Source organism: Pseudomonas sp. R3-57 (assembly GCF_051132065.1).
Taxonomy (GTDB): domain Bacteria; phylum Pseudomonadota; class Gammaproteobacteria; order Pseudomonadales; family Pseudomonadaceae; genus Aquipseudomonas.
In genome coordinates, this window is the sequence record NZ_CP071655.1 from 5,909,217 (window position 1) to 6,024,559 (window position 115,343).

General features: G+C 60.5%; 82 protein-coding genes, 3 tRNA genes and 4 rRNA genes (2 of these 89 cut by a window edge). 35 read left to right on the forward strand and 54 right to left on the reverse strand.

What is annotated here, in order from left to right; genetic code table 11:
- The 3 genes in view from J3P93_RS26540 to J3P93_RS26550 are tightly spaced (at most 14 nt apart) and all read left to right on the forward strand, a layout consistent with a single transcriptional unit that may run on beyond the window.
- Window positions 1-743, forward strand: the 3' end of a protein-coding gene (locus J3P93_RS26540) for an ABC transporter permease (protein ID WP_434593607.1). It extends 856 nt beyond the left edge of the window; 743 of the gene's 1,599 nt are visible here — the last part of the coding sequence; its start codon lies beyond the left edge, outside the window; it ends in the stop codon at window positions 741-743.
- Window positions 740-1,555 carry an ABC transporter ATP-binding protein gene (locus tag J3P93_RS26545; RefSeq protein WP_434593609.1) on the forward strand — a complete coding sequence of 272 codons (816 nt, stop codon included), beginning with the start codon at window positions 740-742 and terminating at the stop codon, window positions 1,553-1,555. Before J3P93_RS26540 ends, J3P93_RS26545 begins: the two co-directional genes overlap by 4 nt.
- 14 nt (window positions 1,556-1,569) lie before the next feature.
- On the forward strand, window positions 1,570-3,180 hold the full coding sequence (locus tag J3P93_RS26550; protein ID WP_434593612.1) for an arylsulfatase: 1,611 nt from the start codon (window positions 1,570-1,572) through the stop codon (window positions 3,178-3,180).
- 104 nt (window positions 3,181-3,284) lie between these two features.
- Here J3P93_RS26550 and J3P93_RS26555 read toward each other — a convergent pair whose 3' ends face one another.
- Window positions 3,285-4,358 (reverse strand): fatty acid desaturase, encoded by a 1,074-nt coding sequence (locus J3P93_RS26555; RefSeq protein ID WP_434593615.1) that lies wholly within the window; start codon window positions 4,356-4,358, stop codon window positions 3,285-3,287.
- Window positions 4,359-4,458: 100 nt separating this feature from the next.
- Between J3P93_RS26555 and J3P93_RS26560 the strand changes: the two genes are divergently transcribed.
- A complete protein-coding gene (locus J3P93_RS26560) occupies window positions 4,459-5,463 on the forward strand; it encodes an AraC family transcriptional regulator (protein WP_434593618.1) in 1,005 nt (334 codons plus the stop codon).
- A 97-nt stretch (window positions 5,464-5,560) separates the two neighbouring features.
- On the opposite strand, the gene J3P93_RS26565 is transcribed toward J3P93_RS26560, so the two are convergent.
- Together J3P93_RS26565 and J3P93_RS26570 are read right to left on the reverse strand one after the other, a co-directional pair.
- Window positions 5,561-6,946 (reverse strand): heavy metal sensor histidine kinase, encoded by a 1,386-nt coding sequence (locus tag J3P93_RS26565; RefSeq protein WP_434593621.1) that lies wholly within the window; start codon window positions 6,944-6,946, stop codon window positions 5,561-5,563.
- The gene (locus J3P93_RS26570) at window positions 6,936-7,616 is read right to left on the reverse strand and encodes a heavy metal response regulator transcription factor (protein WP_090288178.1); all 681 of its coding nucleotides are present in this window, start codon (window positions 7,614-7,616) and stop codon (window positions 6,936-6,938) included. Before J3P93_RS26570 ends, J3P93_RS26565 begins: the two co-directional genes overlap by 11 nt.
- Before the next feature lie 136 nt (window positions 7,617-7,752).
- Between J3P93_RS26570 and J3P93_RS26575 the strand changes: the two genes are divergently transcribed.
- Complete coding sequence (locus tag J3P93_RS26575; protein ID WP_434593624.1) at window positions 7,753-8,238, forward strand: GlcG/HbpS family heme-binding protein; 486 nt, start codon at window positions 7,753-7,755, stop codon at window positions 8,236-8,238.
- An 11-nt stretch (window positions 8,239-8,249) separates the two neighbouring features.
- The gene (gene uraH / locus J3P93_RS26580; protein ID WP_434593627.1) at window positions 8,250-8,660 is read left to right on the forward strand and encodes a hydroxyisourate hydrolase; all 411 of its coding nucleotides are present in this window, start codon (window positions 8,250-8,252) and stop codon (window positions 8,658-8,660) included.
- Between the two features lie 122 nt (window positions 8,661-8,782).
- On the opposite strand, the gene J3P93_RS26585 is transcribed toward uraH, so the two are convergent.
- Window positions 8,783-9,460 (reverse strand): Crp/Fnr family transcriptional regulator, encoded by a 678-nt coding sequence (locus tag J3P93_RS26585; protein WP_434593630.1) that lies wholly within the window; start codon window positions 9,458-9,460, stop codon window positions 8,783-8,785.
- A gap of 84 nt (window positions 9,461-9,544) precedes the next feature.
- Between J3P93_RS26585 and J3P93_RS26590 the strand changes: the two genes are divergently transcribed.
- Window positions 9,545-10,069 carry a DUF962 domain-containing protein gene (locus tag J3P93_RS26590; protein WP_434593633.1) on the forward strand — a complete coding sequence of 175 codons (525 nt, stop codon included), beginning with the start codon at window positions 9,545-9,547 and terminating at the stop codon, window positions 10,067-10,069.
- 90 nt (window positions 10,070-10,159) lie between these two features.
- Here J3P93_RS26590 and J3P93_RS26595 read toward each other — a convergent pair whose 3' ends face one another.
- The 6 genes from J3P93_RS26595 to dibA all read right to left on the reverse strand — a co-directional run bounded on the left by J3P93_RS26595 (window position 10,160) and on the right by dibA (window position 16,494).
- Window positions 10,160-11,149, reverse strand: coding sequence for a sulfate/molybdate ABC transporter ATP-binding protein (locus J3P93_RS26595; protein WP_434593636.1), 990 nt, complete (start codon window positions 11,147-11,149; stop codon window positions 10,160-10,162).
- Between the two features lie 3 nt (window positions 11,150-11,152).
- The gene (gene cysW / locus J3P93_RS26600; RefSeq protein ID WP_090288166.1) at window positions 11,153-12,025 is read right to left on the reverse strand and encodes a sulfate ABC transporter permease subunit CysW; all 873 of its coding nucleotides are present in this window, start codon (window positions 12,023-12,025) and stop codon (window positions 11,153-11,155) included.
- Between the two features lie 12 nt (window positions 12,026-12,037).
- On the reverse strand, window positions 12,038-12,856 hold the full coding sequence (gene cysT, locus J3P93_RS26605) for a sulfate ABC transporter permease subunit CysT (RefSeq protein WP_090288164.1): 819 nt from the start codon (window positions 12,854-12,856) through the stop codon (window positions 12,038-12,040).
- A gap of 173 nt (window positions 12,857-13,029) precedes the next feature.
- Complete coding sequence (locus J3P93_RS26610; RefSeq protein ID WP_434593641.1) at window positions 13,030-14,043, reverse strand: sulfate ABC transporter substrate-binding protein; 1,014 nt, start codon at window positions 14,041-14,043, stop codon at window positions 13,030-13,032.
- A 132-nt stretch (window positions 14,044-14,175) separates the two neighbouring features.
- A complete protein-coding gene (gene oscA, locus J3P93_RS26615) occupies window positions 14,176-14,358 on the reverse strand; it encodes a sulfur starvation response protein OscA (protein WP_007917682.1) in 183 nt (60 codons plus the stop codon).
- Between the two features lie 216 nt (window positions 14,359-14,574).
- Window positions 14,575-16,494: a phosphodiesterase DibA gene (gene dibA / locus J3P93_RS26620; RefSeq protein ID WP_434593645.1), complete on the reverse strand. Its 1,920-nt coding sequence runs from the start codon at window positions 16,492-16,494 to the stop codon at window positions 14,575-14,577.
- 146 nt (window positions 16,495-16,640) lie between these two features.
- Between dibA and desA the strand changes: the two genes are divergently transcribed.
- Together desA and J3P93_RS26630 are read left to right on the forward strand one after the other, a co-directional pair.
- Window positions 16,641-17,825 carry a delta-9 fatty acid desaturase DesA gene (gene desA / locus J3P93_RS26625; RefSeq protein ID WP_434593648.1) on the forward strand — a complete coding sequence of 395 codons (1,185 nt, stop codon included), beginning with the start codon at window positions 16,641-16,643 and terminating at the stop codon, window positions 17,823-17,825.
- Between the two features lie 145 nt (window positions 17,826-17,970).
- On the forward strand, window positions 17,971-18,960 hold the full coding sequence (locus J3P93_RS26630) for a GGDEF domain-containing protein (protein ID WP_434593651.1): 990 nt from the start codon (window positions 17,971-17,973) through the stop codon (window positions 18,958-18,960).
- Between the two features lie 138 nt (window positions 18,961-19,098).
- Here the strand turns inward: J3P93_RS26630 and J3P93_RS26635 are convergent, their stop codons facing one another.
- From J3P93_RS26635 to gabD, 3 genes are all read right to left on the reverse strand, one after another.
- Complete coding sequence (locus J3P93_RS26635) at window positions 19,099-20,310, reverse strand: HDOD domain-containing protein (protein ID WP_434593653.1); 1,212 nt, start codon at window positions 20,308-20,310, stop codon at window positions 19,099-19,101.
- A 139-nt stretch (window positions 20,311-20,449) separates the two neighbouring features.
- Window positions 20,450-21,727, reverse strand: coding sequence for a 4-aminobutyrate--2-oxoglutarate transaminase (gene gabT, locus J3P93_RS26640; protein WP_434593656.1), 1,278 nt, complete (start codon window positions 21,725-21,727; stop codon window positions 20,450-20,452).
- A gap of 183 nt (window positions 21,728-21,910) precedes the next feature.
- On the reverse strand, window positions 21,911-23,353 hold the full coding sequence (gabD, locus tag J3P93_RS26645; protein ID WP_024011131.1) for an NADP-dependent succinate-semialdehyde dehydrogenase: 1,443 nt from the start codon (window positions 23,351-23,353) through the stop codon (window positions 21,911-21,913).
- Between the two features lie 431 nt (window positions 23,354-23,784).
- Here gabD and J3P93_RS26650 point away from each other — a divergent pair.
- A tRNA-Arg gene (locus J3P93_RS26650) sits at window positions 23,785-23,861 on the forward strand.
- A gap of 77 nt (window positions 23,862-23,938) precedes the next feature.
- Here the strand turns inward: J3P93_RS26650 and J3P93_RS26655 are convergent.
- Window positions 23,939-24,172, reverse strand: a complete 234-nt coding sequence (locus J3P93_RS26655; RefSeq protein ID WP_258450959.1) for a hypothetical protein — start codon at window positions 24,170-24,172, stop codon at window positions 23,939-23,941.
- A gap of 70 nt (window positions 24,173-24,242) precedes the next feature.
- Window positions 24,243-24,803 (reverse strand): YbhB/YbcL family Raf kinase inhibitor-like protein, encoded by a 561-nt coding sequence (locus J3P93_RS26660; protein ID WP_434593660.1) that lies wholly within the window; start codon window positions 24,801-24,803, stop codon window positions 24,243-24,245.
- Between the two features lie 138 nt (window positions 24,804-24,941).
- Here J3P93_RS26660 and J3P93_RS26665 point away from each other — a divergent pair, with 138 nt between their 5' ends.
- Window positions 24,942-26,465, forward strand: a complete 1,524-nt coding sequence (locus tag J3P93_RS26665; RefSeq protein WP_434593663.1) for an FAD-dependent oxidoreductase — start codon at window positions 24,942-24,944, stop codon at window positions 26,463-26,465.
- Between the two features lie 43 nt (window positions 26,466-26,508).
- Here J3P93_RS26665 and pgaD read toward each other — a convergent pair whose 3' ends face one another.
- The 24 genes from pgaD to J3P93_RS26785 all read right to left on the reverse strand — a co-directional run bounded on the left by pgaD (window position 26,509) and on the right by J3P93_RS26785 (window position 56,694).
- Window positions 26,509-27,036: a poly-beta-1,6-N-acetyl-D-glucosamine biosynthesis protein PgaD gene (pgaD, locus tag J3P93_RS26670; protein ID WP_434593666.1), complete on the reverse strand. Its 528-nt coding sequence runs from the start codon at window positions 27,034-27,036 to the stop codon at window positions 26,509-26,511.
- Window positions 27,033-28,388, reverse strand: a complete 1,356-nt coding sequence (pgaC, locus tag J3P93_RS26675; RefSeq protein WP_434593668.1) for a poly-beta-1,6-N-acetyl-D-glucosamine synthase — start codon at window positions 28,386-28,388, stop codon at window positions 27,033-27,035. The genes pgaD and pgaC overlap by 4 nt, the downstream gene beginning before the upstream one ends.
- Before the next feature lies 1 nt (window position 28,389).
- Window positions 28,390-30,387, reverse strand: coding sequence for a poly-beta-1,6-N-acetyl-D-glucosamine N-deacetylase PgaB (gene pgaB, locus J3P93_RS26680; RefSeq protein ID WP_434593671.1), 1,998 nt, complete (start codon window positions 30,385-30,387; stop codon window positions 28,390-28,392).
- Window positions 30,388-30,399: 12 nt separating this feature from the next.
- Window positions 30,400-32,880, reverse strand: a complete 2,481-nt coding sequence (gene pgaA, locus J3P93_RS26685) for a poly-beta-1,6 N-acetyl-D-glucosamine export porin PgaA (protein WP_434593674.1) — start codon at window positions 32,878-32,880, stop codon at window positions 30,400-30,402.
- 258 nt (window positions 32,881-33,138) lie between these two features.
- Complete coding sequence (locus tag J3P93_RS26690; RefSeq protein ID WP_434593676.1) at window positions 33,139-34,644, reverse strand: YdgA family protein; 1,506 nt, start codon at window positions 34,642-34,644, stop codon at window positions 33,139-33,141.
- 319 nt (window positions 34,645-34,963) lie between these two features.
- The gene (locus tag J3P93_RS26695; RefSeq protein WP_090288119.1) at window positions 34,964-35,599 is read right to left on the reverse strand and encodes an NADH:ubiquinone oxidoreductase subunit N; all 636 of its coding nucleotides are present in this window, start codon (window positions 35,597-35,599) and stop codon (window positions 34,964-34,966) included.
- Between the two features lie 93 nt (window positions 35,600-35,692).
- Window positions 35,693-37,135 carry an efflux transporter outer membrane subunit gene (locus tag J3P93_RS26700; RefSeq protein WP_434593679.1) on the reverse strand — a complete coding sequence of 481 codons (1,443 nt, stop codon included), beginning with the start codon at window positions 37,133-37,135 and terminating at the stop codon, window positions 35,693-35,695.
- Window positions 37,132-38,019: an efflux RND transporter periplasmic adaptor subunit gene (locus J3P93_RS26705; RefSeq protein WP_434593682.1), complete on the reverse strand. Its 888-nt coding sequence runs from the start codon at window positions 38,017-38,019 to the stop codon at window positions 37,132-37,134. The genes J3P93_RS26700 and J3P93_RS26705 overlap by 4 nt, the downstream gene beginning before the upstream one ends.
- The gene (locus J3P93_RS26710; RefSeq protein ID WP_434593685.1) at window positions 38,016-38,225 is read right to left on the reverse strand and encodes a DUF1656 domain-containing protein; all 210 of its coding nucleotides are present in this window, start codon (window positions 38,223-38,225) and stop codon (window positions 38,016-38,018) included. The genes J3P93_RS26705 and J3P93_RS26710 overlap by 4 nt, the downstream gene beginning before the upstream one ends.
- Complete coding sequence (locus J3P93_RS26715) at window positions 38,222-40,285, reverse strand: FUSC family protein (protein WP_434593688.1); 2,064 nt, start codon at window positions 40,283-40,285, stop codon at window positions 38,222-38,224. The genes J3P93_RS26710 and J3P93_RS26715 overlap by 4 nt, the downstream gene beginning before the upstream one ends.
- Window positions 40,282-40,710, reverse strand: a complete 429-nt coding sequence (locus J3P93_RS26720; protein ID WP_434598506.1) for a MarR family winged helix-turn-helix transcriptional regulator — start codon at window positions 40,708-40,710, stop codon at window positions 40,282-40,284. The genes J3P93_RS26715 and J3P93_RS26720 overlap by 4 nt, the downstream gene beginning before the upstream one ends.
- Before the next feature lie 190 nt (window positions 40,711-40,900).
- On the reverse strand, window positions 40,901-42,370 hold the full coding sequence (locus tag J3P93_RS26725; RefSeq protein WP_434593691.1) for a Fic family protein: 1,470 nt from the start codon (window positions 42,368-42,370) through the stop codon (window positions 40,901-40,903).
- Between the two features lie 187 nt (window positions 42,371-42,557).
- Window positions 42,558-42,803: a type II toxin-antitoxin system Phd/YefM family antitoxin gene (locus J3P93_RS26730; RefSeq protein ID WP_394505869.1), complete on the reverse strand. Its 246-nt coding sequence runs from the start codon at window positions 42,801-42,803 to the stop codon at window positions 42,558-42,560.
- An 89-nt stretch (window positions 42,804-42,892) separates the two neighbouring features.
- On the reverse strand, window positions 42,893-43,138 hold the full coding sequence (locus tag J3P93_RS26735) for a DUF2789 domain-containing protein (RefSeq protein WP_434593695.1): 246 nt from the start codon (window positions 43,136-43,138) through the stop codon (window positions 42,893-42,895).
- Window positions 43,139-43,216: 78 nt separating this feature from the next.
- Window positions 43,217-44,812 carry an efflux transporter outer membrane subunit gene (locus tag J3P93_RS26740; protein ID WP_434593698.1) on the reverse strand — a complete coding sequence of 532 codons (1,596 nt, stop codon included), beginning with the start codon at window positions 44,810-44,812 and terminating at the stop codon, window positions 43,217-43,219.
- Window positions 44,809-45,876 carry an HlyD family secretion protein gene (locus J3P93_RS26745; RefSeq protein ID WP_434593701.1) on the reverse strand — a complete coding sequence of 356 codons (1,068 nt, stop codon included), beginning with the start codon at window positions 45,874-45,876 and terminating at the stop codon, window positions 44,809-44,811. Before J3P93_RS26745 ends, J3P93_RS26740 begins: the two co-directional genes overlap by 4 nt.
- A gap of 26 nt (window positions 45,877-45,902) precedes the next feature.
- Entirely contained in the window at window positions 45,903-47,441 is a 1,539-nt protein-coding gene (locus tag J3P93_RS26750; protein ID WP_434593704.1) for an MFS transporter, read from the reverse strand.
- A 223-nt stretch (window positions 47,442-47,664) separates the two neighbouring features.
- Window positions 47,665-48,582, reverse strand: coding sequence for a LysR family transcriptional regulator (locus J3P93_RS26755; RefSeq protein ID WP_434593706.1), 918 nt, complete (start codon window positions 48,580-48,582; stop codon window positions 47,665-47,667).
- 197 nt (window positions 48,583-48,779) lie between these two features.
- The gene (locus J3P93_RS26760) at window positions 48,780-49,646 is read right to left on the reverse strand and encodes an ABC transporter permease (RefSeq protein WP_434593709.1); all 867 of its coding nucleotides are present in this window, start codon (window positions 49,644-49,646) and stop codon (window positions 48,780-48,782) included.
- 20 nt (window positions 49,647-49,666) lie between these two features.
- Entirely contained in the window at window positions 49,667-50,527 is an 861-nt protein-coding gene (locus J3P93_RS26765; protein WP_434593712.1) for an ABC transporter ATP-binding protein, read from the reverse strand.
- 21 nt (window positions 50,528-50,548) lie between these two features.
- Window positions 50,549-51,445, reverse strand: a complete 897-nt coding sequence (locus tag J3P93_RS26770) for a TauD/TfdA dioxygenase family protein (RefSeq protein ID WP_434593714.1) — start codon at window positions 51,443-51,445, stop codon at window positions 50,549-50,551.
- 349 nt (window positions 51,446-51,794) lie between these two features.
- A complete protein-coding gene (locus J3P93_RS26775) occupies window positions 51,795-53,162 on the reverse strand; it encodes an HlyD family type I secretion periplasmic adaptor subunit (protein ID WP_203420236.1) in 1,368 nt (455 codons plus the stop codon).
- A complete protein-coding gene (locus tag J3P93_RS26780) occupies window positions 53,152-55,308 on the reverse strand; it encodes a type I secretion system permease/ATPase (protein WP_434593717.1) in 2,157 nt (718 codons plus the stop codon). Before J3P93_RS26780 ends, J3P93_RS26775 begins: the two co-directional genes overlap by 11 nt.
- A 33-nt stretch (window positions 55,309-55,341) precedes the next feature.
- Complete coding sequence (locus J3P93_RS26785) at window positions 55,342-56,694, reverse strand: TolC family outer membrane protein (protein ID WP_434593720.1); 1,353 nt, start codon at window positions 56,692-56,694, stop codon at window positions 55,342-55,344.
- A gap of 359 nt (window positions 56,695-57,053) precedes the next feature.
- Between J3P93_RS26785 and J3P93_RS26790 the strand changes: the two genes are divergently transcribed.
- Window positions 57,054-73,589: a LapA family giant adhesin gene (locus tag J3P93_RS26790; protein WP_434593723.1), complete on the forward strand. Its 16,536-nt coding sequence runs from the start codon at window positions 57,054-57,056 to the stop codon at window positions 73,587-73,589.
- 146 nt (window positions 73,590-73,735) lie between these two features.
- A complete protein-coding gene (locus J3P93_RS26795; RefSeq protein ID WP_090288078.1) occupies window positions 73,736-74,074 on the forward strand; it encodes a tryptophan synthase subunit beta in 339 nt (112 codons plus the stop codon).
- Between the two features lie 140 nt (window positions 74,075-74,214).
- On the opposite strand, the gene lapD is transcribed toward J3P93_RS26795, so the two are convergent.
- Window positions 74,215-76,161 carry a cyclic di-GMP receptor LapD gene (gene lapD, locus J3P93_RS26800; RefSeq protein WP_434593727.1) on the reverse strand — a complete coding sequence of 649 codons (1,947 nt, stop codon included), beginning with the start codon at window positions 76,159-76,161 and terminating at the stop codon, window positions 74,215-74,217.
- Window positions 76,162-76,175: 14 nt separating this feature from the next.
- Window positions 76,176-76,868 (reverse strand): cysteine protease LapG, encoded by a 693-nt coding sequence (gene lapG, locus J3P93_RS26805; RefSeq protein WP_434593729.1) that lies wholly within the window; start codon window positions 76,866-76,868, stop codon window positions 76,176-76,178.
- 195 nt (window positions 76,869-77,063) lie between these two features.
- On the opposite strand from lapG, the gene J3P93_RS26810 reads away from it, so the two are divergent.
- The 5 genes from J3P93_RS26810 (at window position 77,064) to J3P93_RS26830 (ending at window position 84,108) form a co-directional block, all read left to right on the forward strand.
- Window positions 77,064-77,774, forward strand: a complete 711-nt coding sequence (locus J3P93_RS26810) for a GntR family transcriptional regulator (protein ID WP_434593731.1) — start codon at window positions 77,064-77,066, stop codon at window positions 77,772-77,774.
- 740 nt (window positions 77,775-78,514) lie between these two features.
- Complete coding sequence (locus J3P93_RS26815; RefSeq protein WP_434593734.1) at window positions 78,515-79,288, forward strand: DUF3050 domain-containing protein; 774 nt, start codon at window positions 78,515-78,517, stop codon at window positions 79,286-79,288.
- The gene (locus J3P93_RS26820) at window positions 79,285-80,214 is read left to right on the forward strand and encodes a diiron oxygenase (RefSeq protein WP_434593737.1); all 930 of its coding nucleotides are present in this window, start codon (window positions 79,285-79,287) and stop codon (window positions 80,212-80,214) included. The genes J3P93_RS26815 and J3P93_RS26820 overlap by 4 nt, the downstream gene beginning before the upstream one ends.
- A gap of 13 nt (window positions 80,215-80,227) precedes the next feature.
- Window positions 80,228-83,617: an amino acid adenylation domain-containing protein gene (locus J3P93_RS26825; RefSeq protein ID WP_434593740.1), complete on the forward strand. Its 3,390-nt coding sequence runs from the start codon at window positions 80,228-80,230 to the stop codon at window positions 83,615-83,617.
- Between the two features lie 23 nt (window positions 83,618-83,640).
- Window positions 83,641-84,108 carry an SRPBCC family protein gene (locus J3P93_RS26830; protein ID WP_434593742.1) on the forward strand — a complete coding sequence of 156 codons (468 nt, stop codon included), beginning with the start codon at window positions 83,641-83,643 and terminating at the stop codon, window positions 84,106-84,108.
- Between the two features lie 151 nt (window positions 84,109-84,259).
- On the opposite strand, the gene J3P93_RS26835 is transcribed toward J3P93_RS26830, so the two are convergent.
- Entirely contained in the window at window positions 84,260-86,140 is a 1,881-nt protein-coding gene (locus J3P93_RS26835) for a methyl-accepting chemotaxis protein (RefSeq protein WP_434593745.1), read from the reverse strand.
- Between the two features lie 311 nt (window positions 86,141-86,451).
- Between J3P93_RS26835 and J3P93_RS26840 the strand changes: the two genes are divergently transcribed.
- The 4 genes from J3P93_RS26840 to J3P93_RS26855 all read left to right on the forward strand — a co-directional run bounded on the left by J3P93_RS26840 (window position 86,452) and on the right by J3P93_RS26855 (window position 91,801).
- Entirely contained in the window at window positions 86,452-86,952 is a 501-nt protein-coding gene (locus J3P93_RS26840; protein WP_434593747.1) for a sigma-70 family RNA polymerase sigma factor, read from the forward strand.
- Window positions 86,952-87,953 carry a FecR domain-containing protein gene (locus J3P93_RS26845; protein ID WP_434593750.1) on the forward strand — a complete coding sequence of 334 codons (1,002 nt, stop codon included), beginning with the start codon at window positions 86,952-86,954 and terminating at the stop codon, window positions 87,951-87,953. Before J3P93_RS26840 ends, J3P93_RS26845 begins: the two co-directional genes overlap by 1 nt.
- Before the next feature lie 87 nt (window positions 87,954-88,040).
- Window positions 88,041-90,545 (forward strand): TonB-dependent siderophore receptor, encoded by a 2,505-nt coding sequence (locus tag J3P93_RS26850; protein ID WP_434593753.1) that lies wholly within the window; start codon window positions 88,041-88,043, stop codon window positions 90,543-90,545.
- A 77-nt stretch (window positions 90,546-90,622) separates the two neighbouring features.
- Complete coding sequence (locus J3P93_RS26855) at window positions 90,623-91,801, forward strand: PepSY-associated TM helix domain-containing protein (protein ID WP_434593756.1); 1,179 nt, start codon at window positions 90,623-90,625, stop codon at window positions 91,799-91,801.
- Window positions 91,802-91,871: 70 nt separating this feature from the next.
- On the opposite strand, the gene rrf (J3P93_RS26860) is transcribed toward J3P93_RS26855, so the two are convergent.
- The 8 genes from rrf (J3P93_RS26860) to J3P93_RS26895 all read right to left on the reverse strand — a co-directional run bounded on the left by rrf (J3P93_RS26860) (window position 91,872) and on the right by J3P93_RS26895 (window position 100,280).
- Window positions 91,872-91,987, reverse strand: a 5S ribosomal RNA gene (gene rrf / locus J3P93_RS26860).
- Window positions 91,988-92,092: 105 nt separating this feature from the next.
- A 5S ribosomal RNA gene (rrf, locus tag J3P93_RS26865) occupies window positions 92,093-92,208 on the reverse strand.
- Window positions 92,209-92,359: 151 nt separating this feature from the next.
- A 23S ribosomal RNA gene (locus J3P93_RS26870) occupies window positions 92,360-95,253 on the reverse strand.
- 246 nt (window positions 95,254-95,499) lie between these two features.
- A tRNA-Ala gene (locus J3P93_RS26875) sits at window positions 95,500-95,575 on the reverse strand.
- Window positions 95,576-95,605: 30 nt separating this feature from the next.
- Window positions 95,606-95,682 (reverse strand) — tRNA-Ile (locus J3P93_RS26880).
- A gap of 81 nt (window positions 95,683-95,763) precedes the next feature.
- Window positions 95,764-97,300, reverse strand: a 16S ribosomal RNA gene (locus tag J3P93_RS26885).
- The 16S, 23S and 5S rRNA genes sit together here with 2 tRNA genes alongside, the layout of an rRNA operon.
- Window positions 97,301-97,864: 564 nt before the next feature.
- Window positions 97,865-99,085, reverse strand: coding sequence for a CaiB/BaiF CoA transferase family protein (locus tag J3P93_RS26890; protein WP_434593759.1), 1,221 nt, complete (start codon window positions 99,083-99,085; stop codon window positions 97,865-97,867).
- Between the two features lie 13 nt (window positions 99,086-99,098).
- On the reverse strand, window positions 99,099-100,280 hold the full coding sequence (locus J3P93_RS26895) for an acyl-CoA dehydrogenase (protein WP_039757058.1): 1,182 nt from the start codon (window positions 100,278-100,280) through the stop codon (window positions 99,099-99,101).
- A 158-nt stretch (window positions 100,281-100,438) separates the two neighbouring features.
- Here J3P93_RS26895 and J3P93_RS26900 point away from each other — a divergent pair, with 158 nt between their 5' ends.
- The 10 genes from J3P93_RS26900 (at window position 100,439) to J3P93_RS26945 (ending at window position 110,292) form a co-directional block, all read left to right on the forward strand.
- Window positions 100,439-101,338 (forward strand): LysR family transcriptional regulator, encoded by a 900-nt coding sequence (locus J3P93_RS26900; protein ID WP_434593763.1) that lies wholly within the window; start codon window positions 100,439-100,441, stop codon window positions 101,336-101,338.
- A 434-nt stretch (window positions 101,339-101,772) separates the two neighbouring features.
- Window positions 101,773-102,894, forward strand: a complete 1,122-nt coding sequence (locus J3P93_RS26905) for a Re/Si-specific NAD(P)(+) transhydrogenase subunit alpha (protein ID WP_434593766.1) — start codon at window positions 101,773-101,775, stop codon at window positions 102,892-102,894.
- A 15-nt stretch (window positions 102,895-102,909) separates the two neighbouring features.
- Window positions 102,910-103,230, forward strand: coding sequence for an NAD(P) transhydrogenase subunit alpha (locus tag J3P93_RS26910; RefSeq protein WP_003187417.1), 321 nt, complete (start codon window positions 102,910-102,912; stop codon window positions 103,228-103,230).
- The gene (locus J3P93_RS26915) at window positions 103,230-104,663 is read left to right on the forward strand and encodes an NAD(P)(+) transhydrogenase (Re/Si-specific) subunit beta (RefSeq protein WP_434593773.1); all 1,434 of its coding nucleotides are present in this window, start codon (window positions 103,230-103,232) and stop codon (window positions 104,661-104,663) included. The genes J3P93_RS26910 and J3P93_RS26915 overlap by 1 nt, the downstream gene beginning before the upstream one ends.
- 213 nt (window positions 104,664-104,876) lie before the next feature.
- Entirely contained in the window at window positions 104,877-106,370 is a 1,494-nt protein-coding gene (locus tag J3P93_RS26920) for an acetyl-CoA hydrolase/transferase family protein (RefSeq protein ID WP_434593775.1), read from the forward strand.
- A gap of 321 nt (window positions 106,371-106,691) precedes the next feature.
- Window positions 106,692-106,907 carry a DUF1127 domain-containing protein gene (locus J3P93_RS26925; protein ID WP_011058498.1) on the forward strand — a complete coding sequence of 72 codons (216 nt, stop codon included), beginning with the start codon at window positions 106,692-106,694 and terminating at the stop codon, window positions 106,905-106,907.
- Between the two features lie 335 nt (window positions 106,908-107,242).
- Window positions 107,243-107,560, forward strand: coding sequence for a DUF2388 domain-containing protein (locus J3P93_RS26930; protein WP_434593778.1), 318 nt, complete (start codon window positions 107,243-107,245; stop codon window positions 107,558-107,560).
- 108 nt (window positions 107,561-107,668) lie between these two features.
- Window positions 107,669-107,986 (forward strand): DUF2388 domain-containing protein, encoded by a 318-nt coding sequence (locus tag J3P93_RS26935; protein ID WP_203420217.1) that lies wholly within the window; start codon window positions 107,669-107,671, stop codon window positions 107,984-107,986.
- A 27-nt stretch (window positions 107,987-108,013) separates the two neighbouring features.
- Complete coding sequence (locus J3P93_RS26940; protein WP_434593781.1) at window positions 108,014-108,334, forward strand: DUF2388 domain-containing protein; 321 nt, start codon at window positions 108,014-108,016, stop codon at window positions 108,332-108,334.
- Entirely contained in the window at window positions 108,331-110,292 is a 1,962-nt protein-coding gene (locus J3P93_RS26945; RefSeq protein ID WP_434593783.1) for a DUF4105 domain-containing protein, read from the forward strand. Before J3P93_RS26940 ends, J3P93_RS26945 begins: the two co-directional genes overlap by 4 nt.
- A 68-nt stretch (window positions 110,293-110,360) precedes the next feature.
- Here J3P93_RS26945 and trpA read toward each other — a convergent pair whose 3' ends face one another.
- Window positions 110,361-111,170, reverse strand: coding sequence for a tryptophan synthase subunit alpha (gene trpA, locus J3P93_RS26950; protein ID WP_434593785.1), 810 nt, complete (start codon window positions 111,168-111,170; stop codon window positions 110,361-110,363).
- On the reverse strand, window positions 111,170-112,402 hold the full coding sequence (gene trpB / locus J3P93_RS26955) for a tryptophan synthase subunit beta (protein ID WP_394504968.1): 1,233 nt from the start codon (window positions 112,400-112,402) through the stop codon (window positions 111,170-111,172). Before trpB ends, trpA begins: the two co-directional genes overlap by 1 nt.
- Window positions 112,403-112,515: 113 nt before the next feature.
- Here trpB and J3P93_RS26960 point away from each other — a divergent pair, with 113 nt between their 5' ends.
- Entirely contained in the window at window positions 112,516-113,433 is a 918-nt protein-coding gene (locus J3P93_RS26960) for a LysR family transcriptional regulator (protein ID WP_434593789.1), read from the forward strand.
- On the opposite strand, the gene J3P93_RS26965 is transcribed toward J3P93_RS26960, so the two are convergent.
- On the reverse strand, window positions 113,406-113,732 hold the full coding sequence (locus tag J3P93_RS26965; RefSeq protein WP_039757078.1) for a DUF883 family protein: 327 nt from the start codon (window positions 113,730-113,732) through the stop codon (window positions 113,406-113,408). The genes J3P93_RS26960 and J3P93_RS26965 overlap by 28 nt on opposite strands.
- Window positions 113,733-113,897: 165 nt before the next feature.
- Between J3P93_RS26965 and J3P93_RS26970 the strand changes: the two genes are divergently transcribed.
- On the forward strand, window positions 113,898-114,113 hold the full coding sequence (locus tag J3P93_RS26970) for a dodecin (RefSeq protein ID WP_090288024.1): 216 nt from the start codon (window positions 113,898-113,900) through the stop codon (window positions 114,111-114,113).
- A 128-nt stretch (window positions 114,114-114,241) separates the two neighbouring features.
- Window positions 114,242-114,463, forward strand: a complete 222-nt coding sequence (locus tag J3P93_RS26975) for a DUF1161 domain-containing protein (protein WP_434593793.1) — start codon at window positions 114,242-114,244, stop codon at window positions 114,461-114,463.
- Window positions 114,464-114,568: 105 nt separating this feature from the next.
- Here the strand turns inward: J3P93_RS26975 and J3P93_RS26980 are convergent, their stop codons facing one another.
- Window positions 114,569-115,343: the 3' portion of an LLM class flavin-dependent oxidoreductase gene (locus J3P93_RS26980; protein WP_203420211.1), read on the reverse strand. It continues 227 nt past the right edge of the window; only the last 775 of its 1,002 coding nucleotides appear in the window; its start codon lies beyond the right edge, outside the window — the gene reads right to left on this strand; its stop codon occupies window positions 114,569-114,571.

Genomic DNA, 115,343 nt, shown 5'->3' on the forward strand with positions numbered 1-115,343 from the left:
AGCGAGTGCAACCGTGGCTGTTGCCGCTGAGCTTGCTGGCGCTGTGGCAATTGGCGGTCGATCAGCAGTGGGTCGATGCCAACATTCTGGTCAGCCCGCTGACGGTTCTGCGCACCGCGTGGGCAGGTCTGCTCGAAGGTACGCTGAGCAGCGGCCTGGCCCTGAGCCTCGGGCGCACGGTCGGCGGCCTGTTGCTCGGCGGCGGGCTCGGTTTCGCCCTCGGCTTGCTGCTGGGTCTGTCGCGCACCAGCGAACGCTTGCTCGGCCCGACGCTGGCGGCGATCCGCCAGATCGCAATTTTCGCCTGGGTGCCGCTGCTCACTGCGTGGTTCGGCCTCGGCGAACTGGCCAAGTGGGTATTCGTTGCCCTCGCCGCGTTCTTTCCATTGTTCATCGCCACGCAACGCAGCGTCGCCAACCTCTCACCGCAACTCAACGAAGCCGCGCAGGTGCTGCGCCTGAGCCTCGGCCAACGCCTGCGCCGCCTGGTGTTGCCCGGTGCCGCGCCGGGCATTTTCGCCGGCCTCAGGCTGAGCCTGATCTACGCCTGGCTCGGCACCATCGGCGCCGAATACTTCATGCCGTCCAACGGCGGCATCGGCAGCCAGATGATCGGCGCACAGCAATTGCTGCGCATGGACCTGATCATGGCCGGCATGCTCTTGGTCGGCCTCACCGGCGCCCTGCTCAACCTGATCGGCCAACGCCTGGAAATTCGCGCGACCCGCTGGAGACACGCATGAACGCACCGATTGTCAGCTTCACCCACGTCGGCAAATCCTTCGATGTCGACGGCTTCGAACTGGAGGCCATCCATGAATTCAACCTGGACATCGCCGAGGGCGAATTCGTCGCCATCGTCGGCTCCAGCGGCTGCGGCAAATCGACCTTGCTGCGCTTGCTGGTCGGACTCGACACACAGTTTCGCGGGCAAATTACCGTAGACGGTAAAGCCGTGAACGGCGTTGGCAGCGAACGCGGCATTGTCTTTCAGGAGCACCGCTTGTTTCCCTGGCTGAGCGTCGCCGACAACATTGGTCTGGGCTTGGTCAATGAGCCGCTGAGCGCCGCGCAGAAGCAACAGCGGATCAACGATTTCATCGATCTGGTCGGCCTGCGCGACTTCACCCGCGCCTACCCGCATCAGCTCTCCGGCGGCATGGCCCAGCGTGTGGCGATCGCCCGCGGACTGGTTGCCAGCCCACGGATTCTGCTGCTCGACGAACCCTTCGGCGCCCTCGACGCACTGACCCGCCAGCAGATGCAGGACGAGCTGCTGGCGATCCGTGAACGCGCACAGATCACCACGATTCTGGTCACCCATGACGTCGAGGAAGCGATCTTCCTCGCTGATCGTGTGGTGGTGATGGAACCGCGTCCCGGGCGGATCAAGCAAGTGGTCAACGTGGCCCTGCCGCATCCGCGCCAGCGCAGCAGTTTTGACTTCCATCAGTTGCGTGAAGAGCTGCTGCACGAACTGACCAGTGATGACCATTACCAACCGAGCGTGCCGGTGCAGATCCGCGATCTGCCGCTGACGTTCATTGCCTGCTGAACAGGAGTTTCGCAATGCCGCAACGTCCCAATTTTCTGGTGATTCTGGCCGACGATCTAGGCTTCTCCGACATCGGCGCGTTCGGCGGCGAAATCGCCACGCCGAACCTCGATGCGCTGGCGAAAAACGGCCTGCGCCTGACCGACTTTCACACCGCACCGACCTGCTCACCGACCCGCTCGATGCTGCTCACCGGCACCGATCACCACATCGCCGGCATCGGCACCATGGCCGAAGCACTGACGCCCGAACTGATCGGCAAACCGGGTTACGAAGGCTATCTCAACGACCGCGTGGTGGCGCTGCCGGAATTGCTGCGCGAGGCCGGTTATCAAACCCTGATGAGCGGCAAGTGGCACCTGGGGCTGACCGCCGAACTGGCGCCGCACGCGCGCGGTTTCGAGCGCTCGTTTTCACTGTTGCCGGGCGCGGCCAACCACTATGGTTTCGAGCCGACCTACGATGAGCAGACACCGGGCCTGTTGAAATCCACCCCGGCGCTGTACATCGAAGACGATCAGTTCATTGACGAGTTGCCCAAGGATTTCTATTCCTCCGATGCCTTCGGCGACAAGCTGCTGCAGTACCTCAAGGAGCGCGACCAGACCCGACCGTTCTTCGCTTATTTACCCTTCTCCGCCCCGCACTGGCCGCTGCAGGCACCTGCCGAAATCGTCGCGAAATACCGCGGCCGCTACGACGCCGGCCCCGAAGTGCTGCGCCTCGAACGCCTGGAAAAACTCCAAGCCCTCGGCCTGATCGAAGCGGATGTCGAGCCACATCCGCTGATTCAGTTGACCCAACAGTGGGACGCATTGAGCGAGGAGCAAAAGCAGATTTCCGCGCGGGCCATGGAGGTCTACGCGGCGATGGTCGAGCGCATGGACTGGAACATCGGCCGCGTCGTCGATTACCTGCGCCAGCAGGGGCAGCTCGACAATACGTTCATTCTGTTCATGTCCGACAACGGTGCCGAAGGCGCGCTGCTGGAAGCGTTCCCCAAGTTCGGCCCGGAACTGATGACCTACCTGAACCAGCATTACGACAACAGCCTCGACAACATCGGCCGCGCCAATTCCTACGTCTGGTACGGGCCGAACTGGGCGCAGGTGGCGACCGCACCGTCACGGTTGTTCAAGGCCTTCACCACCGAGGGCGGCATTCGCGTGCCGGCGTTGCTGCACTATCCGCAACTGGCGCTCAAAGGGCAGATCAGCCACGGCTTCGGCACGGTGATGGACGTCACCCCGACGATTCTCGATCTGGCCGGTGTGAGGCATCCGGGCAAACAGTGGAAAGGCAAAGCGGTAGCGCCATTGCGCGGCAAATCATGGCTGGGCTTTTTGTCCGGCGAGACCGCGCAGGTGCATGACGAGCACACGGTGACGGGTTGGGAATTGTTCGGCCGCCGGGCGATTCGCCAAGGCTCGTGGAAAGCCGTATGGATTCCCGGGCCGGTGGGGCCGGCGACCTGGCAGCTTTATGATTTGCGCAGTGATCCGGGGGAGATTCACGATCTGGCGTTGAGTCAGCCGGGCAAGCTCGCTGACCTGATCGGGCATTGGCAGCGGTATGTGGAGGAGACCGGGGTGATCCTGAGCGCGTCGCCGTTTCAGCCGGATTGATGTTACCTGCACTATCGCCATCGCGAGCAGGCTCGCTCCCAGATTTGAAATGCGTTTCCCTGTGGGAGCGAGCCTGCTCGCGATGAGGCCTTGGCAGTCGATCGTTAAGCTTGAGCCGTACGCACCTCTTTCTGCGCAACGGCATCCCGCCGCACAAACCGGTTCGCCCGTCCAAACGTACCGAAATCATTGAACCGCACCCCCATCTCGCGCATCACCTTGTGCGCTACCGGCACGGTCATCTGGCGAATGTAAAACGGCTCCTTGACCACAAAATGATGAATCCCGTGGCTGCTGCCGAAGTTGAAGCAGAACGCCTGCAACGGCCACAGCCACCAAGGGTTCAGCACCTGACATTGCTGCAGCACATTGCCCGGCTCGACGTCGCCGTAGTAATGCATGTTCGAGCTGATGAAGTGCAGGCAAAACGTGCGCAGGACGTTCGGGCCGATGATCACCACCACGGCAATATCGATGACCTGCATCACTGCCAACGTGCTGGCCGACCATTCGATCGGTGCACCCAGCAGAGCGGCAACGCCGTTCGCTGCGTGGAAACCGAGAAACACATACCACGCGCCCCAGTGCAGCAGTGCCAACGGCGCGTAGACCTTGAACACCCGCTTGAGTATGCCGAGTCTGTGCGCCCAGGTCCTGGCCCGCAGCAGGCGGATAAAGGCCGACATCATGTTGTCGCCCACCATCAGCAGTCGCGCAAAACCCCACGGCTCGCCGTTGGTGATCGCGCGCTCTTCCATATCGGCTTCTGTACCGGAAACCTTGTGGTGATTGAGGTGCAACTGACGCCGAATCCACGGATTGATCGTGCTCGGCCGCGCCAGCCACACCAGGCCCATCATCAGGTTGTGCGGCACGCGCTGTTTGCGAAAGTACATGCTGTGGATCAGGTCGTGTTCCAGCTCATGGGTCAGCGAGGCAAAAAACGCATTGAGCACCAGACACGCCCACCACGCCATGTGGCCATTGATATAGAGCGCTGCCGAGCCGATCATGCCGACCAAAGCAAACGCCAGAATCGCTGCGCCCAACGCGTCCTGATGCTGAAGAATCGGGTAGCGCTCGCGCAGCTCCACGCCTTTGGCCAGCACCACCTCGCGAATATGCGCTGAGCGCTGCGCCGCATTGCGCCGCTGGGGGCTTGCAGAAGTACCGTCCATGCTTCCATCCTCGGGTCTAAGATGTGTCAATCGTGCCTTGCCGGGGCGCCAATCGCGCTAGCCAAGAACGCCAACCTGTTGACCGGACGCGCCAATCAGCATGAAGGAACCGACCTCCCTCGCCAGCTGGACCCGTGCCTTGCGCAAGCAACTCGATGCGCTGGGGCTGGACAGCCTCGCCCTGTGCCAACAGGCCGGCCTTGACCCGAGCCTGATGGACGATCCCAATGCGCGCTATCCATTGTCCGGCACCACACGGCTGTGGGCGCTCGCCGTTGAGGCCAGCGACGACCCGGCGCTGGGCTTGCGCGTGTCGCGCTTCGTCAGTCCGACCACCTTCCACGCCCTCGGCTATGCATTGGTCGCCAGCGGCAGCTTGCGCGAAGTATTCGAGCGCATCGTGCGCTATCACCCGGTGGTCAGCGATGCGCTGGAACTGCAGCTGAGCCGCAGCGCCGACCGCTATCAATTTCGTCTGAAAATTCCGTCAGGCAACCCGCCGCCGGCCTTCGAAGCCATCGACGCGTTCACGGCGATCTATGTGCGCACCTGCCGTAATCGCCTCGGTCGCGATTACGCGCCGCTGGCGGTTTATCTGCGCCGCCCTGAACCGACCGATGCGCAGCAATGGCACAAAGTCTTTCGCGCCCCGGTGCATTTCGGCTGCGCCGAGGATCGTCTGGAGTTCGCCCTCGCCGACTTCGACAGCCACCTCGACGACGCCAACCCGGAACTGGCTGAACACAACGAAACGGTGCTCAAGCGCACTCTGGCGCAGCTGCAACCGCTGACCTGGGAGCGCAAGGTGCGCGACGCCATCGAAGAACAACTGCCCGAAGGCGAACCCAGCGCCGAACGCATCGCCCAGGCCTTGCACCTGAGTTTGCGCAGCCTGCAACGGCATCTGGCCGATGAAGGCTGCCGCTTCGACACCCTGCTCAACGAAAGCCGCGAAAACCTCGCGCTGCTGCACCTGCGCGACCCGCAATGTTCGTTGAGCGAAGTGAGTTATCTGCTCGGCTTCGCCGACACCAGCAGCTTCAGCCGCGCCTTCAAGCGCTGGACCGGGATGACGCCGGGGCAGTTTCGTGATCAGTTGCGCTGATCTGAAATCACCGTTGTGTGTCCAGCGCCTTCGCGAGCAGGCTCCCACAGGGAAACGCGTTCCAACTGTGGGAGCGAGCCTGCTCGCGAAGAGGCCGTCAGATCACCACAAATCCCAGCTCAAAAACAGTGCCATCGGCGTCACTCCTCACCGCCACCTGCCCCCCATGCAACTGCATGATCGACTGCACAATCGCCAGCCCCAACCCCCCCGAATCCCCAGGTTCCGCCCGCGAGGGATCGACGCGGTAGAAGCGGTCGAACAGTTTGCCCAGATGCTCGAGCGCGATGAGGGGACCGTGGTTATGCACTTGCAGCCAGGCCTGGCCCGGCTCGTCGCGGCGGCGCAGGCTGATAACGGTGCCGGGCTCGGCATGGCGCACGGCGTTGGCCAGAAGGTTGCCGAGCGCCCGTTGCAGCAACTGTTGATCAGCGAGCAGTTCGCCGTGCAGTTGGTTGTCCAGGCGCAGGTCGCGATCGTCCGCCAGGGCTTCGAAGTAATCACACAGCTCATCGCCGACGCTGTGCAAATCCAGCGTTTGCAGATTGAGCGCGCGCTCGGCCTGTTCGGCGCGGGCGAGGAACATCAGGTTTTCCGCCATGCGCTTGAGCCGTTCGAACTCTTCCATGTTCGAGGCCAGCACTTCCTGATATTCCGCAGTGCTGCGGGGATGATTCAGCGCCTGGCCGTTGCTCGCCAGCAAGGTGTGCAACGGTGTGCGGATTTCGTGGGCGAGGTCGGCGGAGAACTGCGACAGGCGCTGCACGCTGTCATCCAGCCGCGCGAGCATGCCGTTGAGCGCCTGTACCGGTTCACGCAGTTCTGTCGGTGTGCCTTCGGCAGGCAAGCGCTGATCAAGGCTGCGCAGATCGATGCCGCGCACCGCTGCGCTCAACTGGCGCAATGGCCGCAGGCCGCGGCGCAGCAGCAACAGGCCGAGAGCAAAAGCGAGCACCGCGCCGAGGCCGACGGAGAGGTACAGGCGCAGGCGATAGCTGCCGAGCATCTGTTCACGCTCGCTCAGTACCTTGCCGGCAATCACCGTCAGTGGTTCGCCGTTCGGGCCCTGCGCCTGACCGGACAACAGCGCAACTTCGGCACCGTCGCTGGCCTGCCACGTCAGCACGTCGCGACGTTGCGGCATCTGCTCACGGGCAATCGCCTCCAAGCGTGGCAACTCGCGCTGACGCGGGTTGATGGTGATCACGCTGGAGCCGTCCGCGCGGCGCACCAGCAGCAGGCTGTCGAGATTGCCGAGCATGTTCTGATACAGCCGCGGCCGCGCCTGCAAGGCGTCGAGGCTGTCGCTGTCGGCGAGTAACGCGCGCACTTGTTCGAGGCGACCGAGCAGGGCCATGTCGTCACGAAAGGCCAGTTCCGAGGCCAGCGAGCGGTAAAGAAACACGCCAATCGCGCTCAGCACCAATGCACAGACGATGGCGAAGGCCAGCGCCAGACGCCAGGCGATCGACTTACTCCACATCGTCGGGCGCTTCCAGTTGATAACCGACACCGCGCACGGTGTGGATAAGTTTTGGCATGTACGGATCATCAACCTTCGAGCGCAGCCGGCGCACGGCGACCTCGACCATGTTGGTGTCGCTGTCGAAATTCAGGTTCCACACCTGCGAGGCGATCAGCGTGCGCGACAATACTTCGCCCTGGCGACTGGCGAGCAATTGCAGCAGGGCGAATTCCTTGTTGGTCAGGGCGATGCGCTGGCCACCACGACTGACACGGCGGCGCAGCACATCGATTTCCAGATCGGCGATCTGGTAGGACTCGGCTTCACGCATCGGCCCGCGCCGCAGCAAGGTACGTACCCGCGCGAGCAGCTCGGCGAAGGCGAAGGGTTTGAGCAGGTAATCGTCGGCGCCCAGCTCGAGGCCACGCACGCGGTCTTCAATGGCGTCTTTGGCCGTAAGAAACAACACGGGTGTGGCGCCGCGCTGGCGGATCAGTTGCAGCAATTGCCAGCCGTTGAGACCAGGCAGCATTACGTCGAGGATGATCAGGTCGTATTCCTGCTGCTCGATAAAGTAGCGGCCATCGAGGCCATTGAGCGCCACATCGACCGCAAAACCCGACTCGCCCAGGCCCTTGGCGAGGAAATTCGCAGTCTTGGCCTCATCTTCTACAACCAGCAAACGCATGGCACACCTCGTTCATTAAGGCACACAGGCTAGGCGCCTTCGGCGGCGTTGCCCATTACAAACTTGTAATCCAACTGACGAGGTTCTGACGAGGACCGACCGTTAAGGTGACGACCTTCGCTTCTGGAGCTTGTCCATGACCGTCAAATACCTCGTTGCAAGCCTGATGATCGGCCTGAGTGGCGCCGCTGTCGCCAGCCCGGACTTACCGCGCCACGCCGACCTCGATCTGAAAACCGCCCACTGGCTCGCCGACAAGGCGATGAGCACCTGCAGCGGCACGGTGTCGGTGCTCGACCGTGGCGGCAATCTGCTGGTGACCCTGCGCGGCGATGGCATCGGTCCGCACAACACCGCCGCCAGCCAGCGCAAGGCCTATACCGCGCTGTCGACCAAGACGCCGACGCGACTGTTCGCCGAGCGCGCCCGCAGCAACCCGGAAACCGCCAACCTCAATACCCTCGATGAACTGCTGTTGCTGGGCGGTGGCATCCCGTTGTTCGCCGGCAGCGAACTGGTCGGCGCCATCGGCGTGGCCGGTTCCGGTGGCGGCGAGCAAGACGAAAACTGCGCCCTCGCGGCTGCCGACAAGGCTGGCCTGAGCATCACCCCTTCCCACTAAGGAGAACCACCATGACCACCCTGCGCATGACCCTCGCCGCCCTTGGCCTGAGCGCTGTTTCGAGCCTGGCGGCGGCCGCCGGCAACCCGTTGAGCGTGCACGTGCTCAACCTGGAAAACGGCCTGCCTTCGCCAGGCATCAACGTCTCGCTGGAAAAGCATGTCGGCACGGACTGGCAGCCGCTGGCGCAAGGCACCACCAATGAACAGGGACGAATCGCCGAACTGTTTCCGGCCAGACAGCCCATTGAAGCGGGTGAATACCGTGTGGTGTTCAAGACCGGCGAGTACTACAAAAAGATCAAGCACGACACGTTCTTCCCGGAAATCCCGGTGATCTTCGAAGTGAAGCAGACCGACCAGCATTACCACATCCCGCTGCTGCTCAGCCCGTATGGTTTCTCGACCTACCGCGGTTCGTAATCCCAACGCCGCCCCCTTGTAGTGGTGAGCCTGCTCGCGATAGCAATCTGTCAGTTGATTCAACAGTGACTGATACACCGCTATCGCGAGCAGGCTCACTCCTACAGGGGGCGGTGTGAATCTTAGAGTGTGGCCAGTGCACGCAACCGCGCGGCATCGAGGATTTCGATCTCGCCGTATGCCAGACCAATGATCCCCTGCCCCTGCAGATCCTTGAGAATCTGGTTGGTAGTCTGCCGCGACAGCGACAGCATCGCCGCCAATTGCTCCTGCGGCAGTTGCAGCACCCGACGCGGTGCGTCGAGTTCGCCGTAGCCTTCGGCAATCATCAGCAAGCGATGGGCCAGACGCGCCGGAGCCGGCAGCAGGCTCAGCTGTTCGAGACTGATGAATGCCAGGCGTAACTTGTGGCTCATCAGCAGCGCCAGATGCCGCCAATACACGGGTTGCTCGTCGAGCAATTTCAACAATGCCGCCTGCGGAATATTCAGCAAAGTGCAGGCCCCGACGGCGTAGGCATCGTGGGTGCGTGGCTGGCCATCGAACAGGCAGATTTCACCAAACCAGTGCGGCGCCTCGACCAGACTCAACAACGCCTCTTTGCCCTGCTCGCTCACCGCGCCAATGCGCACGGCGCCATCAAGCACCGCGTACAAGCCGCACGGTGCGTCACCGCGCTGAAACAGGCGCTGCCCCGCCGTCAGCCGCCGCTCGCGTCCCGCTGCCAGCAGACTATCCTGAAAGGATGCCGGCAGATGACTGAACCAGTGCCCGGTCAGCAGCCGTGAACGTATGTGCATAAACCCTCCTGGATTGTCGCCTGCCCGACAGAGCGAACCCTGTCGTCGAGGGATGATGCAATCAATCCCACTGGAGGAACAACAATGAAAAGCCTCGTCGACCATCTCAGCCAATACGCCGCCTACCACCGCGACCCACGCAACATCGCCAGCCACTTCGTCGGCATTCCGCTGATTGTCGTCGCGGTAGCGGTGTTGTTGTCGCGCCCCGAATGGTCGCTGGGCGGCGTGTGGCTATCTCCCGCCGTTCTGCTGGCGCTGGCCTCGGCGTGGTTTTATCTGCGCCTGGAACTGAAGCTCGGCGTGCTGATGACAGTACTGATGGGCCTTTCAGTCTGGGCCGGGCATGCGCTGGCGCAGCAGAGCACCATGGTCTGGCTGAGCAGCGGTCTGGCAATGTTCGTGATCGGTTGGGTGATCCAGTTTGTCGGGCATCACTACGAAGGGCGCAAACCGGCGTTTGTCGATGACATCAGCGGGCTGATTGTCGGGCCGCTGTTTGTCGTCGCCGAGCTGGCGTTTTTGCTCGGGCTGCGACAGGAATTGAAAGCGCAGATCGAGGCGCGGGCGGGAGGGGTGCGGGTCAATCCGAATCGTGCGGCTGTTTAGGCCGCAATCGCCAGCAGGCTGGCTCCCACAGGGGACTTGTGGTGATCACAAACCCAGTGTGGGAGCCAGCCTGCTGGCGATGCTGTTGCTTTAGAGGTTGGCGACTTTCTGCCAGACCTTCGGTTTGAAGAACAGGGTTTCACCCTTGGCCAGGCCGATCAGGCTGTCGTGATCCTTGACCACTTCAGCCTCGATCAGATCGCTCTGCCCCTCGACTTTCAACGTCACCCGCGTGGTCGCGCCCAACGGCCGAATGTCGCGCACTTCAGCGGCATGGTGATCTTCCAGCTCATGTCTGGACAACGACACTTCGTGCGGGCGGAACAGCACGTGATTGTTGTCGCTGAGCAGCAAGCGGTTCGAATCGCCGAGGAAGTGATAAACGAAATCGCTGGCCGGGTTTTCGTAGACATCGCCCGGCGAGCCAATTTGCTCAATCACGCCCTTGTTCATCACCACGATACGGTCGGCGACTTCCATCGCTTCTTCCTGGTCGTGGGTCACGAACACCGAGGTCAGGTTGATGTCCTCGTGCAGACGCGCCAGCCAGCGGCGCAGCTCTTTGCGCACCTTGGCATCGAGGGCGCCAAACGGCTCGTCGAGCAGCAGCACTTTCGGCTCCACCGCCAAGGCACGGGCGAGCGCGATGCGCTGGCGCTGCCCCCCGGACAGTTGCTCCGGGTAACGATCCGACAGCCAGTCCAGTTGCACCATGTTCAGCAATTCATGAACCTTGATCGCAATCTGGCTTTCGCTTGGGCGCTGGTTTTTCGGTTTCATGCGCAGGCCGAACGCGACGTTGTCGAACACCGTCATGTGCCGGAACAACGCATAGTGCTGGAACACGAAACCGACGTTGCGATCACGCACGTCATGGCCGGAGACGTCTTCGCCGTGGAAAACGATGTTGCCCTGATCCGGGGTTTCCAGACCGGCAATAATGCGCAGCAGGGTGGTTTTGCCACAGCCCGACGGCCCCAGCAGCGCTACCAGCTCGCCGCTCTGGATGTCCAGGCTGATGTTGTCCAGCGCCTTGAACGCGTTGAAATTCTTGCTGACGTTACGCACTTCGATCGACATGAATTATTCCTCCGCGGCGCTGGCGCGCAGGCGGTTGATACGGTTTTCGCTCCACTGCTTGAGCAGCAGGATGAAGAGCGCCAGGATCAGCAACAGGCTCGCCACGGCGAACGCGGCCACGTGGTTGTATTCGTTGTAGAGGATCTCGACGTGCAGCGGCAAGGTGTTGGTCACCCCGCGAATGTGCCCGGAGACCACCGACACTGCACCGAACTCACCCATGGCGCGCGCGGTACACAGCACCACGCCATAGATCAGGCCCCATTTGATGTTGGGCACGGTGACATGCCAGAACATCTGCCAGCCATTGGCACCGAGCAGACGCGCGGCCTCCTCTTCCTGGGTACCCTGTTCCTGCATCAGCGGAATCAGCTCGCGCGCCACGAATGGCACCGTGACGAAAATCGTCGCCAGCACAATCCCCGGCAGGGCGAAGACGATCTGGATATCGTGATCCTGCAGCCACGGCCCGAACAGGCCCTGCGCGCCGAACATCAGCACGTAGACCAGACCGGCGATCACCGGCGACACCGAGAACGGCAGGTCGATCAGCGTCACCAGCATGCTCTTGCCACGGAACGAGTATTTGCTCACGCACCACGCGGCGCTGACGCCGAACACCAGGTTCAGCGGCACCGAAATCAGCACCGCGAACACCGTGAGTTTCAGCGCCGACAGCGCATCCGGCTCGAAGATCGCCGTGAAGAACGCGCCGAGGCCGTTCTTCAATCCCTGCGATACCACGATGAACAACGGCAGCAGCAGAAACAGGAAAAAGATCAGCCAGCCAAGACCGATCAGGACTCTGCGCGAAGTGGCACTGCCACGCCGCGCAGCGTTGGCCGCCGAGGCGGCCGCAATAGACGATTGGGACATGTGCGCGCCTCCTTATGGGGTTTCGATGCGCCGCTGCAGCAAATTGATCAGCAGCAACAGGACAAAGGAAACCACCAGCATCAACACGCCAATGGCCGTGGCGCCGGTGTAATCGTACTGGTCGAGCTTGACCATGATCAGCAGCGGCAGGATCTCGGTTTTCATCGGCATGTTGCCGGCGATGAAGATCACCGAACCGTACTCGCCAACGCCACGGGCAAACGCCAGCGCGAAACCGGTCAGCCATGCGGGCAGCAGCGCCGGTACGAGGATATGGCGAAACACCTGGATCGGCTTGGCCCCGAGGCACGCGGCGGCTTCTTCGACTTCGCGAGGAATGTCGGCCAGCACCGGTTGCACCGTGCGCACCACGAACGGCAGAGTCACAAAGGTCAGCGCCAGGGTGATACCCAACGGCGTGTAGGCGATCTTGAAACCCAGGTCAGTGGCGAACTGCCCGACCAGGCCGGTCGGGGCATACAGCGCGGTCAATGCGATACCGGCCACGGCTGTGGGCAGCGCGAATGGCAGATCGATCATCGCATCGATCACCTTGCGCCCGGGGAAGGTGTAGCGCACCAGCACCCAGGCCAGCAACGTACCGATGATGCCGTTGATGATCGCCGCGCACAGCGCGGTGCCGAAGCTCAGCTTCAACGCCGCCAGCACCCGCGGTGCGGAAATGATTGCCCAGAACTGCTCCCAGGTCAGCTGAGCGGCGTGGACGAACATCGCCGCCAGCGGGATAAGCACAATCAGACTGAGGTACACCAAGGTGTAGCCCAGCGTCAGCCCGAAGCCGGGTATGACGGGGGAGATACGACGCGACATAAAAGTCCCTGGTTAAAAAGCATTCCGCTGAACGCATCAATGTGGGAGCGAGCTTGCTCGCGAAGAGGGAGTATCAGTCAACTCTAGGTCGTCCGACACTCCACTTTCGCGAGCAGGCTCGCTCCCACATTTTCCGCGCCTGGCTTCAGGCTTGATGTGTGGCTGAAGTCAGATTACTGCGCCTGATAAATCTGGTCGAACACGCCGCCATCGTTGAAGAATTTCGGCTGCGCGGTTTTCCAGCCGCCGAAGTCCTTGTCGATGGTGACCAGCTCCAGTTTCGGGAACTGCTGGGCGTATTTCGCAGCGACGTCCTTGTCACGCGGACGGTAGAAATTCTTCGCTGCAATTTCCTGCCCGGCCGGGCTGTACAGGTGTTTCAGATAGGCTTCGGCGATCTGTGCATTGCCTTTCTTCTCGGCGTTCTTGTCGACCACGGCCACTGGCGGCTCGGCGAGGATCGACAGCGAAGGCACGACGATGTCGAACTTGTCGGCGCCGCCATCTTCTTTCAGTGCCAGGAACGCTTCGTTTTCCCACGCCAGCAGCACATCGCCCTGACCGTTGTTGACGAAAGTAATGGTCGAACCGCGTGCGCCGGTATCGAGAATCGGCACGTGCTTGAACAGGGTCTGTACGTATTCCTTGGCCTTGGCTTCGTCACCGCCATTGGCTTTCAGACCGTAGGCCCAGGCCGCGAGGAAGTTCCAGCGCGCACCGCCGGAGGTTTTCGGGTTGGGCGTGATCACCGAGACGTCGTTCTTGACCAGATCGCCCCAGTCCTTGATGCCTTTCGGGTTGCCCTTGCGCACCAGGAAGACGATCGTCGAGGTGTACGGCGTGCTCGCTTCCGGCAAACGCTTCTGCCAATCGGCGGGCAGGCTCTTGCCGAGCTTGGCCACTTCGTCGATGTCGCCGGCCAGGGCCAGAGTCACGACGTCGGCGCGCAGACCGTCGATCACCGCACGCGCCTGTTTGCCCGAGCCGCCATGGGATTGCTGGATTTTCACGGTGTCGCCGGCATGGTCTTTCTGCCAGAACTTGATGAATTCGGCGTTGTAGTCCTGATACAGCTCGCGAGTCGGGTCATACGACACGTTGAGCAGTTCGTAATCCTTGGCAACCGCGGAACCGGCAAACACGGCACTGGCCAGCGCGGCCAAAGCGTAACGGCGAATCGACGACATGGTGAAAGCTCCTGGAATTCCTGGTGGTGGCTTTTTCTTATGAATTGCGTAAATGGGCTGCCGGTCAAAGATCGCCGCCTGCGCCAGCTCTTGTCTGAAGCTCCCCGCAGAAGCTGGCGCAGGCTGCAATCTTCAGCCCGGTTGCTTGCCGGGTTGCTGCAAGCGGAATTTCTCTTTGCGTTCGATCTGCACGACCTGGGCGTTGTGCACAGTGATTTCCACCGCGCCGAAACGCAGATCGCGCAGGGCGCTCTGGATTTCACGCAAGATCGTGCTTTCGTCCTGACCGTCAACGCTGCGAAGGGATGCGCTCATGGTGCTGCTCCTTTGAAGGGGATATGCCTGGCAGTGGGCGGCACTGCGTTCGGCGTGGAAGCAATATAAGAGAGGTGCGGATATTCTTAAAAAGACTATTTAAGAATGTTTATATAACCAGAAAACCACTCCTTTCCACGCACTCCACAGGAACGCCGCCAACGGCGCTTTGCGCTGAGATTCCAACAGCCTCCCCGACGGGTATGAGTTGATGCGTCAACCCATCAACGGCGTGTGCGCCCAGTCAATCTCCTGCGCCGGGCTCGGCCGGCCAAACCAGTAGCCCTGCCCCAGATCGCATTCCTGTTCGAGCAGAAATTTCGCCTGCTCAATCTGCTCGATGCCCTCGGCATGCACCTGCATGCCCATGCTGCGGGCCAGCGCGATGATCACCCGGACGATCGCCACGTCATCGTCATCCCACGGCAAACCGGCGACAAAGCCCTGATCGATCTTGAGTTTCTGTACCGGCAAACGCTTGAGTCGCAACAGCGATGAATAGCCGGTGCCAAAGTCATCGATCGCCAGGCGGATACCCAGCTCACGCAAACGATGCATCTGCTCCAATGCGACTTCCGGGTCGTCCATCACCGCACTTTCGGTCACTTCCAGTTCCAGATACGCCGGCTCCAGGCCGGTGTCATGCAGCACCTGCGCCACCTGCTGATACAGCTCGCGCCGGGCAAACAGACGTGACGATACGTTCACCGCGACGAACGACAGCACCACGCCGGCCTGCTGCCATTGGCACATCTGCCGGCACGCCTGCTGCATGACCCACGCATCGATGTCGGCAATCAGCCCGGTGCGCTCGGCAATCGGGATGAATTCCGCAGGCGAGACCAGACCGCGCTGCGGATGCTGCCAGCGCACCAAGGCCTCGACGCCGATCAGCCGACTGCTGCGCAGGTCATGCACCGGTTGGTAGTAAACCCGCAGTTCCTGTTGCGCCAGCGCGCGGCGCAATTCAAAGGCGAGTTCCACGCGTTGCTGGGCGTGGGCGGTGAGTTCTTCGGTGTACAAGGCATAACCGTTGCGCCCGCTGCTTTTGGCCTTGAACAAAGCAGCATCGGCATTGCGCAGCAGTTGCTCGGCGCTCAGGGCATCGCTGGGGAACAGGCTGATGCCGATGCTGGCGTTGATCAACAATTCGTGGCCATCAATGCGAAACGCGTCCTTGAACGCATCGAGCATGCGTTGCGCCAGCGCCGCTGCCTGCACCGGCTGTGGACAACTTTCCGCGAGCACGGCGAACTCGTCACCGCCGAGCCGCGCGAGGGTGATGCCGGGCCCGAACAACCCCTGCAAACGCGCCGCCACGGCCTTGAGCAAGCGATCGCCCACGTTATGGCCGAGGCTGTCGTTGATCATTTTGAAGTGATCGAGATCGAGCATCAGCAGCGCGCAGCCGCGCTTGTGGATTTGCGCCGAGGCCAGCGCCTGCTCGGTGCGATCACCGAACAGCAGGCGATTGGGCAGATCAGTCAGCGGATCATGGTGCGCGAGATGTTTGAGTTCGTCCTCGGAGTGCTTGATCGCACTGATGTCGGAAAACACCGCGACGTAATGGCTGAGCCGTCCGTGGTCATCGTGAATCACGCGAATGGTTTGCCATTGTGGATAAATTTCGCCGCTTTTGCGCCGGTTCCAGATCTCCCCGCTCCATTCGCCCTGCGCCTGCAACGTGGCGAACATGGCCTGATAGAAACCCGGCGGGTGATGGCCGGACTTGAACAGGCTCGGCTGCTGGCCGATGACTTCTTCGCGTTGATAACCGGTGATCGCCATGAACGCGCGATTGACGTGGACGATCAGGCCCTGATGATTGGTGACCAGCACGCCTTCGCGGGTGCAGTCGAACACCGCTGCCGCCTGACGCAAACGCTCGCGATCGGCGTGACGCTCGCGCAACCGCGCGCCGATGCCGAGAAATCCATACAGGCGCGCCCGCGCCAGAAAGATCAGCCCGGCACTCACCGCGGCGAACAGGTAACCGTTGATCAGTTGCCATCGCGCGATATCGACGGGGTTATCGAAGAAATTGTTTAATAAATGATCAGTACCTTGCAGCCAGACAGCGGCAAGCACGAGATAGAGCAGCGCTGCACGCAAGGCATCGCGGTAAGTGGCAGGCATTCGGCTGTCCATGTCCCTACAAAAAGGTTGGAATTATAGGTCAAGAAACATCCAGCGACTCTTTCCTTGAAGGGCGACTGGTTTTATCCGTGTGCTTGGTGATAATGCAACGGCTGTTTTTATCTTTATCGAGGGCCCTATAGCCTATGTGGTACGAAGGTTTTCTTGGCTTGTCGGCCTGGTCGCTGATCGCGGTCACCCTGCTGATGACCCATGTGACGATTGTTGCCGTCACGGTCTATCTGCACCGTTATTCCGCGCATCGCTCGCTGGAGCTGAATGCCGGTCTGAAACATTTTTTCCGCTTCTGGCTGTGGCTGACCACGGCGCAGAACACCCGCGAGTGGACGGCCATCCACCGCAAACACCACGCCAAATGCGAAACCGAAGATGATCCGCACAGCCCGGTGATCAAAGGCCTGTCCACGGTGCTGCGCACCGGCGCCGAGTTGTACCGCGCCGAAGCGCAGAACCCGGAAACCCTGCGCATCTACGGCAAGAACTGCCCCGAAGACTGGATCGAGCGCAACCTCTACAGCCGTTACCCGCTGCTGGGCGTGGCGATCATGGGCGTCATCGACCTGCTGCTGTTCGGCACCATCGGCATCACCATCTGGGCGATCCAGATGATGTGGATTCCAGTGTGGGCCGCTGGCGTGATCAACGGTCTGGGCCACGCGGTCGGCTATCGCAACTTCGAATGCCGCGACGCGGCGACCAATCTGGTGCCTTGGGGCATCCTGATCGGCGGCGAAGAACTGCACAACAACCATCACACCTACCCTAATTCGGCCAAGCTGTCGGTGAAGAAGTGGGAATTCGACCTCGGCTGGGCGTGGATCAAGGTCTTCAGCTTCCTCGGTCTGGCCAGGGTTCAGCGAGTTGCGCCGATCGCGCACCGGGTCGAAGGCAAGGGCAGCCTGGACATGGATACCGCCATGGCGATCCTCAACAACCGCTTCCAGATCATGGCCCAGTATCGCAAGCTGGTAATCGGCCCGCTGGTCAAGCAGGAGCTGGCAAAGGTCGATCATTCGGTGCGCCACCAGTTCCACCGCGCCAAGCGCCTGCTGTCGCGCGAGACCAGTCTGCTGGAAGACCGTCATCACCTGCGCATTCAGACCATGCTCGAGCACAGTCAGGCGCTGAAGGTCATTTACGAAAAGCGCCTGGCCCTGCAACAGATCTGGGTCAAGACCAGTTCCAATGGCCACGACATGCTCGCCGCCATCAAGGACTGGATTCACGAGGCCGAGGCCAGCGGCATTCAGTCCCTCCGTGAATTCGCCGACCAGTTGAAAACCTACTCGCTGCGTCCTGCAGCCGTCTGAGACCGTTGATCGGTGCACCCGGCGTCCCGGGTGCACCGTTTGGAACTTCGCCGAAAATCGTCTATCTCAAAGACACTTCGCCACCCCGGCGGGCTGTATTGTGGCCGCTGTCGAACTCGCGGCACGCCCTTTGAGATTTGTGCCGATGGTCAACAACAATCCAAAAGACTCATCCGTTCCGCAGTGGCCCGAGGCCGCGCAAACCCTGATGGCGCTGATGCATGCGCAAGGCGAAGTCGCACGCCTGAGCGAGCGCGAACAGTTGTTCAGTTCCTTGCTGGTCAGCGTTAATGCCGTGCTCTGGGCATTCAACTGGGAAACCCGTCAGGTACTGTACGTCAGCCCCGCCTACGAACGGATTTTCGGTCGCTCCGCCGGGCTGCTGCTCGGCGACTACAACCAGTGGCGCGACAGCATCTATCCCGATGATCTGGACTACGCCGAGCGCAGCCTCGCCGAAGTGCTGCACAAGGGCGCGGTGGAAGATCGCGAGTACCGGATCATCGCCGCCGACGGCCAGGTGCGCTGGCTCAGCGACAAATGCTTCATCAATCGCCAGGACGATCCAGACCAACCGGTGATCATCGTCGGCATCGCCGAAGACATCACCGACAAGAAGCACATGGAAACCGAGCTGCAACGCCTGGCGACCACCGATGTGCTGACGCAAAGCAGTAACCGCCGACACTTCTTTGAATGCGCCAACCGCGAATTCGAGGAAGCACGCCTACGCGGTACGCCGATGGCGTTTTTGCTGCTGGATATCGACGATTTCAAAGCAATCAACGACAGCTACGGCCACCCGGAAGGCGACACCGTGCTGCAACGGATTGCCGAGTGTGGCCGCAGCTCATTGCGCCGTGGCGATCTGTTCGGGCGAATTGGTGGTGAAGAATTTGCTGCAGTGTTTCCCGGTTGTGCACCGGAAATGGCCATGCAAGTGGCGGAACGCTTGCAGCAGGAGATTCAGCGCTTGCAGTTCAGCCATGACGGCCAGACGTTCGGCATCACCGTGAGCCAAGGGCTGACCAGCCTGACCGATGAAGACAAAAGCCTCGACAACCTGTTCGCTCGCGCAGATGCGGCGATGTATGAAGCCAAGCGTCAGGGCAAGAACCGCATTATTTCTGCCTGACGCAATACACAAGCCCCACCCAGATTAACTGTAGGAGTGAGCCTGCTCGCAATAGCGGAGTATCAGGCAATAACCCTTCGACTGACCCTCCGCTATCGCGAGCAGGCTCACTCCTACATTGGGATTTGTGCGCTCCGGTTACTTGCGCATCCGCATCAACTCCGGCAATCCGATCTTCAGCAACCGCGCCGTGCGGCTCTTCGCCAGTTCCTCGACACCCTCATGCTCGGTCAGCCGCGCCATCTGTGCCGCCATGTTCATCACCAGCGCCTCACGGGAATACACCCCACCGCCAAGCTGATAGACCGAGGCGATCAGTTCACGCAGTTCCAGCGGCAGACGCCAGCGCGTACGCAATGCAGAGCCATACGCCGCGCCGAACTGTGCCAGCGCTTCGCCGACTTCCTCCTGCTCGTCCAGCGCCCCGCCCGCCTGTTGCCACTCCTGCAGACAACGCAGCAGCGCCAGATCACCGAGGCGGTGAAGCATGCCGGCGCAATAACAGCGTTCCTGATCCAGATCGAGCAATCGCGCCAGGGTGCGCGCATATTCGGCGGTGTGCAGTGACAAACCCCAATAACGCTCGGCGTAGTCCGCCAGACACGGATCGCTGAGCCGGGCACTGCGCTTGAGCGCCAGGCCGAGGATCAGATTCATGCTCTGCCCGGTACCGAGCCGATGCAGAGCTTGCGCCAGCGTCTGCACCGGCGCGCCATGGTGCTGCGCCGCGCTGTTGGCCGCGGCGATCAACACCGCCATGATCTGCGGATCGGTGCGAATCTCTACTTCGAGCAGCTTCAGGTCGAGGCCATCGGGATTGAGGCTGCGCTTCACCGCCACTTGCACATCGGTCATCAACGGCGCGCCGTCGGTTTGCTCACGGCGCCGCTCCAGAAACACTGCCAGGGTCATGCCCGGCGCAAGGGCCGGCACTTCACAAAACACTTCCTGGCCTGCGCTGAGCAGCAAACCCTGCAAACGCTCGGTCAGGCCCTCCATGTTCAAGGGTTTGGTCAGATACGCCGTAGGCGCCAGCGGGATGGCTTCGCGCACGCTGGCACTGTCGTTGCGGCTGCTCATCAGAATGAACGGCAGCGGCGGGTTGCGCTTGCGCTGACGCACGCTGCGCAGCACGTTCAAGCCGTCGACGCCGGGCAACTCCCAGTCGACGATGGCCAGGTCATAAGGGATTTCAGTGAGCATCGACAGCGCTTGCTGGCCATCGGCACACAGATCCAGCCGCGCATCGCAACGCACGTTCAGCAGCACTTGTTTGAGCAGATCGCGCGACCACGGGTCGGCCTCGGCAATCAGCACGCGCGGTACGGCGGGTAATTCAACGGCAATCATGCACGCACTCCCTGGCAATGCCTTGACCTTAGCCAATGCTGGCCAATCGTTACAGCGCGAAACGCCGATATGTTTGCACCGGCACGAAAAAACCCGCCGAAGCGGGTTTTTTGTCGAGCCGATCACAGAATGTCGAAGCTTACAGCTCCGAGAAGCACTCTTCGATGATCGCCAGACCTTTGTCCAGTTGCTCGTCCGGCGAGGTCAGCGGTACGAGTACGCGCAGCACGTTGCCATAGGTGCCGCAGGACAGCAGGATCAGGCCCTTGTCACGCGCTTTGGCCACCACGGCTGCTACAGCAGTCGGGTTTGGCTTATGGCTGTCGCCGTTCTCGAACAGCTCGACCGCGATCATCGCGCCCAGGGCACGCACTTCGCCGATGACCGGGTATTTGGCCTGAATGTTTTTGAGGCCAGTGACCAGACGCTCGCCAACAGCCTTGCAGCGGTCCAGCAGGTGTTCTTCTTCGAACACTTCCATCACCGCCAGCGCAGCGGCACAAGCGATCGGGCTACCGGCGTAGGTGCCGCCGAGGCCACCTGGGGCAATGGCGTCCATGTATTCGGCCTTGCCGCAGACACCGGCCAGCGGGAAGCCGCCAGCGATGGATTTGGCGAAGGTGGTCAGGTCGGCAGCAACGCCCATCTGCTCCATGGCGAAGAAGGTACCGGTACGGCCAGCGCCGGTCTGTACTTCGTCAGCGATCAGCAGGATGCCGTGCTGATCGCACAGCGCGCGCAGGCGCTTCATGAACTCTTTCGGCGCGATGTAGAAACCACCTTCGCCCTGCACCGGCTCGATGATGATCGCAGCGATGTCTTTCGGCTCGGCGTCGTTCTTGAATATGCGCTCGATCGAAGCGATCGAATCGTCGATGCTCACGCCGTGCAGTTCGTTCGGGTACAGCGCGCGGAAGATGCCGCCTGGCATCAGGCCCATGCCGGCGGAGTACGGCACGACTTTACCGGTCAGACCGAGAGTCATCATGGTGCGGCCGTGGTAGGCGCCGGTGAAGGCGATCACGCCGGCGCGACCCGTGGCGGCACGGGCGATTTTCACGGCGTTTTCGACGGCTTCGGAACCGGTGGTGACCAGCAGTGTTTTCTTGGCGAAATCACCTGGGACCTTGGCGTTGATTTTTTCGCACAGCTCCACGTACGGCTCGTAGGCCAGTACCTGGAAGCAGGTGTGGGTCAGCTTGTTCAGCTGCTCGGTCACGGCGGCGATGATTTTCGGGTGCACGTGGCCGGTGTTGAGTACCGCGATACCGCCAGCGAAGTCGATGAATTCACGACCTTCAACGTCAGTCACGGTGGCGTTCTTCGCGGATTCGGCGAAGATCGGGTGAATCTGGCCAACACCGCGGGGTACAGCGGCGGTACGACGGGCCATCAGTTCAGCGTTAGTCTTGCTCATTACAGTCCTCATTCGCCGCTCATCGGGCGGCGTGGTTCAAGGATGAAGCGGGAGGAATCGGCGGTGGCAGCATGCGATGATCGACTGCCACGGCGTTCCCGGCCGCAGAGAAAATGCAGGTTTCAAGCCACGCAAAGGGACAGCGCTCTCGTGCCCTTTGCGTTTACAGCGATCTCGCAGGGTTTAGATGCCCAGGCAGAGGTATTTGATTTCCAGGTAATCTTCGATGCCGTACTTGGAGCCTTCACGGCCCAGGCCCGAGGCCTTGATGCCGCCGAACGGCGCGACTTCGTTGGAGATCAGCCCGGTATTGACGCCCACCATGCCGTATTCCAGCGCTTCAGCGACACGGAACACACGACCGAGGTCGCGCGCATAGAAGTACGAGGCCAGACCAAACTCGGTGTCGTTGGACATCGCGATCACTTCGGCTTCGTCTTTGAAACGGAACAGTGGCGCCAGCGGGCCGAAGGTTTCTTCCTTGGCCACCGCAGCGTTTTTCGGCACGTTGGTCAGAATGGTCGGCTCGAAGAAGTTGCCTTCCATCGCCTTGCCCCCAGCCAAAACGGTCGCGCCTTTGCTCACGGCGTCAGCGATATGCTCTTGCACCTTGGCCACGGCTTTTTCGTCGATCAGCGGGCCCGTGGTGGTACCGTCTTCCAGACCGTTGCCGATCTTCAGCTTGGCGACTGCCACTTTCAGCTTCTCGGCGAACGCATCGTAGACCGCGTCCTGAATGTATAGACGGTTGGCGCAGACGCAGGTCTGGCCGTTGTTGCGGTACTTGGAGATGATCGCGCCTTCGACGGCCTTATCCAGGTCGGCGTCGTCGAACACGATGAACGGCGCGTTGCCGCCCAGTTCCAGCGAGACTTTTTTGATGTCTTTGGCGCATTCGGCCATCAACTGGCGACCAATTTCGGTCGAGCCGGTGAAGGACAGCTTGCGCACGATCGGGTTGCTGGTCAGCTCACTGCCGATGTCGCCGGCGCTGCCGGAGACCACGCTGAACACGCCCGCCGGAATGCCCGCGCGCTGGGCCAGTTCGGCCAGGGCGAAAGCGGAAAATGGCGTCTGCGAAGCCGGCTTGAGCACCATGGTGCAACCGGCGGCCAGGGCTGGACCGGCCTTGCGGGTGATCATCGCCGCCGGGAAGTTCCACGGGGTGATTGCAGCGGTGACGCCGATCGGCTGTTTGATCACGATCAGGCGCTTGTCCGGCTGGTGGCCTGGAATCACGTCACCGTAGATGCGTTTGGCTTCTTCAGCGAACCACTCGATGAACGACGCGGCGTAAACGATTTCGCCCTTGGCTTCGGCCAGCGGCTTGCCCTGCTCGAGGGTCATCAGGCGCGCGAGGTCGTCCTGGTTTTCGATCATCAGTTCGAACCAGCGACGCAGCTTGCCGGCACGCTCTTTGGCGGTCAGCGCACGCCACGCCGGCAGCGCCTTGTCGGCGGCTTCGATGGCACGACGGGTTTCGGCAGCGCCCATCTTCGGCACGGTGCCGAGGATTTCGCCAGTCGCCGGGTTGTTGACCTTGATCGTCTGACCGTTGTCCGCATCGACCCAAGCGCCATCGATGAAGGCTTGCTGGCGGAACAACTGGGTGTCTTTGAGCTGCATGTCGGCTTTCCTTAACAGCACCGCGGCCAGCGCGGAGCAAAATTATGATTGTAGAAAGGCGCCTCGCAAGGCTGCCGTCAGGGAAATCAGTGACCGGGTGTGGCGCAGGAGCAGTGCACGATTGGCAACACCAGCGCTTCGACACCCAGCAAAGAGCGTTTGAAATCTCAAACGGATCGTAGGATCAAAGGGGTTAAAGGACAATAGGTCGTTCGAAAAAAAGAACAAAAAGCCCATTTTTCAGATCAACGCACCCAAAACCCCTACCGCAGGAAAGACCTTAGATCAACCCCGGCAAAGCGCCAAGCGAGGGTTTTGCAGGACGTTACCGCTTTCTGGAATGCAGCGATTTCGCCGACACGCGCCCTGACAAAACCCGCCAAAACCCGGCATGGACGCCCCGAGTCGACCTAGGTATGATGTCGCCCGCTGCACCAGTAGCTCAGCTGGATAGAGTACTGCCCTCCGAAGGCAGGGGTCGTGGGTTCGAATCCCGCCTGGTGCACCATGAATCAAAACGAGAAAGCCCCGGGCTGTGATGGTCCGGGGCTTTTTTGTGGCCGATGGGTAACCGTTGGATCAACGTCACTCCGTCGTCCAGTCAAACTCATCATATTCATCGTCGTCGCCCTCCTCCTCAACCTCGTCAAACACCTCGTCTTCATCATCAACGAGGTCTTCCTCCGGCTGATTGAGCAAAAACTCCTTGCGCGTCTCGGTAACGGCACGCCGCATCTGCTCGCCTTTTTCCGGGCAGTTGAGCAGTTGGGCGATGCGGTCGATTTTTGCTGCCACGGTGTCCTCCAGCGCATTGGCCATGGCCCGATAGTGCGCGTTTTTGCGGGCCAATGCCAAATGGCTGGCGGGTTGGGGCCGTCAGCCAGAGACCTTAGCGGTGATATCGCCGCACCGCGCTGCTATTGCGCAGCACATGGCCTTTGATTTTTTCCATCAGCTCGGCGCGGGTCAGGCCAGCGGGTAAGGCGTCGGGGGCTAGGTCCAGAGCGTAGATCTGGATGATGTAGTGGTGCGCGCTATCGCCAACGGGCGGGCATGGGCCCATGTAATGGGTGTTGCCTTTGCTGTTGGTGCCGCCGACGCCTTCGAGGGCGGATTTGGCGCCGACGCCGGCGGCGATCTGGCGGGTCGCGGGTTTGATGCCGTAGTGAATCCAGTGGTCGACACCCATGCCTTTCTGGCCGTCCGGGTCATGCATGACGATGGCGTAGCTCTGGGTTCCGGCCGGGCCGGCGTTCCAGCTCAGCGCGGGCGACTGGTTTTTGCCGCCGCAACCCTGGGCGTCGCTGGCGGCGGCCGAGGTGAACAGGCGGTTATCGGAAACACCCGGGATGCTCAGGGTGAAGCGTTCCTGGGCCTGCGCCGGAAACTGCACGCAAAGGGCGACGGCAACGGCCGCCAGCCAAGGGTTGAGAGAGGTCAATCGGGTCATTCCGGGAGCACCTTGTGCAGTGGGGCCGTCGTCGGCCTGCAAACTATAGCCGTACCGTTCGTGCCGTGGCAGTAGCAAATGGCTGAACCTCGAATTGCCGCACGCGTTCACAAGAAAAACGCCTGTGAGGAAACCACCATGCCCCTGCACCGTGTCGCCCGTTTCGCCGATGTTCCGCGAGATCGAGGCCTGCAAGTGCAAATCGGTGACTGCAAGATCGTGCTGTTGCGGGCCAACGGCCAATTGCGTGCGTTTCAAGGACTGTGTCCGCATGCCGGCGCGCCGTTGGCCGAAGGCGCGCTGTGCCATGGGCGGTTGATCTGCCCTTGGCATAAAGCCGCGTACCGCGCCGAGGATGGTGCCCTGTGCGAGCCGCCTTCACTCGACAGTCTCAAGCGTTATCCGCTGGAGTTGCGCGGCGATGAAGTCTGGGTCGATGACCAGCCGCTGCCCGATCCGCATACGCCGCCCGCCGACGATCCAAGGACGTTCGTGGTGGTCGGCGCCGGTGCGGCAGGTACCGCTTGCGCAGCCGCGCTGCGGGAGAAAGGTTTCGGCGGACGCGTCGTGCTGGTCGACGGCGAAGCGGATGCCGGCTACGACCGCACGGTGCTGAGCAAATTTGTGCTTGCCGGCGAGATGTCGCCAAAGGAAGTACCGCCCCTGCGTGATGAGGCGTTCTATCAAGCGCAGCGCATCGAGCGGGTGCAAGGCGAAGTCAGCTCAATCGAGGCGCCGAGCAAAACCCTTCATCTGAGCAACGGCGGCGTTCTGCGCTACGACGCTGCGGTACTGGCTACCGGCGGCGCGCCCAACCCGCTGAAGCTGCCCGGCGCCGATCTGGCCAATGTCTTCGTGCTGCGCTCGAAAACCCACGCCGAACAGATCATCGGCGCCGCTCAAGCGGATCAGCGCGCGGTGATCATCGGCGACAGCTTCATCGCCCTCGAATGCGCTTCGGCCCTGCGTCAGCACGGCCTCGACGTCACCGTACTGGCGCGCCATGCAACCCCTTTCGCCAAGCAGTTCGGCGAAGCCGTCGGCAAGGCGATTCGCACGTTGCACGAAGAACACGGGGTGAAATTCATCACTGACCATGAGGCCACGGAAATTCTTGGTGAGGACCGGGTCGAGGCGGTGCTGCTGGACAACGGTCTGCGCCTCGCGGCTGATCTGGTGCTGGCCGGGATCGGCGTGCATCCGGCCACCGAGGCGTTCGCGTCCTTGCCCAGAGAGGACGACCAATCGTTGCGCGTCAATGGCGGCATGCGCGTGAGCGAGGGGTTATGGGCCGTCGGTGATATCGCCACGTTCCCGTTGAACGGCCAGCCGCAACGCATCGAACACTGGCGCCTGGCGCAACAACACGCGCGCATCGCGGCTGCCAACATGCTCGGTGGCGATGAGCATTACCTGGATGTGCCGTATTTCTGGACTTATCACTTTGGCAAGAACTACGACTATCTCGGTCACGCCGACGCGTGGGATGAAGTCGAATTTGATGGCGAGCCGGAGAAACCGCCGTTCATTGGCCTGTTCGCCAAAGACGGCGTTGTGGTCGCAGCGGTGGCGTGCGACAGGCAGCGCGCGATTGCGCTGCTTGCCGAGCGGATGAAACAGCCGCTGTCGATGGCCGAAGCGTGGAAGCTGATTCGCGACTAACACCGATCGTTTCCACGCGGAGCGTGGGAACGATCAGATTGGGTTAACGGATCAGGGTTTCGCGCTGTTCGTCATCTTCGGCATGCAGGAAGATCACCCGCGGATGCTCCAGCGGCGCCAGCGGTGGCGGCAGCTCCGCTGGCTGTACTGGCCTAAAATGCGTTTCCACGTGACTGATGTCGCCGTCCTGATCGTTGTGGATAGTCATCACTCCCGGCGTGCGCAGTTTCTGCAAGCGTTCGTCACACAATTTGAAGCTCTTGCTCAGCCCTTGGTCGTCGATCACCGGCGAGGGCAAACGGCGCTGGGCGAAGCTGCGACTTTTACGCTGTTGGTAACGCGCCCAGCCAATCAGCACCACCGCGTTGACCAGCGCCACCCACAAATAGATCTGCAAGGTACCCAGCGCATCGAACGCCGAGTTGTCGATGCGCGGCCCGCCGGCGTGGGTCTCGATCAACGGCCAGAGGCCGCGAATCAGCAGAAACAGCAGGCCGACCCACGCCACCAGCGTGATCAGCACATCGATCACCAGCAGAACGGGGCGCTGGCGGGTCCGGATGATTTTCATTTGATGACCTCCTCTTCGTCGTCGCCGAGCGGTTTGATGCCCCGGTCAGGGCTGACCCAGCGCGCACGTTGCTGATGTTGGCCGAACAAGACTTTGGGAAAGCTGACCAGCGTAGTCAGCAAACTGACGAACCAGAATGCGATCGGATACCAGACCACCCAGAACATGGTCTTGCCCAGACCCGGCTCGTAGCGGCGGTCGATGATGATGCTGACGCCGAACTGCACCAGGCACACGAACGCGAGCAGCAACCCGGTGAACGCCGGTGGCATCAAGTGATGCACAGCGATCGCCTCGGGCATGACCACGAACTTGCCTACGCCCCAGAAAATCACCGAGAGCAGGAAGGTGAACGCCCAGCCGGTCGACAGGCAGTATTCGAACAGCAGCGGCCACAGGTAACGATGGCGGTACTGCCAGATGCCACGGATGTTCTTGAACAGCACTTCGGCACCGCCCTGAGCCCAGCGCAGGCGCTGCTTCCACAAGCCGCCGAGGGTTTCCGGCATCAGAATCCAGCACAGCGCGCGCGGCTCATAGAAGATGCTCCAGTGATCGAGTTGCAGCTTCCAGCTGATATCGATGTCTTCGGTGATCATGTTCGGGCTCCAGTAGCCGACCCGGTTCAGCGCCGTGCGGCGGAACGCGACAATCACCCCGGACACGGTAAAGATCCGCCCGAACACCCGTTGCGTGCGCTTGATCAGGCCGATGATCGACGAGAACTCACCGACCTGCACCCGCCCGACCAGCGTCGAACGCGTGCGAATCCGTGGGTTGCCGGTCACCGCGCCGAGACGGGCGTTATCCAGCATCGGCGCGACCAGATAGGCCGCGGTGTTCGGCGCCAGCAGCGCGTCACCGTCAATGCACACCAGATACTCGCTGCGCGCGGCGATGGCGCCCATACGCAGCGCCACGGCCTTGCCCTGGTTCTCCGCCAGATGCAGCACGCGCAGGCGTGGATCTTCCATGGCCAGCGCATCGAGGACTTCGGCGGTGTTGTCCTTGGAACCATCGTTGATCGCGATGACTTCGATGTTCGGATAATGCTGGGCCAGTGCCGCGTGAATGGTATCGGCAGCGTTTTCACCTTCGTTGTAGCAAGGGATCAGGATTGAGATCAGCGGCTCGCCGGCCAGCGGCGGCGGCAAGGTGTCGTCTTTCCACGGCCAGTGGCGCTCCCAGTGCAGCCAGAAATACAGGCCGCCGGAAATCCACAGGCCGGACATGAACAGCGGGTAGAAGAACACGAAGTCCATCAGGAACTGCCCGGTGACCAGGAAGATCAGGCCCAGCGGCACGCCGAGGACGAGCGCCAGAACCAGCAGGGCTAACAGTCTATCCAGCATCTCAGGGATTCCACTTGTTGGAGAGCGCAGGCCGTACGGTTTTCAGGTCCGGCAGGTTGTCGAGAAAGTTGTCCGGGTAATAACCGAAACTGGTCGCACCCTGACGCTTGAGACGGCCCATCCAGTCGGCCAGTTGTGCCGCGTCGATATCGGCCTGGTCCTTCTTGGTCCAGTCCCGCGCCTGCAATTCGAAGACGGTGCGGTGCAGCGCGCCGGGACGTTTCTTGACGGTGGCGACCAACGCTTCCAGCCACGGGCCGGACTGCGCCTGGGTCTGTTTTTCCATCAGCGGCATGGCCATCGGCGCGGTCCAGTCGTAGGTCGCGAGGAAGTCATCGAGGTTCTGTGCAAACCAGGCTTCGCTCTCAGGATTGAGCATCGGCTCGGCAAAGATGTTGCGCGCGGTCAGCACTTGCGGACCACGAATGGCGCGGACCTTGGCCGTCAGCTCGTTAGTGAAATCGATAAGGTAGCGGCTCTTGAAGCGCGTCCAGCGTTGCAGCGCTGCCGGGTCATCGCGCAGCGCGGCAATCGAACCCGGCAGACCCTGAGCGGCGTAGGCTTTCAGCGCTTGCGGACCGGCGTCTTCGAAGTCCGACAGCACCGCGTCGTCGTGATAGAGAATGCCGTCGACCGAGGTCAGTCGCGCGACGTCCTCGTAGATCTCACCGATGATGCGCCGCACTTCGGGATCGAACGGTGACAGGCGTTGGTACTGATCCGGATCCACCGAAGTGCTGGCGGTTTTCGGGTCCCAGCGCGTCACGCGTGGCAGCTTCGGGTCCAGCGCGAAACTGAGCACCGGCATCCACGCGTAGACCTTTACATGAGCCCGGGTGCGCAACTGCCACGCCACGCGATCGAACAGATCGGCGCGTACCGGCAAGTGGCGGTTGGGGAAGTACAGCGAGTGCACCAGACCGTCGCCCTTGGGGTCGGCGAAGGCTTGCAGGAACACCGTGTTGGCGCCCAGGTCAGCCATGCGCTGCACCAGTTTGCCGAGGTTGATGTCCTGCTGTCCCGGGTCCGGGTCGTAGACATTGTCCAGATCGACATGCACCACGCGCATGGCCTGCTGCGCCTGCACACCGACCACGCTGTTGGCGAAATGCTCGCCGTCCGGGTCGGAGGCGACGAGGAAACGCGGGCTGCTCATCAGGTTGTCGAGGGCGTCGAGACCATCGTCCAGCGTCAGGGCCATTTCGTAGCCTTCCTCACCGACCACCGTCAGTGACGTGCCGTCCGCCGCACCATACGGCCAGACCCAGACCCGCGGTTTCTTGCCGGTGGCCTTGCGGATCTTCTCGGAAATATCGCCCACGTCGGTGCGAATCCGTGCGCGGAAATCGGCTTCGGACTCGTAGCGTTTGGTGACCGGGTCGTAACGTCGGGTCGCGGCGGCCGGCTGCAGGTTGCCCTGCGGGTTGGCGAGGATGCCCTTGTGGTTGGCGTCGGTGTGCGCGGCGATTTCCACCAGACCGGATTGCGAGATCTCGCGCACCTGATCCCAGGTCAGGAAGTCGGAACGCGCTCGCGGCGTGCCGGCGAAATCCACCGGTTGATTGAGCGGGGTGTCGACCCAGGTACCGACCGGCGCCAGCAGCGCGTGCCAGTTGTAGGCGCGCAGCACCGGCAGTACGCGGGTGTAGAAGCTCGCATAACCGTCGTCGAAGCTCAGCAGCACGGCTTTCGCCGGCAGCTGCGGCCCGCCCTTGCGTGCAGCCATGATCTGGTCGACCGTCACCGGCTGGTAGCCGTTTTCGCGCAGCCACGCCAGTTGTTCGATCATGCGCTCGGTGCGTACCGCCACCACGGCCTGATCGGGGTCACGGTCTTCGACATCGTGATAGGCGATGCCGAGAAAATGGTTTTTCGGCCATGGCTGTTCACTGGCAACCACCGGGCGCTCGGAGGGTGGCGCGAAGGCCGGGGCTTGCTGGGCGCAGGCACTGATCAGCAGCGCTCCCAGCAGAAGGATCAAACGCGAGATAAAAGGCATGTTCAAACTCTTCTAGAAGCGCAAAGTCAGGTCGACGAGCAGGCGCAGATCGGTTTCTCGATCTCCGTCGTAGGGCCGGTTGATCACACTGAACAGGCCGCCAACCTCGAACACATCGTTCCACGCATAACGTTGGCCGTAGCCGAGCAGGGCCATGCCGCCGGTGCCGTGATCACGCTGACTGTAGGTCCCCGCGCCGGCCTGGAATTGCTGACTCCAGACCGTTTCGTAGCGGTGATAAAGGACGTGATTGACGTTGACCAGCGGCATCACGCTGAAGTCGGATTTCGGGTTGAAATACGGCACGTCATCGGATTTCGAGTTGTGGCTGCTGCCGATTTCCAGACCGGCATCAACCTGCAGGTTCGGCGCGCTGTAGACGCCCTCACGACCGGTGAGCAAGGCTTCGACGCGGTTATTGCCATCACTGAAGTGCGACGGGCTCACCGACAGGCGCCACTCGCGGCTTTCATTGGCGCGCCAGCGCAGGAACGCGCTGCCGCCATTGGCCTTGATATCGCTGTTGAGCGCGCGCAAAGGCGTTTCGGCCGACAGGTATTCGAGGCTGCCGCCGTACTGCCAGTGATCGTTGATGTCGCGGGCCAGCGCCAGCCGCGCGCCCTGCTTGTCGCCGAAACCGTAGTCGTGATTGGAGACTTCCGCTTCAAGGGTCATGTCACGGGTGCGCCGCTCCAGACCGACACGCTGGAAGCGATGGTGACCGGTGCCTTCAGCGAAATCGCCGGTGGCGTAACCGAGGCCGGCGAACACGCGCCAGTCTTCGTTGATCGGCGGGCTGTACAGGGTGCTCTGGATGCCGAAATCGCGACTGCCACTGACCGCGCCAGCATCGCCACTGCCGCCGCCGTTGGCCTTGCCGCCGTAGGCTTCGACGCGCAGTTCGGCCATGTCGTGGACTTCGCGTTCACGGGCCAGACGCTGCACCTGGCGGTTGTCCGGGTTACGCGCCACCACGTCGTCGACCAGCGCATCGTTCTGCCGCCATTCCTGCAGTTCCATGGCAGTGCGCGCCTGCGCCACTTCCAGACCGATGTCGCGCGGCGCGATACTCTCGGTTTCCTTGAGCTGGTTTTCCGCGCGGCGTGGCCATTGCCGCGCCAGGTACAGGTCAGCCTGCGCCAGACGCAAGCCGACATTGCCCGGCGCCTGATCAACCAGCGTTTGCAGACGCTCCTCACCGTGGGGCAAATCGGCGCTGTAAGTGCCGGCCTGTGCCGCCAGTTGCTGGGCGTCCATCCACTCATCGTTGGGGTTGCCGATCGGCAGGCCCTTGAGTTCGACGCGCGGGCGCTGTGATTTGGCGAGGTCTTCGGCGACCTTGCGCGCTTCGTCGGCGCGGTCGCTTTCCAGCAACGAGTAATAGAGTGCCGTGGTGTCTTCAAGGCGATTACCACTATCGGCGTCCGGTGCCGAGAGCACCTGCCGATACAGGTCGGTGGCGATTTCCGGCTGACGCTGATCCAGACAGGACGCCGCGACCCAGCGCAACGCGTAGGTCGGAATCTTCACGCCTTCGTCTTGCAGCTTCTGATATTCGCTGATGACCTCAGCCGTGCGTGCCCGCGCCTTGAGCGCGCCCATGCGGTCGATGCGCCAGCGGATCACGTCGTCGTGAGCCGTAGCATCCGGCGTCCAGGTGGCGAGCAACTGGTCGTAATCGGCCAGTGCGCGATCGGCGATGACGTAGCGTTCCTTTTCGCTGCGTGTGGCAAGTTCGGCGAGGCGCACGCGCTCGGCAGCCAGATCGCCTTCGAGGCGGCGCAGGGTCACCGGATCGATCAGCCCCGGACGCTGCCTGGCCAGGCGCAAGGCCGGCTCCGGCAAGCGCGCTTTTTGCAGCGCGACCACGTATTCACGGGCGACTTCCGGTTTGCTGCCGGCGCGGATAAATGCCTGATCGTATTCGAACAACGCGTCGTATTGCTTGCCAGCGCGGGTCAAGGCATAGCCCAGCGCCAGACGCCGCGCAGGATCATCGGGTTTGGCGGCGACCAGCGCTTTGGCCCATGTCACCGCTTCATCAGGTTTGCCGGCATCCGCCTGAGTCAGGGCCAGGCCCAATTGCAGGTCGGCGTTATCCGGCTCCCGAGCCAAGGCCTTGTTGTAGACCTCAGTGGCTTTATCCCAGCGCTTGAGGTTGCGGTAGGCGCGCGCGGTGGCCGTGAGCGCCTGCACCGGCAGCACGCGGTCGCGGCCCTGGGCCTCGTAGACCTGCACCACCTCGGCGTCGAATCCGGCCCAACTGGCGATTTGCAGGTGATCGCTGATTTGCCCGGTGCTCGCCTGACCCGGCGGCACCTGGCGCAACACGGTCAGCGCAGGCGTGTAGTGACCCACGCGAGCATCGCGCACCATCTGATCGTAGGCTGTGTCGGCGAACGCGCAGGCCGGCCAGAGCAACTGGCTGCACAGCGCGACTCGAAACAAAGGGCGTAAACCACGATGTAATACAAGACCATCAATACGCGGCATTCGTCAGCATCCTTACATGGCCAGCCGGGTCGCGATGCCCCTCTTTGCCCATTCGTAACGGTGGCCGATTGCAACGTCCAGAGGCCACGCTTAGTCAGGCAGTGTTGCACGCAAGCGTAGACCAGTTTTCGCAACGCAATAATTGTTCAGAATCCCCGCAGCAGCCCGACCGGGACTGCGAAAACACGAACGCCAGACAGCAAAACGCCCGGCGTCTGTCGGTGACAAAGGCCGGGCGTTTCTATTAATGCCGCTGAATCACTGCACTTGCGTGACGCCAGCGAACTTGCTCATCAGGAAGCCGACGAACTGCTCGACGGTCATTTTCTGGCCGTTGAATTCGACTTGATTGGCCGCGTAATGCAGTTTGGTCACGACGTTGGTGCCGTCGACCACCGCCAGTTGCGAACCGACCGCCATGCCGGCAAACATGTCCGCCGCTTCCTTGGACTGATCGACAATGGCTTTGGCATCGGTCTGGCCATCGAGTTGCGCTTGCACGCTGAGCAGATCGACCAGCATCGGTTTCGATACCTGGATGTTCAGGTCCAGCAGTGCGATCAGTTGCTTGCCGAGTTGATCCGGCGGCAGATCCATCGACTGCGGTTTGGTCAGGTCGATCACCAGATTGGCGCGACTTTCACCGTTGGCGGTGTTGAACGAAAGGTTCTCCAGCGCCAGTTGCGGGCCGGCGGACAGCAGTTTCTGCAAGTCGGCTTTGACTTGCGCATTTTCCGCTTCGGTCAGGTTCAGCTCGGGTGCCGGCAAACCTTGAGCGGCCGCTTCGGCGGCGGCTTTTTCGTAAGGCTGCAGCTTGGTCTGGTAGATCTGCATCAGCGACATCGTCGACGGAATGTCGAGGTTCTTCAGACTCATGGCCATGGCCGCCGAGCCGACTTTCTTGTCGTTGAGCGTCACTTCGCCGATTTTGTAGTCAGCACGGCCAGAGGCATTGCTGGCGTTTTCTTCGGTGCGGTTCTTCATTTCGAAATTCTTCACACCCAGCACCATCGGTTGCGCACCGAAGGTAGTTTGGCTGCTGGTCACTTCCAGGGTGTTTTCCCCGGTGTAGTAGCCGTAGCTGCTCTTGGCCAGATTGCTGGCCAGGGTCAGGCCGTTGATTTCGACCTGCACCGGCGTCTGGTCTTCGGCCACGGTGACCAGTTTCAGGTTGTCCATATAACCGTCTGCCTTGACCTTCTGCGCCTGGGCGCTGGCGGAAATGTCCATGGTCAGGCCGGAAAACTTCAGGTTCGACTGTGCATCCAGCGCGGTTTCGAACGGCACCAGGTCAAGCGTGCTGGTGGTCGATTCGTCGTAGCCGATGTTGGTCACGCCTTTGAGCGGTGCGGCACCCTTGGTTGCGGCGAACCACTTTTCCGTGGTCGGGCTTTTTTCCAGCTCGTAGTTGCTGGTGGCCATGACCGGCAGCCACTTCAACGACACCAGCCGCGAGAACGGCAGCGGGCCGTGTTCGATGTGGTCGACAAACAGCAGCTCGACCGGCGCATCGCCGAACATCTCGCCTTCACCTTTGAGGCGGTAGTGCGCGGTGCTGGTGAAGGTGTGGCGCTCCAGCGACACCAGTTCCAGCGACGCCGTGCCGTTGGAGCCGGCCATGGCGGTCTGCAGCTCTTTGTTGGCATTGCTGACGGCGTTGTTCAATACGCCCTCGATCTTGGTCCCGGTGTACCAGGCCCCGCCCGCGCTGATCGCGCCGATGGCAACAACAATTCCGAGAAGCACGCCTGCTGATTTATTCATGAATGACCTGATCGATTTCCGTGGCTGTGAGTGTGGTCGTCTTCCCTGAACCCGTGACCGGGTCGCGGCTCGACTGCGCTGAATTCAGCGGTGGAGATTAGCACCGGGCACGGGATTGGGCCCAATGTTTAAAGGTTAAAGAGTGTCCATGGGGGGAATGGACAGTCGGCGGGCCGAGAGAGTTTCGCAATGAACACAGCCGCCATCGCTGGCAAGCCAGCTCCCACAAGGATCTCCAGCGAACACAAATTCTGTGAACACCACAAAACCTTGTGAGAGCTGGCTTGCCAGCGATGAGGCCGGTTGATTAAGTCGAGCATCAGGAATATTCAGCCTCGATCTCATCGAGTTGATGATCAAAGCTCTTCAGCCGCGCCGTCCAGGTGTAAACCAGCACTTCAAAGTCGCGATCAATCACCGCGCCCTCCGGTCCCTCGGCGCGTGGATCGCAGAAATCCAGTTGATAGCGTTCGCGGGCCATGGCCGTGGCAACGTCGGACAGTTCACGGGCATTGTTCAGCCAGTGCCAGCCCTCGTCGGCGATCTGCTTGTCGAGTTCCAGGCACTGTTTCTTCAGGGCTTCGAGGCTTTTTTCCAGCGGGGTGCCGGTGAGTTCGCCCATGACTTCGGCGAAAGTGCGCCCGGGCTGCCAGTAGCTGCCCCAGAAGTACCGGTCGAACACGGTTTCGACCCGGCGCAGGGCGACTTTGGTGTCCCAGATCAGCACCAGGACCTTGCCTTGTTCCAGCTGGCGTTTCTTGACCCGCTGCACTTGAACCGAAGCCCACGCGACCACGACGATCGCCATCACCGCGATCAGCGCCACGGCACTGTCGAGAAAGACCATGGCCGTGTCGATCTGGTGGGCCAGCATGATGCCGTAGAAATAGGTGGCCGATAGCAGCACCAGCGCTATCAAGGCGCACCAGAAGCCCAGAGCATAAGGGTTTTTCATTATTGGTTTCCCCCGGACCAGCGCCAGCGATGCGTGCAGAAGGCGCGCTTTGCACGGGGCGCGCCTCCAACACCTCAAAGCATAGCAATGGCCTCAGGGTTTGCCGGGACTTGAAGCGTGCGTTCGTCCGCTTTCCCAGCCACCGCCCAAGGCGAGGAACAAATCGATCTGGCTCATCGCGACTTGGGTGTTGGCGGCGGCCAGTTGCGCGGTGACATCGGTGTAGGTGCGGGTCGCTTGCAGGTCGGCGAGGAACGACTCGCGGCCAGCCTGGAAGAAGCGGTGCGTCTGCTCGGCGGCCAGTTTGGCTGACTGCTCGGCCTCGGCCAAGGCGTCGCGGCGTTGCAGCAGCGCACTGTACTGGGCCAGACCGGTCTGGGTTTCGCGGATAGCGTTGAGCACCACGCCGTCGAAATGCGCCAGTGCGCCCTGGGTGTTGGCCTCGGCTTCGCGGATGCGCGCGCGGGCGCCGTTGGTCGGCACTTTCCAGTTCAGCGACGGGCCAAAGCCCCAGCGATTGGTCGACGGATCACCAAGGTCATCGATGATGCCGACCGTGCCGATGGTCGCGCCGATGCTGATGTCCGGGTACAACTCGCCGGTGGCGATGCCGATCCCGGCCGTGGCAGCGGCCAGACGCCGTTCGGCCTGACGGATATCCGGGCGCCGCTTGAGCAATGCGGCGCCGTCACCGACCGGCAGCAACTGGGCGATTTTCGGCAGTTCCGCGCAACTGGCAGTGCCAGCGGGCAATTGATCGACCGGTTTGGCCAGCAGCATCGACAGACGGAACAAACCGGCCTGACGCGCCGCTTCGTAGCGCGGCATATCCGCGCGCAGGGATTTGAATTGGGTTTGCGAACGGGTGACCTGAGTTTCGTCGCCACGCCCGGCGTCGCGCAGACGCTGGATCAACGACGTGCTTTGCGATTGCAGGTCGAGGGAATGCTGAGCGATCTCGCGCTCTTCGTTGGCGGCACAGACCTGGGTGTAGGCGCGCACAACATCGGCAACCAAGGTGATGCGCGCGGTATCGGCGGCGGCCTGAGTCGCATCGGCGTTGGCTTTCGCCGCTTCGATGCCGCGTTGCAACGTGCCCCAGAGGTCGAACTGATACGAAGCGCTGATGCCGATATCGGCAATGTTGGCCACCGGCACTTTCTCCGGCAGCAGAAACGCCTGCCCGGATTCCTGCAACCGCTGGGCGCCCATTTTCACCCCGCCGCTCCAGCCGCCCGCCGCTTCGGCTTCATCGACCTGCGCCCGCGCGCGCTGCAGGTTGGCTGCGGCCACGCGCAAATCGCTGTTGGAGGCCATGGCCTGCTGCACCAGTTGATCCAGACGCGGATCCTGATACAGCCGCCACCAGTCCGCCGGCACCGGCGCCGAGACCACTGGTTTGCCGGCCACCGTCAGTTCGCCCTGAATGTCCTTGCGCTGAATCGCCGCGTCGTCAGGCACCTGATAATCCGGCCCGACCACCTGACACGCCGAGAGCATCAGGCCCAGCCCGGCGATCATCAGCGCCCTGCTCATTGCGCCGGCTCCTGCTGCTGATCATCAATGATCGCTACCGTGGCCGTGCGACCGGCGATCATGCGGAAATCTGCCGGCACCTCATCAAACGCGATACGCACCGGAATCCGCTGCGCCAGACGCACCCAGCTGAACGCCGGGTTGACGTTGGGCAACAGGTTGCTGCCGCTGGTGCGGTCACGGTCCTCGATGCCGGCAACGATGCTTTCGACGTGGCCGCGCAATCTGGCGCGGTCGCCGATCACGCGGATATCCACTGACTGACCGACATGAATGCCGTCGAGTTTGGTTTCTTCGAAGTAGCCGTCGATGTGGAAGGAATTGCTGTCGACCACCGACAACACCGGCCGCCCGGCGGTGACGAATTCCTGCGGACGCGGCGCGCGGTCGTTGACGTAACCGTCGACCGGGCTGCGGATCACCGAACGGTCGAGGTTGAGCTGCGCACTGTCCACTGCCACCAACGCCTCGGCCAGCGCCGATTGCGCGCGCGCCACGCGCGACTGGCTTTCTTCCAGTTGCTCGGCCGGCACCAGGTTGCCCAAGCCACGGTTGCGCTTGGCTTCCCGCTGCGCCTGAGCGAGGGTTTCTTCGCGGTCGGCGACCGCAGCCTTGGCCTGACGCAGGGCCAGTTTGAAACGGTCCTGGTCGATGCTGAACAACACCTGGCCGCGCTTGATCAGCTGGTTGTCCTTCACTTCCACCTGCTGGATCAGCCCGGACACGTCCGGGGCGATCTGAATGATGTCGGCGCGGATGTGGCCGTCGCGGGTCCACGGCGCAAACATGTAATACATCACCATGCGCCAGACGAGGACCACGGCGAACGTCACGATCAGCAGGGTCAGGACCACGCGACCAATAGTCAGAAACGGTTTTTTCATGTCATCAGGTATCGACTGAGTGAGTCCACGCCGTACAGCAGCACGGCGTAAAGCGCCACGTTGAACAATGCCCGGTGCCAGACCAGACGGTAAAAGCGCAGGCGTTGCAGCACGCCATGCACCAACACAAACAACACATAGGTGATGCCCATCAAAACCAGCAGCGTCGGCAGAAAGATGCCGCTGATGTCCAGATCACCAATCATAGGGGCGCTCCATCGGGCAGCGGTTCTTCGGGCTCGGCGCTGGAGACGAATTCGACGCCGGGCAGCAGGGCCAGACGCAAACCGCTCAGGGCGTGCAGCAGATGCAGACGGGTTTCATGGTCACCCTGGCCATTCAGCGCGCGACGGGTACGGTCGAGGGTCATCAGCAGACCGCTCGGCGCTGGCAGGCGTTCGCCAGCCTTGAGGCAGGCGCGGAAATACTCGCCGACCTCGCTGACCACTTGCTGCAACAAAGCCTTGGCCGCACCGGTGACGCGCGGGGTGTAGGCCAGCAAATCGAGCATGTTCAGCCCCACGCGCACTTCGCGCATGGCGATGCCGGTGTCTTGGCCGGTCAGGGCCAGACGCGGCAAATGCTGCATCAGCCGATCAAGCAGTTGCACGCCCAGTTGCCGGTGCTCGGCGAGGTTGGCCGGCTCGGTCATGCGCACAATGTCTTTCCAGCTGAAACGGGTCAGACGCTTGGCCGCCAGTTCCGCGCCGAACGGCCGCGCCACCAGCGTCCAGATGAAAGCGAACAGCAGGCCGATCGGCCCTGCCAGGTTGGAATTCACGAAAGCGAAAAAGTCGGCATCGTAAGCGCCCTGAATGCTGATGAACGACGAGGTGTTGACCAGCGTCAGCAGCATGCCCAGATAAAAACGCGGCTGCACGGTCAGCGTGCCGACGCAAATGAACGGTACGGAAAACGCCAGAACCAACATCGGGAAGTCATGCAGGTTGGGCAGGATCAAAAACAGATAAAGGCTGGCGAACAGCACCGACATGCCGGTCCAGAAAAAGAACCGGTAAATCTGCGGTGCCGGGTCATCCATCGAGGCGAAGAAACTGCACGCGACCGCGGCTAGAATCACCGCGCTGCCGCCGTCCGGCCAGCCGAGCAGAATCCACAACACCGAAGCGACAATGATCGCCAGAATCGTCGACGCCACTGAATACAGCATCAGCCCGCGATCAATGAACGGCGTCAACCGGCCGAGGCGCCAGTGGCGATAAACGGCGCGCCAGCTGTCCTGGCGTTCGCACAGAATCGCGTCCTGCAGACTGCGACAGTCCTGCCACAGATCGATGAATTCACCGAGGCGATACAGCGCGTTGGAGAACAGCAACTGTTTGCGGTCTTCCAGCGCCTCAGCGCTCGGCTGTAAAGCTTCGAGCTGATCTTTCAGCGCTTGCCAGCGACCGAGGTCAGCATCTGCATGGCTCAGCCATTCGCGAGCTGCCATCAGCAGCGGCTGGAATTGTTCGACCAGTTCCGGGGTGCGCCGCTCGAGGGCATACAGCGAATCTTCCAGCGCATCGATCACCGGCAGCAGGTGGATCATCCGCCCGCGCAGCTCCTTGGTGTTGCGCACGGTCTGCGGACGCGCGCCTTCGTGGGGCAACTGGCCGATCATCAGTTCAAGACTGTTGAAACTGGCGACCATGGCCATGCGCAAAGCCGTGACTTCCTCGGGCTGCACATCGCGGCTGAGAAACTTCTGGCTGTAGGTGGTGGCATCGGCAAACCACTTGCCCACCGCATCGTTGAACACCGGTGCCAGGCGACGCGGCCAGAACATCGCCCCGACCACCGCGGCGACGGCGATGCCGAGAAAAATCTCTTCGGTCCGCGCCTCGGCCACATCCCATACCGCCAGCGGGTTATCGACCACTGGCAGGGCGATCAGCGGCAAGGTGTAACCGGCAAGCATCAACGCGTAACTGTTGGCGGTGCGCAGGTGCAGCGACATGAACAGCAGGATCCCGGTCCACAAGGCGATCACCACCACCAGCACATACGGGCTCTGCACGAACATCGGCACAAATAGCACCGCCGCGGTAGCGCCGAGAAAAGTGCCGATTGCACGGTACAAGGCCTTGGAACTCGTCGGGCCGAGAAACGGGCTGGAGACGATATACACCGTAGCCATCGCCCAATACGGACGCGGCATTTGCATGAGCAGCGCGATGTACAGCGCAATCATCGACGCTGCAAAGGTACGGACCCCGTAGAACCAGTCCCGGGCCGGCGGAATGCCAGTGAAAAAACCGTTCAAGAATTGACCACCACAGGCGGACTGGCCGCCTCAAAAGCCCTGAGTACCCGAAGCGTAGCTTCCAGATCACTGCGCTCAATGCCTTCGAGCACTTCATGGCGCAAGCGCACCAGCTCGACCTCCACCGCTTGCACCAGCTCACGACCACGGTCGGTCAGGCTCAGACATTTGGCGCGGCGATCCTGGGCATCTTCGGTACGGCAGACGTAACCGGAATGACACAACTGATCGAGCAAGCGCACTAGCGACGGGCTCTCCATGCCGGCGGCCTGAGCCACCTGAACCTGGCGCACACCTTCGCCAAGACGCCCGATCATCAACAATGGAACGGCGCAGGCTTCGGAAATTCCATAGTTCACCAGCGTGGTCTGGCAGATCTTCCGCCAATGCCGCGCGGCCACCACCATTGCGCTGCTGATGTTCATCTGGAGATTGTCGAGGGAATCGGACACGGGAAACGAACACTGTTAGTTTGCTAACTATCAATATCGCATTGGAGAGGAAATTCAGTCAAGTTTTGAAACAAATATGTGAGGGGGGGTTCGCCACAGCTCTTTGATTGAACGCCTTCAACAGTCCAGGGCCTGGCACCAGTGCTCGCACTTAATTGAAGCTTTAGCCTCCATAGGCTGAGGACATTTCCTCGATAAAGTCGAACACCTCCTCCGACACGCTGTACTGAAATTGCTTGCGGCGATGTTTTGAAACCTTCCCAGCGTTGTCCAGGCACATCATCACCAACCTCGAAAGATCGCTTCCTCGAACATCGAAACGATCATTTACCGCTTTGATGACGAAATCGTATTTTTCAAGAAATTCAGTCTCCTCTCGTAGCTCAACCTCAAGCGCTCGCAAGGCCATCTGCAAAGTAAATTCTGCGCAATGAGTAGCATCCCAGAATCGGTAGATAGCGTCGTGACCGATGAAATCGAATGTCATCTGGTCGGAGTCCAGCCAAGTGACACTCCAAAACTCTCTCGCTGGTTTCGAGAACGCTTTCAGCGTTTGCAGATAGTTGGATTCCTCATGCTTCATCGCCACGGAAACGGGTAACAAAAAGCCATTTCGCAGAGCACCGGACTGGCAGAGGATCTGGTGAATGAGGAAGCGTGAGAGTCGCCCGTTGCCATCCATGAATGGGTGAAGAAAAACAAAACCGAAAGCCACAACCGCTGCCGCTATCAGCGGCTCCACCTGCTTCGCTGAGTGATTGGCGAACGTCATCAACTCCTCCATCAACTCACGACACAATTGCGCAGCTGGCGGCACATAACTGACGCCCGCGGCGCCTCTCAAGCCGTTGTGTAAATGGTTCTGTTGATGACGGAAGAGCACTGCTTTATCGAAGGGATTCGAGACCGTGCTGTTTTGCAACTCGACCAGATAGTCCTCGCTCAGCTCTGTACGCTCGTGAGCTTGGCGCAAAAGTCGAACAAATCGCCGCGATTTTTCTTCGCTGGGCTCTTCTTTCTCGATAGCGAAGGAATCGCGAGTCTCATGCAGATAGGCCCAATTGATTGCCCGATCCATCATCTCCGGCGGCAACGTCGCCATGAAAACCTGGGCTCGCCCAACGATGTCCAGATCGATCAGCTCCTGTAGCCTCACCGTTCGTTCAACGGTGGCGCAGTAATGCAATGACCCCAAACCATTGAAATCGACTCGCCAGCGACTATTCCGAACCGCTGGCCCGGTGACGTATCGCTTGGGATCGAACAAGGCGACGACGCTGCCTCGAACCGGGACGGAGTAGTCCAGCTGTTTGCCGGTAAAGCTTTCCCATAGAAAACAGGTCTTACGGATAAATACGCCATTAGGGGATCTGCCCAGCTCGCTTGATAAATCGCTCGCTTCAACAAATTCCAGCGCCTGGGCAAGAATGCACAGGTTTATTCCTTCATGCTTTAGCGCAAACAGAATGTGCTCTAGCGTTGATCCCCGTGCAGGCGCAACGGCGGCTGGAACAGCAAGACAATCACCGATCAAGGTAATTCTGGTGACCGGTTTGATCATAGCGATGCGCTTTGGAGTGAATGCCTTGAGCTTCAGCGCGTCACGCAGGTAGGCGTATCCAACAGTTGGCATCGTCATCTTCCACAAAAAATCTACAGCGACGATTAAAGCCCAGATTTTTTTACAGCAACCATGTTTTTTTTACATTTCAGCCCTTTCCTACATTTTTTTTTACACGCTGCACCCCTTGCGTGATTGCTCCCGCTACGAACGACGCAGCTTGCTCCACTCGTGGTTCCCCGACGACAGAAACTTAAACCTACAAATCATCCAGACGTAACGAAATGGGTGTTTCGTGAGCTCGGGAACTCATAATTTGCATAAGCTCAAGATCATCAAGCCGCTCGACCAACGCTCCATACACGTCAGCAGGCACCATGTAGCCCACGACCCGGTGGTGATTGAGTATTGCCACAACACCGCCTTTCGCGCCTTTTAGCACGGCAGAAGGATTTTTCTTCAATTCAGAAATACTGACAGCCATATCGGCCAGAACGTCTTGCATGGTGAGGGCCTTGAATGCGATCGAAATTTCGGTCGATATCGAAGCTTATCAATTGTTGCGGTGACAGAGGTCGCAAAGGATCACTCTAGTCATCTCACTCGCCCCTTACGCAACATCACATCCAACTGATCCACCACCTCCGCCCAATCCGCATCCTCCAGAATCTCGTCGCGCAAGAACTGCGCCTGGCTTTTCGACCAGAAAAACGCATCGGCCAAATGTAAATCCGGCTTGAGCGGGGAATGGCTGGCGATGAATTGGTCGATGCCGGTGGCGTCGTCAGCGAGGCCGAGCTGTTTGAACAGGGCCGGGAGGCTGTGTTGTGGTTTTTCCATGCTGCAACTCCTCTGGCATTCAGGCGTGGCGTTGAACTGCTTGATCCATTGGAGTTGAGCATAGCTGGCGCTGTTGGTTCAGGGCTTCGCGACGTCCGGCGTAGCCGCAGCCATCGGCTGCGCCGGATACACCGATTGCCATCCGCCACCCAGTGCCTTGTACAAGCCGACCACCGCCAGCGAAACGCCGGTGGAGCTTTCTACCCACTGTTCCTGGGTCGCCAGCAAAGCGCTCTGCACGGTGAGGACGTTGACGAAATCGGACACGCCTTCGACGTATTGTTGCTGCGCGGTGCGCAGGGCGATCTGGTTCTGGCGCACAGCTTCGGCGAGGCTGTCGCGGCGGCGCTGGCTGGCGTTGTAAGCGCTGAGCTGATCGTCGATTTCATGCCAGGCGCGCAGCACGGTTTGCTGATAGGCGATGGCCGCTTCCTGCTGTTGCGCTTCGCGCAGTTGCAGCATGCCGCGCAGGCGCCCGCCGTCGAAGAGCGGCAGGCTGAACTGTGGGCCAATGCCGAACGCGCGCGAGCCCCATGAACCGAAATCGCTGAGCTGCATGGCTTGCGAGCCGAGGTTGCCGGACAAGGTGATGCGTGGGTAGAAATCACCCTTGGCCACGCCGATCATGGCGGTGGCCGCGTGCAGGCGTGCTTCGGCCTGGCGGATGTCGGGGCGTCGTTCGGCCAGTTGCGATGGCAGGCCGATCGCTACTTGCAACGGCGACTGCGGCACCGCTGCGTCGGTGGATAACTCTTTGGCCAAGGCATGCGGCGGTTCGCCCATCAACAGGCTGATTGCGTTGATCAGTTGCGCCTGGCGCTGCTCCAGCGCCGGCAGACGCGCTTCGATGGCGGCGACTTGCGCGGCGGCTTCGGCGACGTCCAGATCGGTCGCCACACCGTCGGCCAGTCGCAGTTGCGAAAGCTTGAGGCTGTGACGGGCGACGTCGAGGTTCTGTTCGGTGACGGCGCGGGTGTTCTGCACGCCGCGCAACTGGATGTAGCTTTGCGCGGTGTCGGCCAGCACGGTCAATAAGACACCACGGCGGTCGTTATCGGCGACTTGCAGATTGGCGTCAGCGGCTTCGGTTTCACGGCGCACACGACCCCAGAAGTCCAGCTCCCAGGATGCGGAGAAACCGGCATCCCACAGGTTGAACGCTGAATCGCCGTTATGCCCCGATGGATCGTTCAAGCCTTCGCCACTGTTGCGCTTGCGTGCGTAGCTGCCGCTGGCGGCGGTGTTCGGGTAACGCTCGGCGGTGATCACCTGACGGGCCGCGCGGCTTTGCTGCAGGCGGCTGCTGGCCAGTTGCAAATCGAGGTTGCTGCGCACGGCGCGCTGGGTGAGTGCCGAGAGCTGCGGATCGTTGAAAACTTCCCACCAGCGCTCGTTGAGCGGTTCGCTGACGGCCTGGCTGGGGGCGGATTTGGCGGGTCTGGCCCAGTCGCTGATTTGCGTGGCTTCGGGCTTTTGGAAGTCCGGGCCGACAGTGCAAGCGCTGAGACTCATGGTGAGCAACGCACCCAAAGTGATGTGCTGCCACTGGCCCCATCGCTGGCAAGCCAGCTCCCACAGGGATTGCGCGGGCTGTCCAGATTTTTCAGGGCTGCCCATGGACCCTGTGGGAGCTGGCTTGCCAGCGATGAGGCCAGTCAATTCAACACCGGTCATCGCTGTACCACCTCGCGATCGGCCTTCACATCCGCGGTATGAATGCTCGCCTCCACCGACATCCCCACCCGCAACCGCTCGGCCAATGGCTGGCCCGGCTCCAGCATGATTTTCACCGGAATCCGCTGCACGACTTTGGTGAAGTTACCGGTGGCGTTGTCCGGCTTCACCGCGGCAAACGTCACGCCGGTCGCTGGCGCAATACTTTCGACGCGGCCGCTTAACGTTTCACCACCAAGGCTGTCGACGCGCACCTGCACGTCCTGCCCCGGCTGCACGTCGGTCAACTGGGTTTCCTGAAAATTCGCTACTACATAGGCCTGCTGCAACGGCACCACCGCCAACAGCTTGCTGCCCGGCGTCACGTAGGCGCCGACACGCACCGCGCGCTCGCCGATCATGCCGTCCTGTGGCGCGGTGATGCGCGTGTAGGAGAGGTTGAAACTGGCGATTTCCAGCGCCGCTTGCGCGTGTTTCAGACTGCCTTCGGCGGCGTCCCGTTGCGCCGTGAGGATTTCCACTTGCTTACGCTCGGCGGCCAGTTTCGCCGTCGCCGTGTCGAGCTGCGCCGAGGCTTGATCGATCCGCGTACGCGCCTGTTGTGCATTCTGCACCGTGCCGGCACCGACACCGGCGAGGTGGTTGTAGCGGTTCAGTTCCTGCTGGGCGAATGCCATCTCAGCCTTGGCCGACACCACCGAGGCCTGAGCCTGGGCAATCAGTGAGGTCTGGCGCTCCAGCGTCGCCTGGGCATTCTGTAGCTGCGCTCGCGCGACCAGGGTTTGCGCGTCCGCCGCTTCAGCCGCGGCACGTAAATCACGGTCATCGATCAGCGCCAGCAATTGCCCGGCCTTGACCTGCTGGTTGTCCTCGACCAGCACTTGCTTGATGAACCCGGCGACGCGCGGCACCACCAGCGTGTAGTCCGCCGAGATAAAGGCATCGTTGGTGCTTTGCTCGGTGCGTTTACCAAACAGGCCGGGCAGCGCCAGATACACCAGCACGCCGACGGCCAGCGCAGCGGCAACGGCCGCCGCGAGTTTTTGCTTTGCTTGAGTCGTCATAAAAACCTTCTGTTTCAGTGCAGCGATCAAGTCGGCGCGCGCGGCGGATAGATCCGCGTCGGCAGCCAGAAAATCAGCAGAATCAAAACCAGCGCGACGCCGGCCATGCATAGATAAAGATCCGAAGAAGTCAGCACCACGGCCTGTTCGTGCAGGCGATGGGCGAGCCCCGGATCGCTTTGATCGGCCAGCGGCGAATTGCCGAGACTGTCGACCAACATGCTCGAATGAAAATGCAGGCGCGAGGTGGTCAGCGCCTCGATCACCCCGGTGGCGATCACCGCTGACAGCCCTTTGACGGTGTTGAACCACGCCGAGGCGAACGGCCCGTCGAGCGGGGTGATGCTGCCGGTGGACAGCATCAGCAGCGGCAACACCGCCATCGGCTGGCCGAGAATCTGCAACCACTGCAGCACATAAAAATCATCGCGAATCCACGCCGAGGTCAGATGCGACCCGCCCAGGCATGACAGCGCCAGCAGGCTCAAACCGATCCCCAGCACCCAGCGGCAATCGACCCAGCGCAGGTTGCACAGCGCCGCCACCAGCGGCAGCGCGAGCAACTGCGGCAAGGCGGCGATCAGCATGATCGGCGCGGTCTGCACCGGGCGATAACCTTGCACCTGGGCCAGATAACTCGACGGAATCAGCACCACGGCGAGTAACACCACCAGCACACCGGCCAGCGTCATCAGGGCGAACGACAGGTTGCGAATGCCGAGCATCTGCAATTTGAAAAACGGAATCGGCTGCGACCACTCGTTGATCAGAAACGCCACCAGCAACAGCGAGCCGGCACCGAGCAAGGCGCAGATCAGGTTCGATTCGAACCAGTCCAGGCGATTGCCTTGCAGCAGGCCGATGACCAGCATGCAGATCGCCGGAAACCCCAGCAGCAGGCCTTTCCAGTTGAAGGTTTTCAGGCGTTCGAGGCGCAGCGGGTCCTGCGGAATGCCATAGGCCACCGCCGCCATGGCGATCAGGCACGGCACCACGATTTGCCAGAACGTCCATTGCCAGCCGACGTACTCGGTCCACAAACCGGCCAGCGGCGTGCCCAGTCCCGGGCCGAAGGTCGCGGTGAGCGCATAACCGGCCAGTCCGTACAGCTTGATGTTCGCCGGCAGGAAACGCAGGGCGACGGTCATCAACATCGGCGGCAAAGCGCCGCCCGCCAGCCCTTGCAAGGTGCGCATCAGCAGCAGGCTTTCGTAATTCGGCGCGAACGGGCACAGCACACCGAGCAAGGTGAACAGACTGATCGCGCACAAGGTGAAGCGCCGTAGCGAGAAGGTCACCGAGCACCACGGCGCGAACGCCATGGCCGCGACCGAGGTGGCGGTGTAACTGGCGACCAGCCAGGTGCCTTCGTCGTAACCGATGTGCAGCGCGCCGCGAATATCGGCGAGGGCGACCTTGGTCACCATCTCGTTGAGGCCCGACACCAGCACCGCCAGCAGCACGCCGACCAGGCCAATGATGATCCGCGCCCCGAACACCGGTGGCGCAGCCGCCGTCGCCGGATTGGCCGCCGCGATAGGCGCCGCGGCCGTCAGGGATGTCATGAATACACGCTCCGGAGAGAAAAATACCGGAGCATTTTAGTGGGGCTTGGCAATGCCGAAAATTGACTTATTGGCAGGTTATAAGTGCATCAGACACAACGATTAACACCTGTAGGAGTGAGCCTGCTCGCGATAGCGGTCTGTCAGTCGATTCAGGTGTCGAATGACACACCGCTATCGCGAGCAGGCTCACTCCTACAGAGGGTTTGTGTGGGTTCGCGAATCAGGGCTGTGCCGCCAGCCACGTTTCATCGCAGCAGGTTTTCAGGGTTTCGCGCAGCCAGCGGTTTGCCGGGTCCTTGTCGAAGCGCGGGTGCCAGGCTTGGGTCAGCATCAGCATCGGCAAGGGGATCGGCAGGTTGAACGAGCGTAGCTTCAGGCCCAGGCGGCGGACACTGAGCAGGGCTTCCTTGGGTACCGGCAGGATCAGGTCGGAATCCGGCAGAGCGAACATCGCCGCATGGAAACTCGGCGCGATCACCGCCACCCGCCGCTCCAGGCCCAACGCATTCAGTGCGGTATCGATAGGGCCGCGGGCGATGCCCCGGCGCGACATGCTGATGTGGGAAAAACCGGCGTAGCGCTCAGCGGTGATTTCGCCATCGAGCAGCGGATGGTCTTCGCGCACCAGACCGACAAAATGCGTCGAGAACAGGTTCTGCACTTTCACTTCAGGCGTGACCGGCCGGGTGTTGCTGACGCTCAGGTCGATGCGTCCTTCGCGCAGCGCCTCGTCGTCGCCGTCGCCTTCCGGGACGAAGCGCAGTTCGCAGTGCGGGGCGAGTTTGTCGAGGGTGTCGAAGAGCTTGCCGCCGTAGACGCCGACGAAAAAGTCATTGGCGCGAATGCTGAAGCGCCGACGCAGGGTGCCCAGTTCCACGCTGTCGGCAGAGCGAAACAGCAGCGCGGCCTGCTCGACCACGTCGCGCACCTGTTCGCGCAGCTCGAGGGCCTTGGGTGTCGGTACCAGACCGCGGCCGGCGCGCACCAGAATCGGATCGCCGATGGCCTCGCGGATCCGCGTCAACGTGCGGCTCATCGCCGCCGGGCTGAGATTCATTCGCCGCGCCGCACCGACCACACTGCCCTCGTCGAGCAGAGCGTCGAGGGCGACCAGCAGGTTCATGTCCGGGAGTTGCATGCCGAGCACTCTTGGCTGATCGGGATTGATCCGGGCGCAATGCTAGCAAACATTTTTCAGAGATGTCGGCGCCGGACAGGACGCCATCGCTGGCAAGCCAGCTCTCACAGTGCCTTGGGAGTTCACAATATTTGCGGCCACCGCAAAACCTGTGGGAGCTGGCTTGCCAGCGATGAGGCCGGCCGCCACACCAAAAATCAGCGCTGCATACCCCACCGCTTCACCGTCACCCGCTCCAGCGAATCGAACACCAGATTCTCCACCAGCAAGCCAATCAGAATCACCACGGCCAACCCGGCGAACACCTTGTCGGTGTACAGTTCGTTGCGGTTCTGGAAGATGTACCAGCCGAGGCCGCCCTTGCCGCTGGTGGCGCCGAACACCAGTTCTGCCGCGATCAGGGTGCGCCAGGCAAACGCCCAGCCGATCTTCAGCCCGGCCAGAATCGACGGCAGCGCCGCCGGAATCAGGATGAACAGGACCAGGCGCAAGCCTTTCAAACCGTAATTGCGCCCGGCCATGCGCAGCGTCTCGGAGACGCCCATGAATCCCGCATAGGTGTTCAGCGCCAACGCCCACAGCACCGAATGCACCAGCACAAAAATCAGGCTGTTCTGCCCCAGACCAAACCACAGTAGCGCCAGCGGCAACAGCGCGATGGCCGGTAGCGGGTTGAGCATGGAAGTCATTGTGCTGAGCAGATCGCGGCCCAATTGCGTCGACACCGCCAGCGTGGTCAGGGCGAAGGCGAGGACGATACCGATCAGATAACCCTTGATCAGCACCACCAGCGAAATCCATACCTTGACCAACAGCTCACCGCTGAGCAAGCCGTCGAACAGCGCATGGCTGGTCTGCAGGAAACTCGGCAGCATCAAGTCGTTGTTCTGGATCCGCGCGACCACTTCCCAGATGATCGCCAGAACGATCAGGATCAAACCTTTGCGCAGCCAGCCCTGCTGCCACAGCCGCGTACCGAGCGACAGTTCACGCTCGACCGGCACGGACGTCAGCGGCTCAAGCTCGATTTCGAATTCTTCACGCACAGATGATGAATGGCTCATCGGGTAGTCCTCCTGGCCGCTCAATAGGCGATGCGAATGTCGTTGAAGTCGTGATCACGTTCGGTGTCCGGCGACTGGCCTTCGTCGAACAGCAGTCGGTGAATGCGCCGCGCCGACTCCTGAAACGCCACACCGCCAAGGCTGTGCAGATCGTATTGATGGCTGTGCACTTCGGCGCGCACGCGCCCCGGATGGGGCGACAGCAACAGAATGCGATTGCCGACCACCAGCGCCTCTTCGATCGAATGGGTGACGAACAGCAAGGTGAAGCGCACTTCTTGCCAGAGCAGCAGCAATTCCTCCTGCATCTTGCGTCGGGTCAGCGCGTCCAGTGCAGCGAACGGCTCGTCCATCAGGAGGATTTTCGGTTGCATCGCCAGTGCCCGGGCAATCGCGACCCGCGCTTTCATGCCGCCCGACAGGGTGTGCGGATAGGCATCGGCGAACGCCGCCAACCCGACCTTTTCCAGATAGTGCAGCGCACGTTCTTCGGCGTGTTTTTTGTTCAGCGTGCGCGAGGCCAGCAGCGGAAACATCACGTTCTGTTTGACGGTTTTCCACGGCGGTAGTTGATCGAATTCTTGAAACACCACAATCCGGTCCGGCCCCGGCGCTTCGACGCGCTGGCCTTGCAAGCGGATCTCGCCTTCGGACGGCTGGATGAAACCGGCGACCGCTTTTAGCAAAGTCGACTTGCCGCAACCGGACGGGCCTAGCAGCACGTAACGATCGGCCGGGTCGATTTCGAAACTGACCTGGTGGGTAGCGCGCACCACGCGTTGCGGCGTGCGATATTCGAGGCTGACGTGATCGACCGCCAGCAGCGCTTCGCTGCGAGCGACCGGGTTGCTGGCCGCGTGGCCTGGCAAGGGAGCGTTCATGGTTTGATCAATCTCCGCAAATCAGAAAGGCGCATCGCCCTGGATGGTCGTGCGATACAGCTTGCGGCGCAGGTGCGCGGGGCAGCCGGCAGCGAGGTGGATCAGCGAGCGGTTGTCCCAGAACACCAGATCATGCGGTTGCCACTGATGGCGGTAGATGTTTTGCGGCTGCACGCTGTGGGCGTAGAGCTCACTCAGCAGTTGCTGACTCTCGTCTTCCGGCAGGCCGACGATGCGCGTGGTGAAGCCTTCGCTGACAAACAGCGCCTTGCGGCCGTTTTCCGGGTGCGTGCGCACCACCGGATGCACGACTTCGGCGACTTGCGCCAGTTGTTCCGGGGTCAGGGTCGGGCGCCAGTTGCCCTCGAATTTGGTTTCGCTGTAACGCGCGGTGTACGAGTGCGCAGCGAAGCGGCCTTCGACAGCCTTGCGCAGCGCGGCGGGCAGGTTGTCCCAGGCTTTGTGCATGTCGGCGAACAGCGTGTCGCCACCCTCCTCGGGCAATTCCTGGGCGTGAAGCATCGAACCGAGGCTCGGCAGCTCTTTATAGGAGAGATCGGAATGCCAGAACTTGCCGGCGTCACCGAGACCAATGTTCTGGCCATTCTCGATGATGTTGGAAACGATGAGGATTTCCGGGTGATTGGCCAGCAGGAACTGCTTGAGCACGTGGATCTGCAGCACACCGAAGCGGCGGCTGAAATCGATCTGCTGTTGCGGGGTGATCCGTTGGTCGCGAAACACCACGACATGGTAATCAAGGTGCGCGCGATGAATGCGCGCGAAATCCTGGTCATTGACCGGCCGGCTCAGATCGAGGCCAACGATTTCGGCGCCGACGGCACCACTGAACGGGCGAATTTCAAAGGTTTGCGGCGCGGCGGTCGCGGCGCTCGGGGCGGCAGTAGCTGCGGACATCTTTCCATCTCCCACGCACGGCGCGCTCACGGGCGCGCTCGTCGATCAGACACTCACGCTGGATTGCGTGTTGGTTCAGCTCGTGCGGCGCGCCGATTGGTCGGCAGGTACGCAGTGGGATGACTTTATAGGTATAAGAATCGGAAATTAAATACCGTTAGAGAATAACGATATGGCGGTTGGTGCGGGCTGGGTGACGATTTATGTCACTTAGCGACGGACAGTAGCGAATGCGCTGGCCTCATCGCGAGCAGGCTCACTCCTACAGTTGATTGCGTTTCTTCAGATGGAATGCGATCACTGTAGGAGTGAGCCTGCTCGCGATGAGGCCAGAAAGGCCAATAAAGATTTAGCGCTCGTGCAACGCCTCGGCCCGCGCGCGAATGATCGGTTTGAGCAGGTAGCTCAACACCGACTTCTTGCCCGTGATGATATCCACCGAAGCGACCATCCCCGGAATGATCAGCAGCGGCTTTTCATCGGTGCCCAGATGGCTGCGTTCGGTGCGCACCTTGATCATGTAATAAGTGGTTTTCTTGTCTTCATCGGTGATGGTGTCGGCGCCGATCTGCTCGAGCTGGGCCTTGAGCCCGCCATAAATGGTGTAGTCGTAGGCAGTGAATTTGACGATCGCTTCCTGTCCCGGATGCAGGAACGCGATGTCCTGCGGGCGAATCTTCGCTTCGACCAGCAGGGTGTCGTCCAGCGGCACGATTTCGACCATGTCGCTGCCCGGCTGGATGACGCCGCCGATGGTGTTGACCAGCAGCTTGTTGACGATGCCGCGCACTGGCGAAGTAACCAGCGTACGGCTGACCCGATCTTCCAGCGCTTTGCCGGTGGCCTGGGCCTTGTTCAGATCGGTGCGTGCTTCGTTGAGCTGGGTCAGCGCTTCGCTGCGGAATTTGCCGCGAGTCTCGTCGATCTTGCGTTGCACTTCCTTGATCGCCGATTCGGCACGCGGAATGGCCAGGGTGGTCGCGTCGAGCTGGCCGCGGGTTTCGACTTCCGCGCGCTTGAGCCGCAGCACTTCCACTGGCGACACCGCGCCCTGCGCCACCAACGGCTCGGACATATTGATTTCCTGACGTTGCAGGCCCAGTTGCTGGCGATACTGCGCCTGCTTGGAGGTGAACTCGCGCAGCTCTTGCTGGCGCTGGATCAACTGCTCCTGCAAGCCGCCGATTTCGTCGTGCAGTTGCTGGCGGCGGCTGATGTACAGCGATTCTTCACTTTTGGCCTGACCCGGCACAGCCTTGAGCACGTCCTCGGGGAAATTCAGCGGACGGTCGTCGACTTCCGCGCTCAAGCGCTCGACACGCAGCAGCATCGACAGGCGATCAGCCTCGGTTTCGCCAACGTTGGAGGCAAAACGCGTGTCGTCGAGACGAATCAGCGGCGCGCCGGCCTCGACGATCTGACCTTCCTTGACGAACAGTTCGGCGACGATGCCGCCTTCGAGGTTCTGGATTTTCTGGATCTTCGACGACGGAATTGCCTTGCCGTCGCCCTTGGTCACTTCGTCGATCACGGCAAAGTTGGCCCAGAGCATGAGGAACACGAAGAAGCCGATGATCGCCCAGATGGTCAGACGCACGACGCGCGGAGCGTCTTCGATCAGCGCCTTGTTGACCTCCGGCAGCGGCTGGCCCTGCAGCGAAGCAGAACCCTTGAAGTAGCGACGGATCGACTCCTTGACACCGGACTTAAGCAACACTGATCTGCCCCTTCTTCAACGCTTCCATCACCGCGGCTTTCGGGCCGTCGGCGAGAATCTGCCCGCGATCGACCACCAGCAGGCGATCGACCAGCGACAACAGCGAAGCCCGGTGCGTCACCAGCACCACGGTTTTGTTTTCGATCACCGCCGCGAGGCGTTGCTTGAGGCGTTCTTCGCCGGTGTTGTCCATGGCGCTGGTCGGCTCGTCCATCAGCAGAATCGGCGGATTGAGCAGCAGCGCCCGCGCCAGGGCAACGTTCTGCCGCTGGCCGCCGGAGAGGTTCTGCCCACGCTCACCGACTTGCAGTTCATAACCTTGCGGATGCAGGCGAGCGAATTCGTGAACGCCGGCCAGTTCGGCGGCTTGCAGGACCAGTTCGTCTTCGACATAACGCGCACCGGACACCAGGTTGTCGCGCAACGTGCCGGCCAGCAGCTGGATGTCCTGCGGGACGTAGCCGATGTTGTAGCGCAGTTCGCTGACGTCGATCTGGCGGATGTCCACGCCATCGACCAGCAGCGCGCCGTCGTCCGGTTGATAAAGGCCAACCAGCAGTTTCGCCAGCGAACTCTTGCCCGAGCCGCTGCGGCCGATGATGCCGATCTTCTCGCCGGGACGGATCACCAGGTTGATGTTTTTCAGCGCCGGGTTCTGTTGTTCCGGGTAGGTGAAACTCAGTTGGCGGCACTCGATGGCACCTTGCAGCACCTTGCGGCTCAGCGGGCGTTCTTCGAAATTGCGCTCTTGCGGCAGCTCCATCATCTGGTCGACCGACGTCATGGTCACCCGCGCCTGCTGGTAGCGCGTGAGCAGACCGGACAGCGAGGCCAGCGGGCTGAGTGCGCGACCGCTGAGCATGTAGCAGGCGATCAGCCCGCCCATGCTCAGGTTGCCGGCGATGATCTGGTAGACGCCGAAGACGATCATGATCACCCCGGCCAGTTGCTGGATCAGCAGGGTGATGTTCATCGCCAGACCAGAAAGCATTTTCACTCGCAGTTCGAGGCGGCTGAGGGTACCGATGGTCTGCTCCCACTGGTACTGGCGCTCGCTTTCGGCGTTGTTGACCTTGACCGCGTCGAGGCCGGCGAGGGTTTCGATCAGGCTCGACTGGCGCTCGGCACCGAGGGCCATGGTGCGCTCCATGGTCGCGACCAATGGCTTCTGCAACGCGTAGCCAATCAGCAAGGCGATCGGGAAGGCCAGCACCGGGATCCACACCAGATGCCCGCCGAGAATGGCGATCACGATGAAGATCAGAATGGTAAACGGCAGATCAATCAGGCTGGTCAGGGTCAGCGAGGCGAGGAAGTCGCGCAGGCTCTGAAATTCATGGATGTTCTGCGCAAAGCTGCCGACCCGCGCCGGGCGGTACTTCATCGCCATGCCGACGATGCGTTCGAACAGCGTCGCCGAGATGATCAGGTCGGTTTTCTTCCCGGCCAGGTCCAGGCACAGACTGCGCAGGCTTTTCAGGATCAGATCGAAGATGTACGCGCCGGTAATGCCCAGCGCCAGCACCCACAGGGTCGCTTCGGCCTGGTTCGGCACCACGCGGTCATACACGTTCATCACGAACAGCGGCGCGGCCATGGCGATGATATTGATCAGGAAACTCGCGGCGATCGCATCGGCGTAAAGCCAGCGCGAGCGTTTGAGGGTGTCGCGAAACCACGAGCGCGCACGCGGAATCAGCGTCCCGTGGTTGACGTCGAATTTGTGTTGCGGCTGAGCGAAGAAGACTTTGCCGATGTAGTCGTCAGCGAGCAGTTCGCGGCTGACGGTCGACTCGCCGCCATCGCTTTCGCTGAGCAGCACCCGCGCATCGCTGTCGCCCTGCCAGCCGAGCAGCACGGCACTGCGGCCATCCTTGAGCAGCAGCAAGGCTGGCATGGCGATCGCCGGGATTTCTTCCAGTTTGCGCTGCAGCACCCGCCCTTGCAGGCCGGCGCGAGCTGCTGCACGCGGCAGCAGCTCGACACTCAGGCGTTGTTTGGGCAGCGGCAGGCCGGTGGTCAGCATCGCGGCGCTGGCCGGCTTCTGGTGCAGCATGCAAAGGGCGAGCAGACCGTCCAATAACGGATCGTCATGCAACGCGCGTGGATCATGGCTGAGTTGAACTCGACTGACTTCTGATTCCACGCTCGACACTCTTTGACAGTTGAAAGGGATAACTCAATTCATCCCAGGCAGCTGGACCTTGGGTTTCACATCGTTCTGCACAACCGATGCCAACGGCGCAACCACGCCCTGACTTCTGAGCAATTCGCCCATGGTCGCCTTGATTCGGTACTGAGTAAATAACTGAATGTTCTTGATTTCCGCCAGACGCCGCGACGCGGTGAACAGTTCGTTTTCGCTATCGAGCAGATCCAGCAGGGTACGTTCGCCGAGGCTGAACTGGCGCTGGTAGGCGGTGCGCACCGAGGTGCTGTGATCGACGTATTGCTGGGCGATCGGCACCTGCGCATTGGCGTTGTTGAGGGCGTTCCAGGCCAGGCCAAGCTCTTCGTTCAACTGGCGCAGAGCGTTGTTGCGGATGTCCAGCGCCTGGTTGGCCAGGTACGACTTGGATTCCAGATCAGCCTTGTTGCTGCCACCGGAATACAGGTTGAAACGCATGCGCAGCATCGCCTGCCATTCGTTGTTGTGACCGTTCTGACCATCGAGGTCGTTGTCGGCGGTGCGGCCCAGCTCGGCATCGAAACGTGGGTAGAAGGTCGACTTGGCGGTGGCGTACTGCTTCTCGGCAGCGGCAATATCCGACTCGGCCGAACGCAGGATCGGGCTGTTTTCCAGCATCTGCGCGCGGGCCTCGTTGAGGTTGGCCGGCATCATCGCCATGAACGGCGCCGGGCGCTCCAGTTGATCGGGCATCTGGCCGACGGCGCTGAGGAAATTGGTTTCCGAGTCGGCGAGGTTGGTCTGCTCGGTGATCAGGTTGTTGCGGGCCTGGGCCATCCGCGCTTCGGCCTGATCAAGGTCGGCGCCGCTGCCCACGCCGCGCTGGGTGCGCAACTGGATCTGGTCGTAGATGCGCTGGTGGCTCTTGAGGTTTTCCTCGGCCAGACGCACAAATTCACGGCGGGTCAGCACATCCAGATAGACCTGAGCGACGGTCAGCGCGGTGCGCTCGGACGTGCCGAGCAATGAGTAGGCACGGGAGCTGACGTTGGCTTGTTGACGCGCAACCTCATTGGAGGTCGCAAAACCGTCAAAAACCATTTGCGAGAGACGTAAACTTGACTCGCTGCGATTCAACGTCTCCCAGTGGTTGCCGCCGCCGTTGGCGCGAGTGGTCACGCTGTCGGTGCCTTCACGGCCATAACCGCCCAGCAAATCGACCTTGGGCAGGTATCCGCCCTTCGCCGCTTTCAACTGATAATCCGCCGCCAAACGACTGTTGACCCCCGCCTGAATCTCCGGATGGACATCCAGTGCCTGTTGCATGGCTTCTGGTAAGGATTGTGCTTGTACGAATGAAGCGGCGAGAGCGAAGGGCGCGACGAGGAGCAAAAGCGAACGCATGGTTGGAATTTCCCAGAACTTCTTGTCTTGAATCACAGCAAAAACGTGGCGCTGCGTCGGATGATGGCAACCCGAAAGACCGTATGTCGGAAAGTTCAAAAGAGGAACTGGATGACAGGCTGAAGGACAGGTCGCCGCGGAAATATCAATGTGACATTAGTGGGGCGATTGTTTAGGATGGCACCCATAAGGTCAATAGTTTGGCATAAAGTTAATCGCGAAAATTTATAGCCAAATAATTGACGAAATACAGCGTCAACAAGTTATCCATTTTCTAGAAACACGTCCAGACTGAAGTGGCGCCGACGCCCGTCAGGTCCATGGAAGTCAACTGAACGCGACACCCCGGAGAGTCTTCAATGAGCAGTGTTGTTGCCATCGTCAAAAGCATTGTCGGTCAGGTTTTCGTGGTGTCCCCAGAGGGCGTGCGACGCGTACTCGTTGAAGGCGATCGCCTGTACGTCGGCGATCAGATCGATACCGGGCTGTCCGGCGCCGTGTCGCTGGAACTGGCCGATGGCCGTACCCTCGATCTGGGTCGCGATACGCAGTGGAGCGCCAGCGCGCCCGACTCCAGCACCGACCTGGCTGAAGCCACCGCGCAGGCTGCGCCTTCTGTTGAAGAACTGCAGCAAGCCATCGCCGCCGGCGTCGACCCGACCACCGCGCTTGAATCCACCGCAGCTGGCCCAAGCGCCGCGGGTACCGGTGGTGCAGCCGGTGGCGGCCACAGTTTCGTCATGCTCGACGCGACCGCTGGCCGTGTCGACCCGACCATTGGTTTCCCGACTGCCGGGATCAACTCCGCCGGGCAAGTCACCCAGGACACCACCGGTGGCCTGACCACCGATACCACCACCAATGCTTTGCGCGCCTCGACCCTGAGCCTGAGCGCCACGCCGACCATTACCGAAGCCGGCGGCGTGCTGGTGTACACCGCGACCCTGACCCAGGCGCCGCTGACCGACCTGACCATCACCCTGTCCAACGGCTCGGTGATCATCATTCCGGCCGGCTCCACCACCGGCACTGTCAACGTACCGCTGGCGCCGAACGACACGGTGTACAACGACCCGACGCAAATCGACGTGACCGTCACCGGTACCACCGGCGGCAACGGCATCACCGTGACCTCGCCGACCACTCCGGCGACTACCCAGGTCACCGATACCGTCGACACCACCACCGTCACCCTGACGACCGCCCCGACCGTTACTGAAGGCGGCCAGATCACCTACACCGCGACGCTGACCAATCCGGCGCAGACGCCGGTGACCGTCACTCTGTCGAACGGTTCGACCATTACCATCGGCGCCGGCCAGACCACTGGCAGCGTCAACGTGCCGACGCCGGCAAACGACGTCTATAACAATGGCAGCACCGTCAGCACCACCATCACGGGCGCTACCGGCGGCAACTTTGAGAATCTGGTGCCGAATCCGACGCCAGCAGTCACGACCATCACCGACTCGGTCGATGACACCGGCCTGACCCTGACTGCGACCAACAACATCGTTGAAGGCGGCCAGATCACCTATACCGCGACGCTGACCAATGCGGCGCAAACCCCGGTCACCGTCACTCTGTCGAACGGCTCGACCATTACCATCGGCGCCGGCCAGACCACTGGCAGCGTCAACGTGCCGACGCCGGCAAACGACGTCTATAACAATGGCAGCACCGTAAGCACCACCATCACCGGCGCAACCGGCGGCAACTTTGAGAATCTGGTGCCGAATCCGACGCCAGCAGTCACGACCATCACCGACTCGGTCGATGACACCGGCCTGACCCTGACTGCGACCAATAACATTGTCGAAGGCGGCCAGATCACCTATACCGCGACGCTGACCAACCCGGCGCAAACCCCGGTCACCGTCACTCTGTCGAACGGCTCGACCATCACAATCGGTGCCGGCCAGACCACCGGCAGCGTCAACGTGCCAACTGCGCCGAATGACGTTTACAACAACGGCGGCACCGTCAGCACCACCATCACCGGCGCTACCGGCGGCAACTTCGAAAATCTGGTGCCGAACACCACACCAGCGGTGACCACCATCACCGACTCGGTCGATAACACCGGCCTGACCCTGACCGCGACCAATAACATTGTCGAAGGCGGCCAGATCACTTACACCGCGACCCTGACCAACCCGGCGCAGACGCCGGTGACCGTCACCCTGTCCAACGGCTCGACCATTACCATTGCTGCCGGCGAAACCGTCGGTACCGTCAACGTGCCGACTGCGGCCAATGACGTGTACAACAATGGCAGCACTGTCAGCACCACCATCACCGGCGCTACCGGCGGCAATTTTGAAAACCTGGTGCCGAGCACCGCGCCAGCAGTTACGACCATCACCGACTCGGTCGATGACACCGGCCTGAGCCTCAGCGCCACCGGCTCCGTGGCCGAAGGCGGCCAGATTACTTACACCGCCACGTTAACCAATCCGGCGGGCACACCCGTCACCGTGACGTTGAGCAACGGCTCGGTGATCACCATCGACGCCGGCAAAACCACCGGCACCGTTACCGTTCCAGCCCCTGCCGATGACGTCTACAAAGACGCCGGTCAGGTCGAAGTCAGCATCAAGGACGCCACCGGCGGCAACTTCGAAAACCTGGTTCCAAACACTACGCCAGTAGTGACCGAAATCACCGACACCGTCGACACTTCGACGGTGAAGCTGACCGCAGACACCTCGGTTACCGAAGGCGGCAGCGTCACTTACACCGCCACCGTCGGCGCGCCCGTCACCGGCTCGCCTGTTGTCGTGACCTTGGCCAACGGTCAGAACATCACCATCGCCGTCGGCCAGACCACGGGTTCCGTCACCTCCACCGCACCGAACGATGCCCTGACTGGCAACGCTCCGCTGACGAACTCGATCACCAACGTGACCGGCGGCAACTACGAAAACCTCGTGGCCGATAAAACCCCGGTCAGCACCACCGTCACCGACGTTGCCGACACCACCAATCTGTCGCTGAGTGCGACAGGATCCGTGGCCGAAGGTGGCCAGATCACTTACACCGCGACCTTGACCAACGCCGCTGGCTCACCAGTGACCGTGACCTTGTCGAACGGCGCCGTGATCACCATCAAGACTGGCGAAACCACCGGCACCGCGACCGTTGCTGCACCTGCCGATGACGTCTACAAAGACGCCGGCTCCGTGCAGGCGACGATCACCAGCGCCACCGGTGGCAACTTCGAAAACCTGGTACCAAGCACTGCTCCAGCCGTGACGACAGTCACCGACACCATCGATACCTCGACAGTCAAATTGACCGCCGATACTTCTGTCGCCGAAGGCGGCACCGTCACTTACACCGCGACTGTTGGCGCGCCAGTTACCGGCTCGCCAGTCGTGGTAACACTGGCCAACGGCCAGAACATCACCATCGCCGTCGGCCAGACCACCGGCAGCGTTACCACCCCCGTATCGAATGACGTCCAGATCGGTCACGCACCGTTGACCAACTCGATCAGCAACGTCAGCGGCGGCAACTACGAAAATCTGGTTGCCGACAAGACCCCGGTCAGCACCAGCGTGACCGACACCGTCGACACCACCACCGTTGCGCTGACCGCCACCGGCAACGTCAACGAAGGCGGGCAGATCGTCTACACCGCGACGCTGAGCAACCCGGCCGGCACGCCAGTCACCGTGACCCTGAGCAACGGTTCGACGATCACCATCGACGCCGGCAAGACCACCGGCACCGTGACCGTTCCGGCGCCTGCCGATGACGTCTACAAAGACGCCGGCAAAGTCGAAGTGACCATCAAGGACACTGCGGGCGGCAACTTCGAAAACCTCGTCGCCAACCCGACGCCGGCGGTAACCAATGTCGCCGACACCGTCAACACCACGCACCTGACCCTCAGCGCCGAAAGCTACGTGCTCGAAGGCACCTCGATCACCTACACCGCGACCCTGACCAACGCCGCGCAGACGCCGGTGACCGTCAACCTGAGCAACGGCCAGACCATCACCATCGAGGCTGGCAAGACCAGTGGCTCGGTGACCATCGCCGCGCCGAGCGATGACGTCTACAAAGATGTCAGCAAGCTCACCGTGACCATGACCGACGCCAGCGGCGGCAATTTCGAGAAACTCGACGTCAGCAAGACCCCGGTCAGCACCACGGTCAACGACACCGTCGACAAGACCAGCCTGACCCTGACCGCCAGCGACACCGTCAGCGAAGGTGGCCAGATCACCTACACCGCGACCCTGAGCAACCCGGCCGGCACCGCCATGACGGTAACCCTGGCCAACGGCGCGGTGATCAACATCGCTGCCGGTGCCACCAGCGGTTCGGTGAACTTCCCTGCCCCGGCCAACACGCCATATGTGGATGGCGGCAAGGTGCAGACGGCGATCTCCAGCCACACCGGCGGCAACTTCGAAAAGGTCGATGCCGATCGCTCTGCGGTCGTGACCAAAGTCACCGACAGCGTCGACACCACCGATATCAGCCTGAGCGCCACCGGCACCGTTGCCGAGGGCGGTTCGATCGTCTACACCGCGACCCTGACCAATCCGGCCGGCACGGCAATGACCGTGACCCTGAGCAACGGTGCGGTGATCAATATCGCCAAAGGCGCGACCAGCGGCACTGCGACCGTCGCCGCACCGGGCGATGACGTGTACAAGGACGCCGGCAAGGTCGATGCGAGCATCACCAAGACCAGCGGCGGCAATTTTGAAAACCTGGTGGTCGACAAGACCCCGGCGGTGACTAACGTCACCGACACCATCGACAACAGCACTGTTTCGCTGACCGCCAGCGCCAGCACCGTCGAAGGCGGCGTGGTGGTGTACACCGCTTCCGTGACCGCACCAGTCACCGGTTCGCCGGTGGTCGTGACCTTGTCCAATGGCCAGATCATCACCATCCCGGTCGGCGCCAGCAACGCCAGCGTCAACTTCACCGCACCGAACGATGCTCTGGCCGGTGGCAACACGCTGAGCGTAAAAATCGACGGTACCAGCGGCGGCAATTACGAAAACCTCGTCGCCGACAAGACTCCCGCAGTGACCGCGGTGACTGACGTTGCCGACACCACCAACCTGTCGTTGTCCGCGACCGGCTCCGTCGCCGAAGGCGGTTCGATTGTCTACACCGCGACCCTGAGCAATCCCGCCGGTACGCCGGTCACCGTGACCTTGTCGAACGGCGCGGTGATCACTATCGAAGCCGGCAAGTCCACCGGCACCGTGACTGTTCCAGCCCCAACCGATGATGTCTATAAAGACGCCGGCAAAATCGAAGTCACGATCAAGGACGCCACGGGCGGCAACTTTGAAAACCTGGTGCCGAGCAGCACGCCGGCGGTCACCGATGTCACTGACACCGTCGACACCACCGCGGTCAAACTGACCGCCACCGAGACCGCTGCCGAAGGTGGCACTGTCACCTACACCGCCACGGTCGGCGCGCCGGTCACCGGTTCGCCGGTTGTCGTCAATCTGGCCAACGGTCAGAACATCACCATCGAAGTCGGCAAGACCAGCGGCACTGTGACCATCACCGCACCGAACGATGCGTTGACCGGCCACGCGCCGATCACTAACGCGATCACCAACGTCAGCGGCGGCAACTACGAAAACCTCGTGGCCGACAAAACGCCGGTCAGCACCACCGTGACTGACACCACCGACACCACCAACCTGACGCTCAGCGCCACCGGTTCGGTGAACGAAGGCGGGCAGATCACCTACACCGCGACCCTGAGCAACGCCGCCGGTTCGCCAGTCACCGTGACCCTGTCGAACGGCGCCACGATCACCATCGATGCCGGTAAAACCACCGGCACCGTGACCGTCGATGCACCGAAGGACGACGTCTACAAAGACGCCGGCAGCGTTGAAGCGACCATCAAAGGCACCACCGGTGGCGGCTTCGAAAACCTCGTCACTAGCACCGTTCCGGCGGTGACCAACGTCAACGACACCATCGACACCTCCACCGTATCGCTGAGCGCTACGGCGAACGTCGCCGAAGGCGAAACCGTGGTCTACACCGCGACCGTGGGCGCGCCAGTCACGGGCTCGCCGGTGGTCGTCAGCCTGTCCAACGGCCAGACCATTACCATCGCCGTCGGCGAAACCAGCGGCAGCGTCAACTATGTCGCGCCGAACAGTCCGCTGGCGGGCGGCAGTTCGCTGAGCGTGACCATCGATGGCGCCACGGGCGGCAACTACGAAAAACTGGTGGCCGACAGCAAGTCCGCGGACACCACGGTGTCGGACACCACCGACACCACCAATTTGAATCTGACTGCCAGTGATTCGGTAGCCGAAGGTGGCCAGATCACCTACACCGCAACGCTGACCAACCCGGCCGGCACACCGGTGACCGTGACCCTGTCGAACGGCGCCGTAATCACCATCAAGGCTGGCGAAACCACTGGCACCGCAACCGTGGCGGCGCCATCCGATGACGTCTACAAAGATGCCGGCAAAGTCGAAGTCAGCATCAAGGATGCAACCGGCGGCAACTTCGAGAACCTGGTGCCAAGCACCGTTCCGGCGGTGACCAACGTCACGGATACCGTAGACACAACCACCGTCAAACTGACTGCCACCGAGTCGGCCGCCGAAGGTGGCAATGTCACCTATACCGCTACTGTTGGCGCGCCGGTAACCGGTTCTCCGGTTGTGGTGACATTGGCCAACGGGCAGACCATTACCATCGGTGTTGGCCAGACTACCGGCACCGCGATCACCGCTGCACCGAACGATGTGTTGACTGGTCATGCGCCGATCACTAACTCGATCACCAACGTGAGCGGCGGTAACTTCGAGAATCTGGTTGCAGACAAAACACCGGTATCGACTGCCGTCATCGACGTTGCCGACACCACCAACCTGTCGCTGTCCGCGACCGGCACCGTGGCCGAAGGTGGTCAGATTACCTATACCGCAACACTGACCAACGCCGCTGGCTCGCCAGTCACCGTGACCTTGTCCAACGGCGCCGTGATCACCATCAAGGCTGGCGAAACCACCGGCACCGCGTCCGTCGCTGCGCCATCCGATGACGTCTACAAAGACGCCGGCTCCGTGCAGGCGACGATCACCAGCGCCACCGGTGGCAATTTCGAAAACCTGGTGCCGAGCACGACTCCGGCTATCACCAGCGTTACCGACACCATCGATACGACCACGGTGAAACTGACTGCCACCGAGTCGGCTGCGGAAGGTGGCAATGTCACCTACACCGCTACTGTTGGCGCTCCGGTAACCGGTTCTCCGGTTGTGGTGACGTTGGCCAACGGTCAAACCATCACCATCGGCGTCGGCCAGACCTCTGGTACCGCGACCACCACCGCACCGAACGATGTGTTGACCGGTCATGCGCCGATCACTAACTCGATTACCAACGTGACTGGCGGCAACTTCGAAAACCTCGTTGCCGACAAGACGCCGGTTTCGACCAACGTTACGGACACCGTCGACACCACCAACCTTTCGCTCAGTGCCACCAATTCGGTCGCTGAGGGCGGTTCGATTGTTTACACCGCAACCCTGACCAACGCCGCTGGTTCGCCAGTCACCGTGACCTTGTCCAACGGTGCCGTGATCACCATCAAGGCTGGCGAAACCACCGGCACCGCAACCGTTGCTGCGCCATCGGATGACGTCTACAAAGACGCCGGCTCCGTGCAGGCGACGATCACCAGCGCCACCGGTGGCAATTTCGAAAACCTGGTGCCGAGCACGACTCCGGCAGTAACCAGCGTTACCGACACCATCGATACGACCACGGTGAAACTGACTGCCACCGAGTCGGCTGCGGAAGGTGGCAATGTCACCTACACCGCTACTGTTGGCGCTCCGGTAACCGGTTCTCCGGTTGTGGTGACGCTGGCCAACGGTCAGACCATCACCATCGGCGTCGGCCAGACCTCTGGTACCGCGACCACCACCGCACCGAACGATGTGTTGACCGGTCATGCGCCGATCACTAACTCGATTACCAACGTGACTGGCGGCAACTTCGAAAACCTCGCTGCCGATAAGACGCCGGTTTCGACCAACGTTACGGACACCGTCGACTCTACGAACCTGACGCTGAGTGCTACAGGTTCTGTGGCTGAAGGTGGTCAGATCACCTACACCGCAACACTGACCAACGCCGCTGGTTCGCCAGTGACCGTGACCTTGTCGAACGGTGCCGTGATCACCATCAAGGCTGGCGAAACCACCGGCACCGCGTCCGTCGCTGCGCCATCCGATGACGTCTACAAAGACGCCGGCTCTGTGCAAGCAACAATCAGCAGCGCCACCGGTGGCAACTTCGAAAACCTCGTTCCGAGCACCACGCCAGCGGTCACCAGCGTCACCGACACCATCGATACGACCACGGTGAAACTGACCGCGACTGGCACAGCTGCTGAAGGCGGCAACGTTGTCTACACCGCAACTGTCGGCGCACCAGTAACCGGCTCGCCAGTAGTGGTAACCCTGGCCAACGGTCAAACCATCACCATCGGCGTCGGCCAGACCTTTGGTACCGCGACCACCACCGCACCGAACGATGCGCTGGTCGGCAACGCGCCGATCACCAACTCGATCACCAACGTGACTGGCGGCAACTACGAAAACCTCGTGGCTGATAAAACCCCAGTCAGCACCACCGTCACCGATGTAGCCGACACTACAAATCTGTCGCTGAGTGCGACGGGCTCCGTGGCTGAAGGTGGCTCGATCGTTTACACCGCTACGCTGACCAACGCTGCCGGTTCGCCAGTGACCGTGACCCTGTCCAACGGCGCCGTAATCACCATCAAGGCTGGCGAAACCACCGGCACCGCAACCGTTCCGGCACCAGCCGACGATGTCTACAAAGACGCCGGTTCCGTGCAGGCGACGATCACTAGCGCTACCGGTGGCAACTTCGAGAACCTTGTTCCGAACACCACGCCCGCGGTCACCCAAGTTACCGACACCGTCGATACCTCGACCGTCAAACTGACGGCCGATACGTCGGTGGCTGAAGGCGGCACCGTCACTTACACCGCCACCGTCGGTGCGCCGGTTACCGGCTCGCCTGTCGTCGTGACCTTGGCCAACGGCCAGAACATCACTATTGCTGTCGGGCAGACTTCCGGTAACGCAATCTTCACCGCACCGAACGATGCGCTGACTGGCAATGCGCCGATCACCAACTCGATCACCAATGTGACTGGCGGCAATTTCGAAAACCTGGTGGCGGACAAAGCTCCTGTCAGCACCACCGTGACCGACACCGTCGACGCTACGAACCTGTCACTCAGCGCTACCAATTCGGTCGCTGAGGGCGGTTCGATTGTTTACACCGCGACATTGTCCAACGCCGCTGGCTCGCCAGTGACCGTGACTTTGTCGAACGGCGCGGTGATCACCATCAAGGCCGGCGAAACCACCGGCACCGCGACCGTTCCGGCACCATCCGATGACCTCTACAAAGACGCCGGCTCCGTGCAGGCGACGATCACCAGCGCCACCGGTGGCAACTTCGAAAATCTGGTGCCGAGCACGACTCCGGCAGTAACCAGCGTTACCGACACCATCGATACGACCACGGTGAAACTGACTGCCACCGAGTCGGCTGCGGAAGGTGGCAATGTTACCTACACCGCTACTGTTGGCGCTCCGGTAACCGGTTCTCCGGTTGTGGTGACGTTGGCCAACGGTCAGACCATCACCATCGGCGTCGGCCAGACCTCTGGTACCGCGACCACCACCGCACCGAACGATGTGTTGACCGGTCATGCGCCGATCACTAACTCGATCACCAACGTGAGCGGCGGTAACTTCGAGAACCTTGTTGCCGATAAAACAGCAGTCAGCACCACCGTTACGGACACCGTCGACACCACCAACCTTTCGCTCAGTGCCACCAATTCGGTCGCTGAGGGCGGTTCGATTGTTTACACCGCAACACTGACCAACGCCGCTGGTTCGCCAGTGACCGTGACCTTGTCGAACGGTGCCGTGATCACCATCAAGGCTGGCGAAACCACCGGCACCGCAACCGTTGCTGCGCCATCGGATGACGTCTACAAAGACGCCGGCTCCGTGCAGGCGACGATCAGCAGCGCCACCGGTGGCAATTTCGAGAACCTTGTTCCGAGCACCGCTCCAGCCGTGACGACAGTTACCGACACCATCGATACCTCGACCGTCAAACTGACGGCTGATACCTCGGTGGCTGAAGGCGGCACCGTGACGTACACCGCTACCGTTGGTGCGCCAGTGACTGGCTCGCCTGTGGTCGTGACTCTGGCCAACGGCCAGAACATCACCATCGCTGTTGGCCAGACCACTGGCTCCATCACCTACACCGCTCCGAACGACGCGCTGACCGGCAACACTCCGTTGAGCAACTCGATCACTGGCGTAAGCGGCGGCAACTTCGAGAATCTGGTTGCAGACAAAACACCGGTCAGCACCACCGTTACGGACACCGTCGACACTACAAACCTGACGCTGTCCGCAACCGGCACCGTGGCCGAAGGCGGTCAGATCACTTACACCGCAACCCTGACCAACGCCGCTGGCTCGCCAGTGACCGTGACCTTGTCGAACGGCGCCGTAATTACCATCAAGGCCGGCGAAACCACCGGCACCGCAACCGTTCCAGCACCGTCCGATGACGTCTACAAAGACGCCGGCAGCGTGCAGGCGACCATCACCAGTGCCACCGGTGGCAACTTCGAAAATCTGGTGCCGAGCACAACTCCGGCAGTGACCAGTGTTACCGACACCATCGACACCACCTCGGTCAAACTGACCGCGACCGCCACTGCGGCTGAAGGCGGCAACGTCGTCTACACCGCAACCGTCGGTGCGCCAGTGACTGGTTCGCCGGTTGTCGTTACCCTGGCCAACGGTCAAACCATCACCATCGGCATCGGCCAAACCACCGGCACAGCGACCACCACCGCACCGAACGATGTGTTGACCGGTCACGCACCGATCACCAACTCGATCACCAACGTGAGCGGTGGCAACTTCGAGAATCTCGTTGCTGACAAAACACCGGTCAGCACCACCGTTACGGACACCGTCGACACTACAAACCTGACGCTGTCCGCAACCGGCACCGTGGCCGAAGGCGGTCAGATCACTTACACCGCAACCCTGACCAACGCCGCTGGCTCGCCAGTGACCGTGACCTTGTCGAACGGCGCCGTGATCACCATCAAGGCCGGCGAAACCACCGGCACCGCAACCGTTCCAGCACCGTCCGATGACGTCTACAAAGACGCCGGCAGCGTGCAGGCGACCATCACCAGCGCCACCGGTGGCAACTTCGAAAATCTGGTGCCGAGCACAACTCCGGCAGTGACCAGTGTTACCGACACCATCGACACCACCTCGGTCAAACTGACCGCGACCGCCACTGCGGCTGAAGGCGGCAACGTCGTCTACACCGCAACCGTCGGTGCGCCAGTGACTGGTTCGCCGGTTGTCGTAACCTTGGCCAACGGTCAAACCATCACCATCGGTGTTGGCCAGACAACCGGAACCGCGACCACCATTGCGCCGAACGATGCGTTGACCGGCCATGCACCGATCACCAACTCGATCACCAATGTGAGCGGTGGCAACTTCGAGAATCTCGTTGCTGACAAAACACCGGTCAGCACCACCGTGACCGACACCGTCGACACTACAAACCTGACGCTGTCCGCGACCGGTTCTGTGGCCGAAGGTGGTCAGATTACGTACACCGCGACCCTGACCAACGCCGCTGGCTCGCCAGTGACCGTGACCTTGTCGAACGGCGCCGTGATCACCATCAAGGCCGGCGAAACCACCGGCACCGCAACCGTTCCAGCACCGTCCGATGACGTCTACAAAGACGCCGGCAGCGTGCAGGCGACCATCACCAGTGCCACCGGTGGCAACTTCGAAAATCTGGTGCCGAGCACAACTCCGGCAGTGACCAGTGTTACCGACACCATCGACACCACCTCGGTCAAACTGACCGCGACCGCCACTGCGGCTGAAGGCGGCAACGTCGTCTACACCGCAACCGTCGGTGCGCCAGTGACTGGTTCGCCGGTTGTCGTAACCCTGGCCAACGGTCAAACCATCACCATCGGCATCGGCCAAACCACCGGCACCGCGACCACCGCAGCGCCGAACGACGCGTTGACCGGTCACGCACCGATCACCAACTCAATCACCAACGTGACCGGTGGCAACTTCGAGAATCTGGTTGCAGACAAAACACCGGTCAGCACCACCGTTACGGACACCGTCGACACTACAAACCTGACGCTGTCCGCAACCGGCACCGTGGCCGAAGGCGGTCAGATCACTTACACCGCAACCCTGACCAACGCCGCTGGTTCGCCAGTGACGGTGACGCTGTCGAACGGCGCCGTGATCACTATCAAGGCTGGCGAAACTACCGGCACCGCAACCGTTCCGGCACCGTCCGATGACGTCTACAAAGACGCCGGCTCCGTGCAGGCGACGATCACCAGCGCCACCGGTGGCAACTTCGAAAATCTGGTGCCGAGCACAACTCCGGCAGTGACCAGTGTTACCGACACCATCGACACCACCTCGGTCAAACTGACCGCGACCGCCACTGCGGCTGAAGGCGGCAACGTCGTCTACACCGCAACCGTCGGTGCGCCAGTGACTGGTTCGCCGGTTGTCGTAACCTTGGCCAACGGTCAAACCATCACCATCGGTGTTGGCCAGACAACCGGAACCGCGACCACCATTGCGCCGAACGATGCGTTGACCGGCCATGCGCCGATCACCAACTCGATCACCAATGTGAGCGGTGGCAACTTCGAGAATCTGGTTGCCGACAAGACTCCGGTCTCAACCAGCGTCACCGACACCGTCGACACTACAAACCTGACGCTGTCTGCGACCGGTTCTGTGGCCGAGGGTGGTCAGATTACGTACACCGCAACCCTGACCAACGCCGCTGGCTCGCCAGTGACCGTGACTTTGTCGAACGGTGCCGTGATCACCATCAAGGCTGGCGAAACCATCGGCACCGCAACTGTTGCTGCGCCGTCCGATGACGTCTACAAAGATGCCGGCAGTGTGCAGGCAACTATCACCGGCACCAGCGGTGGCGGTTTCGAAAATCTCGTTACCAGCACCGCTCCAGCGGTCACCAGCGTCACCGACACCGTCGACACCACCACCGTCAGCATCAGCGGCAGCACCTCGGTGACCGAAGGCCAGACTGCCTCCTACACGGTCAGCCTGAACCACCCGGCGCAAACCGAAGTGACCCTGAAAATCGTCTACAGCGGCACCGCCGCCGACGGTTCGGATTTCACCGGCGTCTATACCGTGAAGATCCCGGCGGGCGCGAGCAGCGCGCAGTTCAACGTCGCCACTCTCGATGACAAGATCACCGAAGGCACCGAGAACTTCGTGGTCAAGATCGATTCGGCCACTGGCGGCAACTTCGAGAACCTTGCGGTCAGCGCCACCAACGGCAGTGTCAGCACTTCAATCATCGACAACGATGCGCCGCCGGTACTCGACCTGGATGCCAACAACTCCAGCGGCGCCACCGGTGCCGATTACAAAGTCACGTTCACCGAGAACACTCCGGGCGCGGGCGTGTCGATTGCCGACACCGATATCAAGATCACCGACCCGGACAGCACCCTGCTCACCGGCGCCACTGTAGTGCTGACCAACCGTCAGGACGGCGATGCGCTGAACCTGGGCAACAGCGTCAACGGCATCACCATCAATGCCAACAGCACCAACGGCACGGTAACCCTGACCCTGTCGGGTAACGCGACGCTGGCCGATTACATGCAGGTGATCAAAAACATCAGCTTCACTAACAGCAGTGAAGACCCGAGCACCGTGCCGCGGACCATCACCGTGACCGTGACTGATGGCAGCAACTACTCCAACACCGCGACCACCACGGTCAACGTGGTGGCGGTCAATGACGCACCGGTGGCGGCGCCGAGCAATGTCACCGGCAGCGAAGACACGCCGTTGGTACTCGGCTGGTCGACCTTCGGTGTCAGCGACGTTGATAGCCCGGCCAGCAGCCTCGGGATCAAGATCACCCAGCTGCCGGGCGAAGGCAAACTGCAGTATCTGGACGGTTCGACCTGGAAGGACGTGGCCAATAACCAGACCTTCACCAAGGCCGACATCGACGCGGGCAAGCTGCGCTTCATGCCGGATGCCAACGAGTCGGGTGTCAACGGTTACGGCGGCAGCGGCCTGGGCAACAACCAGGCGGATTACGTGCAAATCAAGTTCCAGCCAACCGACGGTCAACTGTTGGGCAACACCGGCACGGTAAAAATCGACATCACGCCAGTGGCAGACGCGCCGACTGTGAACGTGGCCGACAACAGCGTGAAGTCCACCGGGCTGATCAAGGAAGTCTGGACCGGTCTGTCCGGCCTGGGTACCAGCGGCAATGGCGCGGACTCGACCACGTTGAAAAACGTCATCGATGGCGCCGGCACGCCAAATTCCAGCGGCAGCGTGACCAACGTGCAGTCCGACGGCAGCGTAGCCGCCGGTACGGCATCGAAGACCTCGGGCCTGATCTACCTGGAAGCCGGCAAGACCTACACCTTCAGTGGTGTCGCCGATGACAGCTTGCTGATCACCATCGGCGGCAAGAGCGTGGCGTCGGGTACCTGGGGGGCGGGCGGGGCGATCAACGGTTCGTTCACCCCGACCACCAGCGGCTATTACACACTCGACATCTACCACCACAACCAGAGCGGCCCGGGCAGCTACGACGTCAACCTGTCGGTCAATGGCAGCACGCCGATCGACCTGAGCAATGCAGGCGTGCCGATCTACACCGGCGTGCAGGATCTGATCAACTCGGGCGTCACCGTCTCCGATCTGCACGGCACTAACGGCGAAGGCTATTACGACGGCTACAAGCTCAACACTGGCGCCGAAGGCACCACGGTGAAACTGTCGGCAATCAGCACCGCGCTGACCGATACTGACGGCTCGGAAACCCTGAGCGTGAAAATCAGCGGCGCACCGGTCGGTTCGGTACTCAGCGATGGTGCCGGGCATACCTTCACCGTTACCGCGAGCAATGGCGAAGCCAACGTCACTGGCTGGAATCTCGGCAGCCTGACCGTGACCCCGCCGACCTACTACAACGGCCAGTTCAACCTGACCGTGACCTCGACCTCCACTGAAATGGTCGGCGGTTCGGCGAGCAGCACCGCGACCATTCCGGTCACTGTGGTGCCTGCGGTGTACAACGCGGCGGTTGCGACAGCGGGCGACGACACGTTCAACGGCACCGACGGCAACGACATCATGGTCGCCGACATCGGCGGTCTGACCGTGGTGCCGGGCACCAACTACAACATCGCCTTCATGGTCGACAGCTCCGGCAGCATGAGCGCATCGTCGCTCAACGCGGCCAAGGACTCGCTGACCTCGGTGTTCAACACCCTCAAGCAAAGCCTGGGCGGCAGCAACTCAGGCACGGTGAACATCTTCCTGGTGGACTTCGATACTCAGGTCAACAAATCGGTGTCGGTCAACCTCAACGACCCGAACGCGTTGACCAAGCTCAAAGCCGTGCTCGACTCGATGGGCTCCGGTGGCGGCACCAACTACGAGGACGTGTTCAAGACCACGGCCAACTGGTTCCAGAGCGCTGACGCGGTGGCCAACACCGGGGCGAAGAACCTTACGTACTTCATCACCGACGGCCAGCCGACCTACTACCAGAGCGGCGAACAGACCAACCCGACGCTGTACGGCAGCGTCAGGCTCGACAGCGTTGTCAATACCAGCAACTACAAGCCGGGCGACAGCTTCAGCACGTACATCGACAACACTCATTACCTGAGCATCAACGGCGCTGGCACTGTGGTTTTGCAGACGTACAAAAACGGCAACTGGAACTGGAGCAACCTGGGCACTATCCACGCTCAGGGTGACGGCACCTACGAGCTGTCGAGTCTGAACGGCAGCGGCAACAGCACCGACTGGTACACCACCGACAATTCCACCAGCAGCTTCGCGTTGCTCAATGGCCTGTCGAACGTCGAAGCCATCGGTCTCAACAGCGGCGTCAGCCTTAACGATCTGAAGCCCTACGATTCGGATAAAACGCCGCAGACCAACATCGATCCGAAAGACCTCGCCAACTCGATCATCGGCCACACCGAAGCGACGATGCCGGGCAACGACACCGTCAACGGCGGCGACGGCAACGACATCCTGTTCGGCGATCTGGTCAGCTTCAACGGCATTGCCGGTGAGGGTTATCAGGCAATGCAGGCGTTCGTCGCCAAGGAAACCGGCGTCGACGTCAGCAAAGTCAGCACCAGCAACGTGCACCAGTACATCACCGAGCACTATCAGGCGTTCGATGTGTCCGGTGCGCATGACGGCAACGACACCCTGCTGGGCGGCGCGGGCAATGACATCCTTTTCGGCTCGGGCGGCAACGACCTGCTCGATGGCGGCAAAGGCAATGACATCCTGCTCGGCGGCAGCGGCAACGACACGCTGATCGGTGGCAAGGGCAACGACATCCTCATCGGTGGTTCCGGTGCCGATACCTTTGTCTGGAAGGCAGGCGACACCGGTAGTGACGTGATCAAGGACTTCAAGGCCGCCGACGGTGACCGCATCGACCTGCGCGACCTGCTGCAGGGCGAAACCGGCAGCACCATCGACAACTTCCTGAAGATCACCACGGTCGACGGCACGTCCTCGCTGCAAGTCAGCTCGGCGGGTAAATTCAACTCCGGCGATGCTGCAGCGGCAACACCGGACGTGACGATCAAACTGGAAGGCAACAACTGGTCGAGCGCCAGCCTGCACAACCTGATCGCCGGCAGCGACCCGACCATCAAGGTCGACCACAACAACAGCTGATGCATAAACAAAACGGCCGCCCTCAGGGGCGGCCGTTGCGTTGTGTCAGTCACCCCGGTGACGATTTCATCGTTGCACCGCATACTTGCGCACAGTTGGCTATGCTGCTGACAGCACGACGCTGGTTCTTTTCCGAGGGATGCTCAATGTTTTACGTGCAACGCGATGCGCAAGGCCAGTTGATTCGCGTGGAAGCTGCGGCGTACGCCGAAGCCACGGAAACCCTGCCGGCCGACAACCATGAAATCCAGGCGTGGTACGCCAACGAAGCCGTGGAGAACAGCCTCAAACAGCTCAAGCAGAGCGACTTCGAGATGATTCGGGTACTCGACGACCTGATTCAGGTGCTGACTCAGAAAGGCGTGATCCGCGTCACTGACCTGCCACCCGCGGCGCAGGCCAAACTGATGGACCGCAACCAGGCGCGTGAGGCGCTGGGCGGGTTGAGCCAGTTGATCGATGAGGATGAGGGCGGGTTGATCTGATTTCCCTGTAGTGATCGTTCCCACGCTCCGCGTGGGAATGCATCAAGGGACGCTCTGCGTTCCAGCCACACCGCTCAAACATCGTTGTGACGCGGAGCGTCACGGGCTGCATTCCCACGCAGAGCGTGGGAACGATCAGGTCAAGCCCAGGGCTTCGGCTCACCCAGCAACTGCCCCTGCACCCCATACAAGCCCATCTCGCGAATCACTGACAGCTCCCCTTCGGTCTCGACCCGCTCGGCAATCAGCGGCAGATCGATGCTGTGCGCCGCGCGCTGGATCGCTTCGATGAACAGGCGCTTGTCGCTCTCCTGATCAATCGCGCGAATGTAGCTGCCATCGATCTTCAAGTACGCCAGGCCCAGCCGCGCCAGATTGCCGATCATGCTGAAGCGACCGCCGAAGCGCTGCAGGCTCAAAGAGAAACCCAATTCGCGCAGGCGTCGGGTCAGTTGTTCCAGTAGCGCTTGTTCAGGCAACTGCTCTTCGCCGATTTCCAGGGTCAGGCGCGGACCGAGGTTAGAATGTGCGCGCAGAATCTCGAAGACCTTGTTCAGCGCCTGCGGATCCGCGAGGGTCGCCGAAGACAGATTCAGCGCCAGCGAATCTTCGTGCTCTTGCATTTGCTCCAGCACGCGCTCGAGCATCAAGCGATCGAGCCGCGCCGTCCAGCCGAAACGCTCCAGCCACGGCAGAAAGCGCCCGGCCGGAATGGTCTGGCCCTGCTCATCGAGCAGGCGCGAGAGCACCTTGTAATGCAGCACCAGTTGCGTGTCCTGCGCCGCCACCACCGGTTGGAAATACAGCTCGAAACGCTGCTGATTCAAGGCCTGGTCGAGCAAGCGATGCCAGGCGTGGTGATCATCGCCAACCTCGGCGGTCAGGCTTTGCTCGATGCATGCCCAGTTCTGCTCGCCCTGCCCTTCGGCCTGCGCCAGCGCCTGATCACCCAAGGTCAGGACCTGCTGCGGCGAATCCCCGTAAGCGAACGGCGCCAGACCGATCGAAGCCACTGCGGCGACGTCGGTAGCGCCCGTCGCGTGCAGACTGCTCAGTGCGCTGTCGAGGTTTTGCGCCAGTTGCAGCGCCTCTTCGCGGACCAGGCCTGGCGCCAGCACGGCAAATTCACCGCCACGAATCCGCGTAATCAGGTTCTGGGTTTCCGGGTATTTGGCGCATTCGCGCGACAGTTGCTCGCCCACCGCTTTCAACAGCTCATCGGTGCGCTGGCCGCCGAGACGCTGGTTGAGGCCGGCCAGATCCTTGACCCGCAACAGCAGCAGATAACCGGAACTGGCCTGCTCCGGATTGCTCACCCGGTCATTGAGCTGCATCTCGAAATAACGCCGGTTGGCCAGCCCGGTGAGGTTGTCCTGATAGGACTCGGCGCGCAGTTTTTCACTGCGCTCGGCCTGCTCCTGAAACAACGCCTTGAGTTTCTCGACCATCTGATTCATCGCCTGTACCACACGGCGCAACTCCGGGGTGCGCGGCAACTCCGGCAGGCTGAGGAATTCGCGCCGGGCGATGGCGTGTGATTGCTGGACCATGTAGTCCAGCGGCTTCAACTGCCGACGTAACAGCAACGCACCGAGCACCGCACTCAGCGCACCGCAGATCAACAGCCAGCCGAGGCTGCCCAGCGCGCTCTGCCACAGCTTGGCCACAGCGAACATCGGATGGCTGACCACCTCGACCCGCGCCGCCTGCTCCCAGCCACGGCTGACCAAGGCATCGCCACCGGCCGGTTCCAGGCCGATGAGTTTGACGAACCAGTCCGGGACACTGCTCACGGCGGGAATGCCGCTGCGCTCGACGATGGTTTGATCGGTCTTCACGTCGACCACTCGAATGCTCGCGTAATAACCACTGTCGAAAATCGAGCTGACCAACAACTCGACCATCGCCGGGTCATCGATATTCGGCGTCAGCGACAAGGCCAGCGCCGTGGCGGCGTCCTGCGCGTGGGAACGCAACTGATTGACGTACTGGGTGCGCGAGCTTTCCAGACTGACCATGAAGCTGCCGGTGAAGGCGACCACCAGGAACAGACAGATAGCGATCAACAGCTGTTTGAACAAAGACATCTGAGCGCGTGCTCCTAATTAGTCGTCTCGACCGGGAAACCTTCGGCCTGCATTTTCTTCAAGACATCCTGCCAGCGCGACAGGCGTTTGGTGTCGCCGACCTTTTTATTGCCCTTGGCCCCCGGCAGATACAGCCCCTCGGCATTGAAAGAGTAGACCGGCAGCAGATCAGTCCGCTGCGAGGCCGGCTGGATTGGATCGATCAGGCTGTCGAGCACCAGCGGCATGGCATCGGGGGTCGCATAGTAAGTCAGGACCATGTGCGCGCGGTTCTGGCGCAGTGCCTTGACGTAGGTGATGCGCAGCTTGTCACTGGACACCCCGAGGTGGCGCAGGCTGAAATATTTGGCGATTGCATAGTCTTCGCAGTCGCCGGCGCCCTTCCACAAGGCTTCGATGGGGGTTTCCCAATAATCGACCTGCCGCCAGAGGTCGATGTCTTCGACGTAGCGCACCTGTTTGTTGAAAAACAGGTTCACCACTTTCAGCTTGTCCATTTCGCTGGCCTGCTGCTGCGTCGCCAGCAGGTTCTGCCAGGCATCGATGCGTTGCTGACCGGCGCCCAGCGGTCCGTAAAGTGCTGTGGCCTTGCGGCTGATCGCGGAAAAATCCCAATCGGCATGCAGACCGCCCAGCATGACGCCGGCCAGCAGCAGTGCGCAGCATAGCCAGCGCAACGTCCGAGGGATCGCGAATCGTACCGCCACAGCAGGGTTCCAGAGGGCAGGAAGGGGAAGCGTTCGATGTTGAAGCTTAGCCGGCTAAAAAACAATGGCACCATGAGATCATCGGCGCACGCTAAACTGTAAATGTAACCGCGTTCTTCTACACGGTTTGACAAGCTGTAGAGCAATCACTAGTGTCATTTGGATCCAAATCACCGACCTACAGGGTGCGTAGTCGTGACACAGAAGCCCAAACCGCTGCACAGCATTAAAGTCGACGGACCGATTCCTGCGCATCTGGCCCGTTCGGTCATTGAAGAGACCCTGCGCTCGGCGATTCTTGATGGACGTCTGCCCTGCGGTACGGCGCTGCGCCAGCAGGATCTGGCGGATCTGTTCGGTGTCAGCCGCATGCCGGTGCGCGAAGCCTTGCGCCAGCTCGAGGCCCAGGATCTGCTGAGTGTGACCACCCATAAAGGCGCAGTGGTCGCGCCGTTGATTCAAGGCGATGCCACCGAAACCTATGAGTTGCGCATCCTGCTCGAATCCGAAGCCATGCGTCAGTCGATCCCACTGCTGACCGAAGCCGATCACGCCCTGGCAGCCGCCTACATCGAAGAGTTGGAAGCGCAACACGATTACACCGAAATCGGCCGGCTCAACCGTTTGTTCCACATGGCGCTGTACAGCAAAGCGCCGAACAAACGCTTGCTGCGTCTGGTCGAGGACGGGCTCAACGAAGAGGAGCGCTTCCTGCGTTTCAACCTTGAGTCGATGGGCCTGGGCAAATTGTCCCAGGACGATCACCGGGCGATGCTGCAAGCCGTGCGCGACCGCGACATCAAGCTGTCGATCGAACTGCTGGAGCAGCACCTCAACCGCGGTGTCGAGGTCATCACCCGCTACCTCGCCACGCCCGCGGCGCAAAGCCGTACGGTTGCCCGCTGAGACCGTAACTCCCGCGAATCACCCGCTTACAAATCCCCAAGCGATCGCCCGCCCCGCGGCGGGCGAGTCTGCGCACCCGCTCGCCCTCTCCCGCACCGCTCGGCCCAATCCTTACGGCTTGGCACCGACGAATCGGTCATAGCCGTAGCGACAAATTACCCGCACTCTTGAACGGCCACCCCATACAGAACGGGGACGCGCCGACCTGACGGTGCAGTCCCCGCAACAGGAACCTACGGAAGGAGCCTTGTCACGGGAAAAAGGAAGTTCTGGCGCCGGTCCCGGCCAACTTTCGTCCCCTCTCAATCAAACCATTCGTTCAGTAAAAAGTTGCTTCGAGTGAGGCATTCACTCTTGTCATCCAATTTTGGCCGTTATTGGCTGAAAGGAGCAACTACGCCCAAATAAAACTTCTAACGAAAGTCTTATTGGAACTCTTCACACTTGAAAAACAGCAAACTTAAAATAATTAAAATTGCACTTGTTAAATGTTTGCCATCTGTATTAGTTTTTTCCTCGCCGAAGTTAAGGCTGTGTTCACTTCGGCACGCGGCGCCCTGATGTAGCGCACCGCACAGGCTGCACGCTTGCACAGCAGGACTTTGCGTAGAAATACGCCGGGCAGTTTGTTTGCCGGCATCCAACTTCAAACGATACAGACACACAACTAACCCGGCGCAGCATTAACTGCGCCATTGCATAAGAAGTTCCATTTCACCCCACTGATTAAGGACGTCATCATGCCTTCCAAGCACCAACTCGCCTTGAAGAAAGTCGAACTCAGCAATCACCCAATCTTTGCCGAGATCACTTCTTTATCAATATTGCGGCGTTTCATGGAAACCCATGTATTCGCCGTGTGGGACTTCATGTCGCTGACCAAGCGTCTGCAGCAGGAACTGACCTGCACACGATTGCCCTGGTTACCACCGCGTGATCCGCAAGCCGCCCGGCTGATCAACGAAATCGTGCTTGGCGAGGAGTCGGACGATCGCCTGGTCGATGGGCACTACAGCCACTTCGAGCTGTACCTGGACGCCATGCGCGAAATCGGCGCCAGCACCACAGCGGTCGAACGTTTCGTCGCGCTGCAACAGGAAGGCGTGAGCTATGACGTCGCGCTGCGAAGCGTCGAGGTTGACCCGGCCGCCGCGCAGTTTGTCCGCGACACCTTGCACACCGCGCTGCATGCGCCAGGACACAGCGTGGCGGCGGCGTTTCTGCACGGCCGCGAAAGCGTAATCCCGTGCATGTTCCAGCGCATTCTTGATGACTGGGGCATCGGCATCGAGCAGGCGCCGACCTTTCGCTACTACCTGCAGCGGCATATCGAGGTCGACTCCGAAGACCACGGCCCGGCGGCCGAGCACCTGCTTCAGCGCCTGGTCGACGGCGACCCGCAACGCGAAACCGAGGTCTATGCCAGCGCCGTCGCCGCCGTGGAAAGCCGCATCGCTTTGTGGGACGGCCTGCGCCTGAGCATGCGCGAACCGTTGGCGGAGGTGGCCCAATGAACGCCGCCGACTATCAATCCTTTGCTGACGCCTGGGAACAGCGCGCGACCATTCGCACCCGCCCGCGCCGGGTGCTGGAAGACGATGAGCGCCTGATCTATCCGCTCAGCCGACAACCGCTGGTACTCAGCGAAACCTTCCTGCGCGAATGCCCGCAGCAGCGTGATTTCGCCTTGGTGCAGACGCTGTACAAGTTCATCAACGATGTGGTGATTTTCGAGACGGAGATCGTCGACAAGACCGCGCGCAGCATCGCCAAGAATCGCTTCGCCGTGGCATTCCCTTTCGCCTGTCGTTACGACGCCATGACCGTGGTGGTCGATGAGGATTACCACGCGCTGGTGGCGATGGATTTCATGCAGCAAACGGTGGCCATGACCGGCATCGAACCGATCCAGCTACCCGATCAGATCGAGTTGAGCCGGGCAATTCCCGCCGCCGTGGCGTTGGCGCCGGAGCATTTGCGCAGCGCCGTGGAACTGATTTGCGTGGCCATCGCGGAGAACACCGTGACCGGCGATGTCGCTGCGTTCGCCCGCGACGACTCGGTCAAACCGTCAATCAAAGGGCTGATGGCTGATCACTTGCTCGACGAGGGTCGCCATTCGAGCTTCTGGGCGCGCATGGTGCGCATCTACTGGCACACCGCGAACGAAGCCGACCGCGAAACCATCGCGCAGATTCTCCCGGTGTTCATCGGCCACTACCTGACCAACGACATCCAGAAATCTTTCGACCTGCGCCTGATCGATGCGCTGTCGGTCAGCGAAGCCACGCGCTGTGCGCTTCGCGAGGAAATGGCCGGCCTGGCCTTCCCGATCAATCGCCATCACCCGCTGGTGGGCAACATCGTCAGGTTTTTCCACAACAGCTCGCTGCTCGACGCACCCTGCGTGCAGCACGCCCTGCGCAACTATCTGGTGTGACAAGGAGGTCTTCATGAAACGTCTCGACATTTTGCTGATTGGCGCCAGCCAGGCCATGACCGATCTGGCGCTGGAACTTGAACAACACGGTCACGCGGTGCAACGCAGTGCTGCCGCGCAAGCGCCGGTGGATCTGATCATCGACGATGGCTTCATTGGCGCCGGCGATCGCTGCGCCATCCCGCACCTGCACTTGCGTCTGGGCGTCGGTGCGAGTCACGCCGGTTTGCCGATCCTCGACCTGCTGTGCTTTCGCGGCTCCTCACTGATCAGCCGCGTGCCGATCGGCGATGAGCCGTCAGGCAATGGGCAAGCGCTGCGCCACCGAGTCCTGGCGCAGGTGGTCGATGAAGTGGCGCTGCTGGTCAGCCGCCTGTCCCGCGACGGCGAATACCTGCAACAGCTCGCCAGCCTGAACGCGCCGGATTTCGAGCGCCTGGAAAACCTGCGCTTTCTCGACAGCCTGGCTTACGTCCATCGACGCAACGACACGGCGAATGCAGCGCTGCTGGAACAGGCCCAGGTCAGCGTTATCGAGCGCCTGCAACAGAGCCTGATTCAGCACGCCGAACGGCCGGCGCTACACCTCGGCGAGCGCTCCATCAGCTATCGCCAGTTGCACGCCCACAGCCGAGCGATTCAGCAGCGTTTGCAAACGTTGCTGGAGCCGCATCCGCAGCCGTGGATCGTTGGCGTCTGCCTGCCGAAAAGCCCCGAGCTGTATGCCGCGATTTTGGCGATCCTCGGCAGCGGCGCGGTGTATTTGCCGCTTGAGCCGAGTCATCCGTTGCAGCGCCAGCAATACATTGTGCAAAACGCCGGTGCGCTGCTGTTGCTGCATGACGGCGCGCATCCGCTCAGCGCAAGCCTGGCGGGACTGGACGTCAGCCTCATCGACAGCGGCGCAGCGGATCTCGATCTGCCATTGATGCGCAAGCGCCCCGAACTCGACGCACCGTGCATGGCGCTCTACACCTCCGGAACCACCGGGCATCCGAAGGGTGTGCTGCTCAGCCAGGCCAACCTGGCACATTTCACGGCGTGGTACGCCGATTACGCACAGTTGCAGGCCGAAAGTCGCGCGCTGCAGTTCTCCTCGCTGAGCTTCGATTCGTCGCTGATCGACATCTTTGCGACCCTGCTCAGCGGCGCCGAACTGGTGGTGCCCGACGACACGCAACGGCGCGATCCACTGCAACTGGTGGCGCTGATCCGGCGCCGGCAATTGACTCACGCCTTCCTGCCGCCAGCGCTGTTGAGCATTCTGCCGCTGAAGCAACTCGAAGGCGTACAGGTGATGACCGGCGGCGATGTCTGCGAGCCGTTCGTGATTGAGCAGCTGACCCGTCAGGGCACCCTTCACAACCTCTACGGCCCGACCGAAGCCACGGTGCTGATCACCGCACGGCAACTGCAACCGGGCGACAGCAACCGCAGCCTCGGCGCGCCGATCGCCAACAGCCAGGTGCTGATTCTCGATGACGATTTGCAACCGGTGGCGGAGAACACCGTTGGCGAATTGTTCATCGTCGGCCCCGGTGTCTGTCTCGGTTACCTGAACAATCCGCAGCAGACGGCCGAGCGCTATCTGCGCCTGAACCTGCCAGACGGCCAAACACTGCGCGCCTACCGCACTGGCGACATGGCGCGGTGGGGCGAGCACGGTATCGAGCTGTGCGGGCGGCGCGACAATCAGGTGAAGATCCGCGGTTTCCGGGTCGAGCCGGAGGAGATCGAGCGTTGTCTGCGCGAGAGTCAGCTGTACCGGCAAGTCGCCGTGGTGATCGACAGCCAGCGCAGGATTCTGGCCTTTCTCGCCCAGCCGCAATCGGCCGCTGCTCGCGACGAACTGAAGGCTCACGCCCGACAATTTCTACCGGACTACATGCAACCGGTGGCGTGGAGCGAACTCCCCGGCATGCCCTTCGCCAGCAACGGCAAGGTCGACCGCAAGGCCCTGCTGGAGCTGCCGGTCAGTGTGCAGGACAGCGGCCCTAAATGCCTGCCCGCGAATGCTGACGAAGCGCTGCTGCTGGAAATCTGGGCCGAGTTGCTGGAGCTGCCAGGCAGCGATATTTCCACCGATGAAAGCTTCTTCAATCTGGGCGGCCATTCGATCCTGTTGTCGCGAATGTTGCTGCGCTTGCGTGAAGAATTCGGCCGCAGCATTTCGATCAATCGCTTCATCGAACAGCCGACCATCACCAAGCTTGCGACCCTGGTACGCGGTACCGATGACAGCGCCGTGCTCAGCGCTCAGGCCATGGCTGACGCGGAACGCGCGCTGGATATCCAAGCGTTACCGATCAGCCGCATGGGCGATGTGCACAAGATCATCGTCACCGGCGCCAACAGCTTTGTCGGCGTGCATATTGTCGAGGCGCTGCTCGGTTGGGGCGCCAGCGAAGTCGCCTGTCTGGTGCGTGACGGTGGCGGGCAAACAGCGGCGCAGCGCTTTGCCCAGGCGTTGCGCGAGAATCGCCTGGAGCATCTGGATCTCAGTCGCGTGCGGGTCTATGCGGCGGACATCACACGCCCGCAATTGGGCTTGAGCGACGAAGATTATCAGCGCCTCGATCGCGAGTTCGGCGCGCTGGTGCACAACGCTGCCAACGTCAACCATGTGCTCGATTATGAGTCGCTGGCCGCGGACAACGTCGAGCCGATCTTCGCCCTGCTGCGCCTGTGCGAAGGGCAGAGCAAAAAGGTCTTGAACTTCGTCTCGACATTGTCGGCTTCCAGCTCCGTTGACGACGCAGGCCGGGTGCTGGAACTGCCGGCCGCGACCACGCCACCGATCTACATCCGCAACGGCTACAACCTGTCGAAGTGGGTTGGCGAGCGCATTCTCGAACGGGCTCGCGAGCGTGGCGTGCGGGTCAATGTGTATCGCCCCGGCAACATCAGTTTCAACAGCCTGAGCGGCGTCTGCCAGCCGCACAAGAACCGTTTGATGCTGATGCTCAAAGGCTCGATCCAGCTCGGTCAGGTGCCGGCCTTCGCGCTGAACTTCGATCTGATGCCGGTGGACTTCCTTGCTCGCTTCATCGCCTTCCATGCCAGCCGTTATTCGCCCGACCGTGCGGTGTTCAACCTGCACAACCCCGAGCCGCTGAGCTGGGACGCCTACGTCGCTTCATTCCGCGAAACCGGCAGCGAGTTTTCGCTGGTCAGCGTCGCCGACTGGCAACAGCAATTGAGCCGGGTCGACGCCGACAACGCGCTGTTCGGCGTGCTCGGTTTTTACCTCAACGGCTTTGAAGAAGACATCGGCGACATCTCCCTGATCGGCCACGCCAACGCTGAAGCCGGCGTGCAACAGATGGGCGCGCATTACCCGCAAAAATCCCCGGCACTGCTGCGCCGCGGCTGCGACTACCTGAAACAGATCAACTTCATCTGACGTCACCAAAAAGGAGCAACACCATGAGCAATCTGCAACCGGACACCCTGATCAAAAACCCCCACGGCTGCCACGTTGTGTCTTCGGTGCGAGTGCCGGCGGACGCGGCGCAAGTCTGGGCAGTGGTCGGCAACTTTGGCGCTTTCGAGCGATTCATTCCGGCGCTGTCGCACATCGAAATGACCGGCGAGGGCGTGTCCTCGCTGCGCAAGAAAGTCTTCAAGGATGGCAACGTCGTGGTCGAGCAACTCAACTCCCGCGATGAGCAGGCGCGGAGCATGACCTGGACGACGATCTACAACACCTTAGGCGTGGCCAACCTGTGGGCGGCGATGAATGTCGAGACGCTGGGCGACGGGCAATCCCGGGCGACGTGGACGATCATCGCCGAGCCGGCGTCGGGAGGGGAGGAAGCGTTGCCGGGGTTCAGGGATTTTGTGCAGGGGTTTGCCGATGATGCGATGGGGAATGTGCTGAAGCTGTTTGTTTAAGAGTTGAGTCTGGCGGTGAATGCACCACCGCTATCGCTGGCAAGTCAGCTCCCACAGGATTCGAGTCGTCCACAAATAAAGTGTTCGCCGAAATTCCTGTGGGAGCGGGCTTGCCCGCGATTGAACGATAACGCGGTCTGACGAACCGCTATCAGATCTTGAAGCTGTCCACCAACTGCTTCAACCGGTTGGCCTGCTGCGACAACGCATCACAATCCTTCAACGTCTCGTTGAGGTTGGCCACGCTCTGCTGGTTCAACAGGTTGATCTGGTTAACGTCGATATTGAGGGTTTCCACTACCGCGGTCTGCTCTTCCGTAGCCGCGGCCACCGACTGGTTCATGCCGTCGATTTCACCGATGCGCTGGGTCACGCTGACCAGGCGCAGACCGGCCTGATTGGCCACCTCCACGCTTTGCTCGCTGGACGCCTGACTGGCGTTCATCGTAGTCACCGCCTCACGCGAGCCGACCTGCAGCGAGGTGATCATCTTGTGGATTTCTTCCGCCGATTCCTGGGTGCGATGAGCCAGATTGCGCACCTCGTCCGCGACGACCGCAAAACCACGCCCGGCCTCGCCGGCCCGCGCCGCTTCGATCGCGGCGTTGAGTGCCAGCAGGTTGGTCTGCTGCGAGATGCCTTTGATCACATCGAGAATGTGGCCGATGTTGTCGGTGCTCGCATTGAGGGTTTCGATCTGGGTACACGACAGGCTGATCTTCTGCGACAGCTCGGTCATCGCCTGAATGGTCTGCTCGACTACCTGACGTCCGTCGTCGGCCTGCTCGCTGGCGCCGCTGGCGTGTTGCGAAGCATCGGCAGCGTTGCGGGCGATCTCCTGGGTGGCGGCGCCCAATTGATTGATGGCCGCCGCGACGCTGTTGGTGCGCGCGCTTTGTTCGTCAGAGCCGACGATCGACGCGTTCGACGACGCCATGACCCGTTGCGACAGGTCGTGCACATGACGGGTGGCCGAAGACACTTCGGAAATCGATGCGTGAATCCGTTCAACGAACTGGTTGAAGGCACTGCCCAGTTCGCCGAATTCGTCTTTGCTTTCTACCGACAGACGGCGAGTCAGATCGCCTTCGCCCTGAGCGATGTCCTGCATTGCACGGCCCATCGTGGTCAGCGGTCGCATCAAGACGTTGATCAACAGGCTCAACAGCAACGCAATCGCGGCCACGGCGACAAACATCGCGATCAGCGCCGAGGTACGGAATTGGCTGAGCGCCGCGTAGGCTTTGTCGTGATCGATCGACAGACCGATGTACCACTGCGCATTCGGCAGGTCGCTGACCGGGGTGAACGACAGAATCCGCTCCTCGCCATTGAGTACGACGTTCTGGTTGCCCTTCTCGATGCGCACGCTGGTGTTCGGGTAGATGTCTTTCAGGTTCTTCATGACCTGATCCTTGTCCGGGCTGACGATCACCTGACCGTCAGCGCTGACCAGGAACGCATGGCCGAGGCCACCGAAGTCCACCGAGTTGATGATCTTCACCAGGGTTTCCAGGCTCAGGTCGCCACCGACCACGCCGAGCAATTCACCGTTCTTCTTCACCGGCATGGCGATGGTCACTACCAGCCCGCCGACCGCAGCCATGTACGGCGGGGTCAGCATGGTTTTATCCGCGACCACCGCTTGCTTGTACCAGGGACGCTGACGCGGATCGTAGCCGTCCGGCATCTTCGCGTCCGGGCGTTGGGTAAACACACCGTTGGCCTGGCCAACATAGGTGAACTGGAAATTCGAAGTGAAGGCCGGCTGATCGACCAGCCCCGGCAGATCGGCGTCCTTGCCCTGATGGGCGACGTTCTGCGCGAGGTTTTCCAGCACCAGAATCCGCCCGCTCATCCAGTTCTGCACGCTGCTGGCGGTCAGATCACCGGCCTGCTGAACGGAGGACTGAAGGTTCTGGCGAATGGTGCTTCGCTGCAGATAGTCGTTGTAGAGCGTGAACAGCGCGAACGCCAGGACCACGACGCCCGAGGCGGCCAGCAGAATTTTGTGGCTGAACTTTAGATTCATTTTATGGGACTTCTTATGCCAAAAGTGGGGATGCGTTCCGGATGCAACATTCCATGTACAGCGCAGGCAGCGTTCTTCCGGCCGCTCTACTTTGGTGCACGCATGTCTCACCAGTCTGTCGGCACACGTCGGAGAAATCTTAGGGTTGGGTCAGAAAAGGATGAGGTTTGGATCGGATTCCCGCCGAACGGCGGGCCAGAGCGGCTGACGGAAGATTATTCCGAGCGTTGCGTGAGCAGCGGTTGCAAATTTTGCGACCCTTGAAGACAATGCGACTAATTATCATTTGTGACGTCCAGGCTGTCGCGTTCATGTCCTCCCCCGAGTTTGCGGTACAGACGCTTTATCGTTGTCATCACGGCTGGCTCAACACCTGGCTGCGCATGCGGCTGGGCAACGCAGCGGATGCGGCGGATCTGGCACAGGACACCTTCGTCCGCCTGCTGCAACGCAGCGAACGCCTGGAGCTCAAAGCCCCTCGCGCGTTCCTGCGCACCATCGCTCGTGGCTTGGTGATCGATCACTGGCGCCGCGAAGAAATCGAACGCGCCTACCTGGAAACCATTGCCCATTTGCCCGAAGCCGAAACGCCCGGCAGCGAAGCCCGCGCGCTGATCATCGAACTGCTGGAAAGCATCGCGCGCATGCTTGATGGACTGAAACCGAAGGTACGCCAGGCCTTTCTGCTGGCGCAGTGCGAAGGTCTTACCCACAAGCAGATCGCCGAGCAGATGGGGCTGTCGTTGCGCTCGGTGGAACGCTACGTTGCCGAAGCGCTGTATCACTGTTATGTCTTGCGGTACGCGCACTGATGCCGCTGGACAACGCTGCACTTGGCCGCCGCGCCGAGCCGCCACCGCAAGTGGTCAAACAAGCCATTCACTGGCTGCTGCGCTTGCGCAACAACCACGGCAATCCGCGTCTGAGCCGCCAGTGCGAACAATGGCGGGCCGAACATCATGAGCACGAACTGGCCTGGCAGCGTGTGCAGTCGCTGCAAGCCGAACTGAGCAGCAACCTGCGTGCGGTGCCCGGCGCACAGGTGGCGTTCAACACGCTGGAAAACAGTGCGCAAGGTCTCGGCCGGCGGCAGGCCTTGAAGTTGCTCTCAGGCGCATTACTGATGGGTTCCGCCGCGTGGCTAGCCAAGGACAGCGGCGCCTGGCGGCAGTGGAGCGCCGATTACGCCACCGCGACCGGTGAGCAGCGCGGTTTTCAATTACCCGATGGCACGCGCATCGAACTCAACACCGCCAGCGCGGTGGATCTGCATTACACGGCGCAGCAGCGCCTGATCAAACTCACTCGCGGCGAGATCATCGTCAGTTGTGGCGGCGCCGATGAAGGCGCGCCGTTCGATCGCCCGCTGCGCGTGCAAAGCCGTCACGCTATGTATGCGCCCATTGGCGCCCGCTTCATTCTGCGTGAGGACAACGATTGCAGCCGGCTCACTGTGACCAGCGGCCGCGTTGCCATTGTTTCCGGTGGCCACTCGGTCGAAGCCGTCGCCGGCCAGAGCTACCGCATCGACCACCTGCAGATTCGCCCGGTGCCGGTACCGGATATGGACGTCGGCGCGTGGGTCGACGGTTTGATCGTCACGCGCAATATGCGCCTCGGCGATTTCATCAATGAGGTCGGGCGCTACCGTCAGGGTGTGCTCAATTGCGCAACGGAGATCGCCAACCTGCGCCTGTCCGGGGTGTTCCGCCTGGAGGACACGGACAAACTGCTGGCGGTGCTGCCGCAGACCCTGCCGGTGCAATTGCGCTACCGGACACGCTGGTGGGTGAACGTGGAACACGCGGTGTGAAGTTTTTTGGCGGGTTTGCGCAACAGCTTCGGCTTAGTCAGTAAGCACTTCAATCCAAGCGTTTGCGACTTCCTACGGAAACCCACAATGACTGTCCGCGCCCACTGTAAGAACTCTCTGAATTTCACTGTTGAATCGAGTCTGCTGCAGCACGCCGTCCGCGCAGCGCTGTTTTCTACCGCGCTGAGCGTGGGTGTATTGCCGACTCTGACTTTCGCGGCCGACGCCAATGCCGGTGCGGTCAGCCCGCGCTATGACATCCCTGCGGGGCCGCTGGACGAGGCACTGAACCAGTTTGCCCATCAGGCGGGCATCACTTTGTCGATGACCCCGCAACAGACTCAGGGCCGTCAGTCACCGGGGGTTCGGGGCGAATACTCCACGGATCAGGCGCTGAGCCATTTGCTCGGCGGCTCGGGTCTGGAAGCCGTCACCCAGGATGGCAGCCGCTACATCCTGCGACCGCTCGCCGAGAGCGAAGCGCTGGCCCTGCCGACCACCGACATCAAAGGCTTCGCCCTCGGCAACGCGCTGGGCAGCATGGCGGGCTACAACGCCACTCACAGCCAGATCGCCACCAAAACCAGTACCGCATTGCTCGAGACTTCGCAAAGCGTGTCCGTGGTCACGCGCGAGCAAATGGACGACCAAGGCTCGCAGACCGTCTCTCAGGCGATGCGCTACGCCCCGGGCGTGCTGACCAATCCGTATGGCGCGACTCATCGTTACGACTACGTGGCGATGCGCGGTTTCAACGATGGCTCGGTGGACAACATTTATCTCGACGGTCTCAAGTCGATGGGTGACAGCGGCACTTACAGCACCCTGCAAGTCGACCCGTACTTCCTGGAGCGAGTGGATATTCTCAAGGGCCCTTCTTCGGTGCTGTATGGCCGCAGCTCACCCGGCGGTCTGGTCGCGCTGACGAGCAAGAAACCGCTGTACGAGGCCTACCATCAAGTCCAGGCCACGGTGGGTAATCAGGGGCAGCGCGGGTTGGGTTTTGACTTCAGCGGACCGGTCGATGACGACAAGCGCATCGCTTATCGTCTGACCGGCTTAACGGATCGCTCCGACACGCAATTCGACCACAATAAGGAAAAGCGCTACGCCCTGGCACCGACCCTCAGCATCGACTTCAGCGAAGACACCTCGCTGACGCTGCAGGCATATCTGCAACACGACCCGGATGGCGGCTACCACGGTGGCGTGCCGGCCGATGGCACGATCCATCAGCGCAACGGCCAGCGTATCTCGACAGACTTCTTTGAAGGTGAGCCGGGTATCGATGGTTATTCGCGTGACCAGCAGTCCTTGGGGTATCAATTCGAGCATCGCTTCAACGATGTCTTCACCGCGCGGCAGAACTTCCGCTACCTCGATTCCAAAGTAAACATGGATCAGGTCTACGCCTATGGCTGGACCTCGCCGACCAGTAACGAGCTGAACCGCTATTACACGGGTGGTGATGAGCGTCTGCATGCGTTCATCGTTGATAACATGCTCCAGGCCGAGTTTTTTACCGGTGCGACGAAGCACACCGTGCTGCTGGGCGCTGACTATCAGCGGCGCAAAACCGTGGTCGACTGGACCAGCGGCGGTCTTGCCCCGATCAATGCCTTCAACCCGGTGTACGGCAACTCGGCCATCGATATGTACGGTGAAACCAGTTATCTGCGGCGCCTGGAACAGACCGGGGTTTACCTGCAAGACCTGATCGAGATGGACCAGTGGCGTTTCTCACTGGGCCTGCGTCAGGATTGGGTCGAGACATCTGACGAAAACCGCATCGCCGAAGCAGGACGCCCTGCCGGCACCGAGATCAATGATCGACGCACCAAACTGACCGGTCGCGCCGGTGCGCTGTATCTGTTCGAAAACGGCTTGGCGCCTTACATCAGCTACTCGGAATCGTTTAACCCGAACTCCTACGCCGACAGCGCCGGCAACCCGCTGGCACCGACCGACGGCACGCAATGGGAAATCGGCTTGAAGTATCAGCCGCCGGGCACCGACAACCTGTTCACCGCGTCGCTGTTTCGCATCGATCAGGAGAACCTCGCGACCAAGCTGCCGCAGGAAAACTTCTACCGCGCGGTAGGGGCTGTTCGCTCCCAGGGGCTGGAGCTGGAAGCGCACATGCAGCTGACCGACAACCTCAAACTCCTCGGCAGTTACACCTTTACCGACATCGAGTATTCGAAGTCGATGGTCAGCACGTTGAGCACGCCGACCGACGTTATCGAGAACAAGGGCAACTCACCGACCCAGGCGCCGCGGCACATGGCCTCGTTGTGGGCTGACTATAAGTTCGACAGTGCCGCACTCGATGGCCTGCGCCTGGGTGGTGGCGTTCGTTATGTCGGCTACAGCTGGGCCGATGCGGAGAACACCCTGAAGGTGCCTTCCTATACGTTGTTCGATGCCTCGATTAGTTATGACTTGGGCAAGGTCGGTTTGAAAGGCGTCGACGTACGCCTGAATGCAAACAACCTGACCAACGAATCCTATGTGGCTTCCTGTGCCAGCCTGAACTTCTGCTACATGGGCGAAGAGCGCAATGTCGCGGCGACGGTCAGCTACCAGTTCTAACCATTTGTTTCGTGCATGAAAAAGCCAGCGCCTGAGTTATCAGGCGCTGGCTTCGTCGTTTTTGCAGGGGGTTTCTCATGCGTGCTTTTCTCGTGTTGTTGCACCGCTATATCGGTTTGGCGACGGCAGTCTTTTTGTTGCTGGCCGGACTGACGGGCAGCATTCTGGCGTTCAATCATGAGCTGGATGAATGGTTGAATCCGCAATTTTATGCAGCGTCTGCGGTGGGCGAGCGATTGCCTCCCGGTTATTTGGTTGACGCTGTGCAGAAGGCACATCCGACGCTGCAAGTCTGGTACATGGAATATCCAGACGAGGTCGGCCACACGGCGTTGCTGGCCGCGGTAGCGCGCAATAACCCGGCGACCGGCGAGCCATACGATGAGCGCAATCAAGTGTTCTATCTGGATCCGGTGAACGCCGAGCAGAAGGGTCAGCGCTATTGGGGCGAATGCTGTTTTCAACGGGAGAATCTCGTCCCGTTCATTCTCGAGTTCCACTACAACCTGACGTTGCCGGGCAATTGGGGGTTGTGGTTGATGGGTCTGGTGGCGATTGGCTGGGTGATCGATTGTTTCGTTGCGCTCTGGCTGACGTTGCCGCGTGGAAAGCCATTCTGGAAGAAGTGGTCGACCGCTTGGAAGGTAAAGGGCGGACACGCTTATCGGCTCAACTTCGATCTGCACCGCGCCGGAGGATTGTGGCTGTGGTTGTTGCTGCTGCCGATCGCTGTCAGCAGCGTGGCCATGAATTTGCCCAGTCAGGTGTTCAAGCCCGCAGTGTCATTGTTTTCGCCGGTCGAACCGAGCGTCTACGAGGCACGAGGACGAATGCCCGCAGATGCACTGGGCGCAACGCAGTTGAGTTATCAACAGGCATACGACAGGGCGTTGCAGGAGGAAAAAAGGCTAGGGCTGACAGCACCGATTGGAGAACTGTATTACAGCTTCGAATACAACTTTTACGGTGCCGGATTCGGGCAGCATGACACTGACGCGCATGGCAAATCATGGCTGTTCTTTCATGGTACTGACGGTCGATTGTTAGGGCAGGAGATAGCGGGACAGGGAACGTTGGGCGAGCAGTTCTACCGATTGCAACTTCCGATACATGGCGGACGGATTTTCGGGGTTACCGGGCAAATCATCATCGCAGTGTTAGGCGTCATGATTGCAGGCTTGTCGGTCACCGGGGTCTATATCTGGTGGCGCAAATGGCAGGCTCGACGCATCAGCAAGGCACGCCGCCCCGTTTGATCATTGAGTTTCCGGGTTGCGGAAAAGACAAAACCCCAACTGCTTGCGCAATTGGGGTTTCGGAATTGAATCTTGACGATGACCTACTCTCACATGGGGAAACCCCACACTACCATCGGCGATACATCGTTTCACTGCTGAGTTCGGGATGGGATCAGGTGGTTCCAATGTTCTATGGTCGTCAAGAAATTCTTTATCTGGCCCGTCAACACGGTAACAAGCCAGCAAAAACCGGTACTTCTACTAAAACAAAACCCCAACTGCTTTCGCAATTGGGGTTTCGGAATTTAATCTTGACGATGACCTACTCTCACATGGGGAAACCCCACACTACCATCGGCGATGCATCGTTTCACTGCTGAGTTCGGGATGGGATCAGGTGGTTCCAACGCTCTATGGTCGTCAAGAAATTCGGGTACTGACTCGTGACCAGATGGCCTCGCTTCAGAAAATCGGGTATGTGACAGCTTTCGGTGTTTGTGCGTTTCGAACTTTCGGTTCGTTTCGTCTTCACACACCGCAATCTGGTCTGTTCGACGCAAATTGCTTGGGTGTTATATGGTCAAGCCTCACGGGCAATTAGTATTGGTTAGCTCAACGCCTCACAGCGCTTACACACCCAACCTATCAACGTCGTAGTCTTCGACGGCCCTTCAGGGAACTCAAGGTTCCAGTGAGATCTCATCTTGAGGCAAGTTTCCCGCTTAGATGCTTTCAGCGGTTATCTTTCCCGAACATAGCTACCCGGCAATGCCACTGGCGTGACAACCGGAACACCAGAGGTTCGTCCACTCCGGTCCTCTCGTACTAGGAGCAGCCCCTCTCAAATCTCAAACGTCCACGGCAGATAGGGACCGAACTGTCTCACGACGTTCTAAACCCAGCTCGCGTACCACTTTAAATGGCGAACAGCCATACCCTTGGGACCGGCTTCAGCCCCAGGATGTGATGAGCCGACATCGAGGTGCCAAACACCGCCGTCGATATGAACTCTTGGGCGGTATCAGCCTGTTATCCCCGGAGTACCTTTTATCCGTTGAGCGATGGCCCTTCCATACAGAACCACCGGATCACTAAGACCTACTTTCGTACCTGCTCGACGTGTCTGTCTCGCAGTCAAGCGCGCTTTTGCCTTTATACTCTACGACCGATTTCCGACCGGTCTGAGCGCACCTTCGTACTCCTCCGTTACTCTTTAGGAGGAGACCGCCCCAGTCAAACTACCCACCATACACTGTCCTCGATCCGGATAACGGACCTGAGTTAGAACCTCAAAGTTGCCAGGGTGGTATTTCAAGGATGGCTCCACGCGAACTGGCGTCCACGCTTCAAAGCCTCCCACCTATCCTACACAAGCAAATTCAAAGTCCAGTGCAAAGCTATAGTAAAGGTTCACGGGGTCTTTCCGTCTAGCCGCGGATACACTGCATCTTCACAGCGATTTCAATTTCACTGAGTCTCGGGTGGAGACAGCGCCGCCATCGTTACGCCATTCGTGCAGGTCGGAACTTACCCGACAAGGAATTTCGCTACCTTAGGACCGTTATAGTTACGGCCGCCGTTTACCGGGGCTTCGATCAAGAGCTTCGCGTTAGCTAACCCCATCAATTAACCTTCCGGCACCGGGCAGGCGTCACACCCTATACGTCCACTTTCGTGTTTGCAGAGTGCTGTGTTTTTAATAAACAGTCGCAGCGGCCTGGTATCTTCGACCGGCATGAGCTTACGGAGCAAGTCCTTCACCCTCACCGGCGCACCTTCTCCCGAAGTTACGGTGCCATTTTGCCTAGTTCCTTCACCCGAGTTCTCTCAAGCGCCTTGGTATTCTCTACCCAACCACCTGTGTCGGTTTGGGGTACGGTTCCTGGTTACCTGAAGCTTAGAAGCTTTTCTTGGAAGCATGGCATCAACCACTTCGTCACCCAAAGGGTAACTCGTCATCAGCTCTCGGCCTTAAGATCCCGGATTTACCTAAGATCTCAGCCTACCACCTTAAACTTGGACAACCAACGCCAAGCTGGCCTAGCCTTCTCCGTCCCTCCATCGCAATAACCAGAAGTACAGGAATATTAACCTGTTTTCCATCGACTACGCTTTTCAGCCTCGCCTTAGGGACCGACTAACCCTGCGTCGATTAACGTTGCGCAGGAAACCTTGGTCTTTCGGCGTGGGTGTTTTTCACACCCATTGTCGTTACTCATGTCAGCATTCGCACTTCTGATACCTCCAGCAAGCTTCTCAACTCACCTTCACCGGCTTACAGAACGCTCCTCTACCGCATCACCCGAAGGTGATACCCGTAGCTTCGGTGTATGGTTTGAGCCCCGTTACATCTTCCGCGCAGGCCGACTCGACTAGTGAGCTATTACGCTTTCTTTAAAGGGTGGCTGCTTCTAAGCCAACCTCCTAGCTGTCTAAGCCTTCCCACATCGTTTCCCACTTAACCATAACTTTGGGACCTTAGCTGACGGTCTGGGTTGTTTCCCTTTTCACGACGGACGTTAGCACCCGCCGTGTGTCTCCCATGCTCGGCACTTGTAGGTATTCGGAGTTTGCATCGGTTTGGTAAGTCGGGATGACCCCCTAGCCGAAACAGTGCTCTACCCCCTACAGTGATACATGAGGCGCTACCTAAATAGCTTTCGAGGAGAACCAGCTATCTCCGAGCTTGATTAGCCTTTCACTCCGATCCACAGGTCATCCGCTAACTTTTCAACGGTAGTCGGTTCGGTCCTCCAGTCAGTGTTACCTAACCTTCAACCTGCCCATGGATAGATCGCCCGGTTTCGGGTCTATTCCCAGCGACTAGACGCCCTATTAAGACTCGCTTTCGCTACGCCTCCCCTATTCGGTTAAGCTCGCCACTGAAAATAAGTCGCTGACCCATTATACAAAAGGTACGCAGTCACCCAACAAAGTGGGCTCCCACTGCTTGTACGCATACGGTTTCAGGATCTATTTCACTCCCCTCTCCGGGGTTCTTTTCGCCTTTCCCTCACGGTACTAGTTCACTATCGGTCAGTCAGTAGTATTTAGCCTTGGAGGATGGTCCCCCCATATTCAGACAAAGTTTCTCGTGCTCCGTCCTACTCGATTTCATTGATAAGAGATTTTCGCGTACAGGGCTATCACCCACTATGGCCGCACTTTCCAGAGCGTTCCGCTAATCTCAAATCAACTTAAGGGCTAGTCCCCGTTCGCTCGCCACTACTAAGGGAATCTCGGTTGATTTCTTTTCCTCAGGGTACTTAGATGTTTCAGTTCCCCTGGTTCGCCTCTTGCACCTATGTATTCAGTACAAGATAACCATCTTGTGATGGCTGGGTTCCCCCATTCAGACATCTCCGGATCAAAGTCTGTTTGCCGACTCCCCGAAGCTTTTCGCAGGCTACCACGTCTTTCATCGCCTCTGACTGCCAAGGCATCCACCGTATGCGCTTCTTCACTTGACCATATAACCCCAAGCAATCTGGTTATACTGTGAAGACGACATTCGCCGAAAATTCGAATTTCTCAACTAAGAGAACTCACAAATTTTACCTTAGCCTGATCCGTTACCAGTGAAAGTAACGTTCAGTCTATCTTTCTATCACATACCCAAATTTTTAAAGAACGAACTAGTCAAAGACTAGAAATCAACATTCACCATCACAACGATGGAATGCTCATTTCTAAGCTTTATACAAGAGAAGCAGTAGTGGTGGAGCCAAGCGGGATCGAACCGCTGACCTCCTGCGTGCAAGGCAGGCGCTCTCCCAGCTGAGCTATGGCCCCGTATTTCTACAGGCGTTTCCCACACAAAATTGGTGGGTCTGGGCAGATTCGAACTGCCGACCTCACCCTTATCAGGGGTGCGCTCTAACCAACTGAGCTACAGACCCAATTTCGGGCTGCTTCTATCGTCTTCTTCAATGAATCAAGCAATTCGTGTGGGAGCTCATGGAGCAGCTGATGTCGTCGATTAAGGAGGTGATCCAGCCGCAGGTTCCCCTACGGCTACCTTGTTACGACTTCACCCCAGTCATGAATCACACCGTGGTAACCGTCCTCCCGAAGGTTAGACTAGCTACTTCTGGTGCAACCCACTCCCATGGTGTGACGGGCGGTGTGTACAAGGCCCGGGAACGTATTCACCGTGACATTCTGATTCACGATTACTAGCGATTCCGACTTCACGCAGTCGAGTTGCAGACTGCGATCCGGACTACGATCGGTTTTATGGGATTAGCTCCACCTCGCGGCTTGGCAACCCTTTGTACCGACCATTGTAGCACGTGTGTAGCCCAGGCCGTAAGGGCCATGATGACTTGACGTCATCCCCACCTTCCTCCGGTTTGTCACCGGCAGTCTCCTTAGAGTGCCCACCATAACGTGCTGGTAACTAAGGACAAGGGTTGCGCTCGTTACGGGACTTAACCCAACATCTCACGACACGAGCTGACGACAGCCATGCAGCACCTGTCTCAATGTTCCCGAAGGCACCCATCCATCTCTGGAAAGTTCATTGGATGTCAAGGCCTGGTAAGGTTCTTCGCGTTGCTTCGAATTAAACCACATGCTCCACCGCTTGTGCGGGCCCCCGTCAATTCATTTGAGTTTTAACCTTGCGGCCGTACTCCCCAGGCGGTCAACTTAATGCGTTAGCTGCGCCACTAAGAGCTCAAGGCTCCCAACGGCTAGTTGACATCGTTTACGGCGTGGACTACCAGGGTATCTAATCCTGTTTGCTCCCCACGCTTTCGCACCTCAGTGTCAGTATCAGTCCAGGTGGTCGCCTTCGCCACTGGTGTTCCTTCCTATATCTACGCATTTCACCGCTACACAGGAAATTCCACCACCCTCTACCATACTCTAGCTCGACAGTTTTGAATGCAGTTCCCAGGTTGAGCCCGGGGATTTCACATCCAACTTAACGAACCACCTACGCGCGCTTTACGCCCAGTAATTCCGATTAACGCTTGCACCCTCTGTATTACCGCGGCTGCTGGCACAGAGTTAGCCGGTGCTTATTCTGTCGGTAACGTCAAAATTGCAGAGTATTAATCTACAACCCTTCCTCCCAACTTAAAGTGCTTTACAATCCGAAGACCTTCTTCACACACGCGGCATGGCTGGATCAGGCTTTCGCCCATTGTCCAATATTCCCCACTGCTGCCTCCCGTAGGAGTCTGGACCGTGTCTCAGTTCCAGTGTGACTGATCATCCTCTCAGACCAGTTACGGATCGTCGCCTTGGTGAGCCATTACCTCACCAACTAGCTAATCCGACCTAGGCTCATCTGATAGCGCAAGGCCCGAAGGTCCCCTGCTTTCTCCCGTAGGACGTATGCGGTATTAGCGTTCCTTTCGAAACGTTGTCCCCCACTACCAGGCAGATTCCTAGGCATTACTCACCCGTCCGCCGCTGAATCCAGGAGCAAGCTCCTTTCATCCGCTCGACTTGCATGTGTTAGGCCTGCCGCCAGCGTTCAATCTGAGCCATGATCAAACTCTTCAGTTCAAACATCTTTGGGTTTTTAAGAAACCCTAAACTTGGCTCAGCAATCGTTGGTTACATCTTTGATTTCTCGCGGAGTAACTTGTGATGCTGATAATCTTGTTGACTATCAGTCTGACTCCACAAGCACCCACACGAATTGCTTGATTCAGTTGTTAAAGAGCGGTTGGTTAAGATCTTTCGTCTCAACCGAGGCGCGCATTCTACAGCAGCCTCATTTGCTGTCAAGTGATTATTTTCAGAAGCTTTCGAAGATTTCTTCAACAACTTCAACCACTTGCGCTTCCGATCTCTCGTCAGCGGGAGGCGAATTCTACAGCGTTACACGCCGCTGTCAACACCTCTTTTTCAACTTCCTTTCGGGCTTCTATGAACTGAAGCCGTCGGCCGTCGAAACCTACTTAACTCGTTGAATCTCAAAGAGTTTTCCGTTTCGACTGCGCCGGAAGTGGGGCGAATTATAGACACCTCAGATCTGCCGTCAACCGTTAATTTCGCTTTTCTTTCAATCACTTGCAGATCGATCAAAAAACGATCAAAACCTATTCCTTCTATATAGAAGGAACTTCAAAGCACTCCGGCCGCTTTCAAGTCAGCGACGGCGCCAGCCCCCAAGCCCAGCACTCGCTGCAGCACTTCAAGCGTATGCTCGCCCAATAACGGTGGCGCGTGACGATACTCGACAGGCGTCCGCGACATACGGATAGGACTAGCCACCTGAGGCACTATCCCCGCCAACGCATGGGGCAACTCGATCGCCAGTCCGCGCGCTTTCACCTGCGGATCCTCAAATACCTGCGACAGATCATTGATCGGCCCGCACGGCACGCCCGCCTGCTCGAGCTGAGCCACCCACTCGGCAGTTGTCTTGAATACGGTCGCCTGGCGAATTAACGGAATCAGCGCCGCTCGGTTGGCCACGCGCAACTTGTTGGTCGCAAAACGCGGATCATCTGCCCACTGCGACTGCCCGGCCACCTCGGCAAACTTGCGGAACTGCCCGTCGTTACCCACGGTAAGAATGAAGTCGCCGTCAGCAGTAGGAAAATCCTGATAGGGCACGATATTCGGATGCGCATTACCCAGGCGCTTGGGCGCATTGCCCGTTGTCAGGTAGTTCATCGCCTGGTTCGCCAGACAAGCCACCTGGACATCCAACAATGCCATGTCGATGTGCTGACCACCGCCGTCGTGATCCCGATGCGCCAGCGCCGCCAGAATCGCCACCGTCGAATAAAGCCCGGTGAGAATGTCCGTCAGTGCCACGCCGACTTTCACCGGCCCGGCGCCTTCATCTCCCTCAGGGCGACCGGTCAGGCTCATCAGCCCACCCAGGCCCTGAATCATGAAGTCGTAGCCCGCGCGTTTAGCATAAGGCCCGGTCTGACCAAAACCGGTGATCGAGCAGTAGATGAGATTCGGATTGATCGCCTTCAACGACTCATAGTCGAGCCCATAGGGCGCCAGACCGCCGACCTTGAAGTTCTCGATCAGAATGTCGGACTTCGCCGCCAGTTCACGCACCAGCTTCTGCCCCTCGGCACGGGTGAAATCGATAGTCACCGATTGCTTGTTGCGGTTGGCGGACAGGTAATAAGCCGCCTCCGACGTATTCTCGCCGTAGGCGTCCTTAAGGAACGGCGGCCCCCAGGCGCGCGTGTCATCGCCATTGCCCGGACGCTCGACCTTGATCACCTCGGCGCCAAGGTCGGCGAGGATCTGCCCGGCCCACGGCCCGGCCAGCACTCGCGACAAATCCAGTACCCGCAGATGTGACAGCGCACCCATGGTCGCTCTCCTGTTAATAGAACGCCTGCAGACCGGTTTGCGCGCGTCCGAGGATCAGCGCGTGGACGTCGTGAGTCCCCTCATAGGTATTCACCACTTCCAGGTTGACCAGGTGGCGAGCGACGCCGAACTCATCGGAGATACCGTTACCGCCCAGCATGTCACGAGCCATGCGAGCAATGTCCAGCGACTTGCCGCACGAATTGCGCTTCATGATTGAGGTGATCTCGACCGCTGCCGTGCCTTCATCCTTCATCCGCCCCAGACGCAGACAGCCTTGCAGGGCCAGGGTGATCTCGGTCTGCATGTCGGCAAGCTTCTTCTGCACCAATTGGGTTGCGGCCAGAGGGCGACCGAATTGTTGGCGATCCAGCGTGTACTGGCGAGCGGTGTGCCAGCAGAACTCGGCAGCGCCCAGCGCGCCCCAGGAGATACCGTAACGCGCAGAGTTGAGGCAAGTGAAGGGACCTTTCAGACCGCGCACATCCGGGAAGATGTTTTCTTCCGGCACGAACACGTTGTCCATGACGATCTCACCGGTGATCGATGCACGCAGCCCGACCTTGCCGTGAATCGCTGGAGCACTCAGGCCTTTCCAGCCTTTTTCCAGGACGAAGCCACGGATGTCGCCGGCATCGTCTTTCGCCCAGACCACGAACACGTCGGCGATCGGGCTGTTGGTGATCCACATTTTCGCGCCAGTCAGGCTATAGCCGCCGTCGACTTTACGCGCACGGGTGATCATCGCGCCGGGATCAGAGCCATGGTTCGGCTCGGTCAGACCAAAGCAGCCGATCCATTCCCCGGACGCCAGTTTCGGCAGGTACTTCTGTTTCTGGGCTTCGGTACCGAATTCGTTGATCGGCACCATCACCAATGAGGACTGCACACTCATCATCGAACGGTAGCCGGAGTCGACACGCTCCACTTCACGAGCGATCAGGCCATAGCTGACATAGTTCAGGCCGCTGCCACCGTACTGCTCAGGGATGGTCGCGCCCAGCAAGCCTACTTCGCCCATTTCGCGGAAAATTGCCGGGTCGGTCTTCTCGTGGCGGAAAGCTTCGAGGACGCGCGGCGCGAGGCTCTGCTGAGCGAACTGCTCGGCGGTGTCGCGGATCATGCGCTCTTCTTCGGTGAGCTGTTGATCCAGCAGCAGGGGATCGATCCAGTTGAAGCTAGCTTTACCGCCCATGAGTGTGTCCTCGCAAATCGACTGAATTAACGTGGCATTGATCCTAGGCGCGGTTAGCCGTCACGGCAAACGAGGATTTCGCATCCTGTTGTGCTAATTTCTCACTCCGAAACGTCGCGAATAGCCATTTATGCGGCGCATTAGTGAGGTTGACGTACATGCGCAGGAAGATCCCAAGCACCGCCGCCCTGATCAGCTTCGAAGCGGCCGCTCGACATGAGAGCTTTACCCGGGCTGCAGAAGAACTTTCGCTCACTCAAGGTGCCATTTGCCGACAGATCGCCAGCCTTGAGGACTTCCTTGGTGTCGAACTGTTCCGACGCTCGCGACGTGGAGTAAAACTGACCGAGGCCGGACTTTCCTACAGTCGTCGGGTCGCAACGCAACTCGACGCCGTCGAGCGCGACACTCTCTCAGTCATGGGACAACAAGGCGCCAACGTCATCGAACTGGCGGTAGTACCGACGTTCGGCACGCAATGGCTGTTACCGCGCTTGAAGGATTTCCAGCACAAGCACCCGGAAGTCACCGTCAACCTGACCAACCGCACCCGCCCGTTCCTGTTTGCCGATACGCCATTCGATGCGGCGATCTACTTTGGCGATGCCGATTGGTCCGGTACCGAATCCCACAGGTTGATGGGCGAAAATCCGATGCCGGTGTGCAGCCCGGCCCTGCTCGGCAACCATGCGCATCTGAGCGCCGAGGCCATCGCCGAATTGCCGTTGCTGCAACAGACCACCCGCCCCTACGCCTGGCGCCAGTGGTTCAACTCGCAACAGCTGAATATTCCCCGCGACATGACAGGCCCACGCTACGAGCTATTCTCAATGCTCGCCCAGGCAGCCATGCACGACATGGGCATTGCGCTGATTCCACCCTTCCTGATTCAACGAGAGCTCGCCGAAAAACGTTTGGTGATCGCTAATCACCAAGCGCTCTCCAGCATCAAGGCTTATTACCTGATGATTCCGGAGCGAAAGGTCGAATCTGCATCATTGAAAGCATTTCGTGACTGGTTGTTACAGCAGGCGCAGAACTACAGCCTAGAAGAATAGCGGCCTTCAGCAATTGCTAACCCCGTAGTCAGGAAAATCGAAGCCCTACAGATATAAGTATTTGTCGCTATTTCTACGACTGTATCCGAAAGTCGTACAGACGTCCCAAAAGAGCCGTAAGACGTGGCTTTGAGCCTTCATTGGCGACACATTGCTGCCTATTCACGTCACCTATCAGAAATTTTTCAATATTCAGCCAGAATCCTTGCAGGGCACGGCCTGCAAGGGATTCAACTGGCCATCTGCGACATTCGGTCACGGCATGACTTGTAGTTAATTTTCCGTCACCCGTCATAATCCCTTGAAGGGCATAAAGTTCGCCTGCAAAATGCCGCGCCCCGCCCTGATTCGGCGGGATCGTGCTGATCGGCCGCCCCAGTCGCACCATCCGCAGTGCCTGGGTTTACTCAATAAGATCACGCAGGAGATTTGACGTGCACATTGGTGTTCCTCTCGAAACCCAGACCGGTGAAACACGGGTTGCTGCAACCCCGGAAACCATCAAGAAGCTGATCAGCCAAGGTCATAAGGTCACTGTGCAACGCGGCGCCGGCATCAAAGCCAGCGTCGTCGACAGTGCCTATGAAGCGGCCGGCGCAAGTATTGGCAGTGCCAATGATGCGTTTGCTGCCGAGCTGATCCTGAAAGTGGTCGCCCCGAGCGATGCCGAACTGACGCTGATCAAGCGTGGCACCGTGCTGGTTGGCATGCTCAACCCGTTCAACAACGAAACCATCGCCAAAATGGCCGAGCGCGGGATTACCGCGTTCGCCCTCGAAGCAGCGCCGCGCACCTCGCGCGCGCAGAGTCTCGATGTGTTGTCGTCGCAGGCGAACATTGCCGGCTACAAAGCGGTATTGCTGGCCGCTCACTACTATCCCCGCTTCATGCCGATGCTGATGACTGCGGCGGGCACCGTGAAAGCGGCGCGCGTACTGATTCTGGGTGCGGGCGTGGCCGGGTTACAGGCGATTGCCACGGCGAAACGTCTCGGTGCAGTGATCGAAGCGTCTGACGTGCGTCCGGCGGTAAAAGAGCAGATCGAATCCCTCGGCGCCAAGTTCGTTGACGTGCCTTACGAGACCGATGAAGAACGCGAATGCGCGGTCGGTGTCGGTGGTTACGCGCGGCCAATGCCAGCGAGCTGGATGCAGCGTCAGGCGCAGGCCGTGCATGAGCGCGCCAAACAGGCGGACATCGTCATCACCACCGCGCTGATTCCGGGCCGCAAGGCGCCGACACTGCTCAGTGCGGACACCGTGGCACAGATGAAGCCCGGTTCAGTTGTCATTGACCTCGCCGCCGCTCAGGGTGGCAATTGCCCGCTGACCGTGGCCGATCAGGTCGTGGTCGAGAACGGCGTGACCATCGTCGGGCCGACCAATCTCGCCGGTGAAGTGGCTGCCGACGCCTCGGCACTGTACGCACGCAACTTGCTGGACTTCCTCAAGCTGGTGTTCACCAAGGAAGGCCAGTTCGACGTCAACCTCGAAGACGACATCGTCGCCGCGTGCCTGATGTGCCGCGACGGCCAAGTCATCCGCAAAAACGCCTAAGCAGGGATTCAGACGATGGAAGAGCTTATCTCCCCCGGTATCTACAACCTGATCATCTTCGTGCTGGCGATTTATGTCGGTTACCACGTGGTCTGGAACGTTACGCCTGCGCTGCACACGCCGTTGATGGCAGTCACTAACGCAATCTCGGCGATCGTCATTGTCGGCGCCATGCTCGCGGCCGCACTGACTGTCACGCCGCTGGGCAAAACCATGGGCACCCTTGCCGTGGCACTGGCAGCGGTCAATGTGTTCGGTGGCTTCCTGGTCACTCGCCGCATGCTTGAGATGTTCAAGAAGAAAGCCCCGAAAGTAAAAGAAGAGGCGCCGAAGTAATGAGCATGAATCTCGTCACGACGCTCTACCTGATCGCGTCGATCTGCTTTATCCAGGCCCTCAAAGGCCTGTCGCACCCGACCACTTCGCGGCGCGGCAACCTGTTCGGCATGCTCGGCATGGCGCTGGCAATCATCACTACGGTTGGCCTCATCTATAAGTTGGGCGCTGAACTTGCCACTGCCGGTATCGGTTACGTGATCGTCGGTTTGCTGGTCGGCGGCACCGCTGGTTCGATCATGGCCAAACGCGTTGAAATGACCAAGATGCCGGAACTCGTTGCGTTCATGCACAGCATGATCGGCCTCGCAGCGGTGTTCATTGCGATTGCCGCCGTGGTTGAGCCGCAATCGCTGGGCATTGTCAAACAGTTGGGCGACGCGATTCCGGCGGGCAACCGTCTGGAGCTGTTCCTCGGTGCAGCCATCGGTGCGATCACCTTCTCCGGTTCGGTGATCGCCTTCGGCAAGCTCTCGGGCAAATACAAGTTCCGCCTGTTTCAGGGCGCACCGGTACAGTTCGCCGGACAGCACAAGCTCAACGCCGTGCTGGGCCTGGCGACGCTGGCACTCGGCCTGACCTTCATGCTCACAGGTAACCTCACCGCGTTCGCGCTGATGCTGGCCCTGGCGTTCGTGATGGGCGTGCTGATCATCATCCCGATCGGCGGCGCGGACATGCCGGTGGTGGTTTCGATGCTCAACAGCTATTCCGGCTGGGCGGCGGCGGGTATCGGCTTCTCGCTGAACAACTCGATGCTGATCATTGCCGGCTCGCTGGTGGGTTCGAGCGGTGCGATCCTCTCGTACATCATGTGCAAGGCGATGAACCGTTCCTTCTTTAATGTACTGCTCGGCGGTTTCGGCAACACGGCAGACGCGGGACCGGCCGGCGCCAAAGAAGCACGCCCGGTGAAATCCGGCTCGGCTGATGACGCCACTTTCCTGCTGACCAACGCCGATACCGTGATCATCGTTCCGGGTTATGGTCTGGCAGTAGCACGAGCCCAGCATGCGCTGAAGGAGCTGACCGAGAAGCTGACTCACCGTGGCGTGACCGTCAAATACGCGATCCACCCGGTGGCCGGGCGGATGCCTGGGCACATGAACGTCCTGCTCGCCGAGGCCGAAGTGCCTTACGATCAGGTGTTCGAGATGGAAGACATCAACTCCGAGTTCGGTCAGGCCGACGTGGTACTGGTGCTCGGCGCGAACGACGTGGTCAACCCGGCCGCGAAGAACGATCCGAAATCGCCGATTGCCGGCATGCCGATTCTCGAGGCGTTCAAGGCCAAGACCATCATCGTCAACAAGCGCTCGATGGCCAGCGGCTATGCCGGTCTGGACAATGAGCTGTTCTACCTGGACAAGACCATGATGGTCTTCGGCGACGCGAAAAAGGTCATCGAAGACATGGTCAAAGCGGTCGAGTAATTCACCGCTGCAATAGCGAACTCCCCGACTTGTCGGGGCGTTTTTTTTGCGCGAAACAATGGACAATTTGCCGCGTTGTTGCAGATTCGGTAACGGTGTTTTACTTCAAACCCGCGGAATAGACGCCTTGTTTGCGACCTTGGTAGCGGGACAGGCGCCCGTTAAATTCACTAGACTGCGCATCCTGCTACTCGTTGCCCGAGATAATAATCCATGTACCGTGACCGTATTCGCTTGCCTTCGTTGTTGGACAAAGTGATGAGCGCTGCCGACGCCGCTGCTCTGATTGAGGACGGCATGACCGTCGGCATGAGCGGCTTCACCCGCGCCGGCGAAGCCAAGGCCGTTCCTCACGCACTGGCCGAGCGGGCCAAGGTCACGCCGCTGCAGATCAGCCTGATGACCGGCGCCAGCCTGGGCAACGACCTCGACAAGCAACTGACCGAAGCCGGCGTGCTGTCGCGGCGCATGCCATTTCAGGTCGACAGCACCTTGCGCAAAGCGATCAACGCTGGTCAGGTAATGTTCATCGACCAGCACCTGTCGGAAACCGTCGAACAGTTGCGCAATCAGCAACTGAAGCTGCCGGACATCGCAGTAATCGAAGCCGTGGCCATCACCGAACAGGGGCACATCGTGCCGACCACCTCGGTCGGCAACTCGGCGAGCTTCGCAATTTTCGCCAAACAGGTGATTGTCGAGATCAACCTGGCGCACAACGCCAACCTCGAAGGCCTGCACGACATCTATATCCCGACGTACCGCCCGACGCGTACACCGATCCCGCTGGTGAAAGTCGACGACCGCATCGGCAGCACGGCGATTCCGATTCCACCGGAGAAGATCGTCGCCATCGTCATCACCCAGCAGTCGGATTCGCCGTCGACGGTGTCGACACCCGACGTCGATACCAACGCCATCGCTGAACACCTGATCACCTTCTTCAAACAGGAAGTCGACGCCGGTCGCATGACCAACAAGCTCGGTCCGCTGCAGGCGGGGATCGGCAATATCGCCAACGCGGTGATGTGCGGCCTGATCGACTCGCCTTTCGAAGACCTGACCATGTACTCCGAGGTGCTGCAGGACTCGACCTTCGACCTGATCGATGCCGGCAAGCTGAGCTTCGCCTCGGGCAGTTCGATCACCCTGTCGGAACGCCGTAACAGCGATGTGTTCGGCAATCTGGAAAAGTACAAGGACAAGCTGATCCTGCGTCCGCAGGAGATCTCCAACCACCCGGAAGTGGTGCGGCGTCTGGGCATTATCGGCATCAACACGGCGCTCGAGTTCGATATCTACGGCAACGTTAACTCCACCCACGTCTGCGGCACGCGGATGATGAACGGTATCGGCGGCTCCGGCGACTTCGCGCGTAACGCGCATCTGGCGGTGTTCGTGACCAAATCGATCGCCAAGAGCGGCGCGATTTCCAGCGTGGTGCCGATGGTCAGCCACGTCGACCACACCGAGCATGACGTCGATATTCTGGTCACCGAGATTGGCCTGGCTGATCTGCGCGGTCTTGCGCCCCGTGAGCGCGCACGCGTGATCATCGATAACTGCGTGCACCCGGACTTCCGCCCGGCGCTGAACGATTATTTCACGGCGGCCTGTGCAATCGGCGGTCACACCCCGCACATCCTGCGTGAAGCCTTGGGCTGGCACATGAATCTGGAAGAAACCGGGCGCATGCTGGCGGTGTAATCACACAGATACTCGCTGGTGCAAACACAGTTTGCGCCAGCCGAGATTGCCAAGCTCCCCCTGGCTGGCAAAAACTGTACTGCTGTACCGGTCCTTTCCTACAGTGAATTCCTACTTCGTCCATCAAGTTGAGCAAAAACGCACCACTTGAGTGCGGACAGGTACAGTTTGCTCGATTTTGACCCGTACACCGCCTATAAACAGTTAACTGGTCACTCACAATACAGTGCAACTGTATCTAGAGAGACTAGGCAAACGAGAGGATCATGGGCACCAGTCAAACCACTACCTGATCCCGCCACAAGCGGAAGGATGTCAACCATGGAACGTACACTCAGTTCCGAACTGTTCTTCGAAGACAAAGCTGAAAAAACCCAGGCTTCCCTGCCACTGCGCGTTATCGCCAACCTGATGTTGTGGCAGCGCCGCATCTCCAGCCGCCATCAACTGGCTCGTCTGGATTCGCGTCTGCTGGCTGACGCCGGTATCAGCGAAGCACAACGCTACGAAGAGCTGAGCAAGCCGTTCTGGCGCTAAGCAGCGTCGCTGGCTCTGGTCGCCAAGACCCACCGCCAGCAACCCGAATTGAACAAGCAGAACCCGTCGTGGGAAACCACGACGGGTTTTGTCGTTTCAGCGCTCGGGAATTCTTCAGACAGATGATTTTAGGTAAAACCAGTACAGCTCACACAAAGCTTATATCAAGCGGTACAGTTATGCGTATTCCATAGACGCCGCGGTGGCCATCACTGGGCGAAACCCGTGCGGCAGCCTAATATCCACACAGAACGTGGCGAACGTTAAGCATCTGGCGTCTGACTTCCTCAGATACCGAGCCACCTCTCACTACGGTTTATCCAAAGGAGTTTCACATGACCCGTCTTCGTCTGCTCAGCGCCGCCGCACTGCTGGCCGTGGCTGCCAACGCCAGCGCCACCAGTTTCATCGTGACCACCGATTCCATCGTCGGCGCTCTGAAAGCGTCCTCGGACGCGACTTCTGATGTCACCTCTTCCTTCCGTGACGACAAGATCGTTCTGGCCGCTCGCGATGACGCGGCGAGCTTCGTTGCCAGCCAGGGCGATATTCGTGGGGTGAAACTGGAAAGCGCACTGCATCACATCCGTCATCAGGCGCCACAGCTGCAAGCGACCGATGCGCAACTGGCCCAGGCCATCCTGACGCTGTAAGCGCATCAGGTAATGCGGGACACGCCAGCCGTGTCCCGATGTTTCAACGCTGGCTCTGGCCCGGGCTTTTGCGCTAGCCTTCAGGCTCGTTAACAGTTGTCGAGTCCCATGCGCTTTCTTTCCAGTCCGCTCATCTACTCTGCTTTTCTAACCGCCTGCTGGGCAACATCGGCCGGCGCCTTCGATGCTTTCAATGCCTCTACGCAGGGCACCGTTGTCAGCGCTTACGCGACCAGCATGGTGTCTTCTGCACCGTTCGACCGTAAACTGCTACTCGCCGCCCACGATGATGCGGCAGCCTTCGTTGCCAGTGACGGTGAATGGCGAGGCGCCCGGCTCGAATCCGCGCTGCATTACCTGCGCAAAAACCGGCCAAAACTTCATGCCAGCGACCTTGAACTGGCGGAAGCAATTCTCGTCCAATAGTTATCTTGTCCCTTTCGGAGTCGTTCCATGCGTAGCCCGCTGATTGCTGCCGCCCTTGGCCTGTTTTTGTTGGCCGATATGGCCCAGGCGCACACCCTGGTAGCCACCAGTAACATCATCGTCCGTGCCTCCCAGCGCACCATTGATTTCACCTCCGATACCACCACCTCGATTCGCGATTCGAAAATTATCCGCGAAGCCCATGACGATGCCGCCAGTTTCGTCGCCACCAACGGGAATATCCGTGGCGCGCACCTGGAAGCTGCCATCAATACCTTGCGCACGCGCGTTCCGGAAGCGCGCGACGCCAGTGATCAGGTGCTCGCCGAAGCCATCCTCGCACTGTGAGGTCCATTGGCGCCTGGCTGCTGGCCGGTGCGTTGTTGCTGCTCGGCAACAGCGCTCACGCCAGCCTGCAATTGCGGCTCAAGACCGATGGCTTGAGCCCCGCCGAACAACAGGCCAGCCAGGCGCTGATCGATGAGGCCATGCACAAGCTGCCGCCGAGCTTCATCGAGCGGCTGGATCGGCGAATCGACGTCGGCTGGACCGACGACATGCCCGCCAACGCCTACGGCCAGGCGACGCTGGTGGCTGAGCTCGACCTGAATCGAAAACTGCTCGCCGGACTGACGGACGGCAGCGCCGCCAAAGAAAAAACCAATCGTCCCCACGGCACCGTGCGTCAGGAACTGCTCGCCACGGTGCTGCATGAAATCACCCATATCTACGACCGCGCCCGCCTCTGGCCAGATGCCGAGCGCACGCTGATTCAGCGCTGCACCCGGCGCTTCGACAGTGCCGGGCTGATCGGCATCCCAGATGAATGCCGTGGGCAGAACGGCCGGCGCTTCACCCTCAGTGATGATCCGCGGCTGCTGGATCTGGCCGGCTGGCAGCAATACGTCGGCCGCCGGGGAGCGCGCGAGCAACATAACCGGCAGATCGCCCGCAGCCCTGACCTTTACGAAGTGTCGAGCCCCAAGGAATTCGTCGCGGTCAACATGGAGTACTTCCTCCTCGACCCGAGCTACGCCTGCCGCCGACCGGCGCTGTATCGCTATTACCGCGACCACTTCGGCTGGGCGCCGCCTACCCGAGACACCTGCAGCAAGACCTTCGCGTTCCTCAATGCCGGCAACGACTTTGCCAAGCAACCCTTGGGGCAGGTCGATCCGGAACGGGTTTACGCCGTCGATTACCTGCTGGCCGAGGCCAATCAAAACTGGGTCAGCCGCTGGGGCCACAGTATGTTGCGTCTGGTCATCTGTGCACCGGGCCGCCCGCGCGGGCCGGATTGCCGCCTCGATCTGGACCAGCACCTGGTGCTGTCGTATCGCGCCTTCGTCGGCGATGTGCAGCTGTCGAGCTGGGACGGACTGGTCGGCAAATACCCGTCGCGGCTGTTCGTATTGCCGCTGGCACAAGTGATCGATGAATACACCAAGACTGAATTACGCAGTCTTGCCTCGGTGCCGCTGAACCTGTCCCGCGAGGAAATCGAAGGCGTGGTCGAGCACGCCGCCGAAATGCACTGGAGCTATGACGGCAACTACTTCTTCCTGTCCAACAACTGCGCTGTCGAAGGCCTGAAGTTGCTGCGCAGTGGCAGTAACAATGCGCAGCTGATCGGTCTCGACAGCATCATGCCCAACGGCTTGCTGGAGGTGCTTAAAGGCCGTGGCTTGGCGGACACCAGTGTGCTGGACGATCCGAAAGAAGCCTTGCGCCTCGGTTACCGCTTCGACTCGTTCCGCGATCGTTATCAGGCGATGTTCGACGTGTTGAAGAAGCAGTTGCCGATCAAACAGAAAACCGTTGAGGAATGGCTATCGCTGTCCGCTGAAGAGCGCCGCGAATGGTTCGAGCGTGCCGACTTGCGCACCAGTGCGGCATTGCTGTTGCTCGAACAGGCAAGTTTCCGTCGTCAGTTGTTACTGGCGCAGGACGAGGTCAAGCAGCGCTACCTCGGTGCCCGCGAACTGGAAAACGGTGGCATGGACAAGGCCAACGCGACCTTGCAGGAAATTCTCGCCAACAGCGGCTTCCTCAGTCGTCCGGCGGAGTTGCTCGATGCCAAGGGTTACGGCCTGCCGCAGCCGAACGAGTTCGGCCGGCTGGAAGCGGAAAGCAGTCAGCGGCAGAAAAAGCTGCTGGCCCTCTCCGGCGATCTGGATACGGAGGTGCGCAAGCTGCTGGAACCCAAGCGCGCCGCGGAAATCGCCGCCAGCGAAGCCAACGTGAAGCAGATCGGCGAGCATCTGCGCAAACTGCACAAGGCGTCGGGCGGACTCGAACTGCCCTGAAACAAAAAGGCTTCAGAACACGGTTCTGAAGCCTTTTTTATTGAGTCATCAGCCTGCGCTGATCTGGGTCAAACGCGAGCCTTGCGCACACCTTCGGACAGCGCCGCGCACAGGCTCAACACACCGTCGACAGCCTGCGCAGGCGTATCGGCACTGGCAATGTGATCAATCAACGCCGACCCCACCACCACACCATCGGCCAGCCGCGCGATCGCCGCTGCCTGCTCCGGCGTACGGATACCGAAACCGATGCTGATCGGCAGATCAGTATGCCGACGCAGACGGGAAACGGCCTCTTCGACGTGCTCCAGCGTCGCCGCGCCGGCACCGGTCACACCGGCCACCGACACGTAGTAGACGAAACCGGAGCTGCCATTGAGGACTTTCGGCAGACGCGCGTCGTCGGTGGTCGGCGTGGTCAGGCGGATGAAGTCCAGGCCGGCGGCCTGGGCCGGGTCGCACAGTTCAGCGTTGTGCTCAGGCGGCATGTCGACAACGATCAAGCCATCGACACCGGCATCTTTGGCTTCGGCAATGAAGCGCTCGACGCCAAACTTGTGGATCGGGTTGAAATAGCCCATCAGCACCAGCGGTGTTTCGCTGTTGCCTTCGCGGAACTCACGAACCATCTGCAGGGTTTTCGCCAGATTCTGCTGGGCGCCCAAGGCACGGATATTGGCCAGTTGAATCGCCGGGCCATCGGCCATCGGGTCAGTGAACGGCATGCCCAGCTCGATCACATCGGCACCGGCGCCGGGCAAGCCTTTGAGGATCGCCAGCGAAGTGTCGTAGTCAGGGTCACCGGCGGTGACGAAGGTCACCAGTGCGGCGCGATTCTGTTCCTTGAGGGCGGCAAAACGGGTTTGCAGGCGGCTCATCAGTGTTTCTCCTGCTGGGAAGTTTCCATGTGGTGCATGACGGTCTGCATGTCTTTGTCGCCGCGACCCGACAGGTTGACCACCATCAGGTGATCCTTTGGCAGTTTCGGTGCGCGTTTGAACACTTCAGCCAGAGCATGGGCGCTTTCCAGGGCAGGAATGATCCCTTCCAGACGGCAGCATTTGTGGAACGCCTCGAGGGCTTCGTCGTCGGTGACCGAGGTGTACTGAACGCGGCCGATGTCATGCAACCAGGCGTGTTCCGGGCCGATGCCCGGGTAATCGAGGCCGGCGGAAATCGAGTGCGCGTCGATGATCTGACCATCGTCATCCTGCAGCAGGAAGGTACGGTTGCCGTGCAATACACCCGGAACGCCGCCATTGAGGCTCGCCGCGTGCTTGCCGGTTTCGATGCCGTAACCTGCGGCCTCAACGCCGATGATCTCGACGCTCTTGTCGTCGAGGAACGGGTGGAACAGGCCCATGGCGTTGGAGCCACCGCCGATGCATGCCACCAGGCTGTCCGGCAGACGACCTTCCTGGGCCTGCAACTGATCGCGGGTTTCCTTGCCGATCACTGCCTGGAAATCCCGAACCATGGCCGGATACGGATGTGGGCCGGCTACGGTGCCGATCAGGTAAAAAGTGCTGTCGACGTTGGTCACCCAGTCACGCAGCGCTTCGTTCATCGCATCTTTCAGGGTGCCGGTGCCGGCAACCACCGGAATCACTTCAGCGCCGAGCAATTTCATGCGGAACACGTTGGCCTGCTGACGTTCGATGTCAGTGGTGCCCATGTAGATCACGCAATCCAGACCGAAACGTGCAGCAACAGTGGCGGTTGCCACGCCGTGCATGCCAGCGCCGGTCTCGGCGATGATGCGCTTTTTGCCCATGCGCCGTGCCAGCAGGATCTGGCCGATGCAGTTGTTGATCTTGTGCGCGCCGGTGTGGTTCAGCTCTTCGCGCTTGAGGTAGATCTTGGCGCCGCCGCAGAACTCGGTCAGGCGTTCGGCGTAATACAGCGGGCTCGGACGTCCGACATAGTCACGCTGGAAGTAGGCCAATTCCTCTTTGAACGCAGGATCTTCCTTGGCCGCTTCGTATTCGCGCGCCAGATCGAGGATCAGCGGCATCAGGGTTTCGGCGACATAGCGGCCACCGAACGCACCGAACAGGCCGTTATCATCCGGGCCGTTGCGCAGGTTGGAAGTGTGCGAAGTCTGGGTCATGGTGTGCTCCAGGTGAATTCGGGTCGAAGACAATGACCACCACTCTACCCCTGACCTTCTACACTGAAAACCGATAAGATCGCCACAACCTGTCAGGAAAACTCACAGATACCATGAGCCAGGATCTCCCTCCCCTGAATGCCTTGCGCGCATTCGAAGCGACTGCCCGCTTGCACAGCGTCAGCCAAGCAGCCGAACAGTTGCACGTGACTCACGGTGCGGTCAGTCGGCAACTGAAAGTGCTTGAAGAACACTTGGGCGTGAGTCTGTTCGTCAAGGATGGGCGCGGCTTGAAACTCACAGATGCCGGCCTGCGTCTGCGCGATGCCAGTGGCGAGGCGTTCGATCGCTTGCGCAGCGTGTGTGCGGAGTTGAGCCAGAACAGCGCCGATGCGCCGTTTGTGCTGGGTTGCTCGGGGAGCCTGCTGGCGCGCTGGTTCATTCCACGCCTGGGACGATTGAACGCCGACTTGCCGGATTTACGTCTGCATCTGTCGGCCGGCGAAGGTGACCTCGATCCCCGCCGTCCGGGGCTGGACGCATTGTTGCTGTTCGCCGAGCCACCGTGGCCGGCGGACATGCAGGTCTACGAACTGGCCGCCGAGCGCATCGGGCCGGTGATGAGCCCGCTGCTTGCTGGCTATCAAGCCTTGCAGGCCGCGCCAGCTCAAGCGCTGCTCGACCAACCCTTGCTGCATACCACTTCGCGCCCGCAAGCATGGCCAAGCTGGGCGCAGCAGAACGACCTCGACCCCAGAGCGCTGAAGCTTGGGCAAGGTTTTGAGCATCTGTATTATTTGCTGGAGGCTGCGGTGGCAGGTCTGGGTGTGGCAATCGCGCCGGAGCCGCTGGTGACAGAAGACCTGAAGGCCGGTCGCCTGGTTGCGCCATGGGGCTTTTGCGAAACCCCGGCGCAACTGGCGTTGTGGTTACCCAAGCGCGCCGCTGACGGACGCGCTAGGCAACTGGCGCAGTGGTTGAAAAACGAACTGCGCCAGACCGATCACTCGCCGCGCTTGAACAGGAAATAAGCGGCAAGCAGGCCGATGGCACCGACCGCAACACCAGCGGTGGTCCAAGGGTGCTCCTGGGCGTAATCGCGAGTGGCAATGCCGGTTTCGCGGGTTTTCACTTTGACTTCTTCGTAAGCATCGCTGAGCAGGTGACGCGAATGTTTCAGCGCACTTTCAGCATTGCTTTTCAACGCCTTGAGAGTTTTGCGCGACTCGTCCGAAGCATCGTCTTTGAGGCTTTCCAACGATTTGAGCAGACTCTCGATCTCCGCTTCCATGCTTTGCAACGAGGCTTTGCGTAACGAGGTGTTGGCCATGGTGGCTCTCCTGCATTGGTGATGAGTGGCGTGTGTTGGTTGGGACTTCAGCGCATCGAGAAAGTGCATAAATTCTGAACTTCGGCAGCGCAGCGCCGCCGAAATCAACAGAGCGAATCGCTGCTAGTCTCAATTTCACATGCCTTCCATCCCAAGGAGTTCGTTATGAGTGACCATCACACTTACAAGAAAGTCGAGCTGGTCGGCTCGTCCACCACCAGCATCGAAGACGCCATCAACAACGCGCTGGCCGAAGCCAACAAAACCCTGCGTAATCTGGAGTGGTTCGAAGTCACCGAAACCCGCGGCCATATCGAAAACGGCCAGGTCGCGCATTTTCAAGTAACACTCAAGGTCGGTTTCAAGATTGCCAGCAGCTGAGTTTGGTCTAGTCTTCTGAACTTGCGCGCTGGCCGAGTGCCATAGGAATGGCAATGCGCTACAGGGTGGTCGCATCGAGCGAACGGCTCGGTGCCCGCCTCTTTCAATCCGACCAGGGAGTGCGACCGATGAAGAAGTTCATGTTGGCAGTAGGTTTGTTGAGCCTTGCGGGTGGTGCGTTCGCAGCCGGCAAGCCATGTGAAGAGCTGAAAAGCGAAATCGCGGCGAAGCTCGACGCCAAGGGCGTTTCCGGGTATTCGCTGGAAGTTGTCGATAAGGGCACCGATGGCGGCCAAGTCGTCGGCACCTGCGAAGGTGGGACCAAGGAAATCGTCTACAAGCGCGGTTGATCGCGCCTGAAATGCAAAAGCCGACGTGGATGCGTCGGCTTTTTTTGTGTCCTGGATTTGGGTTTCCTGGTGCCTCTCCCTCCGGGAGAGGGTCAGGGTGAGTTTTCAGCCTTTCATGACCTGCGCCAGCAATTCATAGGAATGCAGGCGATCGGCATGCTCATACAAGTCGCAGGTGAAAATCAGTTCATCCGCCTGGGTCTGCTCAACCAGCACCTGCAGCTTGGCGCGGATCTTCTCTGGGCCACCGACCATCGCCAGGCCAAGGAAATCACCCACTGCTTCGCGCTCATGGGGCAGCCACAGGCCATCCATGCTTTTCACCGGCGGACGCTGCACCAGGCTTTGCCCGCGCATCAGCGCGAGAATGCGCTGGTACACCGAGGTGGCCAGATAATCAGCGCGCTCGTCGGTATCCGCCGCGACCAGCGGCACGCCGAGCATCACGTACGGCTTGTCGAGCACCGCCGACGGCTTGAAGTGGTTGCGATAGACGCGGATCGCCTCGTGCATGAAGCGCGGCGCGAAATGCGAGGCGAAGGCGTAAGGCAAACCGCGCTCGCCGGCCAGTTGCGCGCTGAACAGACTGGAACCGAGCAGCCAGATCGGCACGTTGGTACCGGTGCCGGGCATCGCGATCACCCGTTGTTCCGGGGTACGCGGGCCGAGGTAGCGCACCAGTTCGGCGACGTCTTCGGGGAAGTCGTCGGCACTGCCGGAACGTTCGCGACGCAACGCGCGTGCGGTCATCTGGTCGGAGCCAGGCGCGCGGCCCAGGCCGAGATCGATGCGCCCCGGATACAGACTTTCCAGCGTGCCGAACTGCTCGGCAATCACCAGCGGCGCGTGGTTGGGCAGCATCACCCCGCCGGAACCAACA

What these genes read in the sequence shown, in the direction of transcription:
- J3P93_RS26585 (WP_434593630.1), bottom strand. Translation starts at nt 9,460, where the DNA reads ATGCACATACGTTCACGGCTGCTGACCGGGCACTGGTTCAGTCATCTG.
- J3P93_RS26725 (WP_434593691.1), bottom strand. Translation starts at nt 42,370, where the DNA reads ATGCCAACTGTTGGATACGCCTACCTGCGTGACGCGCTGAAGCTCAAG.
- J3P93_RS26765 (WP_434593712.1), bottom strand. Translation starts at nt 50,527, where the DNA reads ATGAACGCTCCCTTGCCAGGCCACGCGGCCAGCAACCCGGTCGCTCGC.
- J3P93_RS26735 (WP_434593695.1), bottom strand. Translation starts at nt 43,138, where the DNA reads ATGGAAAAACCACAACACAGCCTCCCGGCCCTGTTCAAACAGCTCGGC.
- J3P93_RS26890 (WP_434593759.1), bottom strand. Translation starts at nt 99,085, where the DNA reads ATGGGTGCGCTGTCACATCTGCGGGTACTGGATTTGTCGCGAGTGCTG.
- pgaA (WP_434593674.1), bottom strand. Translation starts at nt 32,880, where the DNA reads ATGCCGCGTATTGATGGTCTTGTATTACATCGTGGTTTACGCCCTTTG.
- J3P93_RS26925 (WP_011058498.1), top strand. Translation starts at nt 106,692, where the DNA reads ATGGAACGTACACTCAGTTCCGAACTGTTCTTCGAAGACAAAGCTGAA.
- J3P93_RS26930 (WP_434593778.1), top strand. Translation starts at nt 107,243, where the DNA reads ATGACCCGTCTTCGTCTGCTCAGCGCCGCCGCACTGCTGGCCGTGGCT.
- J3P93_RS26910 (WP_003187417.1), top strand. Translation starts at nt 102,910, where the DNA reads ATGGAAGAGCTTATCTCCCCCGGTATCTACAACCTGATCATCTTCGTG.
- J3P93_RS26690 (WP_434593676.1), bottom strand. Translation starts at nt 34,644, where the DNA reads ATGAATAAATCAGCAGGCGTGCTTCTCGGAATTGTTGTTGCCATCGGC.
- J3P93_RS26785 (WP_434593720.1), bottom strand. Translation starts at nt 56,694, where the DNA reads ATGCGTTCGCTTTTGCTCCTCGTCGCGCCCTTCGCTCTCGCCGCTTCA.
- J3P93_RS26555 (WP_434593615.1), bottom strand. Translation starts at nt 4,358, where the DNA reads ATGGACGGTACTTCTGCAAGCCCCCAGCGGCGCAATGCGGCGCAGCGC.
- J3P93_RS26705 (WP_434593682.1), bottom strand. Translation starts at nt 38,019, where the DNA reads ATGAAAAAACCGTTTCTGACTATTGGTCGCGTGGTCCTGACCCTGCTG.
- J3P93_RS26660 (WP_434593660.1), bottom strand. Translation starts at nt 24,803, where the DNA reads ATGACCCGATTGACCTCTCTCAACCCTTGGCTGGCGGCCGTTGCCGTC.
- J3P93_RS26830 (WP_434593742.1), top strand. Translation starts at nt 83,641, where the DNA reads ATGAGCAATCTGCAACCGGACACCCTGATCAAAAACCCCCACGGCTGC.
- J3P93_RS26825 (WP_434593740.1), top strand. Translation starts at nt 80,228, where the DNA reads ATGAAACGTCTCGACATTTTGCTGATTGGCGCCAGCCAGGCCATGACC.
- J3P93_RS26710 (WP_434593685.1), bottom strand. Translation starts at nt 38,225, where the DNA reads ATGATTGGTGATCTGGACATCAGCGGCATCTTTCTGCCGACGCTGCTG.
- J3P93_RS26840 (WP_434593747.1), top strand. Translation starts at nt 86,452, where the DNA reads ATGTCCTCCCCCGAGTTTGCGGTACAGACGCTTTATCGTTGTCATCAC.
- J3P93_RS26730 (WP_394505869.1), bottom strand. Translation starts at nt 42,803, where the DNA reads ATGCAAGACGTTCTGGCCGATATGGCTGTCAGTATTTCTGAATTGAAG.
- J3P93_RS26795 (WP_090288078.1), top strand. Translation starts at nt 73,736, where the DNA reads ATGTTTTACGTGCAACGCGATGCGCAAGGCCAGTTGATTCGCGTGGAA.
- pgaC (WP_434593668.1), bottom strand. Translation starts at nt 28,388, where the DNA reads ATGCTGGATAGACTGTTAGCCCTGCTGGTTCTGGCGCTCGTCCTCGGC.
- J3P93_RS26635 (WP_434593653.1), bottom strand. Translation starts at nt 20,310, where the DNA reads ATGATTGCCGTTGAATTACCCGCCGTACCGCGCGTGCTGATTGCCGAG.
- oscA (WP_007917682.1), bottom strand. Translation starts at nt 14,358, where the DNA reads ATGAGCGCATCCCTTCGCAGCGTTGACGGTCAGGACGAAAGCACGATC.
- J3P93_RS26815 (WP_434593734.1), top strand. Translation starts at nt 78,515, where the DNA reads ATGCCTTCCAAGCACCAACTCGCCTTGAAGAAAGTCGAACTCAGCAAT.
- J3P93_RS26655 (WP_258450959.1), bottom strand. Translation starts at nt 24,172, where the DNA reads ATGGCCAATGCGCTGGAGGACACCGTGGCAGCAAAAATCGACCGCATC.
- J3P93_RS26550 (WP_434593612.1), top strand. Translation starts at nt 1,570, where the DNA reads ATGCCGCAACGTCCCAATTTTCTGGTGATTCTGGCCGACGATCTAGGC.
- J3P93_RS26610 (WP_434593641.1), bottom strand. Translation starts at nt 14,043, where the DNA reads ATGTCGTCGATTCGCCGTTACGCTTTGGCCGCGCTGGCCAGTGCCGTG.
- J3P93_RS26935 (WP_203420217.1), top strand. Translation starts at nt 107,669, where the DNA reads ATGCGCTTTCTTTCCAGTCCGCTCATCTACTCTGCTTTTCTAACCGCC.
- dibA (WP_434593645.1), bottom strand. Translation starts at nt 16,494, where the DNA reads ATGCCTGCCACTTACCGCGATGCCTTGCGTGCAGCGCTGCTCTATCTC.
- gabD (WP_024011131.1), bottom strand. Translation starts at nt 23,353, where the DNA reads ATGCAGCTCAAAGACACCCAGTTGTTCCGCCAGCAAGCCTTCATCGAT.
- cysT (WP_090288164.1), bottom strand. Translation starts at nt 12,856, where the DNA reads ATGTCGCGTCGTATCTCCCCCGTCATACCCGGCTTCGGGCTGACGCTG.
- J3P93_RS26900 (WP_434593763.1), top strand. Translation starts at nt 100,439, where the DNA reads ATGCGCAGGAAGATCCCAAGCACCGCCGCCCTGATCAGCTTCGAAGCG.
- J3P93_RS26970 (WP_090288024.1), top strand. Translation starts at nt 113,898, where the DNA reads ATGAGTGACCATCACACTTACAAGAAAGTCGAGCTGGTCGGCTCGTCC.
- trpA (WP_434593785.1), bottom strand. Translation starts at nt 111,170, where the DNA reads ATGAGCCGCCTGCAAACCCGTTTTGCCGCCCTCAAGGAACAGAATCGC.
- desA (WP_434593648.1), top strand. Translation starts at nt 16,641, where the DNA reads ATGTGGTACGAAGGTTTTCTTGGCTTGTCGGCCTGGTCGCTGATCGCG.
- J3P93_RS26855 (WP_434593756.1), top strand. Translation starts at nt 90,623, where the DNA reads ATGCGTGCTTTTCTCGTGTTGTTGCACCGCTATATCGGTTTGGCGACG.
- J3P93_RS26770 (WP_434593714.1), bottom strand. Translation starts at nt 51,445, where the DNA reads ATGTCCGCAGCTACTGCCGCCCCGAGCGCCGCGACCGCCGCGCCGCAA.
- J3P93_RS26975 (WP_434593793.1), top strand. Translation starts at nt 114,242, where the DNA reads ATGAAGAAGTTCATGTTGGCAGTAGGTTTGTTGAGCCTTGCGGGTGGT.
- J3P93_RS26750 (WP_434593704.1), bottom strand. Translation starts at nt 47,441, where the DNA reads ATGACATCCCTGACGGCCGCGGCGCCTATCGCGGCGGCCAATCCGGCG.
- J3P93_RS26630 (WP_434593651.1), top strand. Translation starts at nt 17,971, where the DNA reads ATGGTCAACAACAATCCAAAAGACTCATCCGTTCCGCAGTGGCCCGAG.
- pgaB (WP_434593671.1), bottom strand. Translation starts at nt 30,387, where the DNA reads ATGCCTTTTATCTCGCGTTTGATCCTTCTGCTGGGAGCGCTGCTGATC.
- J3P93_RS26940 (WP_434593781.1), top strand. Translation starts at nt 108,014, where the DNA reads ATGCGTAGCCCGCTGATTGCTGCCGCCCTTGGCCTGTTTTTGTTGGCC.
- uraH (WP_434593627.1), top strand. Translation starts at nt 8,250, where the DNA reads ATGACCACCCTGCGCATGACCCTCGCCGCCCTTGGCCTGAGCGCTGTT.
- J3P93_RS26845 (WP_434593750.1), top strand. Translation starts at nt 86,952, where the DNA reads ATGCCGCTGGACAACGCTGCACTTGGCCGCCGCGCCGAGCCGCCACCG.
- J3P93_RS26920 (WP_434593775.1), top strand. Translation starts at nt 104,877, where the DNA reads ATGTACCGTGACCGTATTCGCTTGCCTTCGTTGTTGGACAAAGTGATG.
- J3P93_RS26595 (WP_434593636.1), bottom strand. Translation starts at nt 11,149, where the DNA reads ATGTCGATCGAAGTGCGTAACGTCAGCAAGAATTTCAACGCGTTCAAG.
- J3P93_RS26720 (WP_434598506.1), bottom strand. Translation starts at nt 40,710, where the DNA reads ATGAACATCAGCAGCGCAATGGTGGTGGCCGCGCGGCATTGGCGGAAG.
- trpB (WP_394504968.1), bottom strand. Translation starts at nt 112,402, where the DNA reads ATGACCCAGACTTCGCACACTTCCAACCTGCGCAACGGCCCGGATGAT.
- J3P93_RS26565 (WP_434593621.1), bottom strand. Translation starts at nt 6,946, where the DNA reads ATGTGGAGTAAGTCGATCGCCTGGCGTCTGGCGCTGGCCTTCGCCATC.
- J3P93_RS26850 (WP_434593753.1), top strand. Translation starts at nt 88,041, where the DNA reads ATGACTGTCCGCGCCCACTGTAAGAACTCTCTGAATTTCACTGTTGAA.
- cysW (WP_090288166.1), bottom strand. Translation starts at nt 12,025, where the DNA reads ATGTCCCAATCGTCTATTGCGGCCGCCTCGGCGGCCAACGCTGCGCGG.
- J3P93_RS26545 (WP_434593609.1), top strand. Translation starts at nt 740, where the DNA reads ATGAACGCACCGATTGTCAGCTTCACCCACGTCGGCAAATCCTTCGAT.
- pgaD (WP_434593666.1), bottom strand. Translation starts at nt 27,036, where the DNA reads ATGAAAATCATCCGGACCCGCCAGCGCCCCGTTCTGCTGGTGATCGAT.
- J3P93_RS26745 (WP_434593701.1), bottom strand. Translation starts at nt 45,876, where the DNA reads ATGACGACTCAAGCAAAGCAAAAACTCGCGGCGGCCGTTGCCGCTGCG.
- J3P93_RS26755 (WP_434593706.1), bottom strand. Translation starts at nt 48,582, where the DNA reads ATGCAACTCCCGGACATGAACCTGCTGGTCGCCCTCGACGCTCTGCTC.
- J3P93_RS26665 (WP_434593663.1), top strand. Translation starts at nt 24,942, where the DNA reads ATGCCCCTGCACCGTGTCGCCCGTTTCGCCGATGTTCCGCGAGATCGA.
- lapD (WP_434593727.1), bottom strand. Translation starts at nt 76,161, where the DNA reads ATGTCTTTGTTCAAACAGCTGTTGATCGCTATCTGTCTGTTCCTGGTG.
- J3P93_RS26835 (WP_434593745.1), bottom strand. Translation starts at nt 86,140, where the DNA reads ATGAATCTAAAGTTCAGCCACAAAATTCTGCTGGCCGCCTCGGGCGTC.
- J3P93_RS26820 (WP_434593737.1), top strand. Translation starts at nt 79,285, where the DNA reads ATGAACGCCGCCGACTATCAATCCTTTGCTGACGCCTGGGAACAGCGC.
- J3P93_RS26960 (WP_434593789.1), top strand. Translation starts at nt 112,516, where the DNA reads ATGAGCCAGGATCTCCCTCCCCTGAATGCCTTGCGCGCATTCGAAGCG.
- gabT (WP_434593656.1), bottom strand. Translation starts at nt 21,727, where the DNA reads ATGAGCAAGACTAACGCTGAACTGATGGCCCGTCGTACCGCCGCTGTA.
- J3P93_RS26790 (WP_434593723.1), top strand. Translation starts at nt 57,054, where the DNA reads ATGAGCAGTGTTGTTGCCATCGTCAAAAGCATTGTCGGTCAGGTTTTC.
- J3P93_RS26965 (WP_039757078.1), bottom strand. Translation starts at nt 113,732, where the DNA reads ATGGCCAACACCTCGTTACGCAAAGCCTCGTTGCAAAGCATGGAAGCG.
- J3P93_RS26590 (WP_434593633.1), top strand. Translation starts at nt 9,545, where the DNA reads ATGAAAAGCCTCGTCGACCATCTCAGCCAATACGCCGCCTACCACCGC.
- J3P93_RS26700 (WP_434593679.1), bottom strand. Translation starts at nt 37,135, where the DNA reads ATGAGCAGGGCGCTGATGATCGCCGGGCTGGGCCTGATGCTCTCGGCG.
- J3P93_RS26570 (WP_090288178.1), bottom strand. Translation starts at nt 7,616, where the DNA reads ATGCGTTTGCTGGTTGTAGAAGATGAGGCCAAGACTGCGAATTTCCTC.
- J3P93_RS26895 (WP_039757058.1), bottom strand. Translation starts at nt 100,280, where the DNA reads ATGGGCGGTAAAGCTAGCTTCAACTGGATCGATCCCCTGCTGCTGGAT.
- J3P93_RS26740 (WP_434593698.1), bottom strand. Translation starts at nt 44,812, where the DNA reads ATGACCGGTGTTGAATTGACTGGCCTCATCGCTGGCAAGCCAGCTCCC.
- J3P93_RS26560 (WP_434593618.1), top strand. Translation starts at nt 4,459, where the DNA reads ATGAAGGAACCGACCTCCCTCGCCAGCTGGACCCGTGCCTTGCGCAAG.
- J3P93_RS26575 (WP_434593624.1), top strand. Translation starts at nt 7,753, where the DNA reads ATGACCGTCAAATACCTCGTTGCAAGCCTGATGATCGGCCTGAGTGGC.
- J3P93_RS26915 (WP_434593773.1), top strand. Translation starts at nt 103,230, where the DNA reads ATGAGCATGAATCTCGTCACGACGCTCTACCTGATCGCGTCGATCTGC.
- J3P93_RS26760 (WP_434593709.1), bottom strand. Translation starts at nt 49,646, where the DNA reads ATGAGCCATTCATCATCTGTGCGTGAAGAATTCGAAATCGAGCTTGAG.
- J3P93_RS26695 (WP_090288119.1), bottom strand. Translation starts at nt 35,599, where the DNA reads ATGAAAAACCCTTATGCTCTGGGCTTCTGGTGCGCCTTGATAGCGCTG.